The organism is Mesorhizobium sp. WSM4844 (assembly GCF_055811775.1).
Window position 1 is genome coordinate 1 of the sequence record NZ_JBVVQB010000016.1, and the last position, 115,343, is coordinate 115,343.

Annotated in this window: 83 protein-coding genes and 30 pseudogenes (1 of these 113 running past the window's edge); 60 read left to right on the top strand and 53 right to left on the bottom strand. The window is 59.4% G+C overall.

Translation table 11 applies throughout. From position 1 onward, the window contains the following. Positions 1-255: 255 nt before the first annotated feature. The 4 genes and pseudogenes from AC0L2A_RS15045 to AC0L2A_RS15060 all read right to left on the bottom strand — a co-directional run. Positions 256-540 (bottom strand): annotated as a pseudogene (locus AC0L2A_RS15045) (ISNCY family transposase); the annotation flags it as partial. Between the two features lie 319 nt (positions 541-859). Beyond that, the gene (locus AC0L2A_RS15050) at positions 860-1,015 is read right to left on the bottom strand and encodes a hypothetical protein (RefSeq protein ID WP_473609430.1); all 156 of its coding nucleotides are present in this window, start codon (positions 1,013-1,015) and stop codon (positions 860-862) included. Between the two features lie 40 nt (positions 1,016-1,055). After that, positions 1,056-1,475 carry a hypothetical protein gene (locus AC0L2A_RS15055; protein ID WP_473609432.1) on the bottom strand — a complete coding sequence of 140 codons (420 nt, stop codon included), beginning with the start codon at positions 1,473-1,475 and terminating at the stop codon, positions 1,056-1,058. A 255-nt stretch (positions 1,476-1,730) separates the two neighbouring features. Beyond that, positions 1,731-1,905: pseudogene (locus AC0L2A_RS15060) on the bottom strand (MucR family transcriptional regulator); the annotation flags it as partial. Between the two features lie 283 nt (positions 1,906-2,188). Here AC0L2A_RS15060 and AC0L2A_RS15065 point away from each other — a divergent pair. Both AC0L2A_RS15065 and AC0L2A_RS15070 read left to right on the top strand, forming a co-directional pair. Further along, positions 2,189-3,892: a phospholipase D-like domain-containing protein gene (locus AC0L2A_RS15065; RefSeq protein WP_473609433.1), complete on the top strand. Its 1,704-nt coding sequence runs from the start codon at positions 2,189-2,191 to the stop codon at positions 3,890-3,892. Between the two features lie 237 nt (positions 3,893-4,129). Then, positions 4,130-4,554, top strand: a pseudogene (locus tag AC0L2A_RS15070) (DDE-type integrase/transposase/recombinase); the annotation flags it as partial. Between the two features lie 267 nt (positions 4,555-4,821). Here AC0L2A_RS15070 and AC0L2A_RS15075 read toward each other — a convergent pair. The 3 genes from AC0L2A_RS15075 to AC0L2A_RS15085 form a co-directional block, all read right to left on the bottom strand. Beyond that, complete coding sequence (locus AC0L2A_RS15075; protein ID WP_473609435.1) at positions 4,822-5,721, bottom strand: bifunctional methylenetetrahydrofolate dehydrogenase/methenyltetrahydrofolate cyclohydrolase; 900 nt, start codon at positions 5,719-5,721, stop codon at positions 4,822-4,824. Positions 5,722-5,724: 3 nt separating this feature from the next. Beyond that, positions 5,725-6,609, bottom strand: coding sequence for a formyltetrahydrofolate deformylase (gene purU, locus AC0L2A_RS15080; RefSeq protein ID WP_473609436.1), 885 nt, complete (start codon positions 6,607-6,609; stop codon positions 5,725-5,727). 235 nt (positions 6,610-6,844) lie between these two features. Continuing rightward, positions 6,845-7,306, bottom strand: coding sequence for a Ros/MucR family transcriptional regulator (locus AC0L2A_RS15085; RefSeq protein ID WP_473609437.1), 462 nt, complete (start codon positions 7,304-7,306; stop codon positions 6,845-6,847). 767 nt (positions 7,307-8,073) lie between these two features. Between AC0L2A_RS15085 and AC0L2A_RS15090 the strand changes: the two genes are divergently transcribed. From AC0L2A_RS15090 to AC0L2A_RS15130, 9 genes are all read left to right on the top strand, one after another. Then, on the top strand, positions 8,074-9,360 hold the full coding sequence (locus AC0L2A_RS15090) for a DegT/DnrJ/EryC1/StrS family aminotransferase (RefSeq protein ID WP_473609439.1): 1,287 nt from the start codon (positions 8,074-8,076) through the stop codon (positions 9,358-9,360). 21 nt (positions 9,361-9,381) lie between these two features. Beyond that, entirely contained in the window at positions 9,382-10,152 is a 771-nt protein-coding gene (locus tag AC0L2A_RS15095) for an amino acid kinase family protein (protein WP_473609440.1), read from the top strand. Further along, positions 10,134-10,916: a nucleoside-diphosphate kinase gene (locus AC0L2A_RS15100; RefSeq protein WP_473609442.1), complete on the top strand. Its 783-nt coding sequence runs from the start codon at positions 10,134-10,136 to the stop codon at positions 10,914-10,916. The genes AC0L2A_RS15095 and AC0L2A_RS15100 overlap by 19 nt, the downstream gene beginning before the upstream one ends. Then, positions 10,913-11,437, top strand: coding sequence for a hypothetical protein (locus tag AC0L2A_RS15105; RefSeq protein WP_473609443.1), 525 nt, complete (start codon positions 10,913-10,915; stop codon positions 11,435-11,437). The genes AC0L2A_RS15100 and AC0L2A_RS15105 overlap by 4 nt, the downstream gene beginning before the upstream one ends. 26 nt (positions 11,438-11,463) lie before the next feature. Continuing rightward, entirely contained in the window at positions 11,464-11,913 is a 450-nt protein-coding gene (locus tag AC0L2A_RS15110; protein ID WP_473609444.1) for a hypothetical protein, read from the top strand. Positions 11,914-12,285: 372 nt separating this feature from the next. Then, positions 12,286-12,426, top strand: coding sequence for an aminotransferase class III-fold pyridoxal phosphate-dependent enzyme (locus AC0L2A_RS15115; protein WP_254022829.1), 141 nt, complete (start codon positions 12,286-12,288; stop codon positions 12,424-12,426). After that, positions 12,405-13,466 carry an aminotransferase class III-fold pyridoxal phosphate-dependent enzyme gene (locus AC0L2A_RS15120; RefSeq protein WP_473609445.1) on the top strand — a complete coding sequence of 354 codons (1,062 nt, stop codon included), beginning with the start codon at positions 12,405-12,407 and terminating at the stop codon, positions 13,464-13,466. The genes AC0L2A_RS15115 and AC0L2A_RS15120 overlap by 22 nt, the downstream gene beginning before the upstream one ends. Positions 13,467-13,478: 12 nt before the next feature. Then, a complete protein-coding gene (locus AC0L2A_RS15125; RefSeq protein ID WP_473609447.1) occupies positions 13,479-13,946 on the top strand; it encodes a hypothetical protein in 468 nt (155 codons plus the stop codon). Continuing rightward, entirely contained in the window at positions 13,943-15,655 is a 1,713-nt protein-coding gene (locus AC0L2A_RS15130; RefSeq protein WP_473609448.1) for a GMC family oxidoreductase, read from the top strand. Before AC0L2A_RS15125 ends, AC0L2A_RS15130 begins: the two co-directional genes overlap by 4 nt. Positions 15,656-15,763: 108 nt before the next feature. Here AC0L2A_RS15130 and AC0L2A_RS15135 read toward each other — a convergent pair. The 4 genes and pseudogenes from AC0L2A_RS15135 to AC0L2A_RS15150 form a co-directional block, all read right to left on the bottom strand. Next, a pseudogene (locus tag AC0L2A_RS15135) lies at positions 15,764-16,173 on the bottom strand (transposase domain-containing protein); the annotation flags it as partial. A gap of 5 nt (positions 16,174-16,178) precedes the next feature. Next, positions 16,179-16,379: pseudogene (locus AC0L2A_RS15140) on the bottom strand (IS5/IS1182 family transposase); the annotation flags it as partial. Positions 16,380-16,412: 33 nt separating this feature from the next. Next, positions 16,413-16,520: pseudogene (locus AC0L2A_RS15145) on the bottom strand (integrase); the annotation flags it as partial. 166 nt (positions 16,521-16,686) lie between these two features. Next, the gene (locus AC0L2A_RS15150) at positions 16,687-16,842 is read right to left on the bottom strand and encodes a hypothetical protein (RefSeq protein ID WP_287335748.1); all 156 of its coding nucleotides are present in this window, start codon (positions 16,840-16,842) and stop codon (positions 16,687-16,689) included. 988 nt (positions 16,843-17,830) lie between these two features. Between AC0L2A_RS15150 and AC0L2A_RS15155 the strand changes: the two genes are divergently transcribed. The 4 genes from AC0L2A_RS15155 (at position 17,831) to AC0L2A_RS15170 (ending at position 21,330) form a co-directional block, all read left to right on the top strand. After that, complete coding sequence (locus tag AC0L2A_RS15155; protein ID WP_473609450.1) at positions 17,831-18,217, top strand: hypothetical protein; 387 nt, start codon at positions 17,831-17,833, stop codon at positions 18,215-18,217. 25 nt (positions 18,218-18,242) lie between these two features. Beyond that, on the top strand, positions 18,243-19,217 hold the full coding sequence (locus AC0L2A_RS15160; protein WP_473609451.1) for a thiamine pyrophosphate-dependent dehydrogenase E1 component subunit alpha: 975 nt from the start codon (positions 18,243-18,245) through the stop codon (positions 19,215-19,217). Between the two features lie 5 nt (positions 19,218-19,222). Next, positions 19,223-20,209: an alpha-ketoacid dehydrogenase subunit beta gene (locus tag AC0L2A_RS15165; RefSeq protein ID WP_473609516.1), complete on the top strand. Its 987-nt coding sequence runs from the start codon at positions 19,223-19,225 to the stop codon at positions 20,207-20,209. A 287-nt stretch (positions 20,210-20,496) separates the two neighbouring features. Further along, complete coding sequence (locus AC0L2A_RS15170) at positions 20,497-21,330, top strand: aldo/keto reductase (RefSeq protein ID WP_077378714.1); 834 nt, start codon at positions 20,497-20,499, stop codon at positions 21,328-21,330. Here the strand turns inward: AC0L2A_RS15170 and AC0L2A_RS15175 are convergent. From AC0L2A_RS15175 to AC0L2A_RS15185, 3 genes are all read right to left on the bottom strand, one after another. Further along, positions 21,327-21,620: an MFS transporter gene (locus tag AC0L2A_RS15175; protein WP_473609452.1), complete on the bottom strand. Its 294-nt coding sequence runs from the start codon at positions 21,618-21,620 to the stop codon at positions 21,327-21,329. The two genes, AC0L2A_RS15170 and AC0L2A_RS15175, sit on opposite strands and share 4 nt — an antisense overlap. Before the next feature lie 101 nt (positions 21,621-21,721). Further along, entirely contained in the window at positions 21,722-22,441 is a 720-nt protein-coding gene (locus AC0L2A_RS15180; RefSeq protein ID WP_473609454.1) for an HAD family hydrolase, read from the bottom strand. Between the two features lie 176 nt (positions 22,442-22,617). Beyond that, complete coding sequence (locus tag AC0L2A_RS15185) at positions 22,618-23,469, bottom strand: MurR/RpiR family transcriptional regulator (RefSeq protein ID WP_473609455.1); 852 nt, start codon at positions 23,467-23,469, stop codon at positions 22,618-22,620. Positions 23,470-23,778: 309 nt separating this feature from the next. On the opposite strand from AC0L2A_RS15185, the gene AC0L2A_RS15190 reads away from it, so the two are divergent. The 8 genes and pseudogenes from AC0L2A_RS15190 to AC0L2A_RS15225 all read left to right on the top strand — a co-directional run bounded on the left by AC0L2A_RS15190 (position 23,779) and on the right by AC0L2A_RS15225 (position 31,130). Next, positions 23,779-24,978, top strand: a complete 1,200-nt coding sequence (locus AC0L2A_RS15190; RefSeq protein WP_473609457.1) for an ABC transporter ATP-binding protein — start codon at positions 23,779-23,781, stop codon at positions 24,976-24,978. Continuing rightward, positions 24,975-25,898: a carbohydrate ABC transporter permease gene (locus tag AC0L2A_RS15195; RefSeq protein ID WP_473609458.1), complete on the top strand. Its 924-nt coding sequence runs from the start codon at positions 24,975-24,977 to the stop codon at positions 25,896-25,898. The genes AC0L2A_RS15190 and AC0L2A_RS15195 overlap by 4 nt, the downstream gene beginning before the upstream one ends. Further along, a complete protein-coding gene (locus AC0L2A_RS15200) occupies positions 25,895-26,767 on the top strand; it encodes a carbohydrate ABC transporter permease (protein ID WP_473609459.1) in 873 nt (290 codons plus the stop codon). The genes AC0L2A_RS15195 and AC0L2A_RS15200 overlap by 4 nt, the downstream gene beginning before the upstream one ends. 108 nt (positions 26,768-26,875) lie before the next feature. Then, on the top strand, positions 26,876-28,156 hold the full coding sequence (locus AC0L2A_RS15205) for an ABC transporter substrate-binding protein (protein ID WP_473609460.1): 1,281 nt from the start codon (positions 26,876-26,878) through the stop codon (positions 28,154-28,156). A 73-nt stretch (positions 28,157-28,229) separates the two neighbouring features. Further along, entirely contained in the window at positions 28,230-29,063 is an 834-nt protein-coding gene (locus AC0L2A_RS15210; protein ID WP_473609461.1) for a phosphodiesterase, read from the top strand. An 880-nt stretch (positions 29,064-29,943) separates the two neighbouring features. Beyond that, positions 29,944-30,150 (top strand): annotated as a pseudogene (locus AC0L2A_RS15215) (LysR family transcriptional regulator); the annotation flags it as partial. A 108-nt stretch (positions 30,151-30,258) separates the two neighbouring features. Continuing rightward, complete coding sequence (locus AC0L2A_RS15220) at positions 30,259-30,528, top strand: isocitrate lyase/phosphoenolpyruvate mutase family protein (protein ID WP_473609517.1); 270 nt, start codon at positions 30,259-30,261, stop codon at positions 30,526-30,528. 50 nt (positions 30,529-30,578) lie between these two features. Next, a complete protein-coding gene (locus tag AC0L2A_RS15225) occupies positions 30,579-31,130 on the top strand; it encodes an isocitrate lyase/phosphoenolpyruvate mutase family protein (protein WP_473609462.1) in 552 nt (183 codons plus the stop codon). Between the two features lie 238 nt (positions 31,131-31,368). On the opposite strand, the gene AC0L2A_RS15230 is transcribed toward AC0L2A_RS15225, so the two are convergent. After that, the gene (locus AC0L2A_RS15230; RefSeq protein WP_473609463.1) at positions 31,369-31,557 is read right to left on the bottom strand and encodes a hypothetical protein; all 189 of its coding nucleotides are present in this window, start codon (positions 31,555-31,557) and stop codon (positions 31,369-31,371) included. Between the two features lie 155 nt (positions 31,558-31,712). On the opposite strand from AC0L2A_RS15230, the pseudogene AC0L2A_RS15235 reads away from it, so the two are divergent. Further along, positions 31,713-31,970 (top strand): annotated as a pseudogene (locus tag AC0L2A_RS15235) (transposase); the annotation flags it as partial. 81 nt (positions 31,971-32,051) lie between these two features. On the opposite strand, the pseudogene AC0L2A_RS15240 reads toward AC0L2A_RS15235, so the two are convergent. From AC0L2A_RS15240 to AC0L2A_RS15260, 5 genes and pseudogenes are all read right to left on the bottom strand, one after another. Then, positions 32,052-33,335 (bottom strand): annotated as a pseudogene (locus tag AC0L2A_RS15240) (ISKra4 family transposase). 148 nt (positions 33,336-33,483) lie between these two features. Continuing rightward, complete coding sequence (locus tag AC0L2A_RS15245) at positions 33,484-34,041, bottom strand: plasmid pRiA4b ORF-3 family protein (RefSeq protein ID WP_473609464.1); 558 nt, start codon at positions 34,039-34,041, stop codon at positions 33,484-33,486. A 219-nt stretch (positions 34,042-34,260) separates the two neighbouring features. Continuing rightward, positions 34,261-35,244 carry a hypothetical protein gene (locus AC0L2A_RS15250; RefSeq protein ID WP_473609465.1) on the bottom strand — a complete coding sequence of 328 codons (984 nt, stop codon included), beginning with the start codon at positions 35,242-35,244 and terminating at the stop codon, positions 34,261-34,263. 220 nt (positions 35,245-35,464) lie between these two features. Continuing rightward, positions 35,465-36,736: an HAD family hydrolase gene (locus tag AC0L2A_RS15255; RefSeq protein ID WP_473609466.1), complete on the bottom strand. Its 1,272-nt coding sequence runs from the start codon at positions 36,734-36,736 to the stop codon at positions 35,465-35,467. 530 nt (positions 36,737-37,266) lie between these two features. Further along, a pseudogene (locus AC0L2A_RS15260) lies at positions 37,267-37,415 on the bottom strand (IS6 family transposase); the annotation flags it as partial. A gap of 177 nt (positions 37,416-37,592) precedes the next feature. On the opposite strand from AC0L2A_RS15260, the pseudogene AC0L2A_RS15265 reads away from it, so the two are divergent. Further along, a pseudogene (locus AC0L2A_RS15265) lies at positions 37,593-38,826 on the top strand (IS110 family RNA-guided transposase). A gap of 286 nt (positions 38,827-39,112) precedes the next feature. On the opposite strand, the pseudogene AC0L2A_RS15270 reads toward AC0L2A_RS15265, so the two are convergent. The 4 genes and pseudogenes from AC0L2A_RS15270 to AC0L2A_RS15285 all read right to left on the bottom strand — a co-directional run. Next, positions 39,113-39,229, bottom strand: a pseudogene (locus AC0L2A_RS15270) (IS6 family transposase); the annotation flags it as partial. A 174-nt stretch (positions 39,230-39,403) separates the two neighbouring features. Further along, positions 39,404-39,796 (bottom strand): annotated as a pseudogene (locus AC0L2A_RS15275) (COG3415 family protein); the annotation flags it as partial. Positions 39,797-40,065: 269 nt separating this feature from the next. Further along, complete coding sequence (locus tag AC0L2A_RS15280; protein ID WP_473609518.1) at positions 40,066-40,881, bottom strand: nucleoside hydrolase; 816 nt, start codon at positions 40,879-40,881, stop codon at positions 40,066-40,068. Positions 40,882-41,409: 528 nt separating this feature from the next. Then, positions 41,410-42,767 (bottom strand): annotated as a pseudogene (locus AC0L2A_RS15285) (ISKra4 family transposase). Positions 42,768-42,937: 170 nt separating this feature from the next. On the opposite strand from AC0L2A_RS15285, the pseudogene AC0L2A_RS15290 reads away from it, so the two are divergent. Together AC0L2A_RS15290 and AC0L2A_RS15295 are read left to right on the top strand one after the other, a co-directional pair. Further along, positions 42,938-43,449, top strand: a pseudogene (locus tag AC0L2A_RS15290) (ABC transporter permease subunit); the annotation flags it as partial. A 310-nt stretch (positions 43,450-43,759) separates the two neighbouring features. Then, positions 43,760-43,930, top strand: a pseudogene (locus AC0L2A_RS15295) (DDE-type integrase/transposase/recombinase); the annotation flags it as partial. A gap of 215 nt (positions 43,931-44,145) precedes the next feature. Here AC0L2A_RS15295 and AC0L2A_RS15300 read toward each other — a convergent pair. From AC0L2A_RS15300 to AC0L2A_RS15330, 7 genes are all read right to left on the bottom strand, one after another. Then, complete coding sequence (locus AC0L2A_RS15300; protein WP_473609468.1) at positions 44,146-49,485, bottom strand: SDR family NAD(P)-dependent oxidoreductase; 5,340 nt, start codon at positions 49,483-49,485, stop codon at positions 44,146-44,148. A gap of 83 nt (positions 49,486-49,568) precedes the next feature. Beyond that, positions 49,569-49,769 (bottom strand): acyl carrier protein, encoded by a 201-nt coding sequence (locus AC0L2A_RS15305; RefSeq protein WP_473609520.1) that lies wholly within the window; start codon positions 49,767-49,769, stop codon positions 49,569-49,571. Positions 49,770-49,797: 28 nt separating this feature from the next. After that, the gene (locus AC0L2A_RS15310; RefSeq protein WP_473609469.1) at positions 49,798-51,504 is read right to left on the bottom strand and encodes an amino acid adenylation domain-containing protein; all 1,707 of its coding nucleotides are present in this window, start codon (positions 51,502-51,504) and stop codon (positions 49,798-49,800) included. A gap of 675 nt (positions 51,505-52,179) precedes the next feature. Beyond that, on the bottom strand, positions 52,180-52,905 hold the full coding sequence (locus AC0L2A_RS15315; RefSeq protein WP_473609470.1) for a GntR family transcriptional regulator: 726 nt from the start codon (positions 52,903-52,905) through the stop codon (positions 52,180-52,182). Between the two features lie 252 nt (positions 52,906-53,157). Next, positions 53,158-53,913 (bottom strand): 4'-phosphopantetheinyl transferase family protein, encoded by a 756-nt coding sequence (locus AC0L2A_RS15320; protein WP_473609472.1) that lies wholly within the window; start codon positions 53,911-53,913, stop codon positions 53,158-53,160. Positions 53,914-54,671: 758 nt separating this feature from the next. Beyond that, positions 54,672-55,082, bottom strand: a complete 411-nt coding sequence (locus AC0L2A_RS15325) for an acyl-CoA thioesterase (protein ID WP_473494800.1) — start codon at positions 55,080-55,082, stop codon at positions 54,672-54,674. Positions 55,083-55,513: 431 nt separating this feature from the next. Beyond that, on the bottom strand, positions 55,514-56,230 hold the full coding sequence (locus AC0L2A_RS15330) for a GntR family transcriptional regulator (RefSeq protein ID WP_473609473.1): 717 nt from the start codon (positions 56,228-56,230) through the stop codon (positions 55,514-55,516). A 172-nt stretch (positions 56,231-56,402) separates the two neighbouring features. Here AC0L2A_RS15330 and AC0L2A_RS15335 point away from each other — a divergent pair, with 172 nt between their 5' ends. The 11 genes and pseudogenes from AC0L2A_RS15335 to AC0L2A_RS15385 form a co-directional block, all read left to right on the top strand. Further along, positions 56,403-58,412: a hydantoinase/oxoprolinase family protein gene (locus AC0L2A_RS15335; RefSeq protein WP_473609474.1), complete on the top strand. Its 2,010-nt coding sequence runs from the start codon at positions 56,403-56,405 to the stop codon at positions 58,410-58,412. Next, on the top strand, positions 58,412-60,166 hold the full coding sequence (locus AC0L2A_RS15340; protein WP_473609476.1) for a hydantoinase B/oxoprolinase family protein: 1,755 nt from the start codon (positions 58,412-58,414) through the stop codon (positions 60,164-60,166). Before AC0L2A_RS15335 ends, AC0L2A_RS15340 begins: the two co-directional genes overlap by 1 nt. Further along, complete coding sequence (locus AC0L2A_RS15345) at positions 60,163-61,053, top strand: beta-keto acid cleavage family enzyme (protein WP_473609477.1); 891 nt, start codon at positions 60,163-60,165, stop codon at positions 61,051-61,053. The genes AC0L2A_RS15340 and AC0L2A_RS15345 overlap by 4 nt, the downstream gene beginning before the upstream one ends. Further along, a complete protein-coding gene (locus tag AC0L2A_RS15350) occupies positions 61,050-61,826 on the top strand; it encodes an SDR family oxidoreductase (RefSeq protein ID WP_473523689.1) in 777 nt (258 codons plus the stop codon). Before AC0L2A_RS15345 ends, AC0L2A_RS15350 begins: the two co-directional genes overlap by 4 nt. A 35-nt stretch (positions 61,827-61,861) precedes the next feature. Beyond that, entirely contained in the window at positions 61,862-63,121 is a 1,260-nt protein-coding gene (locus tag AC0L2A_RS15355; RefSeq protein WP_473609478.1) for an ABC transporter substrate-binding protein, read from the top strand. Between the two features lie 67 nt (positions 63,122-63,188). Then, positions 63,189-64,052, top strand: a complete 864-nt coding sequence (locus AC0L2A_RS15360; protein ID WP_473609479.1) for a branched-chain amino acid ABC transporter permease — start codon at positions 63,189-63,191, stop codon at positions 64,050-64,052. Further along, a complete protein-coding gene (locus tag AC0L2A_RS15365; RefSeq protein WP_473609480.1) occupies positions 64,052-64,984 on the top strand; it encodes a branched-chain amino acid ABC transporter permease in 933 nt (310 codons plus the stop codon). The genes AC0L2A_RS15360 and AC0L2A_RS15365 overlap by 1 nt, the downstream gene beginning before the upstream one ends. Next, complete coding sequence (locus AC0L2A_RS15370; protein WP_473494809.1) at positions 64,977-65,735, top strand: ABC transporter ATP-binding protein; 759 nt, start codon at positions 64,977-64,979, stop codon at positions 65,733-65,735. The genes AC0L2A_RS15365 and AC0L2A_RS15370 overlap by 8 nt, the downstream gene beginning before the upstream one ends. Next, positions 65,728-66,432, top strand: a complete 705-nt coding sequence (locus AC0L2A_RS15375; protein WP_473609481.1) for an ABC transporter ATP-binding protein — start codon at positions 65,728-65,730, stop codon at positions 66,430-66,432. Before AC0L2A_RS15370 ends, AC0L2A_RS15375 begins: the two co-directional genes overlap by 8 nt. 256 nt (positions 66,433-66,688) lie before the next feature. Further along, complete coding sequence (locus AC0L2A_RS15380) at positions 66,689-68,641, top strand: acetoacetate--CoA ligase (protein ID WP_473609482.1); 1,953 nt, start codon at positions 66,689-66,691, stop codon at positions 68,639-68,641. Between the two features lie 101 nt (positions 68,642-68,742). Beyond that, positions 68,743-69,220: pseudogene (locus AC0L2A_RS15385) on the top strand (recombinase family protein); the annotation flags it as partial. A 651-nt stretch (positions 69,221-69,871) separates the two neighbouring features. Here AC0L2A_RS15385 and AC0L2A_RS15390 read toward each other — a convergent pair. Then, a complete protein-coding gene (locus tag AC0L2A_RS15390) occupies positions 69,872-70,639 on the bottom strand; it encodes an ABC transporter substrate-binding protein (protein ID WP_473609483.1) in 768 nt (255 codons plus the stop codon). Between the two features lie 105 nt (positions 70,640-70,744). On the opposite strand from AC0L2A_RS15390, the gene AC0L2A_RS15395 reads away from it, so the two are divergent. From AC0L2A_RS15395 to AC0L2A_RS15405, 3 genes are all read left to right on the top strand, one after another. Beyond that, positions 70,745-71,281, top strand: a complete 537-nt coding sequence (locus AC0L2A_RS15395; RefSeq protein WP_473609485.1) for a hypothetical protein — start codon at positions 70,745-70,747, stop codon at positions 71,279-71,281. 741 nt (positions 71,282-72,022) lie between these two features. Further along, entirely contained in the window at positions 72,023-72,616 is a 594-nt protein-coding gene (pmtA, locus tag AC0L2A_RS15400) for a phospholipid N-methyltransferase PmtA (protein WP_473609486.1), read from the top strand. A gap of 663 nt (positions 72,617-73,279) precedes the next feature. Beyond that, complete coding sequence (locus AC0L2A_RS15405; RefSeq protein WP_473609487.1) at positions 73,280-73,903, top strand: methyltransferase family protein; 624 nt, start codon at positions 73,280-73,282, stop codon at positions 73,901-73,903. A 22-nt stretch (positions 73,904-73,925) separates the two neighbouring features. Here AC0L2A_RS15405 and AC0L2A_RS15410 read toward each other — a convergent pair. Together AC0L2A_RS15410 and AC0L2A_RS15415 are read right to left on the bottom strand one after the other, a co-directional pair. Then, positions 73,926-74,125: pseudogene (locus AC0L2A_RS15410) on the bottom strand (EamA family transporter); the annotation flags it as partial. Positions 74,126-74,397: 272 nt separating this feature from the next. After that, a complete protein-coding gene (locus AC0L2A_RS15415) occupies positions 74,398-76,416 on the bottom strand; it encodes an LTA synthase family protein (protein WP_473494813.1) in 2,019 nt (672 codons plus the stop codon). Positions 76,417-77,041: 625 nt separating this feature from the next. Here AC0L2A_RS15415 and AC0L2A_RS15420 point away from each other — a divergent pair. After that, positions 77,042-78,765: pseudogene (locus AC0L2A_RS15420) on the top strand (S46 family peptidase). Positions 78,766-79,228: 463 nt separating this feature from the next. Further along, positions 79,229-79,569, top strand: a pseudogene (locus tag AC0L2A_RS15425) (type 2 periplasmic-binding domain-containing protein); the annotation flags it as partial. 14 nt (positions 79,570-79,583) lie between these two features. On the opposite strand, the gene AC0L2A_RS15430 reads toward AC0L2A_RS15425, so the two are convergent. The 4 genes and pseudogenes from AC0L2A_RS15430 to AC0L2A_RS15445 form a co-directional block, all read right to left on the bottom strand. Continuing rightward, a complete protein-coding gene (locus AC0L2A_RS15430; RefSeq protein WP_473609489.1) occupies positions 79,584-80,396 on the bottom strand; it encodes a TIM barrel protein in 813 nt (270 codons plus the stop codon). A gap of 444 nt (positions 80,397-80,840) precedes the next feature. After that, entirely contained in the window at positions 80,841-81,521 is a 681-nt protein-coding gene (locus AC0L2A_RS15435) for an IS1595 family transposase (RefSeq protein ID WP_473609521.1), read from the bottom strand. Positions 81,522-81,713: 192 nt separating this feature from the next. Further along, positions 81,714-82,135: pseudogene (locus AC0L2A_RS15440) on the bottom strand (MFS transporter); the annotation flags it as partial. A gap of 282 nt (positions 82,136-82,417) precedes the next feature. Continuing rightward, positions 82,418-83,404, bottom strand: a complete 987-nt coding sequence (locus AC0L2A_RS15445) for an NAD(P)H-dependent flavin oxidoreductase (RefSeq protein WP_473609490.1) — start codon at positions 83,402-83,404, stop codon at positions 82,418-82,420. Between AC0L2A_RS15445 and AC0L2A_RS15450 the strand changes: the two genes are divergently transcribed. From AC0L2A_RS15450 to AC0L2A_RS15475, 6 genes and pseudogenes are all read left to right on the top strand, one after another. After that, positions 83,360-84,448: a LysR family transcriptional regulator gene (locus tag AC0L2A_RS15450; RefSeq protein ID WP_473609491.1), complete on the top strand. Its 1,089-nt coding sequence runs from the start codon at positions 83,360-83,362 to the stop codon at positions 84,446-84,448. The genes AC0L2A_RS15445 and AC0L2A_RS15450 overlap by 45 nt on opposite strands. A gap of 738 nt (positions 84,449-85,186) precedes the next feature. Beyond that, a pseudogene (locus AC0L2A_RS15455) lies at positions 85,187-85,473 on the top strand (Tn3 family transposase); the annotation flags it as partial. Positions 85,474-85,593: 120 nt separating this feature from the next. Continuing rightward, a pseudogene (locus AC0L2A_RS15460) lies at positions 85,594-85,716 on the top strand (phenazine biosynthesis protein PhzF); the annotation flags it as partial. Between the two features lie 458 nt (positions 85,717-86,174). Continuing rightward, positions 86,175-86,923 (top strand): annotated as a pseudogene (locus tag AC0L2A_RS15465) (ABC transporter ATP-binding protein); the annotation flags it as partial. A gap of 766 nt (positions 86,924-87,689) precedes the next feature. Further along, positions 87,690-88,490, top strand: coding sequence for a YggS family pyridoxal phosphate-dependent enzyme (locus AC0L2A_RS15470; RefSeq protein ID WP_473494815.1), 801 nt, complete (start codon positions 87,690-87,692; stop codon positions 88,488-88,490). A gap of 220 nt (positions 88,491-88,710) precedes the next feature. Next, positions 88,711-88,923 carry a DUF3606 domain-containing protein gene (locus AC0L2A_RS15475; RefSeq protein ID WP_473609493.1) on the top strand — a complete coding sequence of 71 codons (213 nt, stop codon included), beginning with the start codon at positions 88,711-88,713 and terminating at the stop codon, positions 88,921-88,923. Between the two features lie 216 nt (positions 88,924-89,139). Here the strand turns inward: AC0L2A_RS15475 and AC0L2A_RS15480 are convergent, their stop codons facing one another. Beyond that, complete coding sequence (locus AC0L2A_RS15480; protein ID WP_473609522.1) at positions 89,140-89,469, bottom strand: hypothetical protein; 330 nt, start codon at positions 89,467-89,469, stop codon at positions 89,140-89,142. Between the two features lie 469 nt (positions 89,470-89,938). Continuing rightward, positions 89,939-92,383: pseudogene (locus AC0L2A_RS15485) on the bottom strand (DEAD/DEAH box helicase); the annotation flags it as partial. Here AC0L2A_RS15485 and AC0L2A_RS15490 point away from each other — a divergent pair. The 7 genes and pseudogenes from AC0L2A_RS15490 to AC0L2A_RS15520 all read left to right on the top strand — a co-directional run bounded on the left by AC0L2A_RS15490 (position 92,319) and on the right by AC0L2A_RS15520 (position 97,896). Continuing rightward, on the top strand, positions 92,319-92,828 hold the full coding sequence (locus tag AC0L2A_RS15490) for a cold-shock protein (RefSeq protein ID WP_473609494.1): 510 nt from the start codon (positions 92,319-92,321) through the stop codon (positions 92,826-92,828). The pseudogene AC0L2A_RS15485 and the gene AC0L2A_RS15490 sit on opposite strands and share 65 nt — an antisense overlap. Positions 92,829-93,397: 569 nt before the next feature. Further along, complete coding sequence (gene ligD, locus AC0L2A_RS15495) at positions 93,398-94,390, top strand: non-homologous end-joining DNA ligase (protein WP_473609495.1); 993 nt, start codon at positions 93,398-93,400, stop codon at positions 94,388-94,390. Between the two features lie 488 nt (positions 94,391-94,878). After that, positions 94,879-95,631: an acetoacetate decarboxylase gene (locus tag AC0L2A_RS15500; protein WP_473495428.1), complete on the top strand. Its 753-nt coding sequence runs from the start codon at positions 94,879-94,881 to the stop codon at positions 95,629-95,631. Positions 95,632-95,818: 187 nt separating this feature from the next. Beyond that, on the top strand, positions 95,819-96,517 hold the full coding sequence (locus tag AC0L2A_RS15505) for a CoA transferase subunit A (RefSeq protein WP_473609497.1): 699 nt from the start codon (positions 95,819-95,821) through the stop codon (positions 96,515-96,517). Between the two features lie 13 nt (positions 96,518-96,530). Continuing rightward, complete coding sequence (locus AC0L2A_RS15510; RefSeq protein ID WP_473495426.1) at positions 96,531-97,160, top strand: 3-oxoacid CoA-transferase subunit B; 630 nt, start codon at positions 96,531-96,533, stop codon at positions 97,158-97,160. Positions 97,161-97,227: 67 nt separating this feature from the next. Next, a pseudogene (locus AC0L2A_RS15515) lies at positions 97,228-97,326 on the top strand (DNA-binding response regulator); the annotation flags it as partial. A gap of 21 nt (positions 97,327-97,347) precedes the next feature. Beyond that, positions 97,348-97,896 (top strand): NAD(P)H-dependent oxidoreductase, encoded by a 549-nt coding sequence (locus AC0L2A_RS15520; RefSeq protein ID WP_473609498.1) that lies wholly within the window; start codon positions 97,348-97,350, stop codon positions 97,894-97,896. On the opposite strand, the pseudogene AC0L2A_RS15525 reads toward AC0L2A_RS15520, so the two are convergent. The 12 genes and pseudogenes from AC0L2A_RS15525 to AC0L2A_RS15580 form a co-directional block, all read right to left on the bottom strand. Continuing rightward, positions 97,891-98,016, bottom strand: a pseudogene (locus tag AC0L2A_RS15525) (IS5/IS1182 family transposase); the annotation flags it as partial. The gene AC0L2A_RS15520 and the pseudogene AC0L2A_RS15525 sit on opposite strands and share 6 nt — an antisense overlap. 96 nt (positions 98,017-98,112) lie before the next feature. Beyond that, positions 98,113-99,162 carry a type 2 isopentenyl-diphosphate Delta-isomerase gene (gene fni / locus AC0L2A_RS15530; RefSeq protein WP_473495424.1) on the bottom strand — a complete coding sequence of 350 codons (1,050 nt, stop codon included), beginning with the start codon at positions 99,160-99,162 and terminating at the stop codon, positions 98,113-98,115. Between the two features lie 85 nt (positions 99,163-99,247). Next, positions 99,248-100,150 (bottom strand): terpene synthase family protein, encoded by a 903-nt coding sequence (locus AC0L2A_RS15535; protein ID WP_473609500.1) that lies wholly within the window; start codon positions 100,148-100,150, stop codon positions 99,248-99,250. Then, a complete protein-coding gene (locus AC0L2A_RS15540; protein WP_473609501.1) occupies positions 100,147-101,697 on the bottom strand; it encodes a hypothetical protein in 1,551 nt (516 codons plus the stop codon). The genes AC0L2A_RS15535 and AC0L2A_RS15540 overlap by 4 nt, the downstream gene beginning before the upstream one ends. 299 nt (positions 101,698-101,996) lie before the next feature. After that, entirely contained in the window at positions 101,997-102,989 is a 993-nt protein-coding gene (locus tag AC0L2A_RS15545; protein ID WP_473609523.1) for a polyprenyl synthetase family protein, read from the bottom strand. 154 nt (positions 102,990-103,143) lie between these two features. Beyond that, positions 103,144-104,487, bottom strand: a complete 1,344-nt coding sequence (locus tag AC0L2A_RS15550) for a cytochrome P450 (protein WP_473609502.1) — start codon at positions 104,485-104,487, stop codon at positions 103,144-103,146. Further along, positions 104,487-105,326, bottom strand: a complete 840-nt coding sequence (locus AC0L2A_RS15555) for an SDR family oxidoreductase (RefSeq protein WP_473498260.1) — start codon at positions 105,324-105,326, stop codon at positions 104,487-104,489. The genes AC0L2A_RS15550 and AC0L2A_RS15555 overlap by 1 nt, the downstream gene beginning before the upstream one ends. Beyond that, complete coding sequence (locus tag AC0L2A_RS15560) at positions 105,313-105,621, bottom strand: ferredoxin (protein ID WP_473609524.1); 309 nt, start codon at positions 105,619-105,621, stop codon at positions 105,313-105,315. The genes AC0L2A_RS15555 and AC0L2A_RS15560 overlap by 14 nt, the downstream gene beginning before the upstream one ends. Position 105,622: 1 nt before the next feature. After that, positions 105,623-106,912, bottom strand: a complete 1,290-nt coding sequence (locus AC0L2A_RS15565; RefSeq protein ID WP_473609504.1) for a cytochrome P450 — start codon at positions 106,910-106,912, stop codon at positions 105,623-105,625. Between the two features lie 93 nt (positions 106,913-107,005). Continuing rightward, entirely contained in the window at positions 107,006-108,208 is a 1,203-nt protein-coding gene (locus AC0L2A_RS15570) for a cytochrome P450 (RefSeq protein WP_473609505.1), read from the bottom strand. A gap of 16 nt (positions 108,209-108,224) precedes the next feature. Continuing rightward, the gene (locus tag AC0L2A_RS15575; protein WP_473609506.1) at positions 108,225-109,457 is read right to left on the bottom strand and encodes a cytochrome P450 family protein; all 1,233 of its coding nucleotides are present in this window, start codon (positions 109,455-109,457) and stop codon (positions 108,225-108,227) included. A gap of 415 nt (positions 109,458-109,872) precedes the next feature. Then, positions 109,873-110,677 (bottom strand): annotated as a pseudogene (locus tag AC0L2A_RS15580) (ISL3 family transposase); the annotation flags it as partial. Positions 110,678-110,944: 267 nt separating this feature from the next. On the opposite strand from AC0L2A_RS15580, the pseudogene AC0L2A_RS15585 reads away from it, so the two are divergent. Together AC0L2A_RS15585 and glmM are read left to right on the top strand one after the other, a co-directional pair. After that, positions 110,945-111,390 (top strand): annotated as a pseudogene (locus AC0L2A_RS15585) (Tn3 family transposase); the annotation flags it as partial. A 213-nt stretch (positions 111,391-111,603) separates the two neighbouring features. Beyond that, on the top strand, positions 111,604-112,956 hold the full coding sequence (glmM, locus tag AC0L2A_RS15590) for a phosphoglucosamine mutase (RefSeq protein ID WP_473609525.1): 1,353 nt from the start codon (positions 111,604-111,606) through the stop codon (positions 112,954-112,956). A 130-nt stretch (positions 112,957-113,086) separates the two neighbouring features. Here the strand turns inward: glmM and AC0L2A_RS15595 are convergent. Then, a pseudogene (locus AC0L2A_RS15595) lies at positions 113,087-113,389 on the bottom strand (DDE-type integrase/transposase/recombinase); the annotation flags it as partial. A 122-nt stretch (positions 113,390-113,511) separates the two neighbouring features. On the opposite strand from AC0L2A_RS15595, the gene AC0L2A_RS15600 reads away from it, so the two are divergent. Together AC0L2A_RS15600 and AC0L2A_RS15605 are read left to right on the top strand one after the other, a co-directional pair. Then, positions 113,512-113,898, top strand: coding sequence for a TolC family protein (locus AC0L2A_RS15600; RefSeq protein ID WP_473609508.1), 387 nt, complete (start codon positions 113,512-113,514; stop codon positions 113,896-113,898). 424 nt (positions 113,899-114,322) lie between these two features. Beyond that, on the top strand, positions 114,323-115,343 hold the 5' portion of the coding sequence (locus AC0L2A_RS15605; RefSeq protein WP_473609509.1) for an acyltransferase family protein. 896 nt of this gene lie beyond the right edge of the window; the window shows 1,021 of its 1,917 coding nt (coding positions 1-1,021); it begins with the start codon at positions 114,323-114,325; the stop codon falls past the right edge of the window.

Here is a 115,343-nt window from a genome sequence, read left to right on the forward strand (position 1 = left end):
GCTGTGCTCCCCAAAGCACAAGGTTAATACGTTGCGCCCTCTGCAGGACCCGATCTCGGGCTGACGTTCCACACTGCAATCTTATGCGACTTTGACCCTGTAGCAGCTAAGTTAAAATGTCCGGATCTGGCAAAGTAGGAATGTCGCCCCTGCATTTGCCTTGCCAATCTCCTCGGCTTCGAGCGCACAGGAGATTGCAGGTTGGGACTGGTTCTGATGTGCGAACGCGAGCTGCAGCGGATTGAGGTTCTGTCGAGGGTTGCCCCATGCTTGCAGATAGGACTTCGCCGCGTGAAAGTAGTCAAACGTGTTCTCCGACCCGGCAAAGCGCAGATGCAGCAGCCGGCCGGTCGCGTCGTCGATGAAGACGAGCAGGGCGCATTTGGGCCCGCGCTCCTCGAACCACCAGTGATGCGAGCCGTCGATCTGCACCATCTCGCCTAGACAGTCGCGCCGGCCGCGCGGCTGGTGCAGCCGGCGCTTGCGCTCACGGCGCAATGTCCAGATGCCCGCCTCCGTCCTCCATTTGCGCAACGACTGTGCTTGGAGGAAGCTCTCCATGATGCAAGGCGAGAAGGTGCCGGCCTACTTCCTTGTCCGCTGCCGTGAGCCGATTGTAGTGGCGAAAGAAAGTCCATCCAGGTATGGCGTACGGAATGTCGCTGTCCAAAATGAAGGCGTTTGAACGCTTCGCTGGAGCGTTCAGTTTCGTGTGCCAGCGCGGCTAAAGCGCGCCGGTTTGCGCGCATGCAGCCCAGAAAGGCCTCGAGGTTATGGAATAGACAAGCTTTACAGCGATAGGGCCGCTCCGGGGCTTCAGATCCAGTGGCAGTACGGGAGTGCGAAAATTCGGGACCCTTCAGCGGCGGCCGAGGGCCAGGACCTCGGCTGTGTAAGTCTCCACCACTAGGCTGAAGGGCTGGTTCGCCCCGGTATAGAGGATGGCCCGGGGCGGCAGCACCTCGTGGGGGATGGCCAGCGCCCCCTTCCCCGCAGCCGGCAGCGGCGCGTCCATCTCCCACCCTTTGGGCAGCGGCGACCACAGCAGCTCGGCGCTAATGGTCTGGCGGCGGAAGTGCAGCGGCTGGACCACCTTCCCGAAGGGCTGGTCGGTTGGTGTCGAGCACCTGGTTCATCTGGGGTGTAAGGCGCGACGGGACGTACCAGTTATCGGCCTCGGAGAGCACGAGTTCGCCACAGGCGAGCTGCACGGGTTCGTCAGCGCTGATGCCCAACGCCTGGCGGGTATTGTCCGGCAGCAATTTGTCGTCGTCCTTTACGCGATGGGCGACGATCTTCGCCTCCGGCGCCAGCCCGTGGTCACCAAACCACCGTTCCAGCGTGAGCGTGGCGCTGGGGTGGCTGAGCAGGTCGGCGTTGAGCATTTCCAGCAGGGCCAGGGCCTGGGTGCGGGAGGCGGTGTCGTTGATGAAGGGCGTGCGGGCCTCGGAGGGTGACGAGACGGTCACCATCATGGCGAGGGAGGCTGCTGCGATGAAATTTCGAGTACCCATCCTACGAAACCCTTTGCGTTGCGTTATGAAGCGGCGTTTGCAGGAACGCAGCCTGTGCGCGAATTGAAAACATGGCGGCGCAACCGCAACCACTAAACGCACCCTGTGCGCGACCGCAGGCTGTTTGAAAGGAAAGAGGCTGCCCCCGTTTCATACTCCGCGCAGATTATGCCGTTGGCACTTGCACGCTCCAGAACGAATCTCCGGCAGACGAAATCAAGCTTCGACCTTCTTGCGGGTCCGCTTCGTCGGCGCCGGCATTTCCGGCTCTTTCGGTTTGCGGCCGAGCCTACGTCTTGGCCAATGCCGAGCGCGCTGCGGCGTAATTCGGCGCGACCATGCGATAGTCCGCCAGCAGACCCCATTTGGCGCGATATTCACTCTGCGTCAGCGTCTTCCCAGCGCGGTCTTCGAAGAGATCGCGAGCGCCCGACCTCGAATTCCTACGTGGCTCGCTGCCGTCGACCCTCGATTTAAGCGACCCGGTGGCTAAAGATGACGTCCCCGCCGAGGAGATCCCATGGATCTCGTTCGGCCGCAGAACCAAATGCAAGGAGGTGGGGATTTCCACCGGTTTTGTCACTATACTGTCAGAGGTTGCACTGATACTCGCGAACAAGCAGAAAGAGCGTGGTACGTTGCCGCTATAACGAAACAGCTTAGGGGGAGTGTGAATGTCCGGGATCATTCTCAAAGTATTCTCGAATGCCGACGACGTGCATCTTGTATGGCGCCATGAGAATGACATTCCAGGCTGCCTGGGATTTGCGATCGAATGTCGTCGAGGCGATGCGGAGCCCAAATATCTGTCGAACCGCGTCGGCTTCGAGGACGACACCGAAGTCGATGATCAAGGCGAGCGTCTCACCTCTCGCTCATCGCAAATCTGGCCTTTCCAACGCTATGATTGGACCGATCATGCTGCGGATCTCGGGGATGTGATCGCCTATCGCGTGGTCGCCAGGGTCCTTGGTGACGATGGCAAACTGAAAGATGGGCTGTCGAGCGATTGGTCGGAAGCTCTGACCTTGAGCGCTGGTTGCGGCGATGGCGTCAGCGTCCATTTCAATCGTGGCTATGTTCTTTCCCAATTCATGGCGCGCTACATGAAGCGCAAGGGGATCACCCTCGCGGAGCTGAAAGCGACGGCGGTGGTTGTCAGTCAGCAGGTCGACCGGGAGGTCCGAGCCTTCCTTGGTGGAACGCTGCGGGAGGCCATGCTGGGGATAATGGGCGAGGTTGCGGAGTCTCCTAGCCTCGAGCTTCATGCCGCACTCTACGAACTGAGCGACGAGGAACTGATCGACGCTCTCGTCGCTGTTGGGGAACGCGCTCATGTCGTGTTGGCCAATGGCAGCGTCGACGAAGAGGGTGAAGACGAGAACGCGGGAGCACGAAGCCGGCTGAAAGACGCCGGTTGTGTTGTGCATGACCGGTTCCTTGCCCCCAAGGCTTTGGCGCACAATAAATTCGTCGTTGTCGGCCGCAACGAGGACGAGGAGTTCTCGCCGGAAGCAGTCTGGACGGGGAGCACCAACTGGACGCCGACCGGTCTTTGCACCCAGCTCAACAACGGCATTATGCTTGTGAACAAGGACCTGGCGGAGCGGTACGAAGCGCAGTTCAAGCTGCTGGCTGAAAGCGGCGACGTCGTCTCCGATGACCTGCTGGACTCGAACAACCAGCCGAAACGCGGCATCCCGCTTGGCGATGCAACGGTCGATAGCTGGTTTTCCAAGCTGAGCGGCGAGATCGACAACAAGGAACTGGTCGAACTCGTCAAGAGCGCCAAGCAGGGCGTGTTCTTCGTCATGTTCCAGCCCGGCAATGAGCCGGTGCGAACGCTCCTCAAGATGCAGAAGGAAAAAAATCTCTATGTGCGCGGTGTGGCGACACAGTTCACCAGCACCGGCGCCGAGGACTTCAAGCTGCTGAAGCAGGACCCGGAGGAATTTTTCCTCGACGCCGCGCAGACCTCGGGGGTCGGCAAAACGGTCGGACAGTGGGCGGTCGAGGGCACGGCATCACAGTTCCGCACTCACATTGGCCATGCCATCACCCATTCGAAGATGATCGTGATCGATCCGTTCGGCGATGATCCGATCGTGGTCACGGGCTCCCACAATTTCTCAAAGGCCGCGAGCACCAAAAACGACGAGAACTTTATCGTCATCCGGGGTCATCGCGAGATCGCGATGCACTATGCGATCAACGCCATGCAGACCTACAGCCACTATCGCTGGCGCGCCTATCTCGAGGAGGCTGAGCGAGAGAACCGGGACCCATTCCAATATCTGACGCGCAATCCGAAATGGCAGCGCCGCCGCAACACGGGCGAGACCAAGCGCATGCTAGCCTTCTGGCTGCCGCCCGCTTAATGGATGGAATCATGGCCCGGCGATCCTGTCATCGCAGTCAACGCCGACGACGCTTTTGCGAAGCTCCAAGTATATGTTCCACCGGTTTATGATCGAGACCACGCGTTAGGCCTTGGGACACGTGCCGGTCGTGCTTAGGGTTTCATTGAGGTGATCTCGCGTTGAGGTTTTGTCGCAAACGGAATGGCAACCCCTATCTGGCACGAAGGCCTCTCTTTTTCGGGGAGCGCGCTTGCTATGTTCAAAGGCCGTCATTTCGACCGATCAGTGATCTTGCTGTGCGTGCGCCGGTATCTGGCCTACAATCTCAGCCTGCGCGATCTGGAGGAGATGATGGCCGAACGCGGACGTCGACCATTCGACTGTGCACCGCTGGGTCGTTCACTTCTCGCCCAGCTTCTGGAGCGCTTCAACGGGCCCAAGATGCCGAACACCGTCTGCGGAATCGATCGCGACGACCGCTGAAGCCGATCCGCATCCGCAAGAGCAAGTACCTCAACAATCGGATCGAGCAGGACCATCGGCGCATCAAGCGCCGTACTCGGTCAATGCTCGGCTTCAAGTCGATGGCCAGTGCCGATGCCGTCCTTTCCGGCATCGAGTTGGTTCACATGATGCGCAAACGGCAGGCGAGGTTCGCCTATAATCCACGTTCCTCGATACAAGGATCGCATCGTTGGAGACTACGCAGTCAATGGCACGCCACCACCATATCAGTGGCGTATCGGGCGCAGCCCGTTATAAGCCAGCAACCAAGGCTAATCGGGTCCATCACCGCGCGCTCTACGAGCTGAACATCGACATTATGTGCAGTTTTGGCTTCAGCTGCGTCTAAACTCCACAGTCTCAATATGAACCGGATGAGATCCTGACGTCGGACCAGTGAGTGTCAAACAGCAGAGTGAGTGGCCGATTCGCCGCTGACATTTTTAGAACGAAGGCGATGTAAGACCGCTCATGCGGTACGCTGCTGTGATTGTGTTTGCCATCAACATGGCGATGGTCATCGGCCCGACACCGCCCGGAACCGGCGTGATCGCACCGGCGACATCAGAGGCTTCCGCATAGGCGACGTCGCCCACGAGCCGGGTCTTGCCCTCGCCCCGTTCCGGCGCATCGATCCGGTTGATGCCGACATCGATCACAGTCGCACCAGGCTTAACCCAGTCCTCCTTCACCATCTCCGGCCGGCCCACCGCAGCCACCAGAATGTCGGCGCCACGCGCCACGGACGCCAAATCCTTCGTGCGCGAATGCGCCGTCATCACCGTGGCATTGGCATTAAGCAGCAATTGCGTCATCGGCTTGCCGAACAAGTTGGAGCGGCCGATAACGACCGCCATCAGGCCCGACAGATCCTCGCCATGGATGGAGCGCACCAGCAGCATGGCGCCGGCCGGTGTGCACGAGATCAGACCGGTCGCCAGGTCACCGATGGCGAGCTTGCCGGCATTGACCACATGCAGGCCATCGACATCCTTTTCCGGCCGGATCGACTGGATGATCGCATCCGCATCTAGATGCTTCGGCAGCGGCAGCTGCACGAGGATGCCGTGGATGGAAGCATCCTCGTTCAGAGCGGCCACCAGGCCTGTGAGCTCGCCTTGCGTTGTTTGCGCCGGCAGCGTGTGCTGGATGGAGTTGAAACCGCATTCCTTGGCCAAGCGGCCCTTGGCGCTGACATAGGTGTGGCTGGCCGGATCGTCGCCAACAATCACCACCGCAAGCCCCGCTTTTATCCCCTTTGTTCGCTGGAGAACAGAAGCCGCTTGCTTCACCGCTTCAATAACGGATGCCGCCACCTGTCTGCCGTCGATGATATACGTCATCGCTCAGCCCATGCGCTCAGAAGCGTAGCTTCCCGGGCTTGCCGGGAAGACGACGGTTCGGTTGCCGTTCAGGAAGACGCGGTGATGGATATGGGCGTGGATGGCGCGAGCCAGAACCTGGCTTTCGACGTCACGGCCGATCGAAACATAGTCCTCGGCGCTCTGTGCATGGGTGATGCGGGCGGTGTCCTGCTCGATGATCGGGCCTTCGTCGAGATCAGCGGTGACGTAGTGTGCCGTTGCCCCGATCAACTTGACGCCTCGCTCATAGGCTTGCTTGTACGGATTGGCGCCCTTGAAGGAGGGCAGGAACGAGTGGTGGATGTTGATGATGCGGCCCGACATGTTCTTGCACATGGCATCGGAGAGGACCTGCATGTAGCGGGCAAGCACGATCAGTTCGGTGCGCGTTTGCTCGACGATGTCGAGGATCTGGGCTTCGGCCTGCGGCTTGTTCCCCTTAGTCACATTGATGTGGTGGAAGGGAATGTCGTGGTTGACCACAACCTTTTGGTATTCAAAATGGTTGGAAACGACGCCAACGATGTCGATCGGCAGGGCGCCGATCTTCCAGCGGTAGAGGAGATCGTTGAGGCAATGGCCGAAGCGCGAGACCATCAGCAGCACCTTCATGCGCTTGGTGGCATCGTGGATCTCAGCATCCATCTGGAACTTCTCCGCGATCGGCCTTAGGCCTTCCACCAGGTCGGCCTGGCCGACTCCCTCCTCGGAGATGAAGGAGACGCGCATGAAAAACTTGCCTGTGTCAAGATCGTCAAACTGCGAACTATCGACAATGTTACAGCCTTGGCCGGCCAGGAAAGTCGCAATCGCCGCAACGATACCGCGAGCCGATTTACATGAGACTGTAAGTACGTACTGCGTCATTTTAAACTCACTTTGCTGAAATTCCGGGCGTTTTGCTTGCGATGGCATGTCCTCAGAACCAAGCGGCGCGCCCGATGGATGACGACGAACGGCTACAAGTACCTTTTTGCAGGTGGCGCGCCCATTGAGCGGATCTGCACTGCGCCTGCGAGGAGTCCGGGTAAACTGTTTGCACCGAAAAGGCGGGGTTTCCTTCGCCTTTTCAAACTCGGCGTTTCAAAACGACTGCGGACAATCAGGCCACGGCCTTTTTGCGGGTCTTTTTTGCAGGTGCAGGCTGTTCGGGTTCGTTAGGCTTTCTACCGAGGCCAATAGTCTTGGCCAAAGCCGAGCGCGCGGCGGCATAATTCGGGGCGACCATCGGATAGTCTGCCGGTAGGCCCCACTTGGCGCGGTATTCGTCGGGCGTCAGGTCATAGTGAGTAAAGAGATGCCGCTTCAGAGACTTGAACTTTTTTCCGTCCTCCAGGCTGATGATGTAGTCGGGCGTGACCGACTTCTTGATGGGAACTGCAGGCTTGAGGGCTTCAGGCTTCTCTGGGGAGCCGCCGACTGTGTCCTTCAGCGCGGCATGCACCTGCCCGATCAGGGCCGGAAGCTCGCCTAGGGGGACTGGATTCTTCGAGACATAGGCCGATACGATGTCAGCGGTGAGCTCGATGAGGGCATCAGTATTGTTCTCGGCTTCTTCCGTCACGGAAATGCTCCTGATTGAATGAAAGCAGTGGGCGAAGTTCCGCTTCATAATCAAGGCAGTCCCGGAAAGCAATGAAAGTCACGGCAGTGCCCTCTCAACACTGTCTACTCACACTGCGCCCGACGCAAACGCCCATAATTTTGGTGCGAACCCGGTTCTGCATTGATGCCCCCGCTCAGACGTTCCGCATGACCATCGATCGGACCCGCCAAGGCGGTTCGGCTAAGTGCAAAGCGACACTCGTGGAGCAGGTCAACATGCAATTCGAGCAGAGCAGAGACCGGCAGTCCGGCGAGAGTGATCGGAGTAGCGACTCTTGCGCGGGCTTATCGTAAGCTGAATTATGGATGTCGTTGGTATGTAAGAGATATCTCTGCGGATTCCCGCGTGAAGCCGATCAACAACCGCACACGATTGGCGTAAGGCTTCAGATCGAAATCATCGTTGGCATCACTGGATTACGCACGCAATGTCGCGAACGGGAGCAGATCAGGCGCGAACGATATCTCGCATACCACACCAGTTCACACGCCATCCAACAGAAACCGTCCGACATCCGACACCTCCTATCGGTTTGTGAAATCCGCGACACTGCGCGCGGTGCCGCTTTGCGTCCTGCCACTTTCATCGAAGCCATAGCATAACTTGCAGAATTTTTTTTGACGCAATTTCTCCGCCCTTGGCACGCCTTTTGCGGTTTCTTCGTGTGAGCCCACAATGCCGAGAGCTATGTCGGCCCGCGGTTTGTGCTCTAATGGAGGGCCTAAATGAACAGGCATGTCAAGTTTGACTTGAATGCTACCCGGAGAGCTCAGGATCGAGCTGAAGCATCTGTCGCACTTTTCGGCGGAAACCCTGTCGTCGCTCCGGGACGGATTACGCCGTGGCCGGCCGCCAAAAGGAAGCACCTGAAGGCGCTTGGCGTAGTTGTGGATAGCGGCAGGTATCATCGGGTCAATCATCCGGTTGTTACTGATCTCGAGCGGTGCCTCACGAACTGGGCAGGAAATTGGACGACACGGGCGGTAGGCAGCGGAACTGCGGCAATCCACGTTGAACTCGATTACTTCAAAGATCGAGGAAACCAGGTCGTCACTGCGGCGCTCAACTGGCCAGGAGCGGTTGGCCCGATCTCAATCAGCGGCCTGCAGCCGAGATTCGTCGATGTTGATTTAACGCTTGCCGGCATCGACGAAGATGCAGCAGCCAACACGATGGAACCTGGTGTGGCGGCGGTTCTTGTTACACACTTATTTGGCAACAATATCCTCGCCCCAAGAACGCGGGCTGCAGCCCGGAGCCGAGGGATCGCGATCATCGATGACGTGTGCCAGTCAATCGGTGCTGTCAAGAATATCGTGAATGGTATGTATCTGGACAGCGACGCCCTCGCGTTGTCGGGAAATGGCGCCAAACATCTCGGAGCGGGAGAACTAGGTTTCGTTCTCACGAAGGACCCCAACCTCATCGAGCATGTCGACCATGTTTCATTGACAAGTTCGTCTCGGAATGGTGCACGAATATTTTCTGCTTACTCCCAGGGATATAACTATCGGCCAAACGTTTTCTCCGCTGCGATAGCAAGATCGCGCATCAAGGGCTTAGACAAGCAACTGAAGAAGCGAAGAAAGAATGCGACGATTCTATGGCAGATGATCAGGGATCTTCCTGGACTGTCGCCTCTATTCGATCCCGCGGATCATAGCCAATCGATGCTTAATTTTCCTCTGCGGATCGAACTAGAAATTTTGGGATTTCCCCAGGGTCCTGCTGGTAGAGATTTCATTATTAAGCTGCTTCAGGCTGAAGGCGTGCCGGTTTGGGTTTGGCTCACGCGACCGGTATTTGAATACTTACCCGCAATGCGCGGAAGATGGAATGCGGCCGATTTTCCGAACACCATGAGGCTTTTGGACACAATGTTCTACGTTTCGGAGATCGCTCCACCGAACGATGCCGAGATTATGAAACTCTATGCCGACGCCTTTCACAAGATCTGGAGTGCCCTTCCCAAAATTCTCGGAAGGGTGCGTAAGGTTGCGACAGCCGCATAGGAGATTGAGGGCGAGGGAAAGATGCAAACGCCTTTGAAAGGGTTTCCGCCTTATGGCATCTCCGCAGTGGTGAAGTTCGGCGGAAGTCTCATGCGCAATCTGGAGACCTGCAGAACGGTTCTCGCTGGACTTGAGCAAATCCGTAGTTCCGGTCACAGAATCCTGATTGTTCCCGGAGGCGGTATTCCGGACAAGGCTATCGAGGCAGTAAACGCGGTACATCCTCTCGCGGAGTTTGCCGCACATCATGCATGTGCGCTCGCACAGGACCAGACGGGATACATGATTGCCGATCCCGCATTCTCTTCGAACCTAGCTGCATGCTCGACCCTAGGCGAGTGCCGGTTGCTTATCAAGAAAGGTAAGATTCCCGTTTTGCTACCTTCACGGATCCTTTTTGCCCTCGATCCGGTTGAGTGGAGCTGGGATATAACTTCCGATGCGATCGCCGCTTGGGTTGCATGGCTGACAAATACCGACAAACTGGCGATTCTGACAGACGTTGACGGCGTCTACCGGAACGGCAGAACAGATGAACCGGCAGCGTTGATATCCGAAATTGCTTCTGATGAGTTGGCGCGCCTCGGTCACACGTCGATCGACGCATGTGCAGCTCACTTTATGGCAGAACGAGGTCTTTCGGGTGCCGTGCTGAATGGCGCATTTCCGCAGCGACTGGGTGATTGGCTCGAAGGACGCGAAGTAACCGGTACGCTTATCAGGCAAATCTCTCACAACGCGAACAGCCGGTGCAGACTGGGAGGGCAGCGTAAATGGCGCCGGTGGGCCTAACCGTGTATGGACCCGAGGTCGCAAGATCCGGCCTGACCGGCGAACTTGATCGTTTTATTGCCCGTGAAGGAAGGCTGGAGGTTGGTGAACGATTCTTTGCCGTCCACAGTCGCACTTCCATTGAAGCGTTCTATTCCCTCACGGGATCAACGGGCGGGAAACACTGGCCGCTCGTGCTGGACCTGTTCGACATGCGGCCGGTCTGTGCAACACTATGGATCGGGGACAACGCTTTATCGAACCTTCAAAATCTGAAGGGCAAGACCCAGCCTGCCCAAGCGGCCAAAGGAACCATTCGCAGCCGCTTTTACTGCGATAATCCAGTCACGAATCTTGTCCACGTGAGCGACAGTGAGAGCTTGATGGACGAGGAACTCGGAATTCTTCGTGCTCACTCCACGGGGACAGGCGACACAAGTTGGCGGGCGCTCAATTCCGGCCGGATTTCACACTCATCGTTCCGCGTGCTGCTTACAAGCTTGGGGAATACCCAAGCACCTCAATCCGACATCTCCGACGATGCGGTTGCGAACGCACGCGCTGCATTCGAGCAGGCAGAAGCGCTGGCCGTTAGCTGCGGAATGCTGGAGACTGTCCAAGGATTTCTCGCGGGTGACTTTGCCAGCCTGGAATACCTCCTCAACAGGGTAGGCGGGCTTTCAGCCTGGGACCGCCTTCTGCTCGAGGCGGGCCTTTTTGCGATGCCTTACTGGAACTCACTCATCAATGACTCGCCGGCATTGCTGACTGGTGAGGGAGCATGATGTCGGGCGTATTGTGCACCGCGCTCACGGCGATGGCGCCTAATCGATCAGAAGAGAGTTGGCTCGCGGGCAGCAGCGTCATCGCTCATCTCCTAGAGCGAATCCCAAACGACATTGATATCCATCACCTTCAACAGGACGCATTTGAACATGCAATCGAGCAAGACACCAATGTACTGACACGCTTGGGGTTCGTGGCAACTGAGTCAAACGCTTCCTTTAGTGAACTCGAAAGAACCTTTGTCCATGCGCTAGGAACAGTAAAAATCGACTGGGTTATAGAGCCTGAGAGGCCGAAGCCTCTTATTTTTGATCCGACCATCGGTGTACGCGCCAACTATGCGGCCGTCGTGGCACGCAAAATCGAGATGTACAAACACGGCCGCCTCGTCAAACACCGAGAGGATCTTCTTTGCCTGCTCCGCAGCAAAGCTTCCATGGAGACCGAACTCGACATCGCATGCTTCAGATCTCAGCTCGCCGCGTTGGAATTGAGAGCGCCTACCATGAAACGAAACTGATGAACCTGCCTATCGGGAAATCCCACATGACGAACGTAGAAGAAATAAGAGAGATCTTGGCCTCAAGCCAAAACCGCAGTTTTCCATTCCACATGACCGAGTTCGGATTAGATTTGGTTGTGCAGGAAGGGGTGTTTCCTCCAGAAGAGTTCGTTGGCTGGCGATGGGCGACTGAGAATTTCCCCCCGGTTCATGGACTAGACGTCCTAGAAATCGGGTGCGGGTTTGGTCTGCCTGGCCTGCACCTCGCGAGAGCGGGGGCCAGATCTGTGACGTCCATTGATATAAACGCCCGCGCAGTCGCCAACACGATTGAAATGCCGCCCGAAACAACATCTCTAACCTTGAAGCTTTCGAAAGCGACGTTTTCTCTAATGTGCGGCCCAAGCGACGGTTTGATATCATTTTCTGGAATTTTCCCAGCCGGTTCGCTCCAGACGACTATGAATATGAAAACGATCTTGAACGTGGGATAATCGACGCTGGATACGCTTTGCTACGGAGATTCTTATCAGAGGGGCCGGAGTGGCTTACGAACGATGGCCGGATAATCATGGCCTTTGGTAGCGACGCCCGCGATGACATTCTTTCACAGATTGTACGCGAAAACCGGCTTGAAGCATCTATACTAGTTCAGGGATCGCGGCAGGCTCGGACAGCGACATATCGGCTTGTGCAAGTCCGTAAGGGTCACGAACATATAGTCGGTTCAGCCAGTCTCGGGTACTCACCGAGCGCGCTCCGGGGCTATATCCGGCCGGCGTCACCAGAGTTTCGATAGCACCGTCCCTATCGGTAAGAGATACGAAGATCTGTCCATCTACGCGCATGCCGGAGAAGGCGCACGCATACAAGATGCCGACGGGAACAGCTATGTTGATTTTCACAACAATTTTTCGACCTTGATCCACGGACATAGGCACCCGGCAACCATCGCAGCTATTGCTTCTCAACTGGAGCGCGGCACTTGTTTGGCAATCCGACGGTAGCTGACATCGATCTCGCACGGGCGATTTGCGAGCGCATTCCCGCCATCGAGCGTGTTCGCTTTTTGAACAGTGGGACTGAAGCATTAATGTTCGCGATAGAGGCGGCCAGAGCCATGACCGGCCGCACTCGGCTAGCAAAGCTCGAGGGAGCTTTTTATGGTACTTACGATTGGGCTGAGGTGAGCGCGCGCAGCAGCCCTAACAATTGGGGAGGTGACTACCCGAAATCAAATCCACCGTATCGCAACACGCCCCCGCATGTATGCGAGGAAGTCGTCGTTTCGCCACTCGACGACACCGCACGATCGAAGACCATTATCGAGCAGCATGGTTCCGACCTCGCCTGCATTGTTGTCGATGTGCTTCCCTGCGCCGCGGGCATGATCCCGCTCAACCCCGACTACTTGACCATGCTACAGGACACTGCGGGAAGGCATGGGATTTCGTTGATTAGCGACGAGGTTGTGTCCTTTCGAGTTCACTACCACGGTGCTTCTGCAGCGAGAGGTTTCCACCCTGATCTCGTAACATTGGGCAAGCTGGTAGGCGGCGGATTACCCATCGGGGTGGTAAGCGGGACCTCCGCGACCATGGATGCCTTCGCTCCCCACGATAGTGCGCCGGTACCTCAAGGTGGAACGTTTTCAGCGAACCCACTCACGATGGTCGCCGGTCGCGCTGCCGCGCTGACGGTGGGCGAAATTGACCGGATCAACGAACTTGGCAACTACCCACGTCAACAAGCGGAGGAATTTGCTTCCCAGGTGGGCGTGGCTATCACGGTGCAAGGGGCCGGATCGCTGTTTCGATTCCATGCAAAGCAGCACCGGCCATTGTCGTATCGCGAAGCCCATCATGATGTCGCGGAAAGCGAGGCTCTGCGACGACTGCACGCCGGGATGCTTGAACGCGGCATTTATGTAGCGGCCCCTTTCTGGGGGGGTATCTCGACGTCAATGACAAAAACTTCACGTCGACGATTTCCTCGATGCCTTCCGCGCATGTTTCCGCGAAACTCCCGATCTCAAGAGACTCGATAGGAGAACTGCCACATGAGCGAAACCACGTCGCCATCGGAATCGGAGATCGCCCTGTTCAGCTTGCTAGTCTGCGACCTCACCGCGTTCGATGACTTTGACACTCAGCTGCTCGCCCTCAATCTGTCCACATTAAGAGCGGAAAAAGCTGCCGTGGGCGATATTGATCAATTGCTCAGCGCATACAGTATGCTACGGGCAGAATGCGCTCCGGGCGATGTTGCGTATCGTTGCCAAGCACTTCGCAGCAACGGAGACTTTGAGGAAACGCTCAAGCAGATCCTCTATCTTCTTTATTTGGGATCGGTTCGCGTCAACGGACACTGGAAACGTTGCGGTTGGAGGCAGCATGAGGACGCGCTCGTTTGGAAGGCGCTTGGCGTTCATTCCCCTATGACCCGGGGTGAGGGTGAGTTTGGCGATTGGGCTGATAGACCGCGACACCGGGCTCGGACGGACCAGCGGAACGAGCGACTGGTATGAGCACTGACCTCCGCGACGTCGCGATAATCGGATCTGGATTCGCAGGCTCCCTGATCGCAAGTTCATTGGCTGAAGCGGGCATGGATGTTGTGCTGATCGAAGCTGGCTTGCCAATCGAGGACGACAGGCACGTCAGGCAAAGGCGACGCGAGATATTTGCCAACTCAGATGAAGCCGAAATCTTCGCCCCATATGCGGACCTCCTTGCCCCACAAGATAGGGAATACAAATCCGAATATTACGTCCAAGAGGCTACTGGAGCCGACCGTTTCGAAGGCCAGTATCTGCGCCTTGCTGGTGGAACAGGCCTTGCCTGGTTAGGGACAGCGTTGCGTATGTGCCCGAACGACTTTCGGATGCAGACGACATATGGCCGTGGGCGAGACTGGCCAATCTCTTATGCGGACTTGGAGCCATGGTACTGCTTGGCTGAAGAAGCAACTGGAGTGGCCGGCAGCCCGGAAGCCGACGTCTCCTTGAATTCATCGAGAAGCAAGCCCTTCCCCATGCCAGCTATACCGCAAAGCTACGCTGATCAATACGCAATTGCTCGGATCAAGGGCCTGCAATTTGCTTCTCAGGAAATCCGTATTGTGCCTACTCCTCAAGCCCGTAACTCAATCGACGGGTATAACGGCCGGCCACTTTGTGAAGGGTATTCGTCCTGCGTGCCACTTTGCCCAGTAGGCGCAAAATACGATCCTTTAGTGCATTTACGACGCGCATTATTGAATGGAGCGGAACTGCTTGTGGGTGCGGTCGTCTCGAAACTGGACGCGTCCAGCGACGGCCGGATAACTACCGCTTGGTTCGAGGACAGCGGCGGCTCGACCGGAAGCCTCCAAGCCCGCGTGTTCGTATTGGCTGCGAACGGGATAGAGACGCCGAAGTTGCTGATGCAGTCCAATCATCAATCTGCCGCTGGACTGGCGAATGAAAGTGGTCTGGTCGGATGTAATCTTATGGATCATGCTGAGAAGCACTCCTGGGCTCTCGTTCCTGATCCGATTTTTCCTTACAGAGGGCCACAATCTACTTCGGGGATTGAAATTCTGCGTGACGGGCCATTTCGGAAAGATCGAGCAGCATTTCGGACCGCGCTGCGCAATGACGGCTGGCGCAACGTTAATGGCGCCCCGTATGGTGAAGGAGCTTTATCGTCCGCTGCGGTCGGAGGGACGTTAGTTGGGTTGATCGACCAGCAGGGTCTCATAGGTGAGGATTTGTTCAATGCGGTCCACCGAATAGGAATTCGACAATTTGCACTGCAAAGCGTTGTTGAAATACTTCCAAATCCGTCTAATCGGATTACGCTTTCCTCGGAGAAAGACGGCCTTGGCTTGCCTCGTCCGGAAATTCATTTCCGGCTCGACAAATACAGCCGCGATGGGATCGCGGCCGCAGCACGCCTTCATCGAGATATCTTTCGCGCGTTACGCTGCGACCAAATGGAGTGCGGCATTCATTTGCAAGACGATAGAACTGCGTCGGATGCCGGTGGCAGCCATATTATGGGCACTACTGTCATGGGAAACGATCCAAAGACATCGATCGTAGACGCGAATTGCATGGCACATTCCCACAAGAACCTTTTGGTTGCCGGTAGCGCAGTTTTTCCGACAGGAGCAGCGGCAAATCCGACGTTGACAGTATGCGCACTTTCCCTTCGGCTCGCCGAATATATCAAAGAGACAATGCATGCGCGTTAGCCATGGTCGCCGTTCTTCCGTACGCATACGCTGAGGGGTGCGGAATGAAGCGTCGCGCGGGACAGTAGTGGTCGTTATGGTGGTGCGGTCAGTTCAGGCTGCGGCGTTCTACTGACCGACCGGTTTCTCGGCATCGCGCAGCTTTTTCCACTCCCAGGGCAGCAGTTCGTGCAGGCGGGAACTTGGCAGATCAGAGATGCGTGCGAGGACATCGGCGAGCCAGGCTTTTGGGTCGATGTCGTTCAGGCGGCAGGTCAAGCAGATCTGCCGTCATCGATGAAGCGGGCAAAGTCGTCCCAGCGCGAGAGCATGTAGTTGATCGGCTTGAGGACATCGGAGGAGCGCGAGAAGGTATCGCGCTCGTGGAGCAACCACTCGTGCATGTCATCGAAGAGCGGCTTGCTCTTTTCCTGCCGCACGGCACGCCGCTCGTCAGCGGCCGTTGATGGCGCGCTCGATGTCGAGAGCGCGTCGATGCGCTTGACCGCCTCCAGCGCCGTCGGGGAGATCGGTTTGCCTGTTCCAGGGTCTTTGTCAGGAAATGGGCGCTGCCCATCCACGCCTTCAGCGTTTCGAACGGGTCCTCGACGGTCTGCCGGCGGATGGTCATGGCATCCGGCATGCGATCGAGCCTGTCCTGCATCTTGTCGAGGACGCCTTCGTGTTGCCAGCGCTTCAGGCGCTTGTGCTTGTCGGGCGTGCATCTGGGTTTGAGCGCGCAGGACGCGCCCGAGCAAGTCCGGCGACTAGACTAGCTAAAATAGCGGGCGAACAGCGACACCTGTTGCAGATACGACAGCTGGGTGTTGAGCGCGAAGTTGCGCACCTGCATGTCCTCGCTCATGCGCTGGCGAAGTTGGGTCATGACAAACTCCTCCTTTGTCTGATGGAATGGGCTGCAAGCAGCCACTCCATGCTGACGCAGTCAGAGCTTGCTGTGGACACATGATCAGCACGACAGACGACGCGATCAGATCACGCTGTCGGCACTCACCCTCCTTGCCGCTCCGCATTCGCGGAGCGGGTTAGTCTTAGTCAAGGAATGGAGAGGTGCGCATTACTTGATGTATGGCTTGACGTACGATGCTGGCAGTTGCCCTCTTGCCTGATTGGGCCGCCGGCATCGATGCCATGACCTGAAAAACCTGCTTGGCGATATCCAGACGGATTGTAGTAAACTTCTCCATGGACGGCTCTCCCTCATGTGACTTGCGGCGGCCACAGTATGGCACTTCGATGCCGGAGCGGAGGCCGTCCATACCATCAGGTCACGCCGCTTGTTCGTAGCGCCCGCACGGTTCCATCCTTCTGTGGGCTTTCAACATTTCTTGTCCAGCTTCGGACAAAGAAGATTGCGAATTTCTTCCGTCGACGCCTCCTCAGTGCAAAAGTCGTGTGGCTCCCTAGCCTTAAGTCAAATGGCGCGGTGCTTGCTTCTGAGAAAGCACGTACAAGGCTAGGAGCAAGACCATTGCTGATTCCGCGAAACTCCTTACAAACGCACGAGGAGAGCGTCTCGACTTTCGTTGAACCTCGGCACATGGTCGACTCCCGGAGTTTATCGTCGGCAGCTGCATTGCGCTTGGCTGGGCGGAGAGGGTCGACGCGCCAACGCGTGGTGCTCGCCGAATTGCCGTCGACTGGTCCTCATTAGCATGTGCGTGCCGAAAGTCCGTGGAAGGCTTACGCAAGCCGAGATCGGCGTCTCGCGAGCAATCCTCCACAACCCGCTGAACCAGTATCCTGAATCGGGAATTTTGCGCATTCTCACAGTTGACGCATCATACGCCTATTTCGGTACGGACACTTGCGATCACCATCCCCTTTTTCCTCAACATCAATGTGCATTGAAGCGCCACAAGAGTAGAAGGCCTGCCCCAGCCGCCTGAATACAGTTAGACCAGCCAACCGACCTGATCATTCGGATGGCAAAGACGAGGAGCTAAGACGTCGCCAACATCCGGATGGCAAAGGGGAGGGGCCGCAAGAGCTTGCTATGCCCAGGTCACCTGTGTCAGTGCCAAGCGCGGCGTCCTGTTCTCGCTGCCCCTCGCCTTCACCCGACCTGCTCGTTCTATGAACGGCCAATTTTGAAAGGCCCCTGGGGAGTTTCGAGAAGGAGGGAATTGACGCGACCTACTGCGTGTTCGACCACGACGCCTCCGTCGTCAGCGCATGGTCAAACCTTTGCGTCTGCGGGATGTCAAGCTTATCCCGGACGGCTCAGGCGAGATCACCTGCAAGTTGGGCATCGCTAGCGGTGGATTCGGTATGCGGCCGTGGTGCCACAACGCCGTGATCAATGATGATGTGGTTGAGCAATTGTGTTTCTCAGACGACAGCGAGAGCAACGCTATAGGGTGTCGTCGCCGCAAAACGTTCTTGAAACGTCCAAGACCCGTTAAACCTGAGGCCGACAAAGCACCCATTCTCGTAATTACCACTGCCTCGAAAGTCGACGAATTACACCCGCTGGATTTGCTGGACCTGCGCTTGGCGATCCCATGCGGCATCTTGTGCTGGATATTGGAGCAACGTTCGGATCATGCGGCTGAATGGTGATTATAGACTAGAAGCCTATCGGCGGATGCTTCGCATCCGTCGGTTCGAAGAAGAGGGTATTCGCCAATTTAACGGTGGCAAAATTCCTGGTCCCTTTCACTCGAGCGTGGGTCAGGAAGCCGCTATTGTGGGAGCATGTCTCGCGCTTCGGAACGATGACACGATGACTGGAACGCACCGTTCGCACGGTCATCCCATCGGAAAGGGCGCTCATCTGAACGCTCTTATGGCCGAGCTTATGGGCAAGGAGGACGGCATTTGTAAGGGGCGTGGGGGATCGATGCATCTTGCAGATCGATCGGTCGGCATCATCAGTGAATCGGCCATTGTGGGGGGAGGCATCCCAATCGCGACCGGATGCGCGTTCGGCGCAAAAGTGCGGCGCATAGACCAGGTCACTCTCTGCTTTTTCGGCGACGGAGCGGTCAACCAGGGCACTTTCCACGAGTCTCTCAACATGGCCTCGCTGTGGAAGCTTCCCGTAATCTACTTTTGCGAGAACAACGGCTTCGCGATCACGACGTCAGTAGCGCAAAGCCACGGGCAGCCCGACATCGCTCTGCGCGCAGCAGGCTACGGGATGCCGGGTGTGACCGTCGATGGGCAGGATGTGAGCGCCGTCTACACCGCGACGGCGGAGGCGGTTACACGGGCGCGAGCGGGTAATGGCCCGACTCTCGTGGTTGCCAACACATATCGGTTCGATGAGCACGATTTCCGCTTGGTGATTCCGGGGGAGCCTTATCGATCGATTGAAGAAGTCGAGGCTCACAAACGCGACCGCGATCCGATTTTGCTCTATCGCACTCGGCTCATCGAAGAAGGGGTAAACGACCAGAGCTTAAGAGCAATCGAGTACGAAGTCGCCAAAGCCGTCAAGCAGGCTGCAGAATTTGCGTTGTCCAGCCCCATGCCTCGGCCCGAAACTTTGCCCGACAACATGTTCAACTCGCCCCTCCCAGGACATTGCGGCCCCGCAGCTGGGCAGGACAGGAATTGATCGACATGCAAACTGCTGACAACAAGCCCGCCATGACGCGCTTGACGTATCTCGAAGCGCTCGTGCAGGCGCAGATAGAGGAAATGGAACGTGATGAGCGCGTCGTCCTGATGGGAGAGGACATCTTGGTCTTTGGCGGAGACACAGTTGTTCGGCGTTTCGGAAATAACCGAATTTGGAACATGCCGATTTCAGAAGGCAGTTTCACAGGACTGGCAATCGGGGCTGCCATCAACGGATTGCGACCGGTTCTTGATCTCGCAACTGCCAGCTTCATCTATCTCGCCTCAGATCAGATCATCAACCAGGCGTCAAAGTTGCGATATATGACTGGAGGCCAGATCGACATTCCGATCGTGTTCCGTTGCTGTATGCATTCGGACGGTGCCAAGGCGGCACAGCATGCCGACCGGCCCTATCCGTTTTTCATGAATGTGCCGGGCCTCAAGATCATCAGCCCGACAACTGCCGCCGACATCAAGGGGCTTATGAAATCGGCCATTCGCGACGGCGATCCTGTACTCGTATTCGAGGACCCCCGCCTGTGGCCGCTGAAAGGCGATGTGCCCACAGATCCAGACCATCTAATCCCAATCGGCAAAGCGGATGTGAAGCGGGAGGGGAACGACGTTACTCTTGTCGCTATTGCCGGCGCGATACGCCCCACGATGGAGGCTGTTGACGCACTCGCTGAAGAGAGTATTTCGGTGGAAGTGATTGACCCACGCACCTTGAAACCGCTTGATCATGAGACGATCAAGTCGTCAGTTGCCAAGACGGGGCGGCTTGTTGTCGTAGAGAATGGGCATCGGGTCTGCAATGTCGGAGCCGAAATCGCCGCAGCTATGGCGGAAGAGGCGTTCGATCTTTTGAAGCGACCGATTCTGCGAGTGTGCGCCCCTGACATTCATGTCCCCTTCAGCCCTGCACTCGAGAAGGATTTCTTCGCGACGAAGGAACGAATTATCACCGCGGTACGGCGGCTGCTCTAATATTTCAAAGACGCTGAATTGAGTGATACCAACCGACATCGGATACCACTGCGATCCACCAATTCCACAACTCCGACATGCTCGATAAATGGTGGCCTTCGACAGCCGTGGGCCGCAGCGCCGAAGCCAAGTCGAGTGAGGAAATACCTGCGGCAGTAAAGGATTCGCCGAGCGAAAAGGTCGCAGGCGCTCAAGTGAAATATCCGCGGATCGCTCAGCGTACCTAATCGTTGCGGCTATAGGTCGAAAGTAGGACGAACAAACGACCGAACGGGCAAGGAGACCTTATGCAGAACCTCATGGTGAATGGCGCGGCAATTCCGGTGATCGGGCTTGGGACCTGGACGCTGAAGGGCGAAGTCTGTTCGGAGTTGGTCATGCATGCCCTTTCGTTGGGCTACCGCCATCTCGACACTGCGTCGACCTATGAGAACGAGAGCGCGGTGGGCGAGGGACTGCGATTTTCCAGCGTACCGCGCGACGAAGTCTTCGTCACGACCAAAGTCTGGCTTACCCAGATCGCGCCGGGAGACCTGGAGCGATCGGCCGAGGAGAGCCTGAACCGCCTTGGCCTTGACACGGTCGACCTGCTGCTGATTCACTGGCCGAACCCGGAAATTCCGCTGGCGGCATCCATTAAGGCGCTGAACGCGGTTCGGGATTGCGGCATGGCTCGGCACATCGGCGTATCGAACTTCCCCACCGAGTTGCTTGCGGAGGCGGTGCGCCTATCGAATGCCCCGCTTGTGGCCAACCAAGTCGAGTATCATCCCTATCTCGACCAGATCAAGGTCCATACCGCCTGCCGCGCAGCGGGCATGGCGATGGTCGCCTATAGCCCGCTCGGCCGAGGCGAGGCGTTGTTTGAACAACCGGCAATTCGGGACGCCGCCGAGCGCCACCGAAAGAGCCGAGCACAGGTTGTGCTTCGGTGGCATGTGCAGCAAGAAGGTGTCGTCGCCATTCCGCGCACTGAGCGCAAGGAGAGGCTGGCTGAAAACATCGACCTGTTCGATTTCGAACTTTCCTGCGAAGAGATGGCAGCGATTTCGTGCCTTCGGTCGCGCAACTTGCGCATTTACGATCGCGATTACTCGCCGAAATGGGATGAGCCTGCTTAGGGCCTAAGCTTCGGTAGCGGGTTGGTGCAGGTAAGTCCAAAAGAAGTAGCGAGCAGCCCGCCGCACAACATCTTTCGATGGCCGATCCTGTCAGACAGTGCGCCAAATCCAGGTAGAAATCCTGTCATGAGAAGCGAGTAGGCGTTGACCATCCACAGCTTTTCGGATGTCGAGGCGCCTGGCTGTTCCGTAAGATGCGGCAGGGTGACGTTGAGGACCGTCATATCGATGCCGACAAGGGCGAGCACACCGGACAGGGCGGCCAAGCAAAACCACGGGCGAGGCATCATGATTAGATCCGAAAGAGCGGCTGATGGCAGAATCCGGTGGAGGACAGCGGATAGTGGTGCACCAGAGATCGTCGAGGTCCCGACCGCCCATCCGCAGCGTCTTACACCGTTAGCGCGACTTCATCGGGGACTACGGACAGATGGCAAGGTTCTTCTGACGTCCCCTCGACTATGGCCAGCAGATCTTCCAGGCGGCCAAGAATGCGTGTGGCTCCCGCTTCCTTCAGGCGCAAAGCGTGGGAAGGGGTGCAGTGTCCGCCGCCTACAAAACCCACAGCGGTCATGCCAGCTGCAATTGCTGCCGTCACACCGGCTATGCTGTCTTCAATGACGACACAGTCGGCGGCCGACACGCCCATCTTTTCGGCAGCATAGAGAAAGATGTCCGGCGCGGGTTTACCGTTTCGTACCAACACGGTGGAGAAGATATTAGGATAAAAGAGGTCGAACAGCTCTGTCTTTGCAAGGGCAAGCCCGAGTCGGTTCGGTGCGGAACTCGAGGCCACGCAGCAGGGTATCTGCAGCGCGCGGATCGTCTCGCGCGCACCAGCTATCGCGGTGAGTTCGGAGAGGTATAGTTCCCGAACACGTTCATCGATGCGGGTGGAAAAGTCGGTCGGAAGGGGCGTGCCCAACTGCGCCTCGATCATACGATACATGTCATTGGCTGGAACACCGGCAAACTGATGGACCGCTTCCTCGACTGTGATGGAACGGCCGATACGGGTTATCTCTGCGGCTTCAGCGGTACTGACGATTACCTCGCTGTCGACCAGCACACCGTCACAATCGAAGATGACCAGCTTTGGTTTGGTGTCCATTATTCATACTCCAAGGAGCGGGCTCGACATTGGCCCGCTGCAATTCAAGTTACTCGCGGTAGTTTAGGCATCGGCCGATGCATTACTGTGCTGTCGGTCCTGTTCGCGAAGCCAGGGCCGTGAAGGCACGCATAATGGATTAAAAATCCAAACGCAACGATATTATGGAGTGATTCTTACTTGCCGGGTGATGCCCGCGCCATGCCTTTGGCGTGGTCGGCGATAGCGATGGCCAGGGCTTCGGCAAGGAAGACGGCCCGGGGCAGGGCGATCATCTGTTCACGAAGACCAGGCTGCGGCAGCCGCGCCATTTGCAAGACGGCATTCGAAACTTTCGCAAGACTCGACTTCGGATGGCAGGTAATCGCCAACGAGAAGGCGCCAATGTGGTGAGCTTTGCGCAGGAACTCGACAGTGTCGGGTGAGGCGCCTGATTGAGAGATCGCAATGGCGACGTCCTCCTTTGTCATGGTCTCGGCGGCTTCATGGGCGTAGCCAGCATTAGCGAAGAAGCGGGCGTTAACGCCGCTGCGCCGCAAACGATGAAACAGCACCTCGGCGGCAAGTCCAGAATCGCCGGAGCCGTAGATGTTGACGTGGCGTGCGCTTAATAGGGGCAGCGCGGCGGAAGCCAGTACCTCGGGCTGCACTAGCTGTCGCGTATTCAATACGGAGCGTGAAATCAGCGAAACCGTTTCATCGAGGGAGTTGACGGTCAGGCTCACGCCCCTGTTGGGCTCGCTCTCGAGCTGGCCAACCTCGGCGGCAAGGGCGAGCTTGAAGTCAGTAAACCCTTTGAACCCAAGCTCGCGGCAAAGGCGGAATATCGTCGCCTGCCCGCTCTGAGAAGCTGCGCTCAGTTCGCCAAGAGATTGACGAACAGCCTTTTTGGGGTTTTCGAGGATGTACAGAGCAACCCTGGCCAATGCATTGGGAAAGTCTAGCGCGGTCTCCACTTTCAAGAGAACCGGCGTATGCGTCTCGTTCTCTTGTGAGGAAAGCCGCGAGCTCTCACCGTGCATGGCCATGTCATTCTCCGAACTCGATCAAAATCTGGCTTGGCGTCGCCGCACCGCGTGCCTAATCCTCATAGGGCCAGAATGCTCTACCGTCCAACCGTTGAAAACAACCGCTGGAAGTTTTGGGTATGGCTTTGTCTGCTGGGAGACGCACCGACGGAGGAGTGCGGGACCGCCTGGTGGCGGCGTCAACTCATAAGTTCAGTTTCGCATACGATGGAGCGTTGCGCCAGCTTCACAATGGATAATAAATCCGTAGTCATTGTCATAGAAGTGATAAGAAACTCCAATATGGACACGTCCACGGAGGAGAGCAATATGACAGGATCCGCAGTTCGGCTATCGAAAATCGCAAAGGGATATGGTGCGAGCCGGGTACTTCGAGACATTCATCTGGCGGTTAATGCCGGCGAGTTTATGACGCTCGTGGGGCCATCGGGTTGCGGTAAGTCGACGCTGCTGAAAATTCTTGCCGGCCTCGATCAGCCGGATGGTGGCTCAGTTGAGATAGGCGGCATGATCGTAAACCAGCAGCGCCCGAGCCAACGCAACATTGCCATGGTGTTTCAGTCTTATGCACTTTATCCGCATATGCGGGTGCGCGACAACCTCGCAATGCCGTTGATCATGGCGAATTTGCCCTTCGTGGCGCGAATGCCTGTGATCGGTAGTTTCGTGCCCGGTATAGGCGCAAAACGCCGTCAGGTAAGTTCGGCTGTGAAAGAGGTGTCGAAGTCGCTTGGCATCGAAGCGCTTCTTGAGCGCAAGCCAAGCGAGTTGTCAGGGGGACAGCGGCAGCGTGTGGCGCTTGGACGTGCGATGGTGCGCCAACCTGGTGTCTTCCTGATGGATGAGCCGCTTTCCAACCTGGATGCAGCTTTGAGGACACAAGTTCGCACGGAACTGGTCGAGCTGCAAAAGCGCCTGAACGCGACCTTCCTCTATGTGACCCACGACCAGATTGAGGCCATGACGATGTCCGACAGGATCGCCGTCATGATGGACGGCGCGATTGTTCAAGTGGCCACACCGGCGGAAATCTATGCTGCGCCCGCAGACATTCGAGTGGCCCGCTTTATCGGATCGCCGCCAATCAACATTCTACCAGCCAACATCGGCGAAGCGGGTATCGTTCATCTCCTGGGCGAACGTCAGAGATTGCGGTCGGTCTTAAGGGCGGGAGAGAAAGCTCAAGTCGGCATACGCCCCGAAGATGTCGTGGTGGCCGCTCACACGCGGGCGCGCGGCGCCTCTTCCAGCCACGAAGGTCGATTACGTCTCACTGAGAACCTCGGAAACGAGATCATTCTCCACCTTACCATCGCGGGCGAACAGCAGGTTCCATTGACGGCGCGGCTGCCACAGAGGGAATGGACGACGATCCAGGCCAACGGCGGCAATCCCGATCTTGTCCAGGTGGGACTGCCGCCAGAGCGCTTTCTCGTGTTTGACGCTGCCGGCCGGCTTGTCTCTTCGAACGAGGTGCGAACCTCCAAGCGGCTTGAGGCAGTGTCATGACCGCTCTCACCACTGATGACCTCGCCATGCAGGCCCGCGCAGTTCCTCACAAGTTAAGCGGATTCAACCCAGCATATTTGTTCGCCCTGCCGGCCGTCGCGCTCATCGCGATCGTCGTGTTAGCTCCGATCGCCATCGTGATTCTGTTGAGCTTTTCGAACTACAGCCTTGGAGCAACCGACTGGTCTCTGGTGGGAATTGGTAATTATGCCCAATTGCTCCACGATCGTAGTTTCTTAAATGCGCTCTCAAACACGGCTCTGTATGTTTCCGTCGTGGTTTCCGTGTCGGTTTTGCTTGGCCTGCTCCTTGCGATCCTGGTCCATAGCACCGGGCGCCTGCGTGGGCTTTACGAGGTTGTTTTTTTCCTGCCCGTGGCCAGCACCCTGGTTGCGTTGGGGCTGGTCTGGAAGCTCATGCTGCATAGCCGCATTGGGCCGGTGAATGAGATGATCTCGGCGATGGGCTTTCAGCGCATCGACTTCTTCAACAATCCATCGATCGCGATCTTTGCGCTTGCCGCGATTGGTGTATGGCACCTGGTGGGTTTCAACATGATCCTGTTTCTGGCCGGGCTCACCGGAATCCCGCGGGACCTTTATCAGGCGGCCGCCATAGATGGCGCGGACGGCTTTTGGGATCGCCTGTTTCGCATCACATGGCCGATGCTCGGGCCGACGACCATATTCGTGACAATCACATCGACGATTACTGCCTTCCAGGTCTTCGATACCGTCGCGGTCATAACCCATGGCGGACCGGCGGGATCGACCGAAGTCATCCTCTACCAACTCTACCAGGCCAGCTTTCAGTATTTCGAGACTGGCTACGCCTCGGCGCTGACCGTCGTCTTCCTGATCATCATGATGGCGATCTCGGCTGTGCAGATCTTTGCAGCGCGGGGGGTCCACTATTCATGACACCCGCCAAACTTGACGTGTCTGCCCAAGAGCTTCGCGCGCCGTCCCTGGCCCTGTCTCTCGCCGCTGCGGTCAGACACGGACTATTGCTGATTTTCGCGGCGATCATCCTTCTTCCGTTCGCCTGGATGATCCTTGCAGCGGTGAAGGATCCTGCAGACATCTTTTCCGACCCGTTCTCGCTTGACCCGGCGAAGCTGCACGCCACCGAGAACTTCAGCAAGGCGCTCAACGCCGCGCCGATGGGCCTGTTCATGCTCAACAGCCTGATCGTGGTCGTCGGGGTTCTGAGCGTACAACTTATCACCTCCGTTGCCGCAGCCTATGCTCTCGCGCAATTGAAGTTCCGCGGACAAACACTGCTATTCGGGCTTGTGTTATTTGCGCTGTGCATTCCGGTTCAGGTCCCAGCCCTGCCCATGTATATCGCGCTTGCGAAACTCGGGCTTCTCAACAGCTATTTTGCGCTGATGTTCCCCTGGTTCTTTTCGGCTTTTGCGATCTTCCTCTTCCGCCAGCACTTCCGCACGTATCCCCAGGAAATCATAAATGCCGCGAGGATCGACGGTTTCACGGAAATTGAGATCGTGCTCCGACTCATCGTTCCAAGCGCTCTGCCAGCGATAGCCGCGTTCTCGGTCTTCTCGGTGACCGCACATTGGAACGATCTATATTGGCCTCTGATCGTCGTCAACGTGACCGAGAAGATGACCGCGCCTTTGGGCTTATTGAACTTCCAATCGGCAGAAGGCGTCAGCTACGAACCTCTCATGGCGGCCGCCACCATCATCACCTCGCCGCTAGTTTGCGTTTTCCTTCTGGCGAGGCGGTATTTTGTCGAAGGGGTGACGATGACCGGAGTGAAGTAACTTCCAATTCCGGGCCAGGCGGGACGTCTGCCTCCAGACCCAAGGCGGCACCGCCGCACCCAACAAACATAACTGTTTATTTATCAACTCAGCGAAAGGAATATCGCGATGAGACAAACTTTGACTTTGCTGTTGGCTGCCGGCCTCACGGCTGTCGCCGGACTTAGCACCGCTCCGGCGCGTGCCGAGACCACTCTCGAGGTCGTACATGCCTACGGAGCGTTCCGCGAACGCTTCTACCAGCCGCTTGCCGACGCGTTCATGAACGATCATCCCGACATCAAGATCAAGTTCCGCGCCCCGGCGACGGATTATTATGAGGGGCATCTGGCCGTTGCCCGCGAGGCCATGACCGGACAGACGCCAGACATTTTCTTCGCCGGGATGAGCCTGCTACCTGATCTCGTGTCGACACTGGCCCCACGTAATCAGATCACCGACATGAAGCCTTTTCTCGAAAAGGAGGGCCAGACGTGGGTCGAAGAGAACTATGACGCGAACGTGCTTGAGCTTGGACGCATTGACGGCCACCAATGGGGCCTTCCGTTCAACGCATCGACTCCAATTGCCTACTTCAACGCCGATCTCATTCAGAAGGCGGGCCTCGATTCCCAGCACCTCCCCAAGACCTGGGACGAGTTCATCGAAGCTGCAAAGAAGATCAAGCAGGCCAACAGTGACGTCGACGGTATGCAGATCAACCTGGCCCTCGGCGACTGGTTCTGGCAGGGCATGGTCTACAGCTATGGCGGCACGATGATGAGCCCCGACAGGACCAAGGTCACCTATGGTGATGAGGCCGGCCTGAAGGCAGCAATGACTGTTCGTCGCCTTGTTGAAGAAGTGGCTATGCCCTGGATTGATGAAGATGCTGGCATGGCGCAGTTCGCGGCCGGCAAGCTGGGCATTTTCATCGGTTCGACTGCCGACATCCGTAGCATGGACGATGCCATCGGCGGCAAGTTCAAGTTGGTCACCGGGACATTCCCGATGGGAGCCAAAGACGGCCATGTGCCGACCGGCGGCAACTTCGCAACGATCCTGACGCAGGATCCGGAAAAGCAGAAGGCGGCATGGGAGTTTGTGAAATTCCTGACCAGCCCCGGCGGTCAGAAGGTGACTGTCCTCGGGTCTGGCTATATGCCGACAAACAAGCAGGCTCTCAAGAATGAAAATCTCGGGGAGTTTTACGCTTCGCATCCCGAATGGAAGACCAGCTTGACGCAGTGGCCGATTGCTGTGGCCTCGTTTGGCTATCCGAATGGCAAGAGCATTAAAGTCTGGAAGGCCCAGTCCGAGATCCTGTTCCGGATCGGGAACGGCGATGTATCGCCGGCAGACGGCCTGAAGGAAATGGTGCAGTCGACAGAAGCCATCATCAAGAATTAAGCCAGGTCAAGAACGGGGAGGGGCTCTGCTCCTTCCCGTTTCGCAGTTTCGCCTCCTTCGAAGGTCAGTACAAATGTTGAAAATTATCCACGTCAGTGACACACATATTGCACCCGCCGGCCAGTTGGTGGTTGGTCTTGATCCACACGAGCGCCTTAGGCAGGTTGTGCATGCCATCAACACGAATCATGGTGACGCCGCACTTTGCGTCATCACAGGTGATCTGACTGATCGTGGCGATGAAGCCTCCTATCGGGTGTTTCGCGACATCGTCAGTGAGCTCAAGATCCCATATCGTCTTCTGCTGGGCAACCATGACAACCGCGCCAATTTTCGGCGGGTCTTCGCAGATGCGCCTGTCGATACCCACGGCTTCGTTCAGACTACCGCCGACTTCGGCGACATCAGGTTGATCTTCCTCGACAGCCTTCACGACGATCATCCGGGACTGGGGCGTCTATGCAACGAACGTCTGCAATGGTTGGAGGCAGCCCTGAAGGAGACTGCAGCTGCCGGACGCAGGTCGGTCGTCTTTGTGCACCACCCCCCTTTCTCTGTCGGCGTGAAATTGTTCGAAGAAATGCTGATCGAAAACCCGGAGCCTTTTCTGAACCGGATCATTGCCGATAAGTCGCTGATGCACCTTGCCTTCGGCCACCTGCATCTCACGACGGCGGGCTCCTGGAACGGCGTTCCCTACAGCTGCAACCGTGGCGTCGCGCATCGCATTGCTTTGAGCCTCGAAGACAGCGTCGCCGAGTTCATCCAATCGGAGCCGACCTTCGACGTGATGCTCATCTCAAGTTCAGGTGTTCTTGTGCATCATACTGCGCCGGTTGCGGATAGCGATGTAATCGCCCGGGAATATGCGACGGAAGACGGTCAGGGGCGGCTCGTCATGATATGATATGCGAGCATTGGTGGTACTCAGCCCGCCAGCCATCGTTGAGGCGAGAACCATGGTCATAATGAACCCTAACCGAAAACGTTGCGGAAGGCGCCGCGCCGCAGATCTGTCGTGTGGTTACCTTTCTTCATTTCATCCATTTCGGCTCGCGCGACAGTAAGCCGTTCGGCAGCTTTCGCCGCTTCCTACCCAGGCAATTCAAAACCCGTGCCAGTTCGGCGGTCTGGGATAATTGCAATCTTTTCAAGCGGTTGACCGAAGGGATTCAAAAAATGGCCAAGCAAGTCCGTGTAGCGGACCCGACAAAGGGACAGGTGTGCAACAGCTCCTGACTTCTCGGTAGGCTCTGTTGCAAATATGGCTTTAGGTAGATTTCCGCTGCTGGCGGTCGCTTTGGCTCAAGCCTCTACTTTCTGAAGGCGGCTTCGAGCATTGCTTCCGACATCGTCGCCGGATGTTCCGAGCCACATATGCCTGGAAGGTGTGCCAGGTCGCCCCCCTCCATCGTGTCAAACACCCTGTCGACAAAGACGACAGGCACCTGCCCGATTGCGGACCCAGTCTCTGGAACCGGACTGATCACAGCGAATTTAGAAGAAGCCACGAAATCGTCGGACATCGGACAGCGCGCTTAGCAGTCGAATGACGCGTGAATCCCGCTTCTCGCAGAGAATTCTACCCGCCATTCCTGGGAAGACGGTGGGCAACCGACACTACTGCCGGGTTTGTCGAGTGAGCGACACGGGTTGTTCGGCTTGGTTCCTGCTCCCACCATCATTCAAGTCATTAATAGTATCGAGAACACTTATTCTGAGGCTTTCATGCGCAGTTGGCACGATTTTTGATCCTTCCTCCTGGGAAGGCGGCAGGAGCTGCCGATTATCTGGCCTTGCCGGCGGTCACGACCGGCCAGACCTTGCTGGTGACGCCCCATATCGTCGTTGCGGATCTGATCAGACAAGGCCTCCTGGAAGTGATTCCCGGCTCGCGTGCGCCGAGCGGCATGCTGGCCTATGCGGTCGACCGCAGCGGCAATCCGGCTCTCGCCCGAGCCTTCTGCCGTTGGCTTACCCGGCTCTGCCGGAAAAAGGACGGAGGAGGAGAACACCGGGAAAATCGTCGATCGAAAATCTGCAGCATGCCTGCGGCCGCATTCTCGCCGCCTGCGAAGCCCTTTCGGAAAGTGAGAAGACCTATGAGCAAAGCAAAGCAACTGCGTGAGCGCATGGCCGATCGCGGCCTCGTCCACATCATGGCGGCCCATAGCCCGCTATCGGCCATCCTGGCCGAGGAGGCCGGCTTTGACGGTCTGTGGGCGTCTGGCTTCGAGCTTTCGGCGCTTTACGGTCTTGCCGATATAAGCCTGATCGCGATGACCCAGCATCTCGATATGCTGCGGGCGAACGCCAGTCAGTCGTCTCTGCCGATCGTCGCTGATATCGACACCGGCTACGGCAACGCCTGAATGTCATCCACGCCATCCGCGAATACGAAAAGGCGGGGACGGCTGCCGTCGTGATCGAGGACAAGACCTTTCCGAAGGTCACCAGCCTTGCGGCCGACGGCCGTCAGGAGCTGCTTCGGATCGAGGAATTCCGGGGCAAGATCGAAGCTGCGGTCTCGACGCGCAGCGATCCGGACTTCCTTGTCATCGCCCGCACGGAAGCCTTGATCGCGGGGCTGGGCGAAGACGAGGCGCTGAAGCGCGGCATGGCCTATGCCGAGGCCGGCGCCGACATGATCTTGATTCACTCCAAGAAGAAGGATCCGGCCGAAATCGAGAGCTTCTCCCGTGCTTGGAAAGGGTCTGTCCCGCTAGTCATAGTTCCCAACGCTTATCCGGAACTCGACGCCACGCGCATCCGCGCACTAGGGAACATCAAGATGACGATCTACGGCAACTATGGTATCCGCGCCGCAACGACTGCGATGCAGGATGCTTTCCGGCGGATCATCGCCGATGGCGGCGTAAAGAACGTCCACAAAGACATCGTGCCCGTCGAAGAAATCTTCCGGCTTCAGAAGATGGACCAGGTCAAGGCTGACGAAAAGCGGTTCCTGGCCTGACACTGTCTGCGCCGAGCTGAAGCACTCGAGAACCTGCAATCGCTGCGTTCCCGTTGATCGCGGCCGAGCCAGGCGGTCGTCAACTCGGCTCCATATTAGGATCGTAACGATCCTTGACCTGATTGGCGCTGTCGCACTGCTTCTGTGGGGTTTCTGTTCCGTTGCTACTCAGACCCCAAGAACATCGTGTTTTCCGGTAACATCGTGTAGCTCTCCTCCTACGTAGAACGGCTTGAAATCATCCTCGGGCGATCGCATCCAGCAGCACGTCCTGAAAAGCTGGCGATATGTCCTCGTGCTCGACGAGGTATTCGAAAAGCACTCGGATCATACGCGCTTCGCTCTTGCGCGTGATGATGATTTTACCGCCGTGCTCTCCAATGAAGTCCTTCACCCGCATCACTGCTTGCTCGAGCACGCGGCGCATGTTGACAGTGTTGCGACCGCCCTAACCAAAGAGAAGCCACTGAGCATTGACGTCGAACGCCTCGCAGAGAGCTGGCTCCGCAAATTCGGACGGTGGCATAAGTGGATTTCCTGCCTGACGGCGGCGAGGTTTCTCGCTGCGAATCAGGAGCAGACATGACGAAGAGAAGTCGCCGGACGCATTCACCGGCTTTCAAGGCGAAGGTGGCTTTGGCCGCCGTGAAGGGGGAGAAAACGCTGGCCGAGCTGGCGCTACAGTTCGACGTTCACCCGAACCAGATCACGACCTGGAAGAACCATCTGCTGGAAAGCGCGGCCGGGGTGTTCGGGCCGGACAAGGCGGGGGCGACCGAAGCGCCGGTCGATTTGAAGGCGCTGCATGCCAAGATCGGCGAACTGACGCTGGCCAACGATTCCTAAGAAACGGCAGCACCGACTTTCGGCTCCAAGGGCAGGAGAACAAAGCCGAATGAGAGTACCAAAAGTGTGGGGTGTTTATGCTGCCATGGCGGTCTCCGGTCGATCGGCGTTTTTGTAGACGGCGAGGCCGGGATACCATTGTTCGAACTTTTTTCGCAGCGTCCCGTCGAGCGCGCGGGTTCGGGTCTGCAGCATGAGATGTGCGCCTTCCTTCGACCATCGCATCTGTTGGCGCTTTGAGAAGCGCTTGCCGACGACGACATTCACAGTTGTGCCTTCCGGAAGGCTTTCATCCCGGGATAGTCGGTTTCGACCGCATCGAGATCGTCGACAAGCCACTCGATACAGGGCAGCGCCTGACGGTGATTTCCGTTCCACAGATAGCCTTTGATGCGCCTCAGCTCGCGCGCAGCGTCTTCGGCTTCTCTTGGATTGTGATGCGCCAGCCCTTTGGCGTATTGGCCGAGAACGGTCAGCATAATGGTGATATGAAACCAGTCGAGCACATGCTCTGCGCAGGGAGACATGGCAACCGCCATGTTGCGCACCGTGTCGCCACCATCGGTGAGGAAGGTGATGTCCTGGTTCATCTGAAACCCCTGCTCGCGCAGGACCTCTCGCAAGCGGCGGCGGGCTTGTCGTCGTGGCTCTGGACCAGACCGAAATACCGGTCTTCCCGATCTTCCGGGATCGATTTGCCGACCATGACCTCGAAATGGCTCTGGGTGCTGTCTCGGGCGCGCACATAGCCGCCATCCACCCCGACGACGATCGGGCAAATGCGCCCACATCCGCGGAAAGCCCTCGATGAAGGAGGGGCACTCCTCGCCGAGCTCCGCCTCGACGCGCGCGGCTATGCGGTGAAGATGATTGCGGACCGTCTCAGCGTTCAAAGTAGAACCGATTGGCAAGACATCCTTCAAAAGGTCGACGGTGACGCCGAAGGAGACCAGCGAGGCCCATTTGGTTTCGAGATAGAGCAGTTCGAGCGCGACGTGTTCGGAAAAGAGCGCCGTCAACGGGCTGAAGGTCCGGGTCTCGCCGGCATTGCAAGCGCAGCGGTGAAGCCGCGGACTGGAAACCGGCACGTCGCCGAATGGCGTTCGAAAGCGGATCGATGTGCTGCCCTTGCTCGTCTGTGCTCGACCGCATTGCTGGCAACAGCGCCGCGCGGCGGCAAAGCTTGCCGCTTGCGCCGCAACGATGTGCTCCTGCAGGTGGCCAAGCAGATCCTTGGCCTCGGTGAGCGACAATCCGATCGCCTCAAGCTTGGTCATGGGGCTTGTCGAGGCTCAAAACCTCTTCCTCGGAAGTGCTGCCGTCCTTGGCGGTGATCCACAGCTTGATCTCAATCTTCATTCCCTGCCTCAAATCCGATTTTCCAGAATGTTCGACCAGGTCACTGACAAGGCCGGTCGGGAACTGCTCAGCGCCGCCGTCACGACACGGAAGGGCGAAGTCGTTGGAGCCTTTGCGGCCAACCTGTTGGGCGGCGATCGGCGGCATCTCATACGAACCATTGCTGCATCAGCCGCCGATGCTCGCCCTGGCGAAAGTTTGTTGACATTCCGCCGTGAAAATCCGTTGGCAAGAACAGGCGCGCGGGAGCGGCACCGCTCAATGGCGCATTCGACCTTCCGGCGCGTGCCCTCGTCATCGAGCATGGCGCGATCGTCATTGAGAACAACCTGCTCGACAAAATCCGCCATCGTCCAAAGGTCTTCCATGGCATCCAGGCCCAGCGCCTCGTCGCGACGCGCGAGATGTCGTTCGGCCCGCCACAATCCTCAGGCGGACAGGCACCTGCACCACCGGTGCAGACCGGGTAGCGCTTGCATTTCCCAGGCGCACACCGGTCTTCGACACGGATCTCGTGCTCCCACCAGTCGCCCATGTCATAGACGTAGGCGAACTTGGCGATCGTGCGGAACGCAAAGCTCTCGAGTGTCTTGTCAGGCGGTTCGGGGCAAATATCCGGCGAACCGTAACGAACCGCGCGAATGATGAATTCGAAGAGGTGCAAGCTCTCCCAGCCCATGGCCACCTGGATCCGCCGCCAGACCATCGGGCTCACGCCGAGAAGCCGGATCTTGAGCTGGAGAACGGCCCGTCGGCGTTGGTGATGATGCGAACGACATATCCGACCCCGGCATGTTCGGCGAGCCAAGCCTATCCAGATCGCGGATCTCAAGCTACCAGGACCCCACACTTCTTGGTACTCTCAGGGGCGTTCCATGCAATAGTCCGCTTACCGAAAGGTTTGCGACAGAGCCATCTTCCTCCTTTATTGCGAGGCGCCTGGCCTCCGTGGCGGATCAGATGCCCTCAAAACCAATGGGCGAAAAATCACATGATAGTAATGAGGCGTTTTGAACTGTTGCAAAACAACGGGACGTATTGTCGCGACGCTTGCCTGTGACAGGCACTGGCAAATCTCTCCCTCCCGGTTGATTTGTTCCAGATCGAGAGAGATTGACACATCACTACACACCCTTCTTGCGTTATTTAAAAGTTGTATACCTTCGATTTGCAACCATTCGTAGTGCTCTCCCAGGAGCATTTTCACGCTGGTGCCGCTTTCATATGGCAGCAGAATGGAGAAATATCCGTCATGCAGATAGTGTGCTCTAAGCAAGAAGACCTTGGACTCTCGTATGCTCCCTATCGAGACTTTCAGAGGTGAAAACCGCACATTCATATCTTCTGGTCTTAGATCAAGTTGAAATCTTTTTTGCAACAGTCCGCTGAATGCGAAGTCAAGCCCCAAGCCGCGCGTTTCATATGCACCCAGCCGATAAAGTGAGGGCAGGCACATTACATTCTTCCAAGCACTGTTTAGATGATAGAACGTCTTCGTGCGATCTGGCCCCATAAACTTGTCGTTCTGGAAGCCCTTGAAATATTCCAACTCCGCTTCGATAGGCATGTAGCCATGACGAAATAGAGCTGCGTGGGCGGCCCGCTGCAAAATAGAAAACTCGTGCGTCACACCAGACTTCGTAAAAAACGATCTCGCATCATCGATGAACCGCAAGCATTCATCTTGAACTTTGGCAACCTTCTCGTACTGCCTCTCGCTAAGTTTGATCTCATCGAGAACTGGCTCGCCGTCCAAATCATAGTCTACAACCATTCCTTCCTTGAGGGTGCAACATTGCTCAAATAAATCATAACCCCAACAAGACGTTGTAATAAGTGCTTTTCCGTTCGCCGGGCGGTAAGGTTCGTCGGAAGCCACCAAATAGCGTCCAAGTATTTCGACTTTCAATTCTTCCTTGAGCGCCCGACTCAGATATTCCTGCGTTCTGCCGTAATAGGCTATGTCCGCTAAAATAATGGTATCGCCTTCCTCTCCAACACATCGTCGTCGCGCAGCAACTGATGGAATGCGGTTTGCGGATCGGCAGATTGATGGGCGATTCGTATTAACAATTCAGTTACTTCAGGCGGAAGCAAAAGCTGTTTTGCAGTGGCATGCAAATCATCAACTACTTCGGGGTCAATCCCGCTGATGTATAATCGACATCGGCGCGGGTTTTGAAAGAGGCCGCAATAGCAAGAAATTTGCGGATTCGTACCGGTTTGCCGACGGGCTTGCGCGCATAGGCCTCACACGCGGCTGAAAGAAGATAAGCGTCACGCAACAGAAAGAAGATTTTTACTCGCTTGCCCTGCTGTTGTAGTGCCTCCACCTCGTCCATAAGAAAACGGGCATAGGCGTATAGCACCGGGCCAAACGACATGTAGCCGATCATCGTCTCAGGCGCGTACGGCTGCAGGTTTGCTACAGCAAAAATTGGTCGAAACGGACTATAGCATGGCAGAACAACTGCTCCCGGCGCTGCCTGATCGAGTACAATCAACGACGATGCCGCGTGCTGCAGGCGCAAGAAGTCTGCGACCTCATGATCAAACGGCAGAAAATGCAGCGCACGTACGCCGAATTTCCGCGGCGCTTGAGCATCGGCTACATCATTATCTCCGATGTGAAGTAGTTGCGATGCAGGCACGCCACACTCCTTGATTACAATCTGAAAAATGGCATCGCTCTTCGACGTCCCATAATCGACAGAGCAGTAAATCTTGTTAACTGATCGCATAACGTCCTCAGGCAAATGCCGAGCCAAGAGGCGCCTCAACTCCTCTTCGCGCAAATACGTATCGCTCACGATGATAATTTTGATACCACGGGCGTGCGCCAGCCTGATCAGTTCTACGTACGGTGAGAATGCAAAGCAAACATCCATTTCGGTTCGGATTTCCGCCTCGGCCAATAGCGCCCGTTCCTCACCTGAAAGCGATGTAAAAAGCCGATAAATATCACCGAGATCCGCCTCCCTCGATCCGTTCTCTAATAGCTTCGCTCGATAGGCACGCGCAGCAGCGCTAACGCGTTGGTGAGGAGCTATCCCTAACCTTCGCGCGACGGGCGTATCGGCGAGCACGGCAAAAACGTCCCTAGGTGTCGATGTCTTGCGCCATAGCAACGTATCGAAACAGTCAAGCGAGAGTACCTTTACGGAATCCCCAAAGTCGTCTAGGATTGTCGGGATATCGTGAACTTTTATGTTCGTCCTATGGTGAGTATCACGCATGTTGCTCGGGAGCGGGCGATAGAGGTCGTCTCCGGGAAGACGCGGCAAGATCTCGCCAAATAGGTCATGAGACAACAGATTTTCCAAATGGAACTTGTCGGAAGACTGTTGGTCACCATCGGTTTGCCTTATCTTGGCGGTTAATTTCTCCAATATATGCTGCATATATTGTCTCCTTCGCGCGAGCGTAATCCTTCTGGGGAGAACTTCTCACCTGATGTGCAAGCACTGGCGTCGCTTAACACATCATGAACGTTTCAAAATGCATGCCAGCCGGCTGATCGAGTGAAAGAAGTTTTTTTTGGTTGCTTTTCAGTTGTTTAGGCTAAAACGACACAAGAGAATGGCTAAATAGGCCTTTTGTGCCGAATCCGACAAACATGACAGAGTCGGGGCCCGGGTTCGACCGCCGTGGCACATCCGCAAATCGCAGCAGCGAGTTGCGTGCGTTAAGTTTATGAAGAAATCACCTGATGATGTGGTCGTCCGCCACGGCACATCATTACCAAGGACTCAGGACGCCAAGCACGGCGGGTTTGGAGTATGTCTACCGGCGAGAAGCTGGCTGCTGCGCAGGTGCTAAACCGGCCCGACTGGCTGGCCGAAAGAACTACACACTCGCTGAGGGCATCGAGCGAGGGTTCTGTCGCAAAGATCGAAACGGGACAAAGGATGGCAGGAATCGCGTCGGCGTTCTATGCCGTGAGGATGGCGAATTGCTCTGCGATTGAGGGGCTGGGATTGTAGGCAGACCTCGCCTGCCGTTTGCGCATCATGTGGATCATCTCGATGCCAGACTGATGCGGCACTTGATCCGTCGAGGATCCTGCTCAATGCGATTGTTATCAGGCATGAATAGGCGCGACGCGCCAATCCGTATTTGCCTGCAAGGATGGATCGACTACCGTCCACCTACCGGATTGGGGTGTCGGGAGCACGCATGGCGGGCAGGCCGAAGTATCTCATGAGCTGCGAGTAGCCCGCCGGCTCCCATGGTTGCAGACCTGGAAAGGAGCCGGGAATGAGAAGCATTGCCCTCGATGTCCATCGATCGTTCGCTCAAGTGGCTATCTTTGGAGAACGGCAAGATCGGGGACGCCGGGCGGGTCGATCTCGAACGCAGCCGCCCGTTGCAATTTGCCGGGGAGCTCAAGCCGGACGACGAGATTGTCCTTGAGGCGACGGGCAATACGAGTGCGATCGTCCGCTTGCTCTCACCTTTTGCGGCGCGGGTGGTCATAGCCAATCCGATCCTGGTCCGAGCCATCGCCTGGGCCAAGGTCAAGACCGACAAGATTGATGCGGCGGTGCTGGCCAAGCTCCATGCGAGCGGCTTTCTGCCTGAAGTGTAGATGCCGGACGAGGAAACCGAGACGCGCCGTCGCGTGGTGGCCGAACGAACACAACTCGTCTCCCAGATGACCCGCCTCAAGAACCGGATCCATTCGGTTCTGCACGCCAACCTGATCCCGCCTTACAAAGGCACGCTGTTCTCGAAGCGCGGCAGGGCTTGGCTGGAGGCCCAGCCGCTTGCCGAGGATCAGCGGCGTGTCGTCCTTCGCCATGCCGGCGAACTCGACCGCCTTGGTGGCGAGCTTGCACAAGTCGACAAGAGCCTCGCGCAAATGGCGCTCCAGGAGCCCCGCGTCAAGCGGCTGATGACGATCACCGGCGTGAATGTCACGGTCGCGCTGAGCGTCGTGGCGGCCGTTGGCGACATCGAACGGTTCTCATCGCCGGAAAAGCTCGTCAGCTACTTCGGGCTCAACCCGCGGGTCCGGCAGTCCGGTGACAAGCCGGCCTACCACGGTCGGATCACCAAACAAGGCCGGGCCCATGCACGATCGATGCTGGTCGAGGCGGCGTGGGTCATTTCCGGTGTGCCTGGTCCGCTGCGCGCCTTCTTCATGCGCATCCGGGACAAGCGCGGCAAACACGTTGCCGCGGTCGCGACGGCCCGCAAGCTGGCGGTCATCGTCTGGCACATGCTGACCAAGGACGAGGACTACATCTGGAGCCGCTCGGCGCTCCTGGATTGGAAGCTTCGAAGGCTGGAATTGACCGCCGGCTATCCGTCTCGTCGCGGCGGCAGGGCAAAGGGATCTGCCGCCGCCTACAGCAACAAGTCGGTGCGCGACAGCGAGCGTGAGATGATCGGCAACGCCGAGGAAGCCTACCGTCGCTTCGTCGCTACCTGGAAACAGAAATCACCGAGTGGGCGCCCGGGTGCCGCCAATGAGGTGCGACAAACTTAGGCTGCGCGACAGGGTTGCAACCTCGGACCTGTGCTTCGCCACGGGGTCACCCGAGCCGCGACAGAATAGCAAAATCAGCTTCGCCGATCCTCCCGATGACGGCGAATGATAGCGACGTGCTCGCTCCGTCAAGGCCAAGCCGCGCATATCGCGCGGTGGTCTGCCGGCCAGCCCTGACCTCGCTGCGCGCGACGCTTTCTCGCCCGTCTGTCGAGCAGAACGCCCTGAACGAACGCCCAAGAGGCAACTTCCTGGACATCCGAACAAGACCGCCCTTGCCAAATACATCCGTGAGGTACTGGCTTTGGCGGGTGCGGATCGGCTTCAGCGATCGCCGCGATCGATTCCGCAGACGGTGTTCGGCGTCGCAGGAAAGGATCGCCTCATGATTGGTCGGGCTGCCGCCAACGATGACGACGGGATCTTGGCCTTCACCGATGAAGGCATCGAGGAGGTCAAACTCCTCCTCGAACAATATATCGCGTCTCCCCATCGAAAGCTTGACCCCGGCACCGCGGTGCTCAGGTGCTCATGGCCACCGGATATGCACGTCTGCGGTCTTCACCGGATGCATACACCACGCGCGACGGCGCTTCAGGATGTCGGGACGATCCTGCTCCAGTGCATGTGCGGACTTTTTTTGAACGACCAGCCGTGCCGGCCAAGCCAGGCGCTTAACTCTAAGGCGCTGCGACTGATCCGAGCCGATTGCTCGACCACCAACCGCGCCACCATCTCGTTCAGCGTGATGTCTTTGCGTTCATCGATCAGCCCGACAATGAAGACTTCATGCGCATCGAGGCTGGACGCGCGCGGCGGCTTTGCTGCCTCAGCGCCAGTTCGCCGATCTTTGCCCTGGCGATTCAACGGATGCGCTCGATACACCGCGCCGCAGCCTGCCGCGCCGACATGCCGCCGTCCGAAGCCTTCAGGATTCGGGTCGAAGATCTTCGCTCAGTGCTCTTCCCATCATCCACCTCATGAAATGGATGTTGAATCACTTGCGAACGCCGTCGTCACCTCACAATTGATTCACCGATCACAGGACGTGCTCTAGCGGATTAATGTGCAAGCGATTTTGCGCGACACTTCAGATGATGTCGGGGGCGAGGGACCACTGTGCCGCTTGGTCCCTCGCCGAATCCTCTGGGAGGCTCCTTGAGGATCAGAGATGCTATCCCCATCACGTATTCAGGTGTTTCCTTGAAACAAGGGACACCACTCGTCGAGAAACCTCCGTTAGCTGTGTTTCTCTTTCAGCTTTGAGAAAAAGTCTTTAAGAATTGGATCGCGATGAATCCGGTAGACGTAGCGGATGGGATGCCGCGTTCGGTCGACGCTCCATGTCAACTGATCGGTGAGCACCGGCGTATGCGTTACTACGGTTTCGCACCAATCGGGATTGAGCAGCCAAGCAACAGGCGCCATGTCCCAAAGTTGCTTCGACCAGCCGACGTGATCATCGGACAACTCCTTAAACCTCTGGGCGAGGAATTGGCCAATATCGCCATACGGCTCTACATGCCGCTCGATCTCCGGGACGGTACTCAAAAGATGGGAAACAACGCCCAGGCAAGGAAGGAGCACGAGCGGAACACCGCTATCAAGGAGGACCTGAGATCCGCCTAAATCCTGGCACAGATTAAATTCGTTGGTGTCTGGCCATTCCAAAGCATTACCAGCCAGCCACACAACGACGATTTTATCGCTGATGTCTGGTGCCTTGATAAGGGCAGACGCGACGTTGCTGATCGCTGCGATTGCCACAACGTAAAGCGGATCTTCCGGCGAACTTGCTCGCGCCCGCTTGATCAAATCATCGACGGCTGGCGCTTCACGAACCGTCTTCTGCGGACCTACGTAGTCCGTAACGCCTCTGAAAACCAACCCCTCTGGCCGAACTTGCATACGTTCCAGCACCCGAACGATCTCCTCATGGCTCAATTCCATACCATGGCCAGGGCTTTCCGAGCGGTCGCTGGGAAAAAACGGCGCGAGAAAGAACGGTGCCGCATAAATCGCCTGCAGGTCCAGACGGTCAGATGACAGTAACATCTGCACGATGGCGAACTGATCATCGATTTCATTGTAGGTGTCGGTATCAAGAACGCACCGTACCCGTCCTGAGGGGGGGGCAGCATTTGTAGGCGTTCAGCGTAACTAAGGCTCGTCATCCGTTGTTATTCCTTATTCGCGGTTCTCGTCGCGGATGGCATGACCATAAGACTGCTTCAACGGACCGACCCGTTTCGTCCCTACGCCGATCCGGACGATCACTGGGACCTTGCATGCGTCTATGCTCTTGCAGCATCACTTAGGGCCTGCAGGGGTCGCGCAAGGAACGCCACTGATTCGTTGCCGCCGACAGCTCCGAATAATGGAGTAATAATCCAAATGCAATGACAATGTTTGGAGTAAATTCTTACATATTGGCCGTTGCCCGCGCCATGCCTTTGGCGTGGTCGGCGATAGCGATAGCCAAGGCTTCGGCAAGGAAGACGGCCCGGGCCGCCGCAAATTGATAGTTCCGCTCCGCAGTCGTCCGAAATCGATCAGCCGCGGGGAGCGGGAAAAAGCTGGGGGTCAAGCCGCAAGGGCAAACTTGGCTTGCTTGAATCGACCAATCGGCAACCGCCGCGCGGACCTGAAGTACCCTGTGAGCCCCTGCGGGAGACCACCGCATCTGACGTTTTTTGTTCATGCGGGCATTGACGAGGCTGTTGGCGGCGGATTCGGCCGGGGCACTCGAGATCGGGTGATCCGACCAATATCGTTGGCAGTAGTCGACCAGGGAGGTTTTGTTCTGGATCAGATAGGTCTGAAGATTGCTGACCAGTTCGAAGAAGCGCTTGAGCTTGTTGCTGGCATCCGGCAGCCGAGCATATTGCTCCAACTGGCAAAGCATATCCCTCACCGTTCTCGTCGCCTCCCTGACGTAGCCGCTCCAGAGGAGATGACGAAGCCGCGGCACATGAAGCGCAGTGTCTCGAAGGTAAATACTCAGATTGTCGACGCTCTTGAGCCCTTCCCACGCCTGTTCGATATGACGGAGCCGCATCGACAGATGGAACCAATCGAGAATGTGGGTGATGGGCTGGCGTGTTGCGCCGATGACGATACCCTGCAGCCCGACGTCTCCGTCGCTGAAAACGGTGACGTCGCTGCCTGGCACCCACCCTTGCGCCCGCAGCGCCGCACGAACAACGTCGTGCTTGCCGGTGGTAGCATGCGGTGAGGCCGCGAACTGACGCGGTGGTCGGCCTTTGGTCACAACCCGCCCCATGGCAATTTCGAAATGGCGGCTCTGGTATCCGGGGACCGCGCGAATGTAGGCGCCATCAATGAACACGGAAATGGGCGACCCGTCGGCACGGCTCAGTCTATAGGTACTTGCAAGGTCCCATCTCTCGATTTGATCGGCGACCTTTGCCAGCCGGTTGCTTACAGTGCCGATTGTGCGGCCGCATGGCCGGCACAAAAAGGTCGAGAACACGCGCCGCTTCACGAAATGACAATCGGGAGCCGAGTTCAGCCTGAATACGCTGCAACTCCGGCGTGGCTCTGCCGTTCAACAGGGCTTCTGTTCTTCCTTCGCCAGGATTTGCCGATCCGTCGCACGCGCAGCCGCGAAAGCGAGGTACGCGCATACGGCAAACGCCAAAGAGCGAGTCGACCGTGCGAGATCGGTAGTCATGGATGCTCCGAACGCGACCGCATTCCAAACAATTCCTATCCAGCTGTGCCGCCTGATCTGCCTGGAACTGCGTGAATTCCCCCTGCAGGCGGCGCTGTATGCCTTTGCTTTCATCCAGAGAGAGGCCGAAGTCGCCGAGCCGCGCTCCTTCGACGTTGCGTGCGACAATTGCGATCTCTCGACGTAGCGGCAGGCCATCGGCGCCAACCAATTCGACCCAGACCTTCATCCTCAATTGCGCTACCACCGAATGCCCCTTCTCACAAAAAGCTCCGGTTACGCCAAAATTCTTACCCCCAGCTTTTTCCCGCTCCCAAGGCCGATTATCAAATTAAGTGCTCATTCTCAAATTAAGTGCTGGGCTAAGCAACTGGAATCATTGGCAAGCCATTCTCATAATTAACTGCCAAGTGACACGCGGCCCAGTTGATGTGGGGCACCCAGGTGCACGGGCTCGACCTCGGCATCGACGGCACGCCCTTCGAGGTCGGCGGCATCCTGATCTCGTCGTTCGACCTTCTCGCGGCAGGTATAGCCGCGGCGATGGTGGCGGGCTTGAGAGCATTCTTCTACCGGACCCGGATCGGGCTGGCGTTTCGCGCCGTCGCCGACGACCAGTTCGCAGCGCTCGCCGTCGGGCTGAGGCTGCCCCGGATATGGGGAACGGTGTGGACGGCCGCGGGGTTCGTGGCGCTGGTCGCGGGGCTGCTATGGGGCGCGCGTCTCGGTGTCCAGTTCTCTCTGTCGCTGATCGTTTTGAAAGCGCTGCCGGTGCTGGTGCTTGGCGGCTTCGATTTCATCCTCGGCGCCATCGTCGGCGGCGCCAGCGAAAAGCTGGCCGAGGTCTATCTCGGCCCCTTCGTCGGTGGCGGCATCGAAGGCTGGTTCGCTATGCGCTGGCGCTGGTGGTCCTGCTGGTGCGCATAAGCGCAGACGGCCAGCAGGGCCTTTTTCTTTGCTTGGCTCGCTTTGTTGCGGTCGGAGATGCTTCTCCCCATTTCGTGAACGGCCTTGCCAAACATCGCGTATGCCATCTCGTGCGCCTGAATCAGCTCACGCAATTCGCTGGACGGCTCCAAGTCTCGTCGCGTGCGCTCTGAGGCGAGCGCCGTGCAACAACCGTTGACGAAACAACAGCGCTGCCGGAGTGGAACAGCAGTGCGCAGCGGCTGATCTTGGACGTGGTGGTTAATCGAAGGCAACGTCACGTCGGCATAGCGGGCTTCCACGAAGTTTCCCCGGCGCCGGTCGAGGTCAATCCGCATCCGCCAAAGCCAATACTTCATTAACCGCATCGAGCAGGATTATCGGCGCATCAAGCGCCGCGTGCGGCCGATTCTAGAGTTCAAATCGACGCACGCCGCCGCGGTCACCCGGTCCTGCATCGAGATGGTCCACATGATGCGCAAATGACAGGCGCGGTACGCCTTCAATCTCCGTCTCTCGGTTCGAAATCCTCGCTGCCGCATGAGGTTGCCAACACTCTGGCAAATTCTCTGACCAGACAAAACTTTACGACGGAACCGCTGCCGCAATTCGATGTTTCGCATGCCACCGCAGGGCTCGCGGTCAAAGGCGGCAGGACGGGTCGACTGTTGGTCTGACTGAAGCCGGTGGTCAGGTCATCACCGCCAGCTGTGGCGTTTGCCGTCTGCGGCCAACCGCTGGACGACGGGCTCAAGGTCTTCGATCGCGATTCGCGTAAGGAGTTCGATCTGATGTTCCATGAAAAAATGGTCGCCGGCGCAAAAATGGGCCTTGAACTGCTTCGTGGTATGCTCTTTCCAGCCGATAATGTGGTTGCCCGTAACATATGGGTCGACGCGGCCGCCTATCGCAGTGATTGGAGCGTCGAGCGGAGGATGGGAACCGTAGCGATAGGCGTTGTTCATCGCGTAGTCCGCTTGGATAATCGGAAGCATCATCGCGTGCATTTCGGGGTCTTCGAACAGGGCCTTGTTGTTGGCGAAATTTACCTCCTTTAGCATCTCGACGAACTCGCTCTCGTCGAGTTCGTGTTCGGCCTTGCCGGTCCCGTGATTGAACTGCTGGACGTCAATGGCTAACTGGTCGTCATTGTAGGTCTGTGGCGAGCGACCACCGGCCACAAAGAAGTATTCCGGCTGCAGCCCGTGATCGCGGCGCACCCGATGGGCAACCTCGAAGGCCTGGATACCGCCATAGCAAAACCCGAAGAACGCGAACGGTTTGTCCTTAAGGAAGGGCAGCATCTCCGGCACGATGCCGTCGACCATGCCCTCCATCCGCAGCCAGAAGCCCTCTTCCAGGCGCGCGCTGCGGCCTGGCATCTGCAGGATGCCGAGCTCGATGTGATCCGGCATCTTGTCGATCCAGTGCTGGAATACGAGCGGGCCGCCGCCGGCATAGGGAAAGCCGATCAGGCGGATCGGCGCGTCGGGCTTCGGACGCGGAATGATCACCGCGCTCTTGTCGTAGCTCTGGGCGCTGTCGGCCACGACCGGCGCTGTCAGTACCGCCTCGCCATCCGCAATGCCCCCGAGAGTGGCGGTCACCTGCGTCTCAGTATCGGCCGCGAGCTCCGCGATTGAAGCACCCATCACGAGCTTCTGGAGCGAAACCTTGATGCCGCTCTTGGCGAGTTTGTTGCGGAACTCAATTGTAGCCAAGGAGTCGAATCCCATTTGGTTGAGCGCTTCGTCCATCGGCAGGCTGTCCGGATCGGCGATGCCGAGCACACGGGCGACTTCTCCGCGCAGGAAGCTTTCGATCGCCTGACCGCGTTCGCTCGGCGCGACCGAGCCGAAGAGCCGCGCAAGTGGATCTGTCGCCTCGTCGTCATTGGCCGCCTGCGGATTCTTGTGCACATTCGACAGAGGCGTGAGCCAAGCCGGCGTCTCCCCGTACTGCTTCTTGACGAAACGTCGCCACAGGATCGGCGCTGCGGTGAGCGTGCCAGTTGAGGCGAACAGGCCCTCCAGCCGCTCGAGCGCCTCCCGGTTGCGGATCGCGAGCAGGCCGAAATCGGTCAGGCGCTTGCGCAGGCGCTCGTCGAGTCCGGACGCCATGCCGGTTTCCGCCCACGGACCCCATTCGATGCTGACACCTGGCAGACCCTCGGCGTTGCGGCCCTCGACAATGCGGTTCATGGCGGCATTGGCCGCCACGTAAGCCGCTTGGCCCTTCATACCGAGAAGCGCGCTAACCGAGGAGAAGCAGACGAAGAAGTCGGGTGAGAAGCGACGGCTCGCGTTGTCGAGAACGAGCGTACCCTGGAGTTTGGCCCGGAGTGCGCGTTCCAGTTCGCTCGCCTCCTCGATCGATCCGAGCGTGGCGTCCTGAACGATGCCGGCGGTGTGGATGATCCCGCCGAGTTGATGGCCCGCCTCCGAGAGATCGCCCAGGATTCGGTCGACTCCGACTTGGTCGGCGATGTCAACCGCATGCGCCGCGATCTCAGCGCCCGAACGTCGCAGGGCTTCGAGCCGTTCCTGTTTGGCGCCGTCCGCGACGTCCCTGTTGAGAAGCACGAGGCGGCGCGCACCGCGATTTATCAGCCATTCGCCCATTAGCGATCCGAGAGCGCCAAGCCCGCCGGTGACGAGATAGGTCTTCTGCGGATGGACCGCGCAATCCATACCAACATCGCGGGTTTCGCTGAGGCGCAGGACATAGCGTTCCTCGCCGCGCACGGCGTAGGCGGTCTCCGACCCAGAGCCACCGAAAAGAATGCCGATCGCGACCGCGATTTCTGCGTCGCTCGGCTCCGCGCCGAGATCGATGTCACCCCCCCACAGATCGGGATGTTCGCTCGCGAGCACCATCGCCATGCCATGCAGTGAGGCGCTGACCAGTGAGGCTGGACGAGCGGCGTCCGGAATTGGTTTGTCTGTTTGCGGCACGGCACGGCCGGACTGGCCGACGACCCATATCTTCGCCTTCGTCAGATTGCCATGCTTGGTGGCTGCCTGAACCGTCTGGACGAACTGCATGAGGGTGGCGGCGTGGCTGTGCGCCGCCTCGACGATCTGTCCACTTGACGCGCCTTCCGCGCTCTCAGGAGTGACGATGATCCCCGCGACATACGCGTCGAGCACACCGCCAGATAGACCTGTTTCGACATTCGAAAGAACGACCGCTGTCTGCCTGGGTCCTTCCCGCTTCGCCTCGATCGCTTGAGCCAAACGTCCGGCGAGACCGAGGGCATTGCCCAGGATAATCCAGAGGGCCTTGTCTTTCGGCAGTTGCGGCGCCGACTGCTTTTCCACGTGCCATTCGCGGCGGCAGTGCCATGCCAGCCGGTCGCTCGCTTTCGTGTCGATCCAGTGATGCTGACGCTCGAAGGGATAGAGCGGAAGATCGACGAGCCGGCGTTCATTATCCGGCAGATCGGTGAGCGTATCGATCGCAAGGCCGGCGACGAAAAGGCGGCCCGCGGTCTCGGCGAGAACCTCTTCGTCATTGCGGGTGCGATTGAGGCTCGAGACGAATTGCGAGGGCGAGGCAATGCCATCTAGGGCCGCCTGCGCCATCGGAGTGAGGACCGGGTGCGGACCGATTTCGAGGAAGAGATTCGCCCCAATTTCTTGCGCCGTCATTATGCCCTGATGGAACAGGACGGGCTGGCGAACGTGGTCGGTCCAGTAGCGCGCATCAGCGACTTCCTCGCCGGCGACCTTACCAGTCTTCGCACTGATCAGTCGGCCGTCGGGCTCGGAAAAATCGAGGGTGCTCGCGAACGCCTCAAACTGTTCGAGGATCGGATCCATGAGATGCGAATGAAAGGCGTGGGAGACCTTCAACTGCGTCGTGCGGATGCCTTTTTCCTTGGCGACCTTGATCAGCGTTTCAAGTGCGTCCGTCTCGCCCGCGACCACCGTACTGGCTGGTCCGTTCTCGGCCGCGATGGCGAGCTCAACTTCGGAGTCCCGGATCATCTGATGGGCTGTGTCGGGATCAGCTGTCAGGACGACCATGCCGCCATTACGTGGAAGCCGACCCATCAGTTCGCCGCGCTTGGTGATCAGCTGCAGCCCGTCCTCGAGTGAGAACACGCCGGCAAGATGGGCCGCCACGTATTCTCCGATGCTGTGGCCCATGACGATCTCTGGGACGAAGCCCCTAGCCTCGAGAACTCGGGCGAGTGCAAGTTCGATCGCGAACAGGGCGGGCTGGGTATATTCGGTATCGTGAACGAAATGGGCGAGCGTCCCGTCACCGTATAGGATGTCGCTCAATCCGTGCTTGCGAATCCGTGCGACCACCGCGTCACAGGCGTCGAAGGCTTCGCGGAAGATCGGATCACTCTCGTAGAGTCCGCGCCCCATACCTTCGCCCTGGCCGCCCTGTCCGGTGAACAGAGCGGCGGGAACCACGTGTTTGGAGACATCGACACGGGCATAATCGTTTGCGCGAAGACTCTCTGCCAGCCCCCTGGTTGTCCGACCGGTCGCGAAACTCCGATACTCAAAAGCGCGGCGGGCGGTGTTCGCAGTGAAGCAGATGGCGTCGCGCTCGTTGGGCTCTGCCGTATCAAGTCGCAAAGCAAAACTCTTGGACATGGCGCCCAGGGCCTGTGGCGTGCGTGCCGAAATGTTCAGCGTACGAGGAACGTCCGGGTGGTGCGGCGCATCATTCGGCTGAAATGAATCGTTCGTCTCGCTCGGTGCTTCCTCCAAAATGACATGGGCATTCGTTCCGCCCACGCCGAACGAACTGATGCCCGCGCGTCGTGGACCCTTGGACGTCCAGGGCACAGCGCTAGTCGGCACGGCGAAGGGAAGGCGATCGAAGTTGATCTCCGGATTGGGCGTCTTGAAATTGACCGCCGGCGGCAAGGTTCGCGACTTCAGTGCCATGACCGTCTTGATTACACCCGCGATGCCGGAAGCGGCGATCGTATGGCCGATATTCGCCTTCACCGAACCAAGGGTAATCGGCGCGACATCCGCCGGCAAACTGGCGAAGACTTCGCTGAGGGCTTCGATTTCGATCGGATCACCCAGTTTCGTGCCCGTTCCGTGCGTTTCCAAGTAGGAGATCGTTTCCGGCGCGAGCGAGCTGTTCATGAGTGCTCTTGCGACGACGCTCGATTGGCCCTCGATGCTCGGCGCCGAGAAGCTGATCTTGTCGTTTCCGTCATTGTTGATCGCTGATCCGCGAATAACAGCGTGGATGGTGTCACCCTCGGCGAGCGCGTCATCGAGACGTCGAAGCGCAACCACGCCGACGCCACTCGAAAACACCGTGCCGCTGGCCTCGGAATCGAACGGACGGCAGTGGCCGTCGCGGGACAAGATCATGCCCTCTTGATAGCGATAGCCCGCACGGTCGGGAATGATTGCAGTGACACCGCCCGCCAGCGCCATGTCGCATTCGCCGTTCTGCAGACCGCTGCAAGCCAGATGGAGACTTACGAGTGAGGTCGAACAAGCTGTCTGGACGCTGATGGCGGGGCCGATGAGGTTGAGGCGATGGGCCGCCCGAGTCGCTAGGTAATCCTTATCGTTTCCCAGCATGGCCTGGAAGCCGGTTATGGTGTCGAGCATGCCTTCCTTGCTGAAATCGTGCGAGCCGGCTACGCTCCTGGCGAAATAAGTGTTCGGGCCGGAGCCGGCATAGATGCCCGTTGTCATCTCGGTCGAACGGACGGCGTAGCCAGCATCTTCGATGGCGTGCCAAATGTTTTCCAGGAATAGTCGGTGCTGCGGATCGAGGAGAGCCGCCTCACGAGGCATGATGCTGAAGAAGTCAGCGTCGAAGTAGCTGAGGCCTGTAAGCGGCGCGCCGTGGCGGATATAGTCCTCCGCTTCCCACTGCTCGGGGTCGACGCCCGCGCCGGCGAGTTCAACATCCGACAACTGACGAACGCTCTCGCGTCCGGCAATAATGTTTTCCCAGAACGCCTTGGGCGTATCAGCATCGGGGAACCGGCAGGCCATGCCAATAATCGCAATGGGTGTAGCTCTGTGAATGGGGCCGTTCATTATTACCTCGTCGCTGCTCCGGCCTTCTGATCTTTGGTTTCCGGAGCGTGTTGTCTGCTGGAGCGGGTCATCGGTGCGCAGGATCAGCGCGGAGAAGCGCGTCCTTTGGTCGACATACGCCGGGTTGCGAGTCCAGCCAACGTCGTGTTCGATGCATCGCCCTTCGCCGAGTTTCGCGATAAAAAGTCTGCAAGCCCCCTCGGCGAAGGATGCCGGAAGACCAAGATCGCTGACATGTTGATCCCGAATTGGCGGCGAAGGCGGCGTTGAAGCTCCGGGACCATGATCGAACGCGCGCCGAAATCGAACACGTTATCCGAATCGGCGCGAGGGATGGTCCAGAAGCTCCCGCCAGTGGGAGGTAATCGCGCTGCACAGGTCACCTCCCTTCGTCGATCCGCTTGTAGTGGCACTGGCAGCCTTCTCGACAGGCGGCGCCGAGGTCTTGACCTTTTCGGCACATAGCCTTTCGGCGATTGATTTGCGATCGACCTTGCCACTTGCCGTTTTAGGCATCGCGCTCATGATCTGGACACGGTCCGGCGCCATGTAGCCAGGGAGCATCTTAAGGACATGGGCGCGAACTACTGTTTCGAGACCGTCGGTTGGCGCCTGATCTTTGCTCGTTAGGCAGGCGATCAGCCGTCCCGTTCCATTTGCATCACGCTCGAAAACCACGGCGACTTCGGCCACGTCTGGGTGATCAGCTATAACGCTCTCAATTTCCCCAGGTTCAACCCTATAGCCGTCAATCTTGATTTGGTGGTCACGGCGACCACAGAAGAAAAAACAACCACTTTCATCTGACGTCGCAAAATCGCCGGTCCGATACAATCTCGTTGGCGTGCCATTAATATCGATAGTCAGGAACCGTTCCTCTGTTCGCTCCTTATCCTGGAAATAACCCTGCGCGAGACAAACGCCACCGACATAGAGCTCTCCCACCTCTCGTGACCTCACCGGTCGCGCATCTTCATCTAAAATAAAGAGTTCGACATTCGGCAGAGGCCGACCGATAGGCGGTAACCTAGGCCATTCGGCTGGATTGCTATCAAGCTCGTGACAGGTGACGACGTGTGTCTCGGAGGGACCGTACTGATTGAAGAGCCGACACTCGGGTAGGTTGCTGAAAAACTCGCGCAAACCGGAAGAGACCACGAGTTGTTCGCCGGCGGTGTGGATCTCCCGTAGACTGTTGGGAAACAGATTGCGCTCCACACAATTCGACGCCAATTGTTGGAGAGCGATAAATGGCAGGAACAATCGTTCCACCCGGGCACGCTGTATCTCGTCCGAAAGCAAATCGGGGTCGATCCGCTGTTCACTCGTTAGGATGACGATACGGCCACCAGAACAGAGCGTAGAGAATATCTCCTGAAACGATACATCAAACGAAATGGTGGCGAACTGAGCCGTTGCCGCATTGTCTGACAGCGTCGAAAGTTCGATCTGCCAGTCCACAAGGTTTTGAAGCGCTGCTCCTCCCATGTCGACTGCCTTCGGCTTGCCAGTCGAACCCGAGGTAAAGATAACGTAGCCACTGGAATTCGGCGACAGCGCCGCATCTCGGTCGGACGATCCAGCACCGGCTGCGCCCACTCCAATTTCCTCGACCATCACCGCCGAGCCCGACGAAACATCCTTGAGGATCGCCGAACAGACTGCCGATGAACTGAGGAGCACGCTCGGGTCCACTTGCGCAAGCATCTCGCGAATGCGACTCTCTGGAAGACTTGGTTCCACGGGAACGTAGGAAACACCCAGGATTTGACAGCCCAGGATCGCCGCGATCCGGTCAACACCTATGGGAAAATGAATTGCGACGCGGTCCAAACCCGCTTCACGTCCAGTTTTTAGGGCGCGAGCTATCTCACAGGCTCGCAGCCACAAATCCATGTAGTTGATCGTTTCTGTTCCGAAAACGACAGCCAGACGACGAGGAAATTCGGATGCATACCAAAGCACGGACGCTGCAATGGTCCGCTCTGAAGGGCCTGAGGCGTTGTTTAAACTCTGCATGGTTTCCCTCAGAATGCCAGATATGCTAAATACATTTTTACTGTATCCGTGGTAAGTTCACAGTCAATCCATTCAATAAAACTTCACATGTTCTTAATATTTTGACCGAGGTGTGCGGGCATCGCCAGATACAGTGCCGATCCCCTAGGCATCTCGCTGCCGGTTTCGAAGGCATGAGGAAGACGTGTCCATGGATGCCGGTGTCCTTCTGCGTGGCCCTGGAGGCGAGGCTCCGGAAATTGCTTCCCTGATCGGTTTTGAAGATGTTGGGCCTGTAGCAGCAATCGCCTCCTTGAGGGCGCCGGCAGCGGGCTTCACCCCAAGGCTGATGCTGCCAGTGAGCAACGACACCCTGCTGTGCGTCGTGCGGCTGCGCGGCTGGCCTCGAATAACGACAACAGCGGCCAGGCAGAATCGCTCGAGAGAGCGAGCAACGCCATCTGGTCGATCAGCTTCGTAATCTCATCCAGTGATGACTGTTAGCGCCATCAACTGCAAAACCGACCGCTCCTTTCCAATGCGCTGCCGCCCACCGCGTCCCCCCTCATCCAACGTTCGGATTGATAGAATCCCAGATATTCTCACCGATCCAGTCACCCGCGCACGGGTCTCCTGGCGCTACATATGGGCAAAGGATACAAGCTTGTTGCCATCCTGGGGCACAATTCCGCGTTCCTAGGCAGGGACCCGATTTCCCGCACGATCTGTCAGGTCGGACTTTTCAAGAATCGCAAAAATCTGCTCATGCGCTTCCATGATGTTGCGTTCGAGGGCGTCGGCGGCTGCCAAGCCATTGCCCTTCTCCAACTGGTCAATGATTTCGCGATGATTATGGTGGCCCGGAACAACGCTCGTTTCATTTCGCCTGAGGCCGAGGACTCGGCCCGCCTGTAGCCAATGCGCCTCGATTGTGTTCATCAAGACCTTGTTTTCAGAGAGATTGTAAACTGCGAAATGAAACAGTTGATTGAGCTTCAGATACTTTTTTACGTCAGCGTTCTTCTCCATATTGAGCAGTTCCATCTTCTCATTGATTTCTCTGAGATAGTTTAGGCTCTTCCCGGCAGATTTCTTCACACCCCAGACTATGGCCTGCCGTTCATTCAGAAGGCGCACTTCCAGAAGATCGCGGAGGCCTTCAGCAGTGATCATTGGAACGCGTGCGGACTGACGCGGCGCCCGTTCGAGTATGTCGATGCCGCTAAGCCGGTTGAGCGACTCGCGGATTGGCATATGGCTGGTGCCGAATGCGACAGCCAGTTCCTTGAGACGCATCGGCTGCCCGGGCGAAAATTCCCCGGACATCAGTGCGTCCTTCAGTTCGGCATAGACATGCTCAATCGTCGAACTTGGGGAAGCCTTCAATGGTGGTATTTCGTACTTCGAGCCTTTTGTCGCCATTTGGCATGATCTCCAAAACCGGTGCCTCGAACGCCCTGTGAACACGTCTCACGCGCTGCATGAAAACGGCGGGGCACCAGCCCACCCGAGCCCTGATCCGCTGGTCCACGCCCGAAGTGCGCGCATCGCAAACCACTTGGCAGGGCACCTGCCGCCGAGATTTCCGGCCACGACGACCCAGGGCCAGCCGCCATCTCCAGCGCCCTGGTTCCGAAGCTTCGGCAGCCTTAACGATGTATCCGCCAGGAGCCGCTACATTGACATATGCTGGGGTGTTACTGCCAACCAGGTCAACACATGGCCAGCAGCGATGCTAAAGCGAATGTCATAGTGCTGGCCCTCGAGCAATTCTGGACAGATAGTTTTTGTCAGATGCAGTCGTAGTTGCCCGTTTCGAGGCGTCGTTCGTAACTCTGCACAGTCGAATCCGAAAAAGCGCCTTGCCACAGGATAGAGCGCTTTGAAAAGTGTCTCTTTGGCCGAAAAAACTAGGCTCGCCAGCCAGTCTGGAGAGAGGACCACTTGTCGAGCGATCAAGGCGCGCTCATCCTCATTGGTGGTCATGTTTAGGATCGCATCCAGAGCATGACCGCTGGCCAGCGCCTCAACGTCGACACCTGCTCGCCAGTTCGCATTGGCGATGGCGAAACAAGCGCAATGCCCACGCGTATGGCTTATCGACCCAGCGGAAGAGGAAGGCCAGAGTGGAGCCCCGCCTAGGCCGATTGGAATCTCAGTAGCGGCTTGACCCAGCGCCCGCAATGCCGCGTGTGCCATCGCTCGCCCGGCTAAAAACTCAGCACGGCGTATGGCCACCGCTGCGGACAGACTGGCAGGGCAGTGCAACGCCAGCAGGTTGAACAGGTCATCCGTATAGCTCTCGAGATCAAACCTGCCGCGCACCAAGATCGCATTGGGGAGCCCGGGAATATGTAACTCAACATCGGTGAAAAATCCACGTGAACGAGAAGATAGAGCGATAAGTTCGAGATCGGCAAAAGCGGTCATATCCCGTCGCCTCCCCTAACCTAGGTCGCATTTCTATCATGATATTTTCTGGGGAACGAGTTTGAGTTTGTTAATTTATACTACGAATTCATTAAGCTAGAGTTATACGTTTAGGTGGCGAAGCTGAGGGCTTGCGCCATTCGCAGGATGCGCCCCGGCCAGGACGGGAGTGTGGTGGGTCTTCCAAGCACCGAGTTGGCTGGGTAGGGTTTGCAAGGGGGCGAACAATCGGATGAACGGACGGATGATGCTGGATAAGTTGCGCGTCCTGTTGGGGATTTATACCAACGGTCATGAAGCTCGACCGACGTGAGCCCACTTTCGCATTCCGATTGATGTGATTGTTTCGGGTTGGGCGATCAGCTTCTGCCAAGCCTCGCAGGCGGCGTCGATGGTGCCGGCGTGGGGACATCCGCGCCGGAGTTGGACCCCGATGAGCCAATCGAGGCGACGAGCCGGATCCGCTGCCCGAAGAGTTCGCGGCGATCGACGCCTTGCATCCGCGCTCGAATGCGGTCCTCGAAGGTGTGGTAGTCGAACGGCTACCTCGATCGGAAGCGGTGCCCGAGCGGGATCCGCTGATCTACGACCCGGATTGGGACGAGCGAACCCGGTCGAGGACTGGCGCGCCACGCTTGATCGAGTAATGTCATGAAATGCAAATTTTATGACATTGAGGATAGTTTGAACCAACCAATTTGCAGTAGAGACGCTGGACGTCGGGGCCAGACCGTTATTTTTTTGCGCAGCGTAGCCGACTAAGCGGCAAATACCGACTCTGCTCGCGCGATAACTGCCCTACCGAGCTCGCTTGACCTGCGCTGTTGAAGGTCGAATCGAACTGATACGCAGCTCTCCACGGCAGCGGTCTCACCGTTGGACGAATTCACCATGACATGCCGGATGGTAAGCGAACTTTTGCCGATCTTTGTGACGGAGGATCGGATTTTAAGAATGGTCCCCGCACTTACCTCTGCGCGAAAATCGGTCTCGGTCCTGACATCCGCCCATCCAAGGGAGTCTTGGCGGTCATCAACATCCAAGAACCGCAGCACGACCAATGTAGCGTCGTCAAACATGGCCGCGTAAAATCGGCGGTTCATATGACCAAACTCGTCGCACATCCATGGCTGCGCGACGCCAATAAAACTATCGATCTCGTCAGCCAAAATATACCTCACTAAGAGTTGGCGGAAAGTGTCGCATCGTCGGGATAACCCATGCTTGGGTATTCACTTCGGCACAGCTGTATTGGCTATGGGCCGCGAAGACGCTAGTTTCAGTTTGAATCGCGCCCACTCTCCCTTCTGGAGCTACTGCTCCGAGTTACCCGAGAAGCAATGCCCAACCGAAACAGCGGCAGCAGGCAGCGTGAACGGAACCTCGCGAGGCCAAATGAGCGACGGCGCGCATCGGAATGCCTGGGCCCCGCACTTAGAGTCGCCCGACGCGGAGGTCGCGGGTCGCTCGCTACCAGCTTCGATCCATATCATTCACCACCAAGCACCGCCCTCGCAACGCGCGGGTCGTTTTCCAATTCTGCCATCTTCGTTTCGTCCATTTGGAATCAATGCGCAGCCCAGGAATTGCGGTTCCAGTGTCATGGTGCGCTCGAGCTAGAGCTGTGCGCTTTGTGTATTTTTGTAGACAAAGCTGTCGCGATAGCGTCTCCAGCTTCCTGCAGGTCGGCGACCAGGCTCTGAACAGCTGTAGTGCTGTCGCCCGATCTCACGGCGGCAATTATGTCTGCGTGATGCCGATGCCCTGAAAACGACATTGGAGTCGCCTTCAACAGGCTCAACAACGGCCCATAACGCATCCAAAGTAATTCAATAAGATTCACAAGTTCAGGATTTCCGCATCGTTCATACAGCGAAAAATGAAACTTGTGATTTAGTTGTAAATACGTCCGCGTTCCTAATGCGCCACGCTTCGCTTCAATATCCATCCGGGAATTTATTTGGGCCAGCTGATCGGCAAGCCCGTTCTCGCCGCGTTCGACCGTCATCGCCACCGCCTTGCCTTCAAGATCTGTTCGAAGGGTAAGTAGATTGCGAAGGCGCCCAACGCTGGCTTCGGGAATGAAGGGAGTTCGCCTCGTTTCGGACTGCAGCGCGCGAGCCATGACAAGTCTATTGAGGGCCTCTCGAACCGGCATATGACTTGTGCCGAATGCGGTGGCCAAGTCGTCGAGCTTCAACTTCTGACCAGGTGCAAACTCGGCCATCATGATTGAACGAGTTAGCTCCGCATAAACATGTTCCAAATCTGAGTTTCTTGGCCGCGGCCGAAGCACGGGAAATTTGGTCGCTGGCATTTTCACTCCTGATCTGCCTGACACGGATGTGAGCATAGCGAAAATAATTTATTTGATCAACGATCAAAAATGGTTAGGCTCTGTGTGGTGGATATCGCGTCGACATGGGGGTTGACACAAATCTGTTTTGCCGGCAATTCTTTGATCAACGATCAATAAAAGGGTAACTGGTATGTGGAACGTTGGTATCGATGTGGGAGGAACTTTCACGGACCTCTTCGCGGTCAACAGTGCGACCGGCGAAGAGCGAACCGGTAAAGTTCTGACGACCCCTGAGGAAAGGTCGCGTGGCGTCTTGAACGTCATTGCAAACGCCAGCATCGCACCGAACCAGATTGAGCTGCTTGTCCACGGCACCACGACGGCGACCAACGCACTGATCGAGCGCACCTTCCCGGATGCTGCGATGATCACCACGGAGGGCTTTCGCGACGTGCTCGAAATCGGCCGAATGCACCGCGAACATCTTTATCGGCCCTATCAAACCAAGCCTAAGCCCCTGATCCGTCGTCGGCATCGCTACACGATCAACGAAAGAACCACTGCGTTCGGGAAGGTTGAGAAGGAGATTGATGCTGCAGAGCTTCAGCCCATTATCGAGGCCATCGCTGCAGCCGGCATCAAATCCGTGGCTATCTGCCTGATCAACTCCTACGCGAACCCGGCAAACGAGCGCAAGGTCGCCGAAATCATCACAGCCGCATTGCCCGGCGTGCGGGCAATTCCTTCGGCGGATGTCAAGCCGGTGTTCCGAGAGCACACGCGCTTCACGTTGGCTTCAGTGAGAGCCACGATCCTGCCGGTGATGGCCGACTATTTTGAGCGTCTTGAGGCCCGGCTCCGTGAAGCGGAGTTTACCGGCAATCTCATGATCCTGAAAAGCAATGGCGGGATGATGTCCGTCAACCAGGCGCGTCTCCGTGTCGAGGAACTGGTGGAGTCGGGGCCTGCAGGCGGCGTCGGATATGCGTCCGAAATCGCACGTACGGCCAGCTCGGTAAACATCATTCACACCGATATGGGCGGAACAAGCTTCGACGCATCCATCGTCGAGGATGGTGAGGGCCTCATCACCCGCGAATATGAAATTGAGTTCGACATTCCGGTCGCAGTGCCGATGCTCGACATCCGTTCAATCGGCGCCGGCGGGGGTTCGATCGGCTGGATCGACAGCGGTGGCTCACTCCGCGTCGGCCCCATGTCCGCAAGTTCGGTTCCCGGGCCTGCCTGCTATGGGCGAGGTGGAACGCGGCCGACGATCACGGATGCAAATCTGGTGCTCGGCAGGATTAGCCCGGATCTTTCGGGTAAATTTAAACTGGACGTCGCAGCGGCTCGCGCAGCCGTAGAGACCGTTTCGTCTCAGTTGAAACTTAGCATCGAGGAATGTGCCGAAGGCATGCTGCGGATCGCGACCGAGGCTATGGCACAAGCCGTCAAGCTTGTCCTTGCATCTCGCGGCCGAGACCCTCGCGATTTCGCGCTTGCGAGTTTTGGCGGAGCAGGACCGCTGCACGCGTGCGCAGTCGCCGAGGCGCTCGGCACGCCGACGGTCATCGTCCCCAGATACTCCGGTGTTGCCTCTGCTTATGGAGCGCTGCGACTGGCAATCAAGCACGACGAAGAAGTTTTCTACTACGCCCCGCTCGTCGCCAAGGAGCTCGACGAAATCGGCCTCCGCTTGAAGAACCTGGGTGATGCAGCCGTCGAAGCCCTTCTTGGGCAGGGCGCCAGCGCAGACGGCGTGCAGGTTAGCTTCGTTATGCGCATGCGGTATGCGGGTCAGACTTTCGAAGTGGACGTCGTGCAGGACCGGGGTGCTATCGAGCGACGCGACCTCGATCGCCTGGCTGAGGCCTTCCACGGTGCGCACAAGAGAGAGTTCGGTGTCCGGTCGGACGATTTCCCCGTGGAGATTGTCGCACTGGCAGTCACGGCGGAAGCGCCATCACCCGCTGGCATTCTGCAATCTAGTACGAGTTCCGCGATCGGCTCGCCACGTCAGGCTGAACGCAAGGTCTGGTTTGGCGGCTGGACCGACAGCCCGGTTCACGACGCCGCCGGCGCGGTCGAGGTCAGCGGCCCCGCTCTCATTGAAGATCCGCACACCAGCATCGTCATTCCACCGGGTTGGGTGGCACGCTTTGACTCCGCCCGCAACTGCATCTTGGAGAGGTCATAATGGTTACCTCAATCGACCCAATCACGTTCGAAGTGCTTCGCAACACGTTCGAGCATGTTTGCCGCCGCATGACGGTGATTCTGCAGAAGTCATCCTTCTCGCCGATCCTTTCGGAAAATCTCGACTTTTCGAACGCGATCTATGACCCCGCGCTGCGTCTGGTCGGTCAGACTGCAAACTGCCCCGTTCATCTGGCGGCGATGCATTTCAGCGTCCAGGCCGTGGCGCGGAAGTTCGGCATCGAGACGCTTCGGCCGGGTGATGTGGTGGTGCTGAATGACCCCTATGACGGCGGCACCCACATCAACGATGTGACGCTGACCATGCCTGTCTTCCATGAAGACAAGCTTATCGGTTTCGCGGTAAGCCGCGGTCACTGGATGGATCTTGGGGGTGGCGGCCCCGGTGGCCAGGGCTTTGGAACGCACGTCGCCGGTGAAGGGCTTCGGCTTCCCCCACTGAAGCTCTATCGCAACTATGAGGTCGATCCGGACCTTCTCGAAATCCTGCTGCGAAACACGCGCACGCCGCATTACATCCGCGGCGACCTGCAAGCCCATATGGGCGCTCTGCTGGCTGCCGAGGATGAACTCCAGGCTACCGCGCGCAAATACGGCCGCGCGACCCTGCTCCAGGGAATGGACGACATGATCCGCTACACCGAACGGATCGTTCGCGCAGAAATCGAAAAGATACCGGATGGTGTCTACGAAGGCGCCGACTACGCGGATTCCGATGGCATCACCGATGCCAAGGTCTGGGCGCGGGTCAAGCTGACCGTCTCGGGCTCAAACCTGCACGTGGATTTCGCGGGAAGCGATCCCCAGGTTGCCGGCGCGATCAATTCGCCCTTCGCGAACACGACCGCCGCCGTATACACCGCTCTGCAGTTCTTCCTGGCGCCCGACGCGCCGCCGAATGCAGGCATGTTTGCGCCAATCACATTGAGCCTTCCGGATGACTGCTGGCTTAATGCGCGCTGGCCCGCTCCTGTCGTCGGCTGCACCACCGTAACGTCCGGAAAAGTACAGAGCGCGATCTGGCAGGCCGTGGCAAAGGCCATCCCCGATCTTGCGATCGCTCCTACATGCGCCGATGCAAACTGGTTCGTTGCTGCGGTTCGCGGTGCCGGCGGGCGCATTGATGTCTTCTCGGACATCCCGGCGGGCGGCTGGGGCGGAACGCCATACAATGATGGGCTGAACGTGACGCTGGATCCGTTGGGCAACTGCACCAACATGCCAGCGGAAGCGGCCGAACTGCTCTACCCGGTCGTCGTCGAAGCCTTCGACCTTCGCCAGGATTCAGGCGGCCCGGGCGAAAACCGGGGCGGTCTGGGCGCGCGGTTCAAGTTCCGCTTTCTCAATGGCGGCGAGCTTTCGATCGAGACATCCAGAACCATCGAGGGAAGCCCCGGCGTAAACGGCGGCAGCATGAGTCCCGTTCAGGTGCTGGTGCAGGAATATGGCGATGGACGCCGCGAGATCATCGGTGGCCCGAGGCCGGATGGCACCTGGCGCTCTCCGCTTCTGTCATCCCACAAATTCGGGCCGAACGAAGCATTCGAATTCCTGTCCACAGGTGGCGGCGGCTGGGGCGTTGCGCGCTCCCGTAATCCTGAGCGTGTCCGCGAAGACGTGATCGACGGCTACATTTCGGCGGAAGCCGCACGCCGGGATTACGGCGTGGCGATCGACCCCAAAACTCTTGAAATTCTTTCAGACGAAACCTCCAAGCTGAGACAACAAGCATGAACAACGAAATCTTTATCACCTGTGCCGTGACCGGCGCCGGAGCAGGCCCCAAGAAGAACCCGCATGTCCCCGTGACGCCTGAACAGATCGCCGCCGACGTTCTGGCCGTCGCCGAAGCCGGTGCCGCGATCGCCCATGTCCATGTTCGCGATCCGGAGACGACGGACGGAAGTCGCGATGTCAAACTTTATGCAGAAGTGCTTGAGCGCGTTCGTAACCGCAACAAGGACATCATCGTCAACATGACGGCGGGCATGGGCGGCGACCTCGTTCTCGACGCCGAGTATCCGACCAAGGCCGTCGCTGGCACAGATCTCGTCAACCAGAAGACCCGGCTCCTCCACGTCGAGGCGCTGCGACCCGACGTCTGCACGCTTGACTGCGGCTCATACAACGTCGGTGAAGGCAATCTGGTCTACATTTCCACGCCCGAGCAAATTCGCGAAGGTGCGGCTTTGATCCGGGGTTACGGTGTAAAGCCCGAGCTCGAGGTATTCGATCTCGGCCACCTTGACTTTGTCATGAAGCTCATCGGCGAAGGCGTGTTCGCCGGCCCTGCAATGATCCAATTTTGCCTAGGCGTGAATTGGGGCGCTCCGGCCACCACGACGGCAATGAAGGCCATGGCGGATGCAGCCCGCGGCGCCGACGTTGTGTGGTCCGCATTCGGCGTTGGCCGCATGCAGATGCCGATGGTCGCCCAGGCTGTTCTGCTTGGTGGGAACGTGCGTGTCGGTCTCGAAGACAATATCTGGCTCGAACGGGCTGTTCCGGCGACGAACGTCGCGCTTGTGCAGCGCGCGCACGAAATCGTCGAACGCATGGGTGTGCGGATTATGTCATCCGCCGCGACCCGCGATCGCCTTGGATTGGGAGCAGCAGCATGAGCCCTCTTTCTGGCAAGCGCGCAATCATCACTGCCGGTGCCAGCGGTATCGGTAGGGTCGTCGCGAAGAAAATGATTGAAGCCGGTGCGCGGGTCGCAGTCTGTGACATTGATCCCGCTTCGGTAAGCTCGTTCTCCTCGGAATATCCCGAAGCCACTGCAGTCGTATGCGATGTGGCTGACCCCGCCAGCGTTCCAGCCGCTCTCCAGTCGATGCTCGCGGGATTGGGTGGCGGAGTGGACATCCTCTTCAACAATGCCGGCATTGCCGGTCCGACGCTTGCGATCGAGGACGTCTCGCCCGAGGAGTGGGCGCGAACGGTCGATGTCAATCTCACCGCCCAGTTCTTGTTCATTCGCGGTGTGATGGCCGGGATGAAGACGCAGCGGTCGGGGGTTATCCTCAACATGTCCTCAGCGGCCGGACGACTCGGCATGCCGATGAGGACGCCATACGCGGCGGCCAAATGGGCCGTGATCGGCCTTACCCAATCGCTCGCGATGGAGGTCGGCCAGTTCGGCATCCGCGTGAACGCAATCCTTCCCGGGTCCGTCCGTGGGCCGCGCATGGAGCGAGTGATGTCCGCCCGGGCAGAACTTACAGGACGCCCGCTCGCTGAAATCGAGGCCGAGGAAGTCGCGACAATATCACTGGGTCGAATGATCGAACCTGAGGAAATTGCGGATCTGGCGGTTTTCGTCGCGTCCGATGCAGGCAGATCAATCTCGGGGCAGTCATTGGGTGTGTGCGGTAACACCGAAATACTCCGGTAGAAACATAGGGGAACTTCAACACAGGGAGAAGTGAAATGAACGTGCTTACAAGACTGCTGATCGCCGGCGCACTTGCCGGTGCTCTAGGAACTTCAGCGGCCGCCGAAGATACGATCAAAGTTGGAGTGGTCCAACCACAGGCAGGCGAGTGCGCTCAATGGGGCGTTCCGATTACTCGCGGTGTTCAGCTTTGGGCCGAAGAATTCAACGCGAACGGCGGTATCGCCGACGCAACGGGCAAGAAGCATAAGATCGAGGTAACTGGCTACGACAACAATTGCTACACAGCCGGTGATGAGCTGAACGCTTTCCGCCGTGCAATTCTTGATGACAAGGTGAGCTTCATTCTCCAGACCTTTACACCTGCTTCACGCCAGGCGGTCGCCGAGATCACTACCGAAAACAAGGTTCTGACAACAAGCTATGGTGCCGGCTATCTCGGCCCGAAGTACCCGTTCCTCATCGGTTCGGTCACCGGCTCACCGGCGTCATACATGTTTCTTGTCAGCCATCTCCTGGAGAGCCGGCCGGAGATCAAGCGTGTCGCAATCGTAACGGCAGACCACTCTTTCGGCCAGGCGGCGCTTGCTTATTACAAGGCAGGCCTGGCTCCCTACCTGGATCGCGTCGAGATCGTTTACTCGCAGCCCTACGATCCGGCATCAACGTCGGATATGCTCGGCCTGGCCACGCCGGTAATGGCATCCAATCCCGACCTTATCGTCGAGCTGGGCTTCACACCTGGACAGCAGGCCCTGTTCGTCGAGGCGATGGAGCAGTTGGGCTACAAGGGTCTCTACGGCAGCGAAGGCTGGACCATGGGCCTGGTAACGGAACGTGTCCCGGCTGCAGAAGTAGCTGGCCGGATCTTCAGCGCTTATGTCGTCGATGCTTCCGAGCCGAACTTCAGCCCGCGCGTGTCGGCGTTCTATAAGACCTACGTCGAGAGGTTCGGCGAGAAGGAATGGTCGGCGCTCGCGTCGGTCGCCTACGCAGCGATGACAACCATCGAGGCGGGGATTCAGAAGTCCTCTGATCCCACCGGCGCAGGCGTGCGCGACGCGCTTTTCGCAAGCGATACCGTGGATCAGCCGCTTTTCGGACCTTCGCGCTGGGGTGGATCGGAAATCTTCGGTGCCAACAACTGGCTGATGACTCCACTCCCGGTCTACGTGACGGACGACAAGGGTGGTGTAAAGGTTACCGCCGTCGTTGATGTTGCTGCCTGGTGGAACGCTCACAAAGACGCAGCGCTGCCAGCACTCTCTGAAGGCGGTCAAGTCTCGGCAAAGTGAGGCTTATCGGCATAGGTGGCCGCGGACGTGCCGCGGCCACTCCGACCTCTCTCAGGTGATTGACCCGATGCAAATCTTACTGAATTGCCTATCGCTCACGTCCTTTTACCTTTGCTTCGCCCTCGGTCTGGCATTGGTTTTCGGCGTGATGCGAATCATTAATTTCGCCCATGGCGAATTCTTCATGATCGGCGCATACGCAACATATCTCTGTATTTCGACTCTCTCACCCCAGGTGGGTGGTCCAGTCGCATGGGCCGTCGGTGCAATCGTTGCGGCGGCGGTGACCGGGCTGCTCGGCCTGGTGCTACACAGAACCATGGTCGTGCCGCTCGGCGACAAGCCTTTGGCGATTTTCATATCAACGCTTGCGTTGTCGTATGTCATTCAGACGATTGTCGTTCAAATCTTTGGGCCCGTTGGTCTTTCGATCGCCCCGCCGATGCGAGGCGTCGTGAACTTCGGCGGCGCCATTCTTCCGGCATCGAGACTCGTCGTCATTGGGGCGGCCGCCGTGCTAGCAGCCGGTCTGTGGGTATTCCTCATGAGGTCCGAGGCAGGCCGGCGCATTCGCGCTGTGGCTCAAAATCCGCGTGGCGCCCTCTTGCAAGGTATACGAACCGAGAAGGTGGGCCGACTTACCCTCATCCTCGGATCATCGATCGCGGGCATATGCGGTGCGGCCATGGGTCCCATCAGCCAGATCTCTCCCTTCATGGGGGCGGGTGCGCTATGGAAGGCGTTCATCATCATCATCGTTGGCGGTATTGGCAACATCTGGGGCGCGGTTGCTGCCGCTGCTATTTTCGGTGTCCTCGATACCCTCATGTCTCAGTTCGGTGCCGGACGTTTTCTCGCTCTCACGAGTGCGGCCGTCATGCTGTTCGTCCTGAGTGTTAAGCCATCTGGCCTGTTCGGGGAGAAGGAATAATGAGTGCGTTCCGACGCGATTTTATGACCGTGTGCGCACTGGGCGCCGCGCTTGTCGTCGGGGGCTTCGTCGGCAGTAACTATATGCTTGGTGTCCTCGTGCTTTTCGGCATGACTTCCATCCTGGTTCTGTCGTATCGCACCATCACGACAATGGGAGGTTGGTCGTTCGCTCATATCGCCATCATGGGGATCGGCGGCTACTCCGTTGCAATCCTTTCGAAGCCGCCATTCGACCTGCCGGTGCTGGTGGCAATAGTCGCAGGAGGATTGTTCGCGGCGCTATTTGCAGGGCTGCTGTCCTACCCCGTGCTTCGGACCCGCCAATATTACTTCTTCCTGTCTACCTTTGCGGCGGGAGAGGCACTGCGCCAATGCTTCATTCAGTTCCGGGAAATCACTGGCGGCACATCGGGCATCGCCTTTATCGAGCGGCCTGAAATCCTGCCTAATCCGTCGTCGACGCTGGAGTTCCTATGCCTGGTGGCCGCTGTGCTGGTCTTGTTGGGCATCTTCTACGCGTCACTGGATGCCTCCGATGCCGGCTTGAAGATCAAGGCTGTCGGCGAGGACGAGGCACTATCGTCGTCGATCGGGATCGATGCCTGGGCGTTGCGCGCCTTGGCGTTCATACTTGGCTCATTCGGCGCCGGAATATCGGGCGGTTTGTTCGCCACTTACAACGGCATCGTCTCGCCATCGGATATAAATGCGATGCTGATGTTCAAGGTCGTCGCGGCCTGTGTGATCGGTGGCACGACCCGTTTTTCCGGTCCAATTCTCGGACTGCTGTTTCTTACGCTGATCGAAGAAATCTTCAGATTTGTCCCTGAATTCGTCCCGATGATCTGGGGCGTATTTGTCATCATCGCAATACTCTTCGGACAATGGGCGCGTGGCCGCCTCATGGTCTGGAGGACTAAAAATGCTTGAGATCAATAATTTAAGCAAGATCTTCGGCAGCTTGAAAGCGGTAGATGGAGTGTCGCTCAAGCTCGGACGGAGCGAAATCCGCGGCCTTATCGGGCCGAATGGCTCGGGCAAGTCGACGACGATGAATTTAATAAGCGGAAGCTTGAAACCTTCTGCCGGTGACGTCAGCCTGGATGGTGTTCGCGTCGAAGGGTTCCCCTCGCATCGTATTGCCAGGCTGGGCCTGGTTCGAACATTTCAGCTTACGAGGGTCTACACTTCAGGAACCCTGCTTGAAGCCGTGGCGCTCGGCGTCCGAGCTGCACAGGGGTCAGCGTGGAACCCTAAGAGATGGATACCGACCGGAGAGACCGCGAAGATCAATATTGCTGCGTTCGAGGCACTGGAGCGGATGGGGCTTGCATCACGCGCCAATGAGCCTGCTGGGAACCTTCCAGGTGGTTTGAGGCGCGTACTAAGCATCGCAACCGCGCTGGCGACCCGCCCTCGAATACTGCTCCTGGACGAACCGTTGGCAGGGCTGCATGCAACCGAAAAGGCAGAAGTCTCGACACGGGTTGAACAACTGCGAGCAGATGGAATCTCGATTTTGCTCGTCGAGCACGACATGAAATCGGTGATGCGTCTGTGTGACAGGATCACCGTTTTGAATTTTGGCCGCGTCATTGCGGAAGGAACGCCTGAGGAAATCGGACGTCATCCTGAAGTGATCAAGGCGTATCTTGGTCGGAAGAGGAATAGTGATGCTTGAGGCGAAAGATCTCGTACTTGAATATGGTGGCGTCCGCGCGCTCAATGGGATGAGCTTTACGGCCAGCACTGAGCAAGTGACCGCGGTCGTCGGCAGCAACGGCGCGGGAAAGACGACCCTGATGAATGCTATCTGCGGTCTCGTCAAACTCGCCTCCGGCGAAATCCGATTGGACGGTGCAAAGCTCAATGGGCTTGCACCAGATGACATCGTGCGCAAGGGCATCTCTCTTGTGCCAGAGGGACGTGAGCTTTTTCCGAAACTGTCGGTCCTAGAGAACCTTTTGCTCGGCGCAACCGTTCGGCCTGATCCCACAAGGCGGCGCAACACGCTGGAGCGGATTTTCGAGCTCTTTCCGGTGCTCGCCAACCGTCAAAAACAACAAGCAGGTCGAATGAGCGGCGGCGAACAGCAGATGCTTGCCTTTGGCCGGGCCCTGATGGCGCAACCGAAGATGCTTTTGCTTGACGAGCCGTCCATTGGCCTCGCCCCTATGGTCGAAGAGCAGCTCATCTCGGCCATTAGCGACTATTCGCGCGAATGCGGGATCGGTGTGCTGATCGTCGAACAGAACGCCATGCTTGCGCTTGAGTATGCACAACATGCCTACGTCGTTGAGCAGGGGCGCGTCGCACTGTCCGGGCCAGCAGCAGAGATAAGGGACGATCCCGCCGTTATCGCGTCCTACCTAGGCTAGTTGTCCCGAGATGCAGGACGTGTGTCGAGGCCGCGCTGCGCGCTTATCGCGGCGCGACTAACCTCTGTTCATCCTGGCGGGTTGGTGATCAAGGCGCTCGCGTGTTGTCGGGACGCGGGCGTTAATCTGTTCGGGTAAACGCCGAGAAGGCACCTGGTGGCATTAAGCGACGTCTGGTGGTGTTTGGCGCCTGCGACGCATCGGTCTGATCTCTACACCGCGGCCGCAATAATATTTGGTTCAAAGGAACTCGTTGATGATCGACTCACCCTTATTCCAGCCCAGCGCAGACCAGATCCGCACGAGCGCAATCACGAGGTTTCGCGAATTCTGCAGCTGTACCTACAAGGCTGATCTACTCGACCATGATGCGTTTCATCAATGGTCAATCGATGAATGCGGCACTTTCTGGTCTGCCGTCTGGGATTACTGCGGCGTGATTGGACAGCCCGGGCCACGCGATCTCATCAACGGCGATGTTATGCTCCACGCTCGCTTCTTCCCCGACGCCAGCCTGAACTTCGCCGAAAACCTCCTGATCAAGTACGGTCCGGAAGACGCGCTGATCTTCCGTGGTGAGGACAAGGTGAGCTATCGCTGGAGCTGGGATCAGCTCCATTCCACCGTATCCAAGCTACAGCAAGCCTTCCGCACGATGGGCATAGGCAAGGGCGACCGTATCTCGGCCATGATGCCGAACATGCCGGAGACAATCGCCTGCATGCTGGCCACCGCCTCGATCGGTGCCATCTGGTCGTCTTGCTCGCCCGATTTCGGCGAGCAGGGCGTGCTCGACCGCTTCGGCCAGATCGAGCCGGTGCTGTTCATCACCTGCGATGCCTATTGGTACAACGGCAAGCTGCAGGACGTCTCCGGCAAGGCCCGGAACGTCGCGCCTAAGCTTGGCTGCCCCGTCATGGTTGTGGGTTACGCCGGCGACGCCGAAGCGCTGGCCGCATCGCTCGCCGATGGCCGCACCATGGATGCCGCGATCATCCCCTTCACCGCGAGGCCCGTGGAATACGAGCCGCTGCCGTTCGCCCACCCGCTCTATATCCTGTTCTCCTCGGGCACGACCGGCGTGCCGAAATGCATCATTCATTCGGCCGGCGGCACGCTGCTTCAACACCTCAAGGAACACCGCTTCCATTCCGGCGTCGGCGATGGTGATCGCCTCTTCTACTTCACGACCTGCGGCTGGATGATGTGGAATTGGCTGGCCTCAGGTCTGGCGAGCGGCGCCACGCTCTGCCTGTTCGACGGCTCGCCCTTCGCGCCCTCGGGCAATATCCTGTGGGACTATGCAGCCGAGGAACGCTTCGCCGTCTTCGGCGCCTCGGCCAAGTATATTGATGCGGTGCGCAAGGGCGGCATCGAGCCGCTCAAGACACACGATCTCTCCGACTTGCGCCTGATCACCTCCACCGGCTCGCCGCTTTCGCCGGAAGGTTTTTCATTCGTCTATGAAGGCATCAAGCCGGACGTCCAGCTCGCCTCCATCTCCGGCGGCACCGACATCGTCTCCTGCTTCGTGCTCGGCAATCCGGTCAAGCCGGTCTGGAAGGGCGAGATCCAGGGGCCGGGCCTCGGCCTCGCAGTCGACATCTGGGACGATGAAGGCAAACCGGTCCATGGCGAGAAGGGCGAACTGGTCTGCACCAAAGCCTTCCCCTCCATGCCGGTGGGTTTCTGGAACGACCCTGATGGCGCCAAATACCGCGCGGCTTATTTCGAGCGCTTTGATAATATCTGGTGCCAGGGCGATTTCGCCGAATGGACCGAACACGGCGGCCTGATCATCCACGGCCGCTCGGATGCCACCCTCAATCCCGGCGGCGTGCGCATCGGTACCGCCGAGATCTACAACCAGGTCGAACAGCTCGATGAAGTCGCCGAGGCCATCTGCATCGGCCAGGACTGGGACGACGACGTCCGGGTTATCCTCTTCGTCCGTTTGGTACCGGGCCTGACGCTCGACGCCGATCTCGAAAAGAAGATCAAGACCAAGATCCGCATCGGTGCGTCACCGCGTCATGTACCGGCCAAAGTGATCCAGGTCGCCGACATTCCGCGCACCAAGTCCGGCAAGATCGTCGAGCTCGCCGTGCGCGAAGTCGTCCACGGACGGTCGGTGAAGACCAAGGAGGCGCTGGCCAACCCGGAAGCGCTGGAGCTCTATTCCGGGCTGGAAGCACTCTGCAGTGATTAATAATGGTCTGGCGCAAACATCATGGCCACTCGAATGTATTTCGGCATCACGAAGCAAGGTAACCACGGGGGTTGTAGCAGCGGAGTGGCGCCCGCCTACGAATTCCGTTTCCTTATCAGAAGCAATCTCACTTTGCAGATTGCAAAGCCTATGCCCGCGTCTCGACCATCGGCCAGACGGTTTGACAACCAGATCTTGGAAATCCAGTCGGCGGGCTTCCATGTCGAATCCCGTCGCATCGTCTCCGAAACCATCTCCGGCAGCACTGCCATTGCCCAGCGGACAGGCTTCCGCCGCCTGATCGATCGTTTGGAGCATGGCGATGTCCTGGTCGTCACCAAGCTTGATCGTCTCGGTCGCAACGCGATTGATGTCAGCACCACCGTCGCTCAGCTCGAGGAGATGGGCGTGAAGGTTCACAGTCTCGCACTTGGCCGCGTCGATCTGGCAAGCTCAGCCGGTAAGATGACGATGAACGTCCTCAACGCTGTCGCCCAGTTCGAGCGGGATCTTCTCGTCGAACGCACCCAGACCGGCCTCGATCGCGCCAAGGCTGAAGAAAAGACACTCGGGCCGCCCCGTCCGCCTCAATGCAAAGCCCCTTGCCCGGGAATCCAAACTAGCAGGCAAACGATCATGCGGGTCAGGGACCTGTGCTTGTCGTTTCGCCCTCCCGCAAACGACCCCAGGATCCGGAACTGCTGCTCGAGGTTGGGAGCAGTTCAGAACGACGATCGTCTTCGTTACGCATGATATCGACGAAGCCTTGCTGCTTTCGGATCGAATCATTGTCATGCAGGCACAGCCAGGTCGCATCCACGAAGAAATCACTGTGGCCTTCGAGAGGCCGAGGACCAGGGACTTCATCGCGTCCCGCGAGTTCTTGCGTTTGAAGCAACGTTTCATACAGCTGCTTCGAATCGACAGGCGGGGGATACCTTGGCGAGGCTGTCGCCGCTTGGTTGATTGCAGCTGTGCTTCGCCGATTTCCCTCCCCTTCTCGGCTAAATTCCCAACTGCAAGCGCGCCGCCGCTGATCCGGCGTGCGTTTGGCGCCGCATCCCGCTCCTAAACCGTCACCCCCTTTGCCATGCGGCTAACAGCGCCGTTTTTCCCACTGACGTGAAAACATCAGAACAAAGTACCTTATCTCTACAGAATTTTGGGGCAACTGCGGCGGTGTTGGAGAATGCGTTCATCGGTGTCGTCTCCGGTCTCGGAAAGCAGGCGTCAGGAGGCGTTCAGCGCGTTTGTGGCGATCGCCTCGAAGCGCCTGTCGAACAGGTCCTCGGCCTTGATCGCGGGCTTGTTCAACTCCTTGGCCAGGAGATCGATCGTCGCCTGCTGGCGCACGATCATGTCGTTCCAGTCGGAGGGGATGTCGAACTGACCATCAGCGTCGACCAGATACTGGCCATCTTCTGTGTTGAGGCCCTGCGTGGCGACGTAGTACCCCTCGATCCACTCCTTGGGATGCTCTTCCACCCAACGGGCGGCTAGCGCCCAGTAGCGCACATATTCGCCGAGAGCGGCTGCTTTGGCCGGGTCCTCAAGCACGGCTTGTGGGGCATAGAGATGGGCTGGATCATCGCGCAAGCCGTGCGGGATGGTGGTAGCGCCGTCGGCGCCATACTGGCGCAGATAGCGCTTGATGAGGACGCCCGAGATCGGCGCGACGTCGACTTGCTTGCCGGAAAGTGCCACCGGATAGGCATCGCCTTTGCTGGGCAATTCGATGAGATCTACATCCTCGTTTTCCAGGCTGGCGGCCTGCAGGACCCTCAACACCAGCGCGCCCTGTGCCTGACCGGGGCTGAAAGCAATCCGTTTTTCGCGCAGATCCGCGAGCGTCTTGACCTCGACTCCCGGTGCAATGCCGAGTTGATAGATCGGGTGCGCAACCGGTTCCTTACGGAACTTCGCGGCAATGATCTTGACCTTGAGCCCAGTCCAGGTCGCGTGGATGGGCGGAATGTCGGCAACCGATCCGACGTCCAATGCGTTGGCGCGAAAGGCTTCGATTGTCTGTGGGCCGCCGCTGATATTGGCCCATTCGACCTCGAACGGCAGTTGATCGATCAGCCCCGATAATTCCAGCGCCCTTTGCGTCTCGGGATCGCCGATACGAAGGACAGTGCCCGCCGGGATGTTGGTCGGCAGTTTGCCAGCGTCCGGGCTACCCGCCTGCGCAATGAGGGGGAGAAAGAAGCGACCAAGCCTACCGCGAACGCGGTCACGAACCCACCAAATCTCCTTCTTGAAAATCTCTCCACAGCTAACACCATCGTCTTGCTCCAGTTTTGGGAAGGCTCCGAATTTCGCGCTAGTATGTCCAGCGATTTGGGAGACTATAAAGTATCAGGTGCTGTTCTTTGCCACTCAAAGGAAACGCTGTTCGCCTCGAATGCTCATTCGGAGTACGCGCCGCTCAACAACAGGCGGCTTTCTGCAGAGCAGGTCGCGTTTCTGGCCGGCGCCAACTCACGTCGTCGCCAAAAGCGGTTCCTGATGCCCTATGCGCCATGCCAGCGAGCTTCGGCTTGGAACAGGACCCAGCGTGAAGCTGCTAGCAGAAAAATGGCTTCGGCTCCGGTCGTCGAAGGACAGGCACTATGGCCTGCGATGATTACCGGCCGATAGGAACGGCCGGGCTCGTAAAGACCGGAAGAGCTGCTGTTTCCTTTTTGAGGGTTTCCCTGAAAAGTCTTCAGCCTAAACCTCATTATTGTGGTCCAGCCGTCGTATTTTCCAAGGCCAATGCACGGTAGAGTCATAGCACTGTGCCGCCTGCGCGGCAGAGAAGGTAAGGCCATGGCAAGCCGAAACCACGGTAAGACGGCGAAGACCGTCAGGCTCTCCAAAAAACTATTCAGAGGGGATCGTCATCATTGATCCGGCGACTGGGAGGCTCGGCCGGTTGAAAAGAGGACGTTTGGCAATGGGGCGGCCACGAGATAGCTGGGGTGATCCAAGCGACGCACTTGCACGGATCACCTGCCAAAAATGGCGGACCGGTCCCGGAATCGAGCCGCCGTCGCGGGTTTTTTGCGGCCGTAGCGGCCTCGCTGTCTGCTGTGCGCCTGGCGAAACGCGCAGCAGATGAGAACCTGTGTGCGTCCCGCGGGCGCTGATGGTGCAGCCGGAGATACGGCTGCTCGATGAGCCGAGAGGGGCTCGCGAGCCATGACCGAGATTTCCATACAGGAAGAACTGGCGCGCATCTGAGCGAGAAAAACGTGATCCTGGTGGACAAGGGCGTGCCAGCCGGCGCGGGCGTTTCGCGCCTCCGGCGCGGCAATCATCCCTGTGAATCAGGCTTGTTTATATAGCGAAACTTCGACAAAAAGTCGCTCCGACGCGGATCGGGAGAAGGGAGCGGATATGGTCTTTCGATTGAAAGAGCGACTTGGCAAGAAACTTGAGGAAGAAGTGCAATTCTTCAAATGTTGGCAGAAGGATAAGAAAGGCGTGGGCGCACTCATGCCCACGTCGATCCACGCGGCGCGCCGCATGGCTAGTGTGGTCAACCCGCATTCTGAATTGCCGGTTTTGGAGCTTGGTGCCGGGACGGGTGTCATCACCAGGGCCATCCTGGAAAGAGGCATCCAACCGCATCGGGTGACTTCGGTCGAATATTCCAAGGATTTTTATGATGGCCTGGTGCGACGCTTTCCGGGAGTGGATTTCCGCTTGGGCAATGCGTTTGCCTTGGAAGAAATTCTGGGGGAGCGCCGGGAAAAGTTCGATTGTGTCATAAGCGCAGTGCCGATGTTGAGCTTTCCGATGCAACAGCGCCTCACACTGCTCGAGGATTTGCTTGCACGAGTCACCGCCGGGCGACCTGTGATCCAAATCACCTACGGTCTTCTGTCACCGGTGCTCAAAATGCCCGACCGTTACATCGTTTCTCACTATGATTTCGTCGTTCGCAATGTTCCCCCCGCACAACTCTGGACTTATCGACGGGCAGTGTGAAACCACAGGGGACGCGAGCGACAGGTGGCTTTCGGAATCCTTGTACAGGACTGCACAGCCGATTGAACTTGGTGCTGTGGCCAGCCATTCGCGGCCCTGGCTGGACCGCCTTCCCTTCCGCATTTTCTGAGGATCGATTTGACCGCAGCAGAGAGATGATGTTCGGCTACAAGCATTGAGAGCGGCGAAGCTTCCCGCTAACGCCGATGTTTCTCCGGTATTTCCGGAGATGCATTCCTCGAGACGCGCCAGGCGGGACTTCGCATTGCGAAGTTCATGTCCGGCTTCGAAACGTCGATGGCGTCCTTGAGGTGTGGGCGCTATGAGGTCGCGCTCCAGTTCCGCAATGCGCGCACGCACCTGCCGAGCCTCGTCCTGACGCAACGCCTTGATCCATCCACGCCCGCGCATCGGTCTTCCTGCCAGCAAAAGCCATGCGGGTTTATCCACCGAGACCTTAATTTCCGGCAAGTTCCAAAGGGCTGCCGACATAGGGATCTGCCAAGGGTCAGGCCTACCGCAATCGGCTATCGAGCTTGCCATTGAAACCGAGCAGTCGCCGCCAGGAAAAGGGACAGCGCGTCACATTTCTGACAGATCGGTCGACATTGGATGCACTGCCTGGCGCGAGCCCCCGAAAAAGCCTTTGTCGAAGGAACCATGATGTCCGCTTCCATTGCCCCGCAACCATTTAATCAGCGGAAGAGACTTTTGGTCGTCCAGGCCTTGAGCATAGCGGCGATTGGCTCGCTGCTATTCTCTCGCCCCGGTTGGGATGAAGCGTCTAGCCTTCACGAGGTCATCGAGATGATCGGTTTTGTTCTGATCCTCGTCTGCATACTCGGGAGGTTGTGGAGCATCCTCTATGTCGGGGGGCGGAAGAACAGCGAGTTGGCAGTCAGCGGGCCGTACTCGATCACTCGCAATCCCCTATATCTGTTTTCGACGATCGGAGCATTCGGCATCGGCCTCATGTTCGGATCGCTCATCGTTGCATCCGCTCTGGGGGGGTGCACCTATGCGGTTTTCGGGATGACTGCCCGAAAGGAAGAGACGTTTCTTCGTGACAAATTTGGTTCGGAGTTCGAAGCATATGTGGCAAGAACGCCGCGGTTCTGGCCCAAGCCGTGGCTGCATCAGGACAAGCATCAGCACACGTTCTCCACGAACGCATTAAGAAGCACATTCTTCGATGCCCTCTATTTTCTGGCGATCTTTCCAGCCATCGAAGGCATCGAATATTTCCAGGTAGCTGGCTACCTGCCCACCTTTTTTTGGCTGTTCTGATCTTAAAGACGGAGCAATAAGCTTTGTAGCGCACCAGAACCGCGCCTGTTGCGATCAAGGCAACCCCTGCCCAGTTCGACAACGATTTCCTTGAGGAATGTCACTCCGAACACCGCCACCAGCACGAGGCTCAGTTTGTCGACAGGGGCAACGCGTGCTGCGTCTCCCAAACTGGAGCGCGCGAAAGTAGCAGATCCACGATGCACCCGTCGCCACCCCGGATTGTCCTGCGTCACGTAATCGTCCAGGCACTCGGGAAGCAGTGCCTCTTGCCGGCGATCCTCGCCCCCGACAAACCGCTTCAGCCCGACTCACCTCGCTGATCGGGAATCACGTTATCAAATCAACGTATTTCCACGACAGGCTGGACCCGTTCCGGCCATTGCCGTTGCCACCACGAAGGGTCTTGCAAGGGATTGTTAAGTTCCTCACACCTCTTGGCGGTCACCGGAGCAGACCTGGCATTCCTAAGACGTTGTGGCACGGTGGCTTTGTTAGGGCACCGGTATGGTGGGTGTGGTCCTGGACGGAGGCGCGCGTCGCTTCGGGTTTGGCAGGCGATGCACACCGGACCGGCCGAGTGCCCGCGTGCCGTTGTCAAGAACACTTGGAATGCGGCGTGAAATATCGCGCCAGTGCGAGGCATATTGATAGACGGCTACGGTATCTTCGACCGCGTTGTGGTCGACGGCCCTTTCAGGTTGCACCTCCTCACCCTTCATCTGGACGATTTGCTTCTTGGGCTCGAGGATCGTCGTGCGGCCATGCAGGATCATGGCCACCTTCTGGTAGTTGGAGATGTAGACCGGCCGCTCCGGTTCGTCCGCTTCGATCAGGTCGTCGCCGAAAAAGCGGCTGCGATAGCTAGCCTGCAGCAGGGCAAGCAGCGACGGCGCAATATCCACCTGGCTCGCCAGCCGGTTGATCCGGCGGGGCTCGACAAAGCCCTGCGACCAGATGATGCACGGTATGTGGTATTTGTTCATGTCGAGCTCCACCTTGCCTGCGACGCTCGCCGTATGATCGGCGACAAAGACAAAAACGGTATCCCTGAACCACGGTTTCGCCGATGCCTTCTTGACCAGTTCCCCGATCGCGTAGTCGGAATATTTGACCGCCCCGTCGCGCCCGCCCGGCGATGGGATGTCTATGGCGCCAGCTGGATAGGTAAAGGGCCGGTGGTTTGACGTGTTCATGACGAAGCTGAAGAAGTTCTTGCCGGCTTTCGCCGAGGCGTCGGCTTGGCGGATCACCTCGTCATAGAGATCCTCATCGCTAACGCCCCACGCATTGGCGAAATGCACATTGCCTGCCGCCATCGTAGCGCGGTCGACGATACCGAAGCCATTACCGGAAAAGAACGCGTTCATGTTGTCGAAATAGCCGTAGCCGCCATAGAGGAAGCGCGTATCGTAGCCCGAATCCTGGAACACAGAGCCAATGGTGAAGAGATTGTCGTTGCCGGGGCGACGCAGGATCGATTGCCCCGGGGTCGGCGGGACTGAAAGCGCGATCGCTTCAAGCCCGCGCACGGTGCGCGTGCCGGTCGCCCGCATTTCCGTGAAAAGCAGGCCTTCAGACGCCAGCCGGTCAAGGTTCGGTGTCAGTCTTTTCGGATTGCCGAATGTGCCCATGAACTCCGCACTCATGCTTTCCATGCCGACCAGGATGACGTTCTTGCGCAGCATCGGCCCCTCGGCTCGAATGTCACGCGTGATGTCGTTTAAATCGGTGCTTTCGAACGGCTCGTGATCTTCCGCTAAAAGGTCGCGTGTCCGTTCGGCCGCCTGTTTCTCGGGTATGGTCCGATAGAAATTCGCGAAATCGATCTCATTCGAGAAGAAGGCGCTAACCAAACCATAGAGTCCGTTGCCCCCGAGTTCGCGGGCGATCGCGCTCGGCATCGGCCGTGTGATCGAATCGGGCGTCACCAACACGCCGGCGGCGGCCATTCCCGTTATCGTCGCAAAGACCGCCAGCCGCTTCACGAACGGCGGATGCGGCGCGAAGCCTGCCTTCACCTGGCGGCGGAGCAGATAGGTCCCGCCGACCGCCAACAGGCCGATGCCGGCAAGCAGCGGCACGACCGGATAGCTCTCCATGATGTTCTGGATCACTTCCTGCGTGTACACGAGGTAGTCGACCGCGATGAAATTGAAGCGCGTCGTGAATTCGTCCCAGAAGAAATACTCGCTGACCCCCTGCACGACCATCAGAAACAGGAAGATTGCGAAGCCCGAGAGCCCAACTGCGCGGTCAAACCGCTTTCCGGCCCACGAAACTGGCAGGAGCAGCGGGAAGAGGAGAAAGACCACGAGGATTGGAAGCAGCGTGACGATATCGAACCAGATGCCAGTGAAGAAAGGAGCCAGCCAGTCGGCCGGATGGAAAGACAGGTCTTTGGCCGAAACCAGCGACAGCGCCAGCCTGACCAGGAACTGAGTCAACAGGAAAAGCAGGATGAATGGCTTCAGCCGACGAAAGAACGCACCGACCGATTGAGCAAAAGTCATAGCAAGCCTCCGAAGCATCTGGATGTCTGGGCAATTATGCCTCGTTTTCAATTTTGGCAACCGTCGGGACGAGATCGATCGCATGGTCTGCGATGCCGATCCCCGATTCGGCCCGCGCGAGTCCGAAACTTCATCGACGGTGGTGGTGGCGAGACAATGTGAAAGGTTCGCGGCGAAGGTGATTTGTTCCTCACTTTGAAGGCGCTGCATCCCAGCCTCCCCTGTGGGAGAAGGTGGATGGGCACGAAACGCCGAGCCGAATGAGCGATCGTCCTCATGTTGCCGGGCCTCACTCGAGCATCACCCGAGGATGCAGCCGGGAGACCCGCGGCGGCGGCAGCTTTCGGCGAGATCATGGACCGATTTCTCAATAGTCCGTGACGTGTCTGCAGAGCGAGCCTAGGCGGCGACGCATGCGAGGCTGGCGCGGGGCTGGTCAAGAGGGCATTGTCGACATACAGGGCAGCGGAACGCTCGGCTCGGCAGAGAAGCGAACTGGGCCTCTTGACACATGATCGCCTTTGGGGGGCGGAGAGATGACCGCCTTGCGGAGATTTGAGAGGCCGGTTGTTGTCCGGGTTGGCCGCGGGATGTGACCACCGAGATGCTTAGGGGCGTCTCTGACATGCTGAGCGGCTTTGCCCGCCATGAGCAGCTCGACACGAACCGCAAGGCGCTAATAGCTGCATGTGAAGAACAGCCCGATCGCCGCTGCGACGTGAGGCCCTATTATGGCGGCGCCTTCTACTACCTCCAGCAGAAGCTTGAAATTGAGGACGTGCGCCTCGTCTACGCGCCCGCGCTCGGCATCGGCAACTTCGGCGTTCAAACGGACAATTGGATGTGGCCGCGCAACACGGGCGACTTCGGCTTCTATCGCGCCTATGTCGCTCCTGACGGTTCCTCCCGGCTTTATGCGCGCGACAATGTGCCTTACCGGCCAAAGATTTGGCTGCCCATAGCCCGTGAAGGCGTCAAGAAGGCGATTTTGTGATGGTCGCCGGCTTTCCCGGCGCAACCCACCGATTCCTCACCGCCGATGAAGTCCGGTTCAACTTCGCCGACTACGAACCACTGTCCCAGCGTTTGCTCTCGGATTATGCCGATCAGATCAACCGAGCCACGGCAAGCAATCGCGAAGCGCAGATCCGCTACGCCTCCATCCTGCAAGGCGTGGAAAACTACAAGAAGAAGCTGGGGGCGATCTAGCCGGCGCCGACGCGATCGGCCTCGACGCGCGCAAGGCCATCGAGGAGAAAGCTTTTCGCGCCTGGGTCGCCGAGTACCCGTGCGGCAGACGCGCTTTTGACGCAGCAAACCGCGAACTGGACGGGATGGTGGGCGAAAATAGCCGGGCTTTGCTGGCGAGGCTGCGCCAGGCGTTGCTCAATCGCGCGCAACTACTGTCATCGGCACGCACTCTCTATCGCTGGACAAAGGAGCACGAGAAGGCCGATGAAGACCGTGAAAGCGGCTTTCAGGATCGTGACCGTAAAGAACTCTCGGATCAGCTGACGCAGATCGAGCGCGGCTATTTGCCAGACATCGATCGAAAGCTGTTCGAGGCCGCACTCGACGAATATCGCCGGCTGGATGCAAAGGACCGCGATACTGCTTTCGAAAGCGCTTTGGACCAAATTGGCCTTGACCGACTTTATGCAGACACCAACTCGCAGACACGGCAACGCGGCTCGGCTGGCCCGACAAGCCCGCTGCTGCCTTCGAGGCGTCGGACGATCCTTTCATCAAGCTGGCGGTCGCGCTCTATCCCGGCGACATAGCTGCGAAGCACGCTGCGAAGGACCGCGCTGGACGCAGCCAGGCGGCTCGCGCCATCTATATGCACGGCCAGCGTGCCTACCGCCAGGCAATCGGCCGGCCGATGTATCCCGACGCGAATGGCTCGCTGCGCATCAACTGGGGCAAGGTGGCGGGGCGAACACGCGACGGGCAGATCTGGATGCCCTTTACCACGGCCGAGGGACTTCTAGCCAAAGAAACGGGCAAGGGTGAGTTGGACGCTCCAGATCCGGCTATCGCAGCGATCCGAGCCAGGATTATGGCCCCTATGTCGCGCCGACGCTGGGCACGTTACCGGTCACCTTTCTGTCCACCGCCGACATTACCAACGGCAACAGCGGCTCGGCGACGCTGAATGGGCGCGGCGAGTTCGTCGGTCTCGCCTTCGATGGCACGCTTGATGGAGTGATCTCCGATTGGGCATATGCCGCAGACCGCAATCGCAGCATCCATGTCGACAGTCGCTTCATGCTCTGGACCATGGACAAGATTGACGGCGCTGGCCGGTTGCTCAAGGAGACGGGAGTGCTCCCGGCGTCGCGCTCCTGAGCGGGGTAGTCTGGTGGTAGCGAAATGCAATTCGGGGACATTGACGTGAGCTTGCCACAGCGATCGTTGATCGTGCTCGAATCGGCCGGCGCTCCAATGCATGCGCAACATTCAAAGGTTCGCCAGCGCCTGAGCCGTTGCCCAATACCGTTTCTCCCTTGGCATAACTTCAAATGACGTAACTCTGTGTAGTCGCACCGATGCGCCTGAACATCGCACTTTCATCTTTTTTGCGTGTTTCGCAAACTCTGGACAGGGCTAAATTGCGGATGGCTGTTTCGCTAAGTCCACGCACAGCTTGCCGGCGTCTCTCCTCGGGAGAGCTGGCTTGATTTGTCTGAACAGTTTGGCGAGGACCGCGAATGAAGGCAGCATAGGGAATGGAAGCGCCACGGGCGACGACTCGATAGAAGCGGTTCAGCCGTTCGACCAGCGAAGTGACGTTCGTTAATCGCACTACTCAGGGTCCGAGCTGAAGCCCTCAATCGAGGAGCGGTTTTTCTTGAGCATGGCCTGAAGAGACGTGTCGAGATTATCGTGCAGGCCTTCAGCATGATCCCGCCGATGGTCTCAGGCACAGATCGTATAGCGACCATGCCCTTCCGGCTGGTTGAGCATTTCAAGACAACCTTGCCCCTGCGGATCGTCGAACTTCCGCTGCCGCTTCCCGCATTCACCGAGGCCCTCCAATGGCCCGTCCTTCACAACAGTGATGCGGCAAGCATCTGGATGCGAGAGATATTGTTAAAGGCGTCTCGAATGACTCCTCCGCGGGACGCCAAAAGCCGTCTCAGGCACCCCTAATTTACTCCCGCGTCTCACGCCGCCATTCGCGTCAATAGCCCTTGTTGGACTAGATCGATGCTCGCGGCAAGTGCGCCGGCGAGATCGTCCAGCGGGTGGGCTGCGTCGACAAACGGTGCGAATGAGAAGGGGCCCGCATAACCGCCTTCAAGCAGCGCCCGGATCTGGCTGCCATTGTCGGAACCGAATAGGACGCGATCCGGGTAAATCCAGTGGATTGGATCGTTCACTCTTGAAATGTGCACGAGACCGGTCAGGTCGCAGGAGAAGAATGGCTCCCCGGCGAGCGTGTGATGAAACGTGTCGTGCACGAGGCGGAAGACGGACTGGCCATCAATGGCGGCAATGGCCTTAGCCGCTTCGTTCTTCGATCGAAGCGAGCAGGTCTGGAAGCCCAGCGGCTCGATGAGACCGATCAGGCCGCGCGACTGGAGGATCGGCTTGAGCGCCTTCAAGGCGACGCGGAGATCGCCCCGGCGCTCGCCATTGGCGGGCCAGGAGCCGTCGTTGACAGGCATTAGCATGAGCGTCTTGGCTCCGCAGGCCGCCGCATAATCGGCGAGCTTGCTCGCCTCGGTCTTGCGGGCGGGGGTCCACTCATTGAAGCGCTGCAAGGCATTGATGGAAATAATCCCAACGCCTGTTTCGGCGGCGGCAGAGCGGACGTCCGCCGCCGGCATGCCGCGTGCAATAGCATTGCTGCGCTGTTGGCTGCGGATCTGGACATCGGTCAGGCCCTGGTCACGGGCAAAAGCGAAAAGTGCCCTGACGTCGAGTCCGGGCGTCGCCATGTGGTCGAGTGCAAAGCGGGGCGCTGCTTGGCGCATGGCTTGGTTTTCCTTCAATGTTCCCGGAAATTTTGACGCTATTGCGACACTTGACTTAAGACAAACGATTAGATCAGATGTTTTTCATCTGAAAAGGAGATGGCTGATGAACAGCGCCGACCTCAGGTTTTTCCAGGCGGTTGTGAGAGCAAACAGCACGGATTGAAGCACAATGGCTGGCCAGGGTGCTCCGCTTGCGCGTGCCATGCGGCCAAACTCATTTCGACATCGGTTAAGGAGCTTGAGGTCAGCACTGCTGCTCTTAAGACCGAGGTTCAACAATCAAATCGAGATCAGTAAGTGTGACTGTCGTCGAAGGTGACCCGCAGCAGCCGAGTGCCCCATCTGTGGGATGCCTCTCGTTTTGCCAAAACTTGGACAGTCACACGATCTTCGCATGATGGGGTCGGAACAAGAACTGCTCAAAATCGTACGAGGCATTTATCAACCAAAGGCAGCTACGGTTGATTTGATGATGATTCCTTCACCCAGGCTTCGGCGCATCTGGCGCCCCGTGGCGACGCGAAAAACTCTCAGTAGCTGCAGCGCCGGCGGCACACGCGACCAGATGGTCCTCAAGACTTCTAGGCCATGCCGGGTTTTCCGAACGGCGCTCCCGGATACCACGCGCTGTGACCATCGGAAGCCAACCTCGTGGAAATACACGTCGGCATGCTGCGGGCTGATATGATGAAAGACGCCGGCGATGGTCCGGCGGACGCGGGAGTTGAAGCCCTCTACCGAATTGACGTGGACGGCATCGCGAACATACTCACCACTGGAATGCTTCACGGGCTCGTGCTTGGCAAAGCTCTCACCAATGGCCATGAATGCTTTCCACTCATCGCTCATCAAATGAGCTCTCGACTCGATCTGCGCTTCAATGACGCGTTCGCTTGCTCGCGCTGAGAGACCGGTCACGACCGCGGCTCCGTTGCTCCACAGTCGAGAATGCGGATGTCGGTTGTGTGCATCGGTGATACATGCTTGCGCCGCGCGATAGGTCTCGGACCGCGCGTGGAAGGTGCGCATCCAGCCGATCTGGTGCGCGCTGATGCCCTTGGACGCGCTCGCCATTCGCTTCGGACCGAGGTTGGTCGCATCGGCCAGCACGCCAGCCAGCATGGCCGAGACATTTCTTGGGACGTCGCCGGTGCGAATATACCAAACGCACCCTAGGCTGGCGGTCGCCCCGAACAGTGCAAAGGCTGCATCACGCACGCCATGACCGGTGGCGAAACTCTGACGGATTGGGCTCTTTGCGGTCTTCCCGCCTTTGCGAAGCTCCTCGAAGACCGGGGATTCGCTCAGCTTGAGGCGCAGATAAAGAGACAGCACGATCAAAACCGATGATAGCAGGAACGGAATTCTCCAACCCCATTGCTTGAAGAGTTCTTCGCCGAGCGACAGCCGGCACGTAAGCACGACGACAATCGCCAGAAAAAAGCCGACGGTTGCCGTTGTCTGGATAAAGCTCGTGAAGAACCCGCGCCGGTTCGCCGGTGCGTGTTCTGCGACGTAAACGGGGCGCCGCCGTATTCGCCGCCGATCGCCAATACCTGGATGAGCCGAAGGACCACAAGAGCGATCGGCGCGAAATATCCCGCGGTCTCAAAGGTTGGCAAGACGCCGACGAGCGCGGTCGCAATGCCCATCAGAATGAGCGTCATCAAGAACGTGCTCTTGCGTCCGACGCGGTCGCCGATGCTGCCGAACAGCAGGGCTCCCAATGGGCGCACGAGGAAGCCTGTGGTAAAGGTTGCGACGCTGATCAGAACAGCTGCCGTCGGTTCATTGGCAGGGTAGAAGAGCGTTGAGAAGAAAATCGCCAGATTTCCGTAAAGATATTCCGTAAAGATAGAAGTCGTACCATTCGATGACCGTGCCGGCGCTTGATGTAAGGACGACGGTACAGATACCTGGTTTGCGGACCGAGTCGCCCCTTTCCTGTAGCTGTTGCGTGCTGCAGTTCCCCTTTATGTTTTGAAAGTAGTCGGCCCTCTCTTCAGGGCCGTAATAAGTCAGCTCGCGATGCGCTGATCGAATGCGTAGACGCCAAGTCTTTCGCTTGCCTCGCGCACCGTTCGGCGGACGATGTCCTTCGCCGACGGCAGATCGTTGATGAGGCCCACCGCCTCACCGACAGTCACGTTGGCCGTGTCATAGTCGCCAGAGGCCCATGCCGCCTCGACCTTCGACAATTCTTCGGAATGCAGCGTGCGCAGCTCTTCTTCCCGCCCGTGCCACTTGTCGATGAAGCCGTTTTTGAGCAGTCGGCCGGTATAGCCAGCGGGCCAAGCCTTCTGACGGACGATATCGTAGACGGAAGTCCGGATTGTCTCGTCGCCAGAGGCAGCGACTACCTTGTCCTTGGCTGCCGGATGGATGAGCGACTCGCGCGTAGCCCAGAACCTGGTTCCCATCAGGACCCCGTCTGCTCCGAGCATCAGCGAAGCGGCCAGGCCACGACCGTCGGCAATGCCGCCTGCCGCCACGACAATGACAGAAGGCGAAATCTTTGCCACCAGATCCACGACTGCGGGAACGAAGGGCATCGTTGACCGCGCGACCAGGCCATGGCCGCCGGCCTCGGTCCCCTGAACAATAAGAATGTCGGCGCCAACGTCGATTGCGCGCCGGGCATGTTCGAGTGTGTGGATCATGCAAATCAGCGGAACACCCGACTGCTTGACCCGTGCCGCGAGCCTCGCCGGATCCGAAAACGAAAGCATCATCGCGGACGGACGCTCCGCAAGTGCGCGGTCAAACAGATCAAGGTCGGCTTCGACTGCCCAGGCGATGAACCCGCAGCCAACGCGTTCATTGGTAATCAGCGACGACTCTGTTTCGTACCATTGACGATCAGCATATCCCCCACCCAACAGGCCCAGACCGCCGGCGTCGGCGACGGCGGACGCAAGCGCGCCACCCGCGGCCGGTGTCATCGGGGCAAGGATGATGGGATGCTTGATTTCGAAAAATTCTGTCAGACGCGTTCGTATCGTCATCAATACTTCTCCCAGTTTGAGGAATGTTCCCGGAAATTTTTCTTTGACGCTATTGCGACACTTGACTTAAGACAAACGATTAGATCAGATGTTTTTCATCTGAAAAGGAGATGGCCGATGAACAGCGCCGACCTCAGGTTTTTCCAGGCGGTGGTGAGAGCAAACAGTATCGGAGGGGCTGCCGGTGTGCTCAACACGGTGCAATCCAACGTCACCGCGAGAATAAAATCGCTTGAGGAGGAAATCGGTGCTCCGCTTTTTCATCGCTCCAGGCGAGGGGTTACACTGACAGCCACCGGCATTCAGCTCGTTCCCTATGCTGAGCGCGTCGGAGAGCTTCTGGACGAAGCCAAGCGCGTCGTCACAGACCGCGGTACGCCGTGCGGTTTACTCAGGATCGGCTCCATGGAGACCACTGCAGCGCTTCGCCTTCCACCGATCCTGATCCGCTATGCTGCAGAATATCCAGAGGTCGACGTACTGGTGGAGGCTGCCCCGACGGAACAGCTCGTCAGCGAGGTCGTCGGACGCAAACTGGATGGCGCGTTCGTCTCCGGCCCCATCGCTCATCCCGAACTGAAGAGCCTATCGATCGTCGAAGAGGAGCTCGTTGTGATCTCCTCGCCGCGGTTTCGCGAGCTTTCGGATCTGAAGGCCTTGGCCGCATCGCCGGCTCTGAAGGTCCTCGCTTTTCGATCGGGCTGTTCCTATCGCCGGCGCATGGACATGTTCCTGGCGGCGTGTGGGGTAACGCATGTCCGCTGGATGGAACTCGGAACAATGGACGGGATCATCGGCTGCGTCGCCGCCGGGGTAGGGATGGCCATGCTACCTCGGGGGGTCGTTCAGGATGCGGCAGCCGACGGACAGGTCATCATACACCAGCTACCTGACAATCTGCGGTCGGCGCCGACTGTTTTTGTGACGCGGAGCGACGAGTATCTCTCCGCGGCACTTCAGGCTTTCATGGCGGTGGCGTCTGAGGCGCATTCACGGCCTCAGCCGGCAGGACCAGAGCCGGCCCGACAACTGCAGCGGGCTTAAGAAAGATGGAGCAAAAACAAGGGGTCAGTCAGATCTATCTGACGCATCACCAGCATCTTTGCGATATCGCCCGGCAATGCGCGCATACGAGCTGGCCGTGCCGCTCGAGCCGGAACGGCGAGTTGCGTGACACGTCGAAGCCCAAGAGCTGCCCTATCAAGGCCGGCCGGGCCGGCGACCAGCACCCGGCAGCCGGGCAGCGCGCCAAAAGGACCCCGCCCGTCATATGAACTGCATCCCTCATAGTGCGTCGCAACATTTTGATGCTGCACTGCGGAACTTTGCGGTAAAGCGGGAGTTCTCTGTGCTTCTAGCAAGCGAGGGCTCGATGAGGCGCTACAAGATTCTGCCGTCGGAACCAGGGCTGTGGTCTGTGATCGATAGCCTGACAGGGCTTCCCGCCGAGAGATACGGTCGGCCGCTCACCGGGCTGACCCGGTACGAAGCCGAAGAGGCTGCCTTTAACCTCAGCGAGAGCACTCCGCCATGGATGGCCTTGGTCAGACGTCGCAGACCTTAATCAAGGCTGCCGAATCCACGGATGGTCGAACGCGATGCGCCTCCCACTCCATCACACCCTTTCGCGTAACCTCTCACCTCTTCCTTCTGGATGCGCGCGTCATGGCAGGGGGCGCATGTGCTCCCCAGTTCGCCCTGGCATAAGAGCCGGACCGTCGCGGTGCGCCACCAGATGGTTGGCGACCGTGGCCGGAATCGTCGCCCGTTCTCTTGCCGATGAAGTGCGGGGTGCCCGATACCGAAATGGCGCGCGAGCTCCCGAAACTTCTGCCGATCCTGACACAGGCGATCGACTGGAACCTCATCGAGCAGCAGTATGACGAGTTGATCAAATATGCGGCGGCCCTGCAGCACCGCACGGCCGATGCGGAATCGATCCTGCGCCGCTTTGCGCGGGCGAGCGTGCAGCGCCCAAGCTACAGGGCGCTGGCCCAACTCGGCAAGGCAATCAAGACCATTTTTCTCACCGCTATCTCGGCTCGGAAGCCTTCCGGCGCGAAATCCACGAAGTGTCGCTTGGCAGTTAATAGTGAGAACGCAGTCGTTCAGTCAGGTTTAGCAGTTTATTGCGAGAATGGCGTAGCTCGGATTCTTCATTTTAACTGCAGTCGCATCAGTGCAGTGGTGCTGAACTCCCTGGCGAGGCGACCGGCATCTTCGTGCTGGAGGAGAATATCGGACCGGTGCGTCGCGCGGTGAGCAAGCACGACGGCCCGACCTTCGACGAGTTCGATCTGGCGAAACTGCCGCTCTTTCGCAACGTGGTCGATCTTCAGCGACAGCCTAGCGACCCCGGCTTCTAAACGCCGTCATGGAGTAGCTCCTGCACTCGTTCGACCGAAATGTCCGATTCAAAGATCAGGTCGTGAGGGAATGCCCTCCCCGCAGATGATCGGCAGTCGCTCGATCGCGCGACGCGCGGGATCGGCTTCTTCCGTGAACCCGCAGGTCGATATCAGAAAAAGGTTGCGGCGGTTACCGCGAACTCATGGCTGGCGCAGCAAGCGCTCTTTTCAGCAAGCGCCCTGGTCGGGAGCCGGTGAGGATGAAATTCGGCTCGGGTGCGACGATTACATGCTCGATGTTCCATCCGGTCTTCCCGAGCATGTCTATAGCGACTTTTTTGTGTCCGAAACTGAACAAGAGTGTCGGAGCCCCACCCGCTGGCAGGCCGCTGGCCGTTGTCGCCGGCGCGGTCGAGTTCAGAGATATCCGGTTCGAATACCGGCAAGGAAAAGGGGTAATCGAGAATCTATCGCTCAGGGTCCGCGCCGGCGAGAAGGTCGGGCTCGTCGGCATGTCGGGGTCCGGCAAGTCAACGCTTGTCAGCCTGCTTCTGCGGTTCTTCGACGTAAACGATGGCGCAATCGTCGTCGACGGCCAGGATATTCGTTCGGTGACGCAGGCAAGCCTGCGTCAGAATATCGGGGTCGTGACCCAGGATGTCTCGTTGCTCCATCGCTCTGTCGGGGACAATATCCGTTACGGCCGGCCGGATGCCTCGCCGGAGGAGGTCGAACGCGCCGCAATGCTGGCCGATGCGGACTGTTTCGTGGCCGATCTCAAGGACAGCGAAAACCGCACCGGCTACGATGCTTTCGTCGGTGACCGCGGGGTGAAGCTTTCTGGCGGCCAGCGTCAGCGGGTCGCCATCGCTCGGGTGCTGCTTAAGGACGCGCCAATCCTCCTTCTAGACGAGGCGACTTCTGCCCTGGACAGCGAAGCCGAGGCGGCGGTCCAAAAAAACTCGAGCTCATAATGGAGGGCAAGACGGTGATCGCCATTGCCCACCGCCTGTCGACGATTGCCAGCATGGACAGGATCGTCGTGCTCGACAAAGGGCGCATCGTTGAGGAGGGCTCCCCCTCGGAGCTACTCAAACGCGACGGCCTGTATGCCCGCCTGTGGCGGCGGCAGACCGGCGGCCACATTGCCGACAGTTCCGAGGAGAGATAAGCCGACTGGAAGGTCGTTCGTCACGGCTCCGCGCTGCTCGCAATGCTTGGCTGTTGTCGTAGAGAGCGGGCATTTTCGCGTTAGACAAATCTCGGCTTTCGCCGCCTCCGTCGCAAATGTGTGGGAAGGGGCGACGAGATTGCCACAAGAGCTCTTCGGTTCTATCGCGAGAAGCTGACCGCCCGCGGCCGTGCCGATGCTGGTACCGCCGAGTCTTAAGCAGTGGTGATCGCTCGACTTCGTCTCCGACCGTTCCACATCCTCATCGTTTGCCGACGCCACCAATTGGCCCCGCAACGGGTCGCGAGCCGGAGTTCAACCAAGCCGTTCGCCCTAAAACTGATCCAGCTCAAGGCAGCCCACCGCTACCAATGTAGAACGGGCAACGAGCGCGGTGCGCACCAGACAAAGGGCAATAAAGCCGTCCTCGACATCGCATCGGAGTTCAACGTCTTTGCACCAATGCCCAGGAACGGTCGACGCGACAAACAACTCCCAACGTACAGGCGCTGAGAGCCGCCGACGTTCGGAAAATCACAAACGGGCTATCCCGATCCCTGGGGGGCCAAGGAGGCCGCCCCATGAATCGCTGCACATCATCAGTTGCAATTCTTGCTTTCGCCACCCCTGCACATTGTCTGCCGTCGCTACCGCGGCGGATCGGACCATCTATGCAGCCGCCCGACAAGAGCCTCGTGTTTCTTAGTGGCGTCGGCTACACGTGGCTCAAGGCCAACGAGCTTGTTTACGACAGGGGCAGATCACAATGGGCACGAACAATCCGCCGCTTTCGCCCGAGGACGTCGAACGCTTCGGGCCTGATCCCCTTACCAGCTTCCGCACCAATCTGGCGTCGGTTGAAGAGCGCATCACGCTTGCTTGCGCACGGGCCGGGCGCGACCGTGCCTCCGTGCGGTTGCTGCCGATCACCAAGACGGTGCCGGCCCATATCCTGCGATATGCCTTCGACGTCGGCATCAGCACTTTCGGCGAGAACAAGATCCAGGAGGCAATGACAAAGTGCGAGGCGCTTCACGATCTCGCCATCGACTGGAGCATCGTCGGACATCTCCAGACCAACAAGGCCAAATATCTGACCCGCTTCGCGCGTGAGTTTCATGCGCTCGACAGCCTGCGGCTCGCCGACCTTCTGAACACGAGGCTGGAGCGCGAAGATCGCTTCCTCGACGTCTATGTGCAGGTCAACACGTCTGGCGAGGACAGCAAGTTCGGCCTCCATCCGAACGCACTGCTGCCCTTCGTGGAGACCCTCGATCAGGTTCCCCGTCTCCGGCCATGCGGGTTGATGACACTTGCGCTGTTTTCCTCCGACATGGCCAAGGTGCGGCCTTGCTTCATTCTGCTGCGCCGGCTTCGGGACAAAGCCGTGAAGCACAACGCCGCGCTGACCGGGCTCTCCATGGGTATGACCGGAGACTTCGAGGAAGCCATCGAGGAAGGCGCCACTGTCGTGCGCGTCGGTCAGGCCATCTTCGGCAAGCGGCCGACGCCTGACGGCCACTACTGGCCGGGTTTCGCCCCCACCGATCGGGGAATTGAACCATGATTTTTCGCAAACGTAACAAGTGCGATCCTGTCCCTAGAGCAACGCGCTGTCAGCCGCTCCATCTGCCCGCTATGATCCGCCCTTGACAGATGTCTATACGCGTCAGCCGTCATACCCTCCCCAGAAGGCAACGTAGTCATGACCGGCCCTCCCCAGAAGTGCCGGCGCAACGAAAGTCACTTGCCAGCGTTGCCGTTGATCGAAGCCGCAGGAGGACGAAATGGCCGATGACAAGACCAAGCGTGATTTCCGCGACCGCAACCGCGTATCCGCCGATGAGGATTATGAGGTGGAACATTTCGCACGCGAGAACGGCATCACGCCAGAGCAGGTCCGTGAGCTAATAAAAGCCAACGGGAATGACCGCGACGCTTTAACAGCCGCTGCAAAGCAATTGAATACCGTGCTGCAAGGAGGTCCGCTGACCGGCTGATAGAGACATCACCATTTGGCACCAACGTGCGAGCATACAGGCTGCGGCAAGAATCGACAGGCTCGCGTTAGAGCGCTGGGGCACGTCGTTTCGGATGCCTTGCCTTCAACTTCAGACCGGGGGCTTGAAACGTCGACGCCGATCGTGAGGTCGGCGATGGTCTCGTCGTGGACTTCAACCGAATCCGGCAAACTGATCTTCTTGCAGCCTTGGCCGCTAGGGGACATTGCCGGTTGTGCTTTGACCGGTAATCGGTCTCGCGTTCAGCTCACGTGCCGAATGTGTCGAGCGAATGGAACCGATCACGCTTCGCAAAACCTCGAGTTTTGCGATGCCTGGTTTGTTTGACGGCCTGCAGATCAAGCGGCCTTGTCGAAATTCGAACCCGTCCAGCCTTAAAATGTCCTGCCGGACCGAGGCGGAGGGCTTTGTGCGGAAGGTGATCGCAATCGCTTCGGGTCCTACGTCGACCTGGCTCAACCCTAACTCCGCTGCATCTATTCGCAGTCGGCTTACCTCCAGCAGCGTGGCCGCTTCGCTCGGCATGGCTCCAAAGCGATCCTCCACCTCGTCGGCAAATGCATTGACCGTCTAAATGCGTGCTCATGCGGAACAATCGCGAATACAGGCTGAGGAGTATGGTTGGCTCCCGCACATAGCTTTCTGGGAACGACCCTCCGGCCTGCAAGTTGATGTCCGGAAGTTGCATGTCAGAGCCGGGGTCGCCTCGCGCAATCGATGAGGCACGCTCGAGCCCGACGCCGATGAGCTTGACGTGACCCGCTTGTTCTTCGCCGAAAAGATCGCCGGCGCCGCGCAGGTCGAGGTCCCTTTGGCTGATGGCCAGGCCAGAGCCAAGCCGGTCGAGAGCTACAAGAGCCGAAAGTCGGGACCTTGTGGCTTTAGCCAATTCCCTGCCGGGCTCGGTCAAGAGAAGTGCAATGCCTTGCACCCTTCCTCTGCCTACACGACCCCGAAGCTGGTGGAGTTGTGCAAGTCCGAAATGGTCGGCCCGCCAAACGAGAATGGTGTTGGCCCGCGGTATATCAAGTCCGCTTTCGATAATGTCAGTGGCCAACAAAATGTCGCCTTCGCCTGCTGCGAACCGGACAACTATCTCGTCCAGTTCACGCCCTTTCATTTCGCCATGCGCGATCTTCACCGATAGCTGCGGAACCAGCCTGCCCAGTTGTTCAACGACAGTCTCGATGTCATCTATGCGTGGTACGACAAAGAAGCTTTGTCCTCCGCGGCGGTATTCGCGCAATAGAGCAGCTTTGGCCGAGCCGGCATCGAAAGGAGCCAAGATGGTGCGAACCGGACGCCGCTTGGCAGGTGGTGTGTTCAGGACGCTGACTTCCTGCACGCCCGCCATCGCCAATTGAAGCGTGCGGGGTATCGGCGTGGCGCTCATGGTCAGAGTGTGGAGGCATGGCGCCAACCCTCGCAGTGATTGCTTCAGCTTGGCCCCGAACCGATGCTCTTCGTCGATTACGAGCAGCCCGAGGTCGCTGAAGGCCACCCCTTTGGCCGCAACAGCATGGGTCCTGACGACGACTGCGATGTTGCCGCTTCTCAGACCATCCTTCACTTTCCTTGTCTCTGTCGATGCGACCACCCTGGAAAGGTGAGCAACTTGGATGTTGAACCCTGCGAAACGCCGGCAGAACGTCTCGTAGTGCTGACGCGCGAGCACGGTGGTGGGCGCAACCATAGCAACCTGCTTGCCACAAAACGCGGCCGCAGCACACGCCCGAAGCGCCACCTCGGTCTTTCCAAAGCCGACGTCGCCGCAGACCAGCCGGTTCATCGTTTTGCCCGACGACAGGTCATCCAATACGGCTCGGATTGCGGCGGCTTGGTCGGGGGTCGCGGGGTAAGGGAATCGCGCCGCGAAGCGAGCAAGATCAGCACGCGGCGGCTTGATCATTTCGGCGGACTGGCAGGACCTGGCCTTCGCCACGGCGACCATCCGCTTGGCTACCTTCTGGATCTGGCGGACTACAGACTGGCGCCGCTTCTTCCAGCCTTCACTGTCTAGTCGGTCCAAGGCTATCGCTTCTGGTTCGGATCCATAGCGCCATATACGGCCAAACTCCTCCACTGGTACCAGCAAGGAAGCTCCACCATCATATTCAAGCTTCACGATATCCTGTTGCAGGCCAGCCACTTCAATTTGTTCGATCGCGGCAAGGACGCCCACGCCATGGTCTTCATGGACAACCAAATCGCCGAGCCGGAGTTCGGGTTCGGCTATGCCGTTGCCGGAGCCCGCGTTTGCAGTCGATGACGGGCCGAATATGTCCGCTGCCGCAACGACTGCAATTTGAGATGGCCCGTCGACAAAGCCCTCCGTGAGATCGAATTCCGCCTTCAGAAGAGAGCCTCTTTCGACAGAGAGGATTTGCGGCCAATCGGCGACCGGGTCCATCTTGCGACCGACCTTACGGTCGAGCAGCCGCTCTGCTCGGCGCAATTCCGAAGCTTCGCCAGTGACCACCACACTAAACCCCGAGCTTGTGCGCGCCTGGGCGAACTCGGCGAATTCGTGCCCGGCTCGCGGCAGGTGGAAGAATTTGGGAATTCGGCCAACCGGGATCGTAAGACGCAAGCACTGGCGATCCCGTAGCGAGTCGTCCCATTCCTCACGCGACAAATAAAATTGTTTCGCCGTGGGCCGCGCCATCGCGGATACTTGCCGCCTGCCGCGCCACGCCTCCTCTATGAGGTCCAAGACGCGAGTGAGCGAGATTTCTTCCAATCCATCCAGGAAGCAGATGGAAGCCGTTGATGCCACATCGAAGAGCGCCGGCAAGTCTGAGTAGAGCGAGACTAGACGTTCCTCCATCGGGATCGTTCGCATCGCTGCAGGGTCGAACTCGTTGCCAGCTTCCAACATGAGCTCGGAGGCCGGGCCAATTACGACTCTGTGCAGAGATCGCTCGCTTCGTTGAGTGATTGGGTCATATGCCTTAAGTTCGGAGATGGCGCCGCCAACCCCCAATACAGCACGAATAGGGCAGTCACGGTCAGCAGGAAAAACGTCGATAAGATCGCCGCGGATGGCTATCTCGCCTGGTTCATCGACTCGATCATCGGCAACATATCCAGTTCTCTCAGTCAATACCCGAGCGCCCTCGGGTTCACCTTTTGCCCAATCTGCAGGGTGGCGAAACCCTGGCCGATTACCGAGGGGGCGGTACCCTCTGCAGGGCAGATTCGACCGAAGTAACCGTGATGCGGGGTCCTTTCGTAGGGCCGCAACAGCATGAAGTACGCTGACCCGCCGTCCCATAGTGGCGCGAGTGGGCCACACCCTGTCGAATGGCAGGCAATCCCACGGCGGCAAACACAGGATGTCAGCTGCTGGGAGGAAGTGGCGCAATGCCTGTGTGATGTCAGCGGCACTGCGTTTGGAACTCGCGATATGGAGCATGTCCCCATTTCGAGTGGTTTCCATAGCGCTGATCAATGCCGCAGCTACCGCGGCAGCTGGCGGTGTGTCGGCTTCTTCTCCTGTTGCAAGTTCGCACTGCTTCGCAGACGCGCCATCAAATTGCTCGAGCTGCTCAGCCTTTTCGGCATTGGAGGTCTCTCTATCCACGTCTCACCTTCCCGATCCTGGGGTAAAAACGGCCGCGACGCGCCCGGCGTTCCGACTTGCCGAGGGGTCCATCGCCGGGAAGGGTGGTGCGCAGCTGAAGAGCCAGGGCACGGTCAAATGGTACAATCCCGAAAAAGGCTTCGGCTTCATTGCACCCAATGACGGTGAGAAGGATGTCTTCGTTCATGCCACCGCGCTGACCCGCTCAGGGCTCAGCGTGCTGGTGGAGGGACAGAAGGTTTTTGTCGAATGCGGGCAGGGCAAGAAAGGCCTGGAAGTCCGGAGCATTCGCCTCGCCTAGAAGCCAATACGTTGGCCAAGGGCCAAATTGCCGCTCATACAAAGAAAAAGCCCACTGCCGGGAGGAGGTGGCAGTGGGCTCGATTTGAAATGCAGCGCGGGAGGAGGTGCACCGCATTCAGCGACGGCATCGCATCTGGGAGGAGTAGATGGCCGACAACATGATCATATCGATCGCCGCAGATATTGCAATGCACAAATTTCATATCGCACGTGCGAAGGCGTTTCCTGGGTATAAGCATCGACATTGTCTCGAAAGATCCACCCACCAAATCGTTGCAAGAGCTGGCGGCTTTAGAGATTAATGGTATTGGTCATTTTGCTCTCCTTTGCCTTGTTGCAAGGAGGGCAGAATACTATGCCGAGCGAGCGCGGCCGTTCTTATCAAAAGTCCCGTGGTTCAGGCAGCTTAATCTGCATAGTTGCCGGCTCGGGATAAGATCCCTACGAGCATATCGACAGCATCAATGTGAAGACCCGCGATCCGATAGAAGCTGCAGCTGATATACCGTCATCATGTGGTAGTCTGGCCCGCATGACGACGCTTCATCTGAATTGGCGCGGAAGACGATGAATCCCACAAAGCCGAATAGAACGCATCCGCCGAAATGGATCGAGCCTCAGCTGACGCGCCTGGTCGACGAAGCGCCCGACGGCCCCGGTTGGCTTCATGAGATCAAGTACGACGGATACCGCATGCACGCGCGGATCGACGGCAGCGACATCCGCTTGCTCACCCGCACCGGCCTTGATTGGTCGCATCGCTATCAAGCGACGATAGCAGCCCTCCGCGCGCTGCCGGTGAAAGAGGCATATGTCGACGGGGAGCTGTGCGCCGTTCGGGCAGACGGCGTCACCTCCTTCAGCCGCCTGCAGGCAGCTATGGACGAGGGCCGCACGGGCGATCTTGCCTTCTTTGCTTTCGATCTTCTGTTCCTGAACGGAGAAAGCATTGCGAAGCTGCCGCTCATCGACCGCAAAGCGCGACTGGAAGGCCTGTTTTCGACCGACATCCCCGGCCTGCGCTTCAGCGATCACGTGATGGGCGACGGGCCTGTGTTCCGCAAGCACGCCTGCAGGCTTGCACTCGAGGGCGCCATCTCAAAGCGCATCGACAGCGCCTATGCATCCGGCAATCGCGGCCTATGGGTCAAGTCAAAGTGTCTCAACAGAGAGGAATTCATCGTCGTCGGCTGGACCGATCCGACTGGAAGCCGGCCGCATATCGGCTCGCTGCTTCTCGGCTACTACACCGATGATGGTCGTCTGCTGTACGCGGGCCGCGCCGGCACGGGCATCACGGTTGCAGAGCTCAAGCGATTGGCTCGCCGGCTTGGGCTACTTCAGACAGCTCGAATGCCCCTCGACGTTCCGCCGCCGCGCGAGAGCCGGTTCGGCTCGCCGCTTGAGCTGTCGCGCGTACATTGGGTCAGGCCTGAAATGGTGGTCGAGGTTGCCTATCTCACCTGGACGGAAGACAATCTCCTGCGTCAGGTCTCGTATCAGGGTGAGCGGCAGGACAAGCCGGCCCGGCAGGTGGTGCGTTCCGTCCCCCATCCCTGATCGACATCGGGCGCCGTTTCGTTTCATTTCACCCGACTTGCTCTACCTGCAGCGGGCTGGGGGTGATCAGCGACTCCCTAGCTGGTGAATCCGCACCACCGGTGAATGCTTGTTTGCGTCGAACCGTTGTAATTCGCTCAACTGGCATTGATGCGCCCCCGTGGAACGGGATAAATCTGCAGGGGGACAGGAATGGTGCCCAGAGGTGCCCGAGCCGGTCGGTGCTTATTTCGAAGCCTCGGTACGGTAAACTCGCGCATTTACACAAGCCCTAGGCGATGCCTGTGTCGCCGATGGCGCAATGGCAGGATGCTTACAAAAAAGGGTATATCAAGACCTAATAGCTGAGCGGCCGTTGTAGCAAACCTGAAAAGATATCAATCAATCAAGGTATTACCGGCTTGGCATTCTCCTTGCGAGGTTCATGCAGATCTTAGCAGTGAAGCGTCCTTATCCGGGATGCAGCGCTCACCGGGGAGGTAGAAGCCTTGAAATCCAAAGATGTGCGTGCCCAAGCCTATTCGATGCCGCTGACAAGCCCCGCCTACCCGACGGGGCCATATCGCTTCGTGGATCGCGAGTACCTTATCATCACCTACCGGACGGACCCCGACCGGCTACGCGCCCGAGTCCCTCAGCCACTCGAATTCGATGATCCCTTGGTAAAGTTTGAGTTCATTCGAATGCCCGACTCTGCGGGTTTCGGGAGCTATATTGAGTCCGGCCAAGTCATTCCCGTTAGGTTTAACGACGTGATCGGCGGCTATTCGCATGCCATGTATTTGGACGACGGACCGGCAATTTTGGGTGGCCGTGAGTTGTGGGGATTCCCGAAGAAATATGCACATCCTGCGTTAGAGGTCTATGGAGACACACTGGTCGGCACCCTCGACTACGGCCCGGTCCGGATCGCAACAGGCACCATGGGCTTTAAACATTGGGCGCTCGACCACAGCGAGGTGCTGGCCTCGCTGTGTCAGCCGACATTCCTCCTGAAGATTATTCCGCATGTCGATGGCAGCCTGCGCGTCTGCGAGTTGGTACGCCTTAAGATGGAGGACGTGACATTGAAGGGCGCATGGGGTGCTCCCGCAGGCTTGGACTTACGGTCGCATGCACTCGCGCCGATTGCAGAACTGCCGGTTCTGGAGGTTGTTTCAGCCGCCCATTTCATCGCGGATCTGACACTCGGCCTCGGGACAGTTGTTCACGACTATCTGGCGGAGCCGCAGGCGGCGTGAAACCCGAAGTCAAGGTGATCAGAAAACGACCAGCATGTAGGTCGGGCAACAAAGAAAGTGGCTCTCACGAAGCAGCATCAAGCCGTTGCGGAAAGTTTTCCATGTGCCGTTCGCGGACGGGTTGGCCGTGCGACGACTGTTGCGATGACGATGAGCCCACCTGGTAAAGCTGGATCGGAGTGATGACGTGCAAAAAGTATTTAGCAGCCCTGCTTCGGCACTTGAAGGGCTTTTGTTCGATGGAATGTGCATAGCGGCTGGCGGCTTTGGCCTCTGTGGTATTCCCGAGCTTTTGATCAGCGCTGTTATGCAAGCTGGTACCAAGGACCTTACGATAGCCTCGAACAACTGCGGCGTCGACGACTTCGGGCTTGGTGTCCTGTTGAGGAGGAGGCAAGTCAAGAAGATGATCTCGTCTTATGTAGGCGAGAACGCCGAGCTTATGCGCCAGTATCTGAGCGAAGAGCTGGAGCTTGAGTTCAACCCGCAGGGAACGCTCGCCGAACGAATGCGTGCCGGTGGTGCCGGTATCGCAGGGTTCTACACGAAGACAGGTGTCGGCACGGTTGTAGCCGACGGCAAGGAGCATAAGACCTTCAAAGGCGAAACGTATGTGCTCGAGACCGGCATCGTCGCGGATCTCTCGATAGTCAAGGCCTGGAAGGCTGACACGTCCGGCAATCTCGTATTCCGCAAGACAACTCGCAACTTCAATCCTCCGGCGGCGACCTGCGGCAACATCTGCGTCGCGGAGGTCGAGGAGATCGTTCCTGTTGGCGGCCTCGATCCCGATCAGATCCACCTGCCGGGGATCTACGTGCATCGCCTGGTTCAGGGCGAGCATGAGAAACGGATCGAACAACGCACGACGCGTGCGGCGGCTTGAGGGGAGAGAAAAAATGGCCTGGGACAGAAACCAAATGGCGGCGCGGGCTGCACGAGAACTTGAAGACGGCACTTACGTCAATCTCGGCATCGGCATTCCCACGTTGGTCGCCAATTACATTCCGGACGGCATCCATGTAACGCTGCAGTCGGAGAACGGCCTGCTTGGTATTGGTCCATTCCCGACCGAGGAGGAGATCGACGCCGATCTTATCAATGCCGGCAAACAAACGGTGACCGCACTGCCAGATTCCGCCTTCTTCGACTCGGCGCAGAGCTTTGCAATGATCCGCGGCGGCAAGATCGCCATGGCTATCCTCGGCGCCATGGAAGTAGCCGAAAACGGTGACTTAGCGAATTGGATGATCCCCGGAAAGCTGGTGAAGGGCATGGGTGGAGCAATGGATCTGGTCGCCGGCGTCAAGCGCGTCGTCGTGGTCATGGACCACACCAACAAGCCGGGGAAGTCCAAAGTGTTGAAGGCGTGCACTCTGCCGCTGACCGGCAAATCGGTTGTCAACAGAATCATCACGAACCTTGGCGTTTTAGATGTCGTTGAAGGAGGCCTGAGGCTGGTGGAGGTCGCCAATGGCGTAACCGAAAGCGAACTGCGCAACGCAACGGAGGCGGCGATCGTCAACTGATCGGCGGTCCCAGAACGCACGTTCAAGCCCACAAACCGAAAATGGCGCCACAGAGGGCTTCGATATTCCGATGTTCATCCTCTCCTGCCGCACCGACGAGGCTGGTATCGTCTCGGGCCTCGAACTCGGCGCCGACGATTATGTCACCGAGCCGGTCGGTACGAACTAGCTCGTCGCGCGAATCTGCGTGGCGCTTCGAAGCTTGCCCCTTTGCCACGCGGCTAACAGCCCGTCTTTCCCAGGGACGTTGGTTCTCGGAATATCGGGCGGCGTAAACACGCCAACCTGCACCACCGCGGTGGTGAACGCGCTTGTCAAGGCGGTCGCGTTGCGCGTGCCGGCGGACACCGGTCTGATCGAGATTACCGAGGCGACACCCTCGCTTTTCGCCGGGCTATCCCGCGACGCACTCGGTGCATCCGGAGAAGGGATCATCCAGCGCGTCGAGAAGGCCGATCTGCTCGTGGTCGGAACGCCTGTCTATCGAGCATCCTACACCGGTGCCCTCAAACACCTGTTCGATCTCGTCGACTATCGTGCGCTGACGGGCAAGACCGTGCTGCTCGCGGCGACCGGTGGCACCCCATACCATGGCCTGGTGCTCGAACATCAACTCCGGCCACCATTTCTGCAACCAATTCTGGCACCGCCTGGTTGGTACTCAACAACGAGCTTCAATGGCTTGAACCTGTCGAAGTCCTACGGAGCGTTTCTGTCATTCCTCGCGTCTGTCTAGCCGCACCAGCGCTTCATTGACCATCAGCCGGATCGGGCGCAGTGGATGATCGGCTGGAACGAAATCCTCCAACCGCTTCATCGTGAACAGCTGCTCCATGAACGCATCGCTCCCGCGCATCGAACCGCTTCGCCAAGGTGGATCAGTAGTCTATGTTTGGCGTAGGCATTTCAGCAGCCGGCTAGGCGCCCGCCGCCACGTGCGGCCACGCCGGCATCAACCGGCGGGCAGATGCGCCGAGGGCAACAAGCGCGCCTGACGCAACGCCGCCAGATCAGCCGAGCCGGTGCAGAAGCAGGCGACGGCCAACTGGCGGATGACGATCTCGAAATGCGCGACAACCGCCTCGGTGGACACCGTCGCCGCGCGCAGCACGCCGGCCGCCTGCCCGGCGATGTCCGCGCCCAGGTGGATGGCCTTGGCCACGTCGACGCCGTCGCGGATCCCGCCCGACGCTATCAGCTTCACCGTTGGCAGCGCCCGACGTACCGCCTGCACGCTGGCCGGGGTCGGAATCCCCCAATCGGCGAACGCCATTGCCACTGCACGGTCGGCGGCATCGCGGGCGCGCTCGCCCTCCACCGCGGCCCAACTGGTGCCGCCGGCGCCGGCGACATCGATCACCGCCACGCCCGCCTCGACGAGCGCACAGGCCACCGAGGCGGACAGGCCCGACCCCACTTCCTTGGCCACGATCGGCACGCCCACGCTGCGCGCGGCGCGAGCGATCTGCGCCAGGACGCCGCCCCAGTCGCGGTCGCCCTCCGGCTGTACCGCTTCCTGCAGCGGATTGAGATGGACGATGAGTCCATCGGCCTCCAGCGCATCTACCGCCCGGCGCGCCAGGTCCAGGCCGTCGGCCTCGCGCAGTTGCGCGGCGCCGATATTGGCCAGCAAGGGAATGTCTGGCGCCAGGCGGCGCAGCGCGCGCGTCAGCCCCTGTGAGTTGCGGGATTGCAGGCTCACGCGCTGCGAACCGACGCACATGGCGATCCCCAAGGCTTGCGCTGCCTCGCTCAGATGCCGGTTGATGGCCTCGGCGCGTGGCATGCCGCCGGTCATGGAGCTGATCAGCAGCGGCGCGGGCATAGTCTTGCCCAGCAGCGAGGCGCGCAGGTCGATCTGCGTCCAGTCCAACTCGGGCAATGCGCAGTGTTCGAAACGGATGTACTCCCAGCCGGCGGCGACCGTGGCCGGCGCCGTTCGCCGATCTAGCACGATGTCCAGATGGTCGTCCTTGCGCCGGCTCAGGGCGGTGTCGCTCATGCTCGCTCCATCCGTCGCATCGGGCGACGGCGTTGCTTCGGATCGGACCGACGGCAGCGCGCGCACGCCGCCGTCTCCCGCGCGTTCAGGCCGGCGCACGCTGGCCTCCCCCCGCAGCGTCGCTGTGGTAACGTCTGGTCGAGGTCTGGTAGTACTGCGCGCGGATGGCCGCCATGGCCTCGATCAACCGTCCCCACGGCGCGGGAAGGCGTTCTTGCGCCATCACCCGGTGCAGCATGCGCGTATGGCCGGCCAGCTCGTCGTTGAGGAACTCCACCACAGGTATAGCCGGATAGCGCTGCAGCAGCAGGATCGCCGCATTGTCGGCCTCGCCGGCCGACCTGTCCTTGTCGCGTCCATGCAGATCGTTCTGCAAGCGCCCTATCGCGGAGATGAGCCGCAGGACCTGGCGAAACGCCGGACGCACGCGCAAGGTCGCCATGTCCAGCCCCCACAGCAACGACAGGCAACAGAACACGTTAGCGTAGGCGATCGAATCGATGCCGTTGTGCAGGTACTCGGCGTAGGACCAGCGTTCCGCCCCTGCCGCCTGCGCGTGTCCGGCGTGCAGCGCCGCGCAGTAGCACTGTGTATCGTCGAGAAGCTGAGCATAGTCGCGACGATCGTAGGCGAGCGCGGCCAGCGAAGCGCGCAGCACAGCGCAGCCCTCGAATCCGGGGAGCGCGCACGGTACGCCCTGCCCCAGCGCCTGCTCCACCGCAGCGAGCTGCTCCGGCGCGATCAGGCCAAGGTCGTTGCAATCGTCGAGCCAGAACAGCAGCGCCAGTTCGCGATAGAACGCCACGATCAGCGTTTCGTCCTGCGGATCGCGGCCGGTGCGGGCGCTGGTGTCGCGCAGGCTCGGTTCGATACGCTGCAGGATGTACTGGCCGCCCCTGACCGCTTCCACGGCATGCTCGTCGGCGAACCCGGTCAGGGAACGCCCCCACTCCAGCACCTGCTGCAGCGCGAGTTCGGTCTGGATCATGGCGCCGCTCCTGGTCCCTCGGCCAGGACGCGCCGCCCCCAACGAAGCGCCAGCAACAACCCGGCAAGTTCGGCCACGCGCACGACCCGGGTGGGGCAATACAGTTCCTTGCCGATCCACAGCGGCGTCTGCGGCAGTGCGTGCGCCGCATGGCGGGCGAGCATCCACTCCAGCGCACGCGCCACCGCCTGCGCGATGCGCCGGCGCCCTGTCGGCTCTTCGCTCCCGTCCATCACGTGCAACGCGAACAGCGCATAGGCCGTTTCCTCGAATGTGGACACGCGACCGGCGCCCCAGCCGCCGTCGTCGCGCTGCGCCTGCAGCAGCGCCGCCAGCGCGCGCTCGTCGCGCCACTGGGGGTTGTCTTGCGCCAGCGCAGCGACCGCATGCGCGGTGGGATACAGCCACGAAACGTGCCATTTTTCGTTGTCCCATAGACCGTGCGGGTTGCGATTGGCCTCGACGTAGGCGCTGGTGCCGGCGGCGGGCTTTCCCAACAGTCGCAACGCATGCAGGGCATGGATGTTGGTCGACACCGAGGCATTGCGTTCGCCGGGGAAGGTGACGAACAGCTCGCCGATTTCGAAATGGCGCAACGCATCGACCGCCGGGTCGCGGCCCGCAAGGCGCAGGACGCACAACGCAACGGCGGTGTCGTCCGCATCGGCCGCGAAGTGCAAGGCCGGGCCCAGACCGCGCACGCCCAGGCGGGCGTCGAGCTGCGCGACGATCACGCGCACCGCCTCGGCGAGCGCGGGATGCGCGAACAGCCCGGCCAGATGCAGGGTGTACAGCGACCAGCATGGCTCGAACACATTGATCGGCCAGACGTTGGGCACGACACCTTCGATGCCGCTGCGCGTCGCCCGCGATGCCGCCTGCAGATATGCGTCGGCGCGCCCGACCTGAGGCGTGCTCCCCTGTGTCACGGCGTGCGCACGCCACGCGGCGGTGGCCGCCGGACTGATGCCGATGCTGCCGTCGTCATCGGGGCATGCGGTGGTCGGCGACGTCCCCCAGGCTTCCCAGGAGTGCAGCAACGGATGGCCGCTCGGCAACGTCGCCACCGCCCCCAGCCTGACTAGGCACGCTTGCCGCAACGGCAACAGCGCCGGGTGGCGCGGAAACGCCACGCCGCCCAGCAAGGATGCGGCCTCGCCGCACAACTGCGGCAGGATCAGCTCCGCGCCGATCGGCGCGTCTTCCGGCACCGCATGCGCGTAGGGATCGGGCTGGCGCTCGAGGAACCGGGTTGCAGCCTGGACTGCATCGGCAGCGCCGGGAAAAGGATCGGCACGCTGCAATGCCAGCAACGCCGCCCACGTGGGCGCATAGCGGAACAGCGGGAAGTCCGCGCTTCCCCATCCGCCATCGGCCTGTTGCTGCGCGAGGAGCCACGAGTATGCGTCCTGCCGACCGGTGACGTTGCCGTGGAACTGCAGAGCTCGCGCCGTGTCGTAGACGGACGGACCGACGCTGCCGCCGTCGCTCATCTCGCTCAGCAGGTGGCGCAATTCGGAAAGGATCTGTTCGGACAGCGCGTTCACGCGGGATATTCCTTCTGCACACGGTTGACGAGAACCAGGATAGGGCAGACGCCGCGCACGTCGCCGCAGGCCCGTCGCGGCCCGGCACACGGGCAGCGCCGGACGGCCGCCCTGCTCCGGCGCGGCGACGCGCCCCGAAGCCGGCGCCGGTCCGCCGCATAGGCTTGCTCGCGCAGCGCGCCGCGTGCGCCGCGGCCGTGCTGGGCAACCGCTGCGATCGGCGCCGCCGACTCGGAAATGCACCGCTGCCGCCAGCCGATCGCAGCGGCACAGGGGCGGCTCCATGCGGACGCGCGCGCTCATGCGCAGGGCGCGTGCTTGAACAGATACGCATTGGCCCGCTGCAGCATCTGCGCCAATCGTTCCGCACGCGGACCCAGCGGGGCGATGGCCTCCCCGGCGTCGCGCAACAGATCCAGCGCGAACTGGCGCGCTGCCTGCAGCCCCATGATCGACGCGCAGGTCGGCTTCTGCGCCGCCGCGTCCTTGCCGGGCGTCTTGCCCAGCGTCGCGGTATCCGCTGTCGCGTCGAGAATGTCGTCGACTACCTGCAACGCCAGGCCGAAACAGGCGCTGTAGCGATCGAGCGCACAGTACAGCGCAGCGTGCGCGGCATCCTCCGAGATGGCGCCTAGCGCGCCCATGCGAACGGACGCGCGCACTAGTGCTCCGCTCTTCATCCGGTGCATCGCCACGATCCTGTCCAGCTCGACGTGCTTTCCGACCAGCGATAGATCCCTGGCCTGTCCGCCTGCGGCACCCTCGGCGGACACCGCCTGCGCCAGTTCGCGCACGAGCGCGATACGGTTGTGGCCCGGCGCATCCAGGCTCGCCAGGGTCAGGAAGGCGTGCGCCTGCAGCGCATCGCCGACCAGGATCGCAGTGGCTTCGCCGAACTTGACGTGCACGGTCGGAAGGCCGCGGCGAAGCACGTCGTCGTCCATCGCGGGCAGGTCGTCGTGGACCAGGGTACAGGCGTGCATCATTTCGATGGCGGCGCCGACGTCGTCGAGCATGTGCGCCGGCGTGTCGGCCAGTGCGCCGGCAGCCAGACAGAGCAAGGCGCGGGTGCGCTTTCCGCCATGCAAGGTGGCGTAGCGCATCGCCGCCATCAGCTCGGTCTCACCGTCGTCTTCGGCGCAGAGGAGACGCGCCAGCGCCTGTTCGACCCGCTTTGCGCCGTCCTGCATCCAGATCTCCGGCACGCCGGATGCGCCGCGCGCCTGCGCGCCCAATCCGCCGAACGCGGAAACGCCAGTTCGGTCGTCGTGTAGCGTGGAACCGGTCTGCATGTTGTTCATGTCCTTGTACCTGCCAGGAGACCGCAACGGCGAGCGGCGAGCCGCCGCGGTGTTGACGGCGTCGCACCGAGCGAGCGCGCCGAGTGCAGCAATGCCGCGCGTCGCCGGCGCCGCTTCCTCGCCACACGGGGCGTGCGATGCCAGCTCATGAGAATCCGATGCGGATTGTCATGGACGGATGTGCGGTCGGGTAATAGCGCCGGCCTTTTTCGACGCCGCTCAGCAACCGCGGCCGCACCCCGGCCTTGTGCATGGTCAGCGCCAAGGCGATGGAGAACTGCACCAGTTCCAGCCATACCAGGTGGTAGCCTATGCAGACGTGTGGCCCGGTACCGAACTGCAGCATGTCCACCGGCCGGATCGGCTCCGTGCGTTGCAGCCACCGCGTCAGGCGGAACTGATCAGGCGCCTCGTGGAGCAGCGCCGAGGTCGAGAAATGCAGCAGCGGGATGCACAGATGGGTGCCCGCGGGAATGCGCCGTTGGCCGAGTTGCAATTCCTGCAGCGCGCGACGCGGCAGGAGCGTAGTCGCCGGATGCACGCGCAGCGTCTCGCGGAACAGCGCCTCGGCGACCGGACACTGCGCCAGGTCCGCGTGTCGGGTCGGCACCGCGCCCACGCGTTGCGCCTCCTCGACCAGGGCGTCCCACAGCACAGGCTGCCGCGCCAGCTCGATCACCATCCAGGCCAACGTCGAGGCGGTGGTGTCGTGACCGCCAAGCAGCAGCAAGCGGATATTGGCGACCAGGACGTCATCGGAGAGCGCATCATCGCTGCGATCGAAGGCGCTTACCATGTCGTTGATCAACCCGGTTCGCGCGGCATGCGCGCGCGCGTCGCGGACGAACTGGCGCAACTGCGCGTCGATCCAGTCGCGGGCGGCGCGGCCGCGCCGCAAGGGCAGTCCGGGCAGGTCGATCGGAGGCGCGACGATCAACTGCAGCAGTTGCCGGTACTTGCGATGCCAACCCGGTAGGTCGTTCGCGGGGATTCCCATGAGGCTGAAGATGAGCTTGAGCGTCAGATCGCCGGTTTCGCGCAGGATGGTTACGTCGCCGCGGTCGCGCCACGCCTGAACCCGCGCCAGGATGATGGGCGCGAACAGGTCGCCGATGCCGGCCTGGGTCAGCCCCTTGGGCAGGAACGCCGCCTTGATCGCATCGCGCGCCTGCCGGTGCGCGACGCCGTCCTGGGCGACCAACGTTCCGCCAAGCAATTCGGGCGCGATCTCTTCGATCAGCGCCGAGGACACGTCCTTGTGCCGGAGTAGTGCGAACGCGTCTGGATCCACGCAGGTCATCAGGTGTCCGGCAGGGCCGAAATCAAGCCAGAAGTGGCTGCCCAGCGTCCGTTCCGCGCGCCGCAGCAGGCGCGGCAGGTCGCAGACGATGGCGGGAAGATGCCCGACCAGAGGGAAAGCGCCAGGCACGACCGGGATGTCGTACCGCAGCCGGTGCCGACGATTCAGCGGGTTGAGCAGCATGTCCATCAGCAGCGCGGTGCCGCGGCCGCTTCGGCACCGGCAGGCCGCGCGGTGCGGCTGTTGCCACCGTCGGCGTAGGTCGGCACATGCGCGAGCATGCCGCCATCAATGCACACGACCTGGCCGGTGATGAACGCAGCATCGTCGGAGAGCAGGAACGCCACCAGCCCGGCCACGTCCTCGGGACGCCCGGCGCGCGGCAGGAGCTGGTGCCGGCGCAGATGCCGTCGCATGCACTCGTCCAGCTTGGCGAGTAGACGCTCGGTCATGATGAGACCCGGCGCAACCGCGTTGCAGCGGATCTGCGCATGACCGTACTGGGTGGCGAGCGAGGCCGACAGCATGTTCATCGCCGCCTTCGACGCGGCGTAGGACGTCTGCGCGGTGTCACCGCTGAGCCCCTGGCACGACGACATGTTGACGATCGCGCCACCACCGCGGGCGATCATCCGTGGGATGGCCTGCCGGCAGCAGAGCAGCGTGCCGCGCAGATTGGTCGCCATGGTCTGATCCCAGACCGCCAGGTCCAGGTCGAGGATCGCCCTGTCGCGCGGGGTCAGATGCATGGCGCTCGCGTTGTTCACCAGCAGGTCGACCCCACCGAAGTGGCGCTCTGCCGTCTCGAACAGCGCTGCCACCGCCTGCGCATCGGAGATGTCCATGGCCAGTGCCAGCGCGTGGCGCGCTTCGGCCGCGATCTGCACGGTGCAGGCGATGGCCGCCGAGCCATCAATGTCGGCCACCACCACTCTGCCGCCCTCGCGCGCGATGGCGAGGGCGCATGCCTTGCCGATGCCGGCGCCGGCGCCGGTCACAACGGCCACCTTGCCTTCAAACCGTCCCATCGTGTCCTCCTGGATTGCGGTGGTCTTCCGCGGCAAGCCGCTCGGCCTCCGCCGGAGAAGGCGCAGGGTCGGCGCTGGCGCGCTCGTCATCGCCAGCGTCGGTTTCAATGACCCGAATGGCGGCGACCGGGCACTGGCTGGCCGCGAGCCGCACGGCGGCGTGCAGCGCCTGCGGGACCGTCGCCACACACACTTCGGCCACGCCGTCCGGTTCGCGCTGGCGAAAGGTGCCCGGCAGCGTCAGCACGCACTGCCCGGTGGTTCCGCACAGATCCTGGTCGACCACGACGCGCATCTCAGCCCCCCTGCGCATGCAGCCGCACCGGCAGCGCGCGGAACGTCCTAAGGAACGCGGAGGGCTCCCGGGTCGGCTGCTCGGCCAATGCCAGCGTTGGGAAGCGCGCGTGGATCCGCGGCAGGCTCTCGGCCAACTGCACCCGGGCCAGTTGCGCACCGAGGCAGAAGTGGATGCCGTGGCCGAAGCTCAGCATGATCTTCCCGTCGGTCGACATGCCAGGACTGGTGCCGTAGAACCGCGCGGGATCGAAGCGGTCGGGATCGGCGAAGGCGTCCGGGTCGCGATTGCCGGCCGCGATCAGCACGCGCACATCCGCGTCCTTCGGGATCACCACGCCGCCCAGTTCGATGTCGCGCACGGCGATACGCGGAATGGAGCTGAACATGGCGGGCGCCTCGCAGCGCAGGACTTCTTCGACGAATGCCTTCACCCCCACGGCGTCTCCCTGCAGCCAGTGCCGCTGTTCGGGATGCGCCAGTATCGCCAGGACCGCATGGTCGATGGTCGCAGCAGTGGTGGCGAAGCCGCCCAGCAGCATGCCCCACAGCATGCTGATCAACTCCGCATCCGACAGCGTGTCGGTATCGTCGTCGTGTGCGCCGACCAGCATCGACACGATGTCGTGGCGGGGATCGGTGCGCCTGCGCTGTATGAGGTCGCCGAAATAGGCCTGCACCTTGGCGCTGGCCTCGTCCGAGGCGGCGAGCTGGGGATCGCTGGCGTGCGGACTCAGGCCTTCCAGAATGGTGCCGATGCCGGCGGCGAGCCCGAACACGTCGTCCTGGGGCATGCCGAACAGTTCGGCGAAGACCAGCATGGGCAAGGCCAGCGCGAATTCCCGATGCAGGTCCACCGCCTCCCCGCGCTCCAGCGCGGGCGCCATGCCGTCCAGGCGCGCTGCGACGATGCGCGCGATACTCGGCCGCAGGTTGTCGATCTGGCGCATGGTGAAATCGCGCGAGATCAGCCGGCGCAGACGCGTATGCGTCGGGGGGTCCTTCATCGCTAGCGTGGACGCCAGCAGGTTGAGCGACAGGCTGGTCGCCGCACGCGGGAAATAGCGCGCCAGTTCGCCCGGCGCCGGTCCCCGAAACGCATCGCCCGTGGCCTTGAGCGCCCAGTAAATGTCGACGTGGCGGCTCAACAGAAAGAGGCCCGACGCCGCGCGATGCACCGGATCGTGCTCGCGCAACCACCGCATGAACGGATACGGGTCGTGGATGCACGCTGGCGACGCCAGTTCGGCGAAGGCGTCCCGGCATGCTGCTGTGGTTTCTTGCACGTCCATCCTGGTTACCTGTTGGCTGGCTGATCTGATCGGTGCGCGCCAGGCGCGCCGGCAAATTGCGGAGAAGATCCCGATCCCGGCGGCGTCCGCGCGTCACCAGAGCACCGGCAACTCCTCGAACCCGCCAGTGATGATCTCCTTGCGCAACTTCAGTTCTTCGGGCGACACGGCTAGGCGTAGCGCGGGAAAGCGCTGGAAGATCGAACCGAACACCACCTTGAGTTCCAGCCTGGCCAGCGCCGCTCCGGTACAGTTGTGCGGCCCGTAGGAGAACGCCAGGTGCGGGTTTTCGTCGCGTCCGACGTCGAAGATTTCCGGGTCGTCGAAATGGCGCGGATCGAACGACGTCGCCGGCAGGCCGACCAGCACCTTGCTCTCCGCGGGAATATGCACGCCCGCGATGGTCACGTCCGTCCTCGGATAGCGCATGATGCCGTCCCAGCCCGCGCCCGGCGGGTACATGCGCAGGATTTCCTCCACCGCCTTGTCCACCAGGGACGGTTCGCCGACCAGGCGTTCGCGCTGTTGCGGATGGCGGAACATAGCCAGCAGGCCGAATTCGATCTGCGCGACAGTGCTCTCGTGCCCCGCCACCAGTATGCCCGCCGCCAGGCCGATCGCCTCTTCCTCGGTTGCCTTGCCTTGGTCGACCGCTGCGAGCAGATCCGTCAGCAGGTTGTCGCCCGGATCCTGGCGCTTGTCCCGCATCTTGCCGCGAATGTAGGCGCGCAGTTCTTCCCAGGCCAGGCGCGACGCGGTGCGCGGGCCGCTTTCATGCTGGTGCGTCATCACCTCGTCGGATAGCCCGGCGAAAAAGGCGTGATCCTCGTAGAGCACGCCCATCAGCGCGCTGATGACCATGGCTGGAAGCGGAAAGGAGAGGTGGCGCCGCAGGTCGGCGGGCTGGGGCTGGGCCGCCAGCGTCTCGAACAACTGCGCGGCGATCGCCTCGACCTGCTGCGCGAGCAGCTTCACCCTGCGGTTGCTGAAGGCCGGCGCCACGATCGTGCGTAACCGGGCATGCTCGCCCCCCTCGTGCGAGACCAGCCACCCCGGCGAACCGAGAATCACCGAATCCGGGGTGAATGCCGCCGGCGGCATTCCCGCGGGCCGGAATGCCGCGTCGGACAGCACCGCCTTGGCCTCGTCGTAGCCTGTCACCCACCAGCCTTCGTGCCCGGACGGGAACCGCACGCGGTGGATCGGACCATTGGCGCATAGCGCCAACATCTCGGGCGAGGGCTCGATGTGATGGACGCGCCACATCGGCAGCGTCGGCAAGGGTTGTTCGGACATGGTGGCACCTCACTCTTTAAGCGATGGACGGGCGGAAGGTGACCGGCAGGCGCTGCGGGCAGCGAATGACGTAAGACGGCATGTAGACGACGTCCTCCGCGGCGATGGTCAGCGCCAGATCCTCCAGCCGCCCGAACAGCGCGGGGAAGGCGCAGCGCAATTCCAGGCGCGCCAGCTCAGCGCCCAGGCAGGAATGCGGCCCCTCGCCGAACGACAGGTGCGGGTTGTGCCGCCGGGTGACATCAAACCTGTCGGCGCCGGGACCGAAGGCCTTTTCGTCCCGGTTCGCCGCATGGAACGCCATCAGGACGGCGTCGCCGCGGCGGACCATGCATCCGTCGATCTCCACGTCCTGGGTGGCATAGCGGAACGGTAGATTGGCCACTGCGCTGCCCCAGCGCAGGATCTCCTCGATCGCCTGTGACCACGGAACTTGGCCGCTGCGCACCAGGTGCAGTTGCTGCGGATGCGTCAGCAATGCCAGCACGCCATTGCCGATGACGCCGGTGGTGGTCACGAAGCCTGCGGAGAGCACCATAAATAGCATGTCGATGAGCTCGGTGTCGGAAACGAGCTCGCCGTTGTCGCGCGCGACGATCAGGGCCGAAGCCAGATCGTCGCCGAGCTTGCCCCGCTTGAGCGCGATCAGGCGACGGAAGAACTCCGGGATGCGCTGCCGCGTCTGTCGCACCTCTGCGGCTGTGGCGGAGGTGTTGGCCAGGCTGTAGGTGAGCGCGACAATCTCCTCGCGCTGTTCGTCCGGCAAACCGAACAGTTCGGCGATCACGTTGGTGGGCAGCGGAACGGCGAACTCGCACATCAGATCGGCACTGCCGCCGCGCTGCGCCATCTCGGCCAGGAGTCGATCGACGCATTGTTCGATCCGTGGCGCCAGCAAGGCGATACGACTGGGCGCGAAGCTGCTGGACAGCAGGCCGCGCAAGCGCCGGTGATCGGCGCCATGCGCCGTGACCATGTTGTCCACTTTGCACATCCCGATCAGCGGATGATCCTCGGGAATCTCGCCATCCTGCAGCGCCCGCCACTGTCGCCAGTCCCTGTTGAAACGCTGGTCGGAAAACATCCGCCTGAGCGTCTGGTGACGGCCTGCCGCCCAGGTCACCACATTGCCTGGCAGCGACACTTGCGCCATCCCCCCCTGCTGCAGAATCGCAGCAGACAGACTATTAAGTTGCGTGGGAGCGACCGACACACCGATCACATCGCAATGACCGTTTTCTACGCGCATGCAGACAACTCCATAAAGAACCATAATGTAGTAAAGCTACAAAATCATTTGCAGCTTCGCGCAAAATTCGTAGAGTCTAATCTCTCAAAAAGCACCAGTAAAATTGGATTTCGACTAACCAGCTTGAGCTGACGGGTTCGGTCGCTCTAATTAATTTAACAATAAGGCCGAAAATTCAAGTGAAAAGAATGTTAATTTTATTTGTTACTGGGATTTCTAAAATTACATAATGCCGCAATATATTTCACAATTCTGGCCCGTCATCCAATTCCTCTCACGGCGTATCAGAACCGCGCTCGGCAGGGCTTCGGGGCCCGAGAGCCGCAATACCGCGAGGGCCGCGTCTTGTCGCAACAGCCCTTGAAGCCTTCGGCGGCGAAGCGCTCTGCCAACGCCATATGCAGCTCTTGGACTTTGTCGCAGCGTCGACAATAGCGTCCTCGGACAGGATGGATCTTCCTGAAGCACGTCCACTAAGGCTCATCTGTTCCTCGATTGCCGTACGAAGATTCTGGACCAGATGAAACCGGTCGGCCACCTGAGCCTGCGGTGCGCCTTCACGGACGGCCTGCGCATAAAGGCCGCAGCGGTGTCGGCTGACGATACCTCGACGCAGGGATGATTCCGCAGCCACCTGGCTGCGCTATCGACACTCCGATCATCGAGAATGTCGACGACCGAGTGGCGCTCGAGATCAACCATGATAGTGCCGTATCGCGTCGCTCGCCGCCAGCTCCAGTCATCGATGCCAACCACCCGAATCTCGGAGGCGCGGTGAGTAACCGCGGCATCCCGCTTCAGTTGCCGCAGGATGGTGTCGTCACTGACCGGCATGCCGAGCCGTTGCATGCGGCGTTCGCCAGGACGTCCACCCGTGCTATGCCCGAGCAAGCCGACAATCTCCACGACCCTCGTCGTCCTGCGCGCATAAGGGGAAGCAACCGTCGGGAGTCGATCAGTGAACGTTTGTCGCTCACATTTCTGATGTGCACATCGCCAGCGGCTCAGCAGGAGCTTCACCGTCACGGGCTTGCCCTGGACCGGCAGATCCTGAAGGTGCGGTTGGACCAGCCATGCCGACTTCGGCTTCGCCGGCCACAATCGGGGCAAATGCCGATCGCTGGTCCGGCAGCGGAAACAACCCAACTGTGATCATCAGTGAGCGCGACACCCAGAATTCTGCCCCCTGGGCCGGGCGACCATTTCGATTTCGTTCGCATGCCCGCCCATAGCGATAGCGTCGCTAACAGCGGATGAACCACACAAATTGAGGAAGATCCTGGGGAATGGACACAGATGCGCTGGCGACGGTTCGCAGGCGCTTCAAGAGGCAGATGCTACAGCTCGGTAAGAGGCTGTCGGGCGTAGCGCGCTAGCGCTAAGCAGGTTGGAAGGTCCGCATGTCAGGGAAAGATAGAGAGTGGCGTCGCTAACAGCGGATGAACCACACAAATTGAGGAAGACCCTCATTAACTGCAAAGCGACAGAAGGAAAGCCAACTCGCAAGGGCGCTGCGGGAACTGGGCAGGATCGAGCGATCCATATTCATGATTGAATGGTACTCAAGCCCGGCACGCTGCCAAGCCGGCCCCAACAAGGGCGAAGCAGCACACAAGCTCAAGCGCGCCGTGTTCTTCCATGAGCGAGGCGAAATTCGCGATCGTTCGTTCGAGAGCCAGGCCTTCCGCGCATCCGGGCTCAACCTCGTCGTCAGCGCGATCGTACACTGGAACACGGTCTATCTCGACCGCGCGGGCCACACAGTTGAAACGAGGAGGGCGAAACATTCCAGATACGCTGTTGAAGCATATCTCGCCGCTGAGTTGGGAACATGTCAACCCTGACAGGCATCTACACCTGGGACACCGAGCATCAGATGCCCGAAGGCTTTCGAACCCTTAGGCTACCGACCCCAACCCGGCGAGCCGCATGAGTTTCACGATCCGTTCGGGCTTAGCGCAAGATTTTGTACAGCTCTTGTCCTCACCCCAGATTGTGAGCTAAGGACATCTTTCGTCCTGACAATCATGGTATTCTGCAAAGAAGATGCGGAGTGGCAAGCGGCCAGTCGCTCGGACACTGGCTGCCTGTGGGAATGTCCACGAGGCGACACTTGGGTGAATCATATATGGGCACGTCGAGTAAGATGACGAGACGATATTTCGGAACGGACGGGATCCGGGGAGGGGCCAACAAATTTCCGATGACCGCCGAGGTTGCGATGAAGGTCGGCATGGCTGCCGGCCTGTCGTTCCAGCGCGGCCACCATCGCCATCGCGTCGTGCTCGGCAAGGATACGCGGCTGTCGGGCTATATGATCGAGAACGCGCTGGTCGCGGGCTTCTGTGCCGCCGGCATGGATGTGTTCCTGTTGGGGCCGATTCCGACGCCGGCGGTCGCCATGCTGGCGCGGTCGCTGCGCGCCGATATCGGCGTGATGATCTCGGCCTCGCACAACCCCTATTACGATAACGGCATCAAGCTGTTCGGCCCCGACGGCTACAAGCTGTCGGACGAGATCGAGATGCGCATCGAGGCGCTGCTCGACCAGGATGTCGACATTTCGCTGGCCGACGCGGATGGGCTCGGGCGCGCCAAGCGCGTGGACGGCGTGCACGACCGCTATATCGAATTCGCCAAGCGCACTCTGCCGCGGTCCATGTCGCTGGCGGGCCTGCGCATCGTGGTCGATTGCGCCAACGGCGCCGCCTACAAGGTGGCGCCGGCAGCGCTTTGGGAACTCGGCGCCGAGGTCATCACCATCAACAACGAGCCGAACGGCTTCAACATCAACGAGGAATGCGGTTCGACGCACCCGGTGGGCCTTTCCAAGAAGGTTCATGAAGTGCGCGCCGACATCGGCATAGCGCTCGATGGCGACGCCGACCGCGTGGTCATCGTCGACGAGAACGGCGCTGTCGTCGACGGCGACCAGATCATGGCGCTGATCGCCGAATCCTGGCATCAGAGCGGCCGCCTGGCAGGCGGCGGCGTCGTCGCCACCGTCATGTCCAATCTTGGCCTCGAACGCTTCCTCGGTGAAGCCGGCCTGCAACTTCACCGAACCCAGGTCGGCGACCGTTACGTGGTCGAGCACATGCGCGCGCATGGGCTGAATGTCGGCGGCGAGCAGTCCGGCCATATCGTGCTGTCTGATTTCTCCACCACCGGCGACGGGCTGGTCTCGGCGCTGCAGGTGCTGGCCTGCATCAAGCGCCAGAACAAGCCGGTCAGCGAGATCTGCAAAAAGTTCGAGCCGGTGCCGCAGCTCATGAAGAATGTGCGCTTTTCCGGCGGCGAGCCCCTGGAGACAGCACCCGTCAAGGCCGCGATCGAGGATGCCCGCAACCGGCTCGGCAAGTCCGGCCGCCTAGTGATCCGGCCTTCCGGCACCGAGCCCCTGATTCGGGTTATGGCCGAGGGCGACGACCAGAAGCTGGTCGAGACGGTGGTGAACGACATCGTCGGCGTCATGGCCGAGATCAAGACCGCTGCCTAGACGCTATGACCGTGGTGTGATTGGCGGCCCGCCCTTAGTCTTTGCGGCTGTATAGCAAACGGGGGTTACTCGGGAGGGTTCTGTCGCAAATCGTGCTTCTGGTTACAACGGGACGCTTTCGCGCCGATGATCATGCTGCAAGGATTTCGAACTGCTCGGCGATCGAGGGACGTGGATTATGGCGAACCTCGCCTGCCGTTACGCATCATGTGAACCATTTCGATGCCGGAAAGGACGGCATCGGCACTCGCCATCGACTTGAAGCCGAGCATCGACTGAGTGCGGCGCTTGATGCGCCGATGGTCCTGATCCGATTGTTGAGGTACTTGCTCTTGCGGATGCGGATCGGCTTCAGCGCTGGTCGCGATCGATTCCGCAGGCGGTGTTCGGCGTCGCAGGAAATGATCGCCTCATGATTGGTCGGGCTGACGTCGAGTGCGAGGTTCTCGTCAAGTCACTCGCCCGACTTACTGGCGGTGACGAGCCTCACGTCCGCGATATTCTGGCGATGGGCAGGCAAGGGTTACCGCGCCGAGGATCCTCAAGCTATCCGCTGTGCCTGCCGACGCCTTACGGCAGCGCCCCGACATCGACGCCCTTGAGCTCGAGGTCGCTGCATCGCTCGCCGAGATCGGCGCGGCAAAAGCCGATCTCTATCCGAGCCTCAGCCTCGGCGGCTCTGTCAAGATCGACGGTTCATCGCTGATGGGAACCTCTCTGCCCTGGTCCTTCGGCCCGGCCGCCTCGATCCCGCTTTTTGACGGTGGCTCGCGCCGGGCGGCAGTGGGCAGCGCGGCAGCCGCATATAAGGTGGCGGTGGCCGCCTACAAATCAGGTGTGCTGGACGCGGTCGCCGAAGTCGAGACCGCACTCGTGCGGACAGAACGCGACGGCAGATCGGCGACGCCAGTGTCGCGGCGCGCAACTACCGCGCCTACTTGAAAGCGGTGGATTCGAACTTGAAGTCAGATGCAGCGTGATGAAGCCTTATGGCGAACGCGCGTGGCGGGCGCCTTTGGCTCGACGTTTTGTGGGAGGGCAAAAACTTACGGTGACGGCAAGCAGTCGGCAACCTCGCCGAATCGAATGCCATCAGAGCGTGTGCAAGAGATCCATAGGCTGGATGTATGGCATTCAACCAATCGATTTTACGAATTAGCGGGCATGCTCCATTAGAAGAACAACAATTGACCGAAAGCAAGTACGCCGACACCTTCTGCCGGCAACTTTCTTACTTATGTTATGGGCGAGTGCGGCAGATCGGCCGAATTCGATCCAGCGGATGATCTAGAAGGGCACCATTTTCACATCGTTGGTGCGAGGCCTCAGTTCATCCAATTAAACCGGGAATTTCATCAGGTCTTCTATGCCGCGAGACTTTCGAGCCGATGTCCAGGCCTTGCGGGGTCTATCTGTACTGCTGGTTGTCCTTTATCATACCCAAATCGCGCCGTTTGGTTATCTCGGCGTTGATATTTTCTTCGTAGTTTCGGGCTTTCTGATCACCGGCCTCATCGCGACCCAGCTTGAGCAGTCACGGTTCAGCTATTGGGAATTCTATTATCGTCGTGCGAAGCGCCTGTTGCCCGCGGCCTATGTGGTCATTGCGCTCACGACGATCGCTGCACCCTTTTTCCTGTCGGACGTGGGCCTGCGGGACTTCCGAAGTCAGGTCCTCGGGGCGCTCACATTCACCGGCAACATCGTTCTCTGGTCTCAGGCGGACTATTTCGGCGAATCCGCCGAAACGAAGCCTCTCCTGCATTTCTGGTCGCTCGCTGTCGAAGAACAGTGTTATCTGCTGCTTCCTGCTTTCTTGGCCTTGGCTCCCAAGAGATGGCGGCTCACAGCGGTTAGTTTGCTCCTGGTTGCCAGCCTGGCACTGTGTCTCTACGTAGCCATTCGTCACCCATACGCTGCATTTTATCTTTTGCCGACCCGCTTTTGGGAAATAGCGATTGGTTCGCTCGGGGCATTGCTTCCCGCCAGCGCTCGCGTGGCGGCCAAGTGTGCGGCGCTGCGCCTCCCGGCGCTCGTGCTTATCCTCCTTATTCCCATTGGACTTAGTTCGCAGAACCCGATCGTGGATGCCGCTTTGGTTTGCTTGGCAACCCTGATCCTCCTGCTGTCGCCCAGCAGGGATAATGTGGCGGTTCGAAGCATGGCAAGGATCGGGGATATCTCGTACTCGCTCTATCTGGTCCATTGGCCGGTGCTTGTATATGTGCGGGCTGCTTGGCTGGCAGAGCCTCCCGCGCTTGCGATCTACGCGGCAGTTGCCTTCTCAGTTGTAGCCAGCTTAGTTCTTCACCGTTTCGTGGAAAAGCCGTTCCGGCAGGGATTCGTGGCATCTCGTGGACGGATGGCCTCAGGACTCGTTGCCGCAA

What these genes read in the sequence shown, in the direction of transcription:
- AC0L2A_RS15570 (WP_473609505.1), bottom strand. Translation starts at nt 108,208, where the DNA reads ATGTCCGAACAACCCTTGCCGACGCTGCCGATGTGGCGCGTCCATCAC.
- AC0L2A_RS15535 (WP_473609500.1), bottom strand. Translation starts at nt 100,150, where the DNA reads ATGATCCAGACCGAACTCGCGCTGCAGCAGGTGCTGGAGTGGGGGCGT.
- AC0L2A_RS15220 (WP_473609517.1), top strand. Translation starts at nt 30,259, where the DNA reads ATGAGCAAAGCAAAGCAACTGCGTGAGCGCATGGCCGATCGCGGCCTC.
- AC0L2A_RS15150 (WP_287335748.1), bottom strand. Translation starts at nt 16,842, where the DNA reads ATGGAGAAGTTTACTACAATCCGTCTGGATATCGCCAAGCAGGTTTTT.
- AC0L2A_RS15350 (WP_473523689.1), top strand. Translation starts at nt 61,050, where the DNA reads ATGAGCCCTCTTTCTGGCAAGCGCGCAATCATCACTGCCGGTGCCAGC.
- AC0L2A_RS15190 (WP_473609457.1), top strand. Translation starts at nt 23,779, where the DNA reads ATGACAGGATCCGCAGTTCGGCTATCGAAAATCGCAAAGGGATATGGT.
- AC0L2A_RS15205 (WP_473609460.1), top strand. Translation starts at nt 26,876, where the DNA reads ATGAGACAAACTTTGACTTTGCTGTTGGCTGCCGGCCTCACGGCTGTC.
- AC0L2A_RS15480 (WP_473609522.1), bottom strand. Translation starts at nt 89,469, where the DNA reads ATGCCGAGCGAAGCGGCCACGCTGCTGGAGGTAAGCCGACTGCGAATA.
- AC0L2A_RS15490 (WP_473609494.1), top strand. Translation starts at nt 92,319, where the DNA reads ATGTCAGCGGCACTGCGTTTGGAACTCGCGATATGGAGCATGTCCCCA.
- AC0L2A_RS15255 (WP_473609466.1), bottom strand. Translation starts at nt 36,736, where the DNA reads ATGCAGCATATATTGGAGAAATTAACCGCCAAGATAAGGCAAACCGAT.
- AC0L2A_RS15355 (WP_473609478.1), top strand. Translation starts at nt 61,862, where the DNA reads ATGAACGTGCTTACAAGACTGCTGATCGCCGGCGCACTTGCCGGTGCT.
- AC0L2A_RS15560 (WP_473609524.1), bottom strand. Translation starts at nt 105,621, where the DNA reads ATGCGCGTCGTGGTCGACCAGGATCTGTGCGGAACCACCGGGCAGTGC.
- AC0L2A_RS15095 (WP_473609440.1), top strand. Translation starts at nt 9,382, where the DNA reads ATGCAAACGCCTTTGAAAGGGTTTCCGCCTTATGGCATCTCCGCAGTG.
- AC0L2A_RS15170 (WP_077378714.1), top strand. Translation starts at nt 20,497, where the DNA reads ATGCAGAACCTCATGGTGAATGGCGCGGCAATTCCGGTGATCGGGCTT.
- AC0L2A_RS15305 (WP_473609520.1), bottom strand. Translation starts at nt 49,769, where the DNA reads ATGGTCCCGGAGCTTCAACGCCGCCTTCGCCGCCAATTCGGGATCAAC.
- AC0L2A_RS15475 (WP_473609493.1), top strand. Translation starts at nt 88,711, where the DNA reads ATGGCCGATGACAAGACCAAGCGTGATTTCCGCGACCGCAACCGCGTA.
- ligD (WP_473609495.1), top strand. Translation starts at nt 93,398, where the DNA reads ATGAATCCCACAAAGCCGAATAGAACGCATCCGCCGAAATGGATCGAG.
- AC0L2A_RS15565 (WP_473609504.1), bottom strand. Translation starts at nt 106,912, where the DNA reads ATGGACGTGCAAGAAACCACAGCAGCATGCCGGGACGCCTTCGCCGAA.
- AC0L2A_RS15370 (WP_473494809.1), top strand. Translation starts at nt 64,977, where the DNA reads ATGCTTGAGATCAATAATTTAAGCAAGATCTTCGGCAGCTTGAAAGCG.
- AC0L2A_RS15310 (WP_473609469.1), bottom strand. Translation starts at nt 51,504, where the DNA reads ATGCAGAGTTTAAACAACGCCTCAGGCCCTTCAGAGCGGACCATTGCA.
- AC0L2A_RS15065 (WP_473609433.1), top strand. Translation starts at nt 2,189, where the DNA reads ATGTCCGGGATCATTCTCAAAGTATTCTCGAATGCCGACGACGTGCAT.
- AC0L2A_RS15110 (WP_473609444.1), top strand. Translation starts at nt 11,464, where the DNA reads ATGACGAACGTAGAAGAAATAAGAGAGATCTTGGCCTCAAGCCAAAAC.
- AC0L2A_RS15050 (WP_473609430.1), bottom strand. Translation starts at nt 1,015, where the DNA reads ATGGACGCGCCGCTGCCGGCTGCGGGGAAGGGGGCGCTGGCCATCCCC.
- AC0L2A_RS15380 (WP_473609482.1), top strand. Translation starts at nt 66,689, where the DNA reads ATGATCGACTCACCCTTATTCCAGCCCAGCGCAGACCAGATCCGCACG.
- AC0L2A_RS15435 (WP_473609521.1), bottom strand. Translation starts at nt 81,521, where the DNA reads ATGCTGGCTGGCGTGCTGGCCGATGCGACCAACCTCGGTCCGAAGCGA.
- AC0L2A_RS15155 (WP_473609450.1), top strand. Translation starts at nt 17,831, where the DNA reads ATGGTCAAACCTTTGCGTCTGCGGGATGTCAAGCTTATCCCGGACGGC.
- AC0L2A_RS15245 (WP_473609464.1), bottom strand. Translation starts at nt 34,041, where the DNA reads ATGGTCTGGCGGCGGATCCAGGTGGCCATGGGCTGGGAGAGCTTGCAC.
- AC0L2A_RS15185 (WP_473609455.1), bottom strand. Translation starts at nt 23,469, where the DNA reads ATGGCCATGCACGGTGAGAGCTCGCGGCTTTCCTCACAAGAGAACGAG.
- AC0L2A_RS15130 (WP_473609448.1), top strand. Translation starts at nt 13,943, where the DNA reads ATGAGCACTGACCTCCGCGACGTCGCGATAATCGGATCTGGATTCGCA.
- AC0L2A_RS15405 (WP_473609487.1), top strand. Translation starts at nt 73,280, where the DNA reads ATGTCCGCTTCCATTGCCCCGCAACCATTTAATCAGCGGAAGAGACTT.
- AC0L2A_RS15090 (WP_473609439.1), top strand. Translation starts at nt 8,074, where the DNA reads ATGAACAGGCATGTCAAGTTTGACTTGAATGCTACCCGGAGAGCTCAG.
- AC0L2A_RS15175 (WP_473609452.1), bottom strand. Translation starts at nt 21,620, where the DNA reads ATGATGCCTCGCCCGTGGTTTTGCTTGGCCGCCCTGTCCGGTGTGCTC.
- AC0L2A_RS15335 (WP_473609474.1), top strand. Translation starts at nt 56,403, where the DNA reads ATGTGGAACGTTGGTATCGATGTGGGAGGAACTTTCACGGACCTCTTC.
- AC0L2A_RS15315 (WP_473609470.1), bottom strand. Translation starts at nt 52,905, where the DNA reads ATGGCGACAAAAGGCTCGAAGTACGAAATACCACCATTGAAGGCTTCC.
- AC0L2A_RS15280 (WP_473609518.1), bottom strand. Translation starts at nt 40,881, where the DNA reads ATGTTACTGTCATCTGACCGTCTGGACCTGCAGGCGATTTATGCGGCA.
- AC0L2A_RS15125 (WP_473609447.1), top strand. Translation starts at nt 13,479, where the DNA reads ATGAGCGAAACCACGTCGCCATCGGAATCGGAGATCGCCCTGTTCAGC.
- AC0L2A_RS15365 (WP_473609480.1), top strand. Translation starts at nt 64,052, where the DNA reads ATGAGTGCGTTCCGACGCGATTTTATGACCGTGTGCGCACTGGGCGCC.
- AC0L2A_RS15555 (WP_473498260.1), bottom strand. Translation starts at nt 105,326, where the DNA reads ATGGGACGGTTTGAAGGCAAGGTGGCCGTTGTGACCGGCGCCGGCGCC.
- AC0L2A_RS15360 (WP_473609479.1), top strand. Translation starts at nt 63,189, where the DNA reads ATGCAAATCTTACTGAATTGCCTATCGCTCACGTCCTTTTACCTTTGC.
- AC0L2A_RS15210 (WP_473609461.1), top strand. Translation starts at nt 28,230, where the DNA reads ATGTTGAAAATTATCCACGTCAGTGACACACATATTGCACCCGCCGGC.
- fni (WP_473495424.1), bottom strand. Translation starts at nt 99,162, where the DNA reads ATGAGCGACACCGCCCTGAGCCGGCGCAAGGACGACCATCTGGACATC.
- AC0L2A_RS15230 (WP_473609463.1), bottom strand. Translation starts at nt 31,557, where the DNA reads ATGCGCCGCGTGCTCGAGCAAGCAGTGATGCGGGTGAAGGACTTCATT.
- AC0L2A_RS15075 (WP_473609435.1), bottom strand. Translation starts at nt 5,721, where the DNA reads ATGACGTATATCATCGACGGCAGACAGGTGGCGGCATCCGTTATTGAA.
- AC0L2A_RS15055 (WP_473609432.1), bottom strand. Translation starts at nt 1,475, where the DNA reads ATGATGGTGACCGTCTCGTCACCCTCCGAGGCCCGCACGCCCTTCATC.
- AC0L2A_RS15300 (WP_473609468.1), bottom strand. Translation starts at nt 49,485, where the DNA reads ATGAACGGCCCCATTCACAGAGCTACACCCATTGCGATTATTGGCATG.
- AC0L2A_RS15200 (WP_473609459.1), top strand. Translation starts at nt 25,895, where the DNA reads ATGACACCCGCCAAACTTGACGTGTCTGCCCAAGAGCTTCGCGCGCCG.
- AC0L2A_RS15415 (WP_473494813.1), bottom strand. Translation starts at nt 76,416, where the DNA reads ATGACTTTTGCTCAATCGGTCGGTGCGTTCTTTCGTCGGCTGAAGCCA.
- AC0L2A_RS15550 (WP_473609502.1), bottom strand. Translation starts at nt 104,487, where the DNA reads ATGGACATGCTGCTCAACCCGCTGAATCGTCGGCACCGGCTGCGGTAC.
- AC0L2A_RS15100 (WP_473609442.1), top strand. Translation starts at nt 10,134, where the DNA reads ATGGCGCCGGTGGGCCTAACCGTGTATGGACCCGAGGTCGCAAGATCC.
- AC0L2A_RS15195 (WP_473609458.1), top strand. Translation starts at nt 24,975, where the DNA reads ATGACCGCTCTCACCACTGATGACCTCGCCATGCAGGCCCGCGCAGTT.
- AC0L2A_RS15165 (WP_473609516.1), top strand. Translation starts at nt 19,223, where the DNA reads ATGCAAACTGCTGACAACAAGCCCGCCATGACGCGCTTGACGTATCTC.
- AC0L2A_RS15180 (WP_473609454.1), bottom strand. Translation starts at nt 22,441, where the DNA reads ATGGACACCAAACCAAAGCTGGTCATCTTCGATTGTGACGGTGTGCTG.
- AC0L2A_RS15345 (WP_473609477.1), top strand. Translation starts at nt 60,163, where the DNA reads ATGAACAACGAAATCTTTATCACCTGTGCCGTGACCGGCGCCGGAGCA.
- AC0L2A_RS15340 (WP_473609476.1), top strand. Translation starts at nt 58,412, where the DNA reads ATGGTTACCTCAATCGACCCAATCACGTTCGAAGTGCTTCGCAACACG.
- AC0L2A_RS15545 (WP_473609523.1), bottom strand. Translation starts at nt 102,989, where the DNA reads ATGCAGACCGGTTCCACGCTACACGACGACCGAACTGGCGTTTCCGCG.
- AC0L2A_RS15510 (WP_473495426.1), top strand. Translation starts at nt 96,531, where the DNA reads ATGGCCTGGGACAGAAACCAAATGGCGGCGCGGGCTGCACGAGAACTT.
- purU (WP_473609436.1), bottom strand. Translation starts at nt 6,609, where the DNA reads ATGACGCAGTACGTACTTACAGTCTCATGTAAATCGGCTCGCGGTATC.
- AC0L2A_RS15375 (WP_473609481.1), top strand. Translation starts at nt 65,728, where the DNA reads ATGCTTGAGGCGAAAGATCTCGTACTTGAATATGGTGGCGTCCGCGCG.
- AC0L2A_RS15445 (WP_473609490.1), bottom strand. Translation starts at nt 83,404, where the DNA reads ATGACGATACGAACGCGTCTGACAGAATTTTTCGAAATCAAGCATCCC.
- AC0L2A_RS15330 (WP_473609473.1), bottom strand. Translation starts at nt 56,230, where the DNA reads ATGCCAGCGACCAAATTTCCCGTGCTTCGGCCGCGGCCAAGAAACTCA.
- glmM (WP_473609525.1), top strand. Translation starts at nt 111,604, where the DNA reads ATGACGAGACGATATTTCGGAACGGACGGGATCCGGGGAGGGGCCAAC.
- AC0L2A_RS15430 (WP_473609489.1), bottom strand. Translation starts at nt 80,396, where the DNA reads ATGCGCCAAGCAGCGCCCCGCTTTGCACTCGACCACATGGCGACGCCC.
- pmtA (WP_473609486.1), top strand. Translation starts at nt 72,023, where the DNA reads ATGGTCTTTCGATTGAAAGAGCGACTTGGCAAGAAACTTGAGGAAGAA.
- AC0L2A_RS15320 (WP_473609472.1), bottom strand. Translation starts at nt 53,913, where the DNA reads ATGACCGCTTTTGCCGATCTCGAACTTATCGCTCTATCTTCTCGTTCA.
- AC0L2A_RS15470 (WP_473494815.1), top strand. Translation starts at nt 87,690, where the DNA reads ATGGGCACGAACAATCCGCCGCTTTCGCCCGAGGACGTCGAACGCTTC.
- AC0L2A_RS15450 (WP_473609491.1), top strand. Translation starts at nt 83,360, where the DNA reads ATGCTTGATTTCGAAAAATTCTGTCAGACGCGTTCGTATCGTCATCAA.
- AC0L2A_RS15575 (WP_473609506.1), bottom strand. Translation starts at nt 109,457, where the DNA reads ATGCGCGTAGAAAACGGTCATTGCGATGTGATCGGTGTGTCGGTCGCT.
- AC0L2A_RS15105 (WP_473609443.1), top strand. Translation starts at nt 10,913, where the DNA reads ATGATGTCGGGCGTATTGTGCACCGCGCTCACGGCGATGGCGCCTAAT.
- AC0L2A_RS15160 (WP_473609451.1), top strand. Translation starts at nt 18,243, where the DNA reads ATGCTTCGCATCCGTCGGTTCGAAGAAGAGGGTATTCGCCAATTTAAC.